We start from the raw sequence: 115,343 nt of genomic DNA, 5'->3' as shown, positions 1-115,343 counted from the left end.
CCGCTGACCGGCATCAGCCTCGAAGCGCTGGAACTGGCGCTGGAGCAGTGGCCGATCAAGGTCATCCAGATCACCCCCAACTGCAACAACCCGCTCGGCTACATCATGCCGGAGTCGCGCAAACGCGCGTTGCTGACGCTGGCGCAGCGTTTCGACGTGGCGATCATCGAGGACGACGTGTATGGCGAACTGGCCTACACCTACCCGCGTCCACGCACGATCAAATCCTTCGACGAAGATGGCCGCGTATTGCTGTGCAGTTCGTTTTCCAAGACCCTGGCCCCGGGCCTGCGCATCGGTTGGGTCGCGCCGGGCCGTTATCTGGAACGGGTGCTGCACATGAAATACATCAGCACCGGTTCCACCGCACCGCAGCCGCAGATCGCCATCGCCGAATTTCTCAAGGGCGGCCATTTCGAACCGCACTTGCGGCGGATGCGCAGCCAATACCAACGCAATCGTGACGCGATGATCGACTGGGTTACCCGCTACTTTCCGGCCGGCACCCGCGCCAGCCGCCCACAGGGCAGCTTCATGTTATGGGTCGAATTGCCGGAGGGTTTCGATACGCTGAAACTCAATCGCGCGCTGCATGACCAAGGCGTGCAGATTGCCGTCGGCAGCATCTTTTCCGCCTCGGGCAAGTACCGCAATTGTCTGCGGATGAACTACGCGGCGAAACCGACACCACAGATCGAAGAGGCGGTTCGCAAGGTTGGCGCGGCGGCGATCAAACTGCTGGCCGAAGCCTGATCATTCCAGCTGAAACGTACCGAATCCCTCAAATCGCTGAAGGTCGGCGACACGACTTGAGGCATCACTGACGCGCGCTTCGATTTCCAGCTCCACCTCCAGATGGCGCCCGGCGGCGAGGCTGCCAGAGCGCCAGGCGGTGATGCGATCGCCAGGCTGCAACAGGCCCGCCTCGCCATCATCGCGCTGCCATTGCACCGGCGCGCCATCCAGACGCGCCGCCACAATGCGTATCTGCAACCGTCCCGGTGCCCAGCGGTAATGCAGCGCATCGCTGCTCGGGGCAGCAAAGGACCACCTGATCGCGCGCGCAGCCGGACATTGAATCCGTATATGAACCGTGCGCACACCAAAACTGCCGTCATTGCCCGATGGCCGGGCGAGCAGCTCCGCCCGCGTCGAAACGCCATAGTCCACAGCGCTCGGTGAGAGTGTCATCTGACAGGCCTCGCTGGCCATGACCGAGGTCGATGCCAACGATGCCAGCGTGATCAGGACAATCCATCGATGCATGCGCAATAACTCGGTCATGTAAGGTTCAAAGGCTGACAGAGCGCGTCTACGGGCTCGATCAATGCTTGCTCGTCCGGCGCTTCAGCCAGATTGAATTGCAGGTCGCAGTGCGCGCTATCCGACAGTTGCACCCGCAGCGACTGACCGGGTTTGATGTCCGGTAGAAAGATCGCCCCGGCCTCAAGCACCGTGGTCACGTATTCGCCTTGCCCGTTCTGTACGGCGAGGCCACTGGGCAGCCATTGCCGGTCAAGCGTCCTGGCCTTCAACAGCACACGCCGCACGCGGGTGATGGAAAAATCCATATGCTGAACCGAGCCACGCCCGGCCTCGACCTCCTGATAACCGTCGAGCACCTCGACGTTGCGCGGCAAACTCAACGAATCGACTTCCAGCCGGGCTGTGGAATAGGCCGGCAAACTCGCCGCCACCGCCCGGCCCAATCCATCCGTCCACACCGGGCCTTGCGGCGTGTACAGCTTCAGACCCGCACGGTCGCCAGCCTTGAGCACGGCAAAGGTCTCGCGCAGTGGATACGGCGACAGCGTGACACCGTCGCGATGCAACGCCATGCCGCCGCGCAGCCCCAGGTCGAATTCGCGTGCCCCGGCTCGCTGGTTCAGGCCCAGATCCAGACTGGTGTAATGCGCCAGTGCGTTGACCCGCAAACCCAGCGATGGCGCCGCGGCTTCACGCTGTTCGGCACTGGCGCTATAGGCCAGGGTTTCACTGAGCACTTCACTCATCGACACGCCACTGCGCAACCCGGATCGTGGATCGCTGCGCAGGTAACTGCGAGCCCTGCGCTGATCGCCCAATGGCATCGCCGCCGTCAGATAGACCGAGGTGCCCCGGTGCCTCGCGTCGGCATCGCCGATCCCCCGCTCCAGACTCAACGACAGGCTGATGCGCGCGGGCAGTGTCTGCGACCAGGACAATCCCAGGCGCATGTTGGGTGGCTCGTCCTCGCTGGTGTAGCGCGACCAGGTCATGCCGAATACCCCCCAGCGCTCGACAGTACCGTTGAGCGAAAATGTCCAGTGATCTCGCCCGGGGGCGTCGGCCCGTCCCTGCTGCTGGCTCCAGCCGGTGTCCGACAGGCTGCGAAAGCCCTGGCCACGGTGCACCGCAACCACACTGGTGGACAGATTCGGCGACAACACGGCACTGACGGTCATTTGCACCTCATGACCTGCAATGCCTGTGTCTCGATCGCTGGACAGCACCTGGCGCACGCCGGTGCTCAGATTGCCTGGCCATTGACGCTGCAGCCCCCAGCCTGCCGACAGATAATCCGCTCCACCGAGGAACCCGCCGCTCACGCGCAACGCTCGTGACAGACTCCACTCTCGGCCAAGGGTGGCAAATGACGGCGCCTGACGATCATCCGAACCCTGGCGTCGCACCGTGCCCAGCGCCAGATTGAAGCCGTCGGCGCGATCGAATTGTGGATCCTGCAGGCTGGCTGCCGGGACGCGAAAGCGCCGCACTGGCCCTTCCTGCTCGTGCACGCTGACTTCGAGGTCGAGCTGGTTGCTCAACAACGGCAGCGCGCGCAAGGTGAAGGGGCCGCCGGGAACCAGCGTGGTGTAGATCAGCACGCCGTTCTGCCGGACTTCGATTCGCGATGGCGACCAGGCTATGCCCTCGACCTCGCCACGTGTACCCTCCTGTGCCGCGCGCATCTGCGCGAACGCACCTTCCGGCAGAATCTGCACACCGTTGAACGATTCGCCGGCGAACAATGGCGACTGCAGGTTCAACTGGCCGATCTGCACGTTGGCTTCGTAGTCTTCCAGGGTGCGCGTGCCGTAGGCATACAGATGCTCGAAGCGAGTGCTATCGGGCAATTGCGTATAGGACTGGCGACTGCGCAAGACCCAGTTGCCGGCATTCAGGCCGAACTCCGAACCCAGTCTGCGAAAGTCACTACGTTGCCCCTCGTGCTGGCTGCCCATGACCAAAACATCGTAGTTGAACACGCCGCCCACTCCGCCATTGGCGAAGCTGCGTGGCTGGAATTCCGGCAATGCCAACAGGTCCGTCGGCAGCAGCAGGTCGATCTGTTCCTTGCCGGGATGCAATGCAACGGTTGCCGCTGGCAGACCTTCACCCAGCGTCAGGCACTGTTGCGGTTGCGCGCGGGTCAAAGCCGCTTGCGAGCGCACGCCAGCAGCCTTGAGCAAGGCCGGTTGCAGGCACGGCTCGCCCTGTTCATTGAATGCCACGAACACCCGCCCCCGTGGCTGTCCATTGACCTCAAGTGCGACCAGCCATGTGCCTTGGGAGAAACGCGGTGCCTGGCGAAAGTACTCAGCCAATGCGGGGTCGAGCCCGCGCTCGCGAAGCACCTGCGCATCGAATTCCACCCCTTCACTGGCCATCGTCATGCTGATCGCATTCGCCATCAGCAGTGCCAGTCCCTGACGGGCACACGCGCGCATCAGTGCGTAACCGGGGCATCAAAGTAATCGACCGCAAAGCCATATGTGGTCGCCGGAAAGATCCGCACTGCCATGGTTCGCACTGTCACGTTCAACGGCAACTCGACAGACAGGCGCTCCCCCGGCAGGATCCAGGTACGCGGCAGATCCACCGCCTGCGTGCCCGGCAGCGGAACAATCGCTTTGGCCAGGCGCACCACGTAAGGACTGGGATTACTGACCAGCAAACCTTCAGCCGTGGCTGACCAGCTCAGGCGTTTCCATGGCTCGCGCTCCACTGGCAGACCGGCAGGGCGCAGGATCACCGGCAGGTTTTGCCGAACCCCCAGATTGACCCGGGCACCGTCGACACCTGCCACAGGATTGATCCCCTCAAAAATCACCCGTTTCAGACGCTCGGTCTGCAATGGTTCGGTGCTCTGCAACATGAACCGTACCTGCTGCACCGCACCAGGCTCGACACGGGCAATCGGCGGACTGAACAGCAACAGCTGTTGATCGTGCGGCTCGATATTTTCGACCGTGGTGTGCAGCAGGGCCGGACGCGTTTCGGTGTTTCGCACATTCATCGTCGCTTCACCGATACCCTCATCCACCACCAGCACAGGGGTTTGCGGCACCATTCCGGCAGCCTGAACCCCGGGCATCAAAATCAAGACGAGCAGGCACAGTGGCAACGCCCGCAAGCCTGGGCGGCACATTGAAATCGGCATCGGTATTGCTCCGCAGGGGGCAGCGCACCCGGCAAAGGGCGCGCTGAATGAACCTGAAAGAACCCGGTAATGGCCGGGTTCTGACGATCAGAGGTAGAACATCTCGAAGGTCACCGAGCCATCGAGCGGGATCTCGCTGGTGATCGGCAGCGCGTTGCTCGGGCCGATGATCGGCAACAGGCTCATCGGAAACCCGTGGTGACGGGCCGCGACCGGGCCAGCTGCCACGCCGGAACCCCATGAGTAGAGCGCCGGGGCATTGCCCACCAGCGGCGAAGCAGGCAGTTGCCACGCCGGTGCTGCCAGAGTGCGTGTCATCAGAGTCTGCGGCGCACCGTCGGCTTCCGGACGACCGTGACGCAGCGCAAATCCGCCGATACGGATGCCGTTGATTTCACCCAGGCCGTAGAACAAAGCCGGATCGTTATTACCGGCACCATCGTTGATGCCCGGCAATTTGGTGGCTGTACGATTGTCTCTGACCGACACCTCGACCGATGCCTCTGCATCACAGTTGATGTGCAGCGAAATGTCGTGGGTCGGCAGCAGCGTCTGCGTGGTCTTGTTCAGGGTGGCTGCGGATATCTTGCGCAAATCTACCGTGCCGCCACCGGCAAATGCGGGGATGCACGACGTCGGAATAATGGTTCCGACCACACTCAGGTCTACGCTCTCGGCGACCACCAGGGTGGGTAATACTGCAGCCGCGACGGCTACCATCCATGTTGTTTTTTTCATCAGTCCCTACTTCATCGGTTATTGATCAATGGCAGTTGTTGAGCGCATTGCCTTCACAAGACGCTGAACACCGGGGCGATGATTTCGTTTTTTGCAGGATTCGTATGTAGGAATAGGCACCGACCAGGAGCTGAAAAAACAACAAAGCAAATAGTCCAAAACCACAGGCGAACTCATTCCTACTTTTGAACGACTAATTGTTTACACAGTGTGGCGAGGATCCGCCGGAAACGGTCTTGGAAATCCTCTGCGTGCCATACTCCGTCACCCCCTGCCTCCAGCCGAGAAACCAACGTGCAACCCGGAAAAAAATTGCTCGCTGTCTGTGTGTTGTGTTCGTTGGCCAGTGGTTGCGCCACCCTCGATGCGCCGCGCGAACCCAGCCAGGCGTTGCCGGCCGCGGGCTCCGCATTCGGTCGCTCGATTCAGACCCAGGCAGCGCCCTGGCAGGGCCGTTCCGGCTTCCGCTTGCTGTCCAACAGCTCAGAAGCCTTCACCGCCCGCGCCGAGCTGATTCGCAATGCGCAAACCAGCCTCGACTTGCAGTACTACATCGTCCATGACGGCGTCAGCACGCGGATGCTGGTGGAGGAACTGCTCAAGGCCGCCGACCGCGGCGTGCGCGTGCGCATCCTGCTCGACGACACCACCAGCGACGGCCTCGACACGATCATCGCCACGCTGGCGGCGCATCCACAGATCCAGATCCGCCTGTTCAATCCGCTGCACCTGGGCCGCAGCACCGGCGTGACCCGCGCTGCCGGACGCCTGTTCAACCTGTCGCTGCAACACCGGCGCATGCACAACAAACTGTTCCTGGCGGACAACAGCGTGGCCATCGTTGGCGGGCGCAATCTGGGCGACGAGTATTTCGATGCCGAGCCGAATCTGAATTTCACCGACATCGACATGCTCAGTGTCGGCCCGGTGGCAGAGCAGCTCGGGCACAGTTTCGACCAGTACTGGAATAGCGCGCTGAGCAAGCCGATCGACGAATTCCTCTCCAGTAAACCAAGCGCCAAAGACCTGCAGAACACCCGCACGCGTCTGGAAGAGTCGCTGGATGAAACCCGTAAACAGAATCACGCGCTGTATCAACAGTTGATGACGTTCAAGACCGCGCCACGCATGGACATCTGGCGCAAGGAACTGATCTGGGCCTGGAACCAGGCGCTGTGGGATGCGCCGAGCAAAGTGCTGGCCAAGGACGAACCGGACCCGCAACTGCTGCTGACCACGCAACTGGCGCCGGAGCTGCGCGGCGTCAGCAAAGAGCTGATCATGATCTCGGCGTACTTTGTGCCCGGCCAGCCGGGGCTGGTGTACCTGACCGGGCGCGCCGACGCCGGGGTCTCGGTGAGCCTGCTGACCAACTCACTGGAAGCCACCGATGTGCCGGCAGTGCACGGAGGTTATGCGCCGTATCGCAAGGCGCTGCTGGAGCATGGGGTAAAACTGTATGAGCTGCGCCGTCAGCCTGGGGATAACTATGGCAGCGGGCCTCATTTGTTTTACAGCAAGTCGTTCCGCGGCTCGGACTCCAGCCTGCACAGCAAGGCGATGATTTTCGATCGGCAGAAAGCGTTCATCGGCTCGTTCAACTTCGATCCGCGCTCAGTGCTGTGGAACACCGAAGTCGGGGTTCTGGTGGACAGCCCGGAACTGGCCGAACACGTGCGCGAACTGGCGCTGCAAGGCATGGCGCCGGCCCTGAGTTATCAGGCGAAACTGCAGGATGGCGAGATCGTCTGGGTGACCGAGGACAACGGCCAAATGCACACGCTGAGCAAGGAACCGGGGAGTTGGTGGCGGCGCTTCAACGCGTGGTTCAGCACCACTGTCGGTCTTGAGCGGATGTTGTAATCGCATTTGTATGCGCTCCCACAGGGAAGTATTCAAGCAGTCTGTGGTTCGGTGCCGAATGCACCTTGGCGCATCAGCAGAATCACCAATCCAAACGCCCCCGCCGCCATCAACAACGGCAACGCATGCCCGCTGATCCACTGACTGCCCGCCCCCGCCAGCAACGGCCCGATCAGACAGCCGACACCCCACAGCTGCGCAATGTGCGCATTGGCCCGCACCAGCGCATCGTCGCGATAACGCTCGCCGATCAGAATCAGTGACAAGGTGAACAGGCCACCGGCACTGGCGCCGAACAACACCCACAACGGCCAGATCAGCAGCGTGTCGATCAACAGCGGAATCGCCAGACTCGACAGCATCAGGATCACTGCGCAACCGGCGAACAACGTGCGCCGCGACAGGTAATCCGCCAGCGCGCCGATCGGCAGTTGCAACAGCGCATCGCCGACCACCACCGTGCTGACCATCGCCAGCGCAATCTCGGCGGTGAAGCCCTGTTGCAGGCAATACACCGGCAACAGCGTGAGGATCATCGCTTCGAACGCAGCGAACAGTGACACCGCCCAGGCAATCGCCGGCAGCTCCCGGGCAAACCCCCACAGATCGCTGAACGTCACACTGCTGGCTTCACTGCTCGGCGCACCGCTGCGACCCATCAACAGCAATGGCGAGACTGTCAGCAGCCCGACACCGACCCAGAAACCATAATCATGCTCAGTGCCTAGCGCACCCAGCAGCAGCGGACCAGACAGTTGGCTCAGCGCATAGCTGCTGCCATACAGAGCGACCAGACGACCGCGCCAGTGTTCGACGACCAGTTGATTGATCCAGCTCTCGCCGAGGATGAATACGATGGTCAGGATCACCCCGATCATCAGGCGCAGCACCAGCCAGACCGGATAACTCGGCAACAGCGCGAGCAAGCCGATCGACAACGCCCCGGCCCACAGGCAAAGACGCATCAGGTTCGCGGTGCCGAAACGTGCCGCCAGATGACTGGAAATCTTCGCGCCCAGCAATACGCCAATCGCCGGCATCGCCGCCATCACGCCGATGGCGAAAGAGCCGTAACCCCAGCTCTCCAGACGCAACGACACCAGCGGCATGCTGACCCCCAGGGCCAGGCCGACACTCAAGACAGACGCCAACACGGCGAAATACGTCGCCCAACGCATGGTCCACGCTCCTGTGGATATTCTTATGTGCGCCACAAAATCACTGTGGGAGCGGGCTTGCTCGCGAAAACGATTTCACATTCAGCAGATGTGCTGACTGATACACCGCTTTCGCGAGCAAGCCCGCTCCCACAGGGGATCTCCGTAAGTTCGAAAGCCTGAACGAATCAGGCTCCCGCTAACGGCTTACAGCTTGATCCACGTCGCCTTCAGCTCGGTGTACTTGTCGAACGCGTGCAGCGATTTATCACGACCGTTGCCCGACTGCTTGAAGCCGCCGAACGGTGCAGTCATGTCGCCGCCGTCGTACTGGTTGACCCACACGCTGCCGGCGCGCAGTGCTTTGGCAGTCAGGTGCGCCTTGGAGATGTCCTGAGTCCATACCGCAGCGGCCAGACCATACGGCGTGTCGTTGGCGATCTGGATCGCTTCTTCGGCGGTATCGAAGGCGATGACCGACAGCACCGGGCCGAAAATCTCTTCCTGAGCGATCTTCATCGCGTTGCTCACGCCGTCGAAAATCGTCGGCTCGACGTAAGTGCCACCGGTTTCCTGGAGGATGCGCTTGCCGCCCGCCACCAGTTTGGCGCCGTCGGTGTGACCGGATTCGATGTACGACAGCACGGTGTTCATCTGCTGGGTATCGACCAGCGCACCGACATTGGTTGCCGGGTCCAGCGGATTGCCCGGCTTCCAGGCTTTCAGCGCCTCGATCACCATCGGCAGGAATTTGTCCTTGATCGAGCGTTCGACCAGCAGACGCGAACCGGCGGTGCAGACTTCGCCCTGGTTGAAGGCGATGGCGCTGGCGGCGGATTCGGCAGCGGCTTGCAGGTCCGGCGCATCGGCGAAGACGATATTCGGGCTCTTGCCGCCAGCTTCCAGCCACACGCGCTTCATGTTCGATTCGCCGGAGTAGATCATCAGCTGCTTGGCAATCTTGGTCGAACCGGTGAACACCAGCGTGTCGACGTCATTGTGCAGGGCCAGCGCCTTGCCAACGGTGTGGCCGTAGCCCGGCAGCACGTTGAGCACGCCTTTCGGAATGCCGGCCTCAACCGCAAGCGCAGCGATGCGGATGGCGGTCAGCGGGGATTTTTCCGACGGTTTGAGGATCACCGAGTTACCGGTCGACAGCGCCGGGCCGAGTTTCCAGCAAGCCATCATCAGCGGGAAGTTCCACGGCACGATGGCGCCGACAACGCCCACCGGCTCGCGGGTCACCAGACCCAGTTGATCGTGCGGCGTGGCGGCGACTTCGTCGTAGATCTTGTCGATCGCCTCACCGCTCCAGCTCAGCGCTTGCGCCGCGCCCGGCACGTCGATGTACAGCGAATCGCTGATCGGTTTGCCCATATCGAGGGTTTCGAGCAGCGCCAGCTCTTCAGCGTGCTGCTTGAGCAGGCTGGCGAAACGGATCATGGTGGCTTTGCGTTTGGTCGGCGCCAGGCGCGACCACACGCCGGAATTGAAGGTGGCGCGGGCGTTTTCCACGGCGCGTTGGGCGTCGGCGGCGTCACAGCTGGCGATCTTGCCCAGCAGACGGCCATCGACCGGGCTGATGCACTCGAAGGTTTCGCCGGAGACGGCGTCGGTGTATTCACCGTTGAGGTAGGCGCGGCCTTCGATCTTCAGGTCGCGAGCACGTTGTTCCCAATCGGCACGAGTCAGGGTGGTCATTCGAGTGTCCTCCTCTTGTTGAATAGAGCGCCGCGTTCTTCGCGGTCGTCTTCAGGAATGCTGCCCGGCCAGCCTGCTTTTCGGCCCAAGGCACCCGCCACCCTAAACCAGCGGCTGGGGTTGTTTCAATATATTTGACATAAGCGCGCCATACGCCCTTGCGGTGTTCATTTTAATAAACATAGACTTTGGCCCTTTCAAGCCACCGCGCCGTCATCACGGGAGAAAACAACAATGAACATCCAGAACGTCGTCGATATCAGCCTGACCAGCAGCGAAGCCGAACGCTATCGCCCGGACCCGGCCAAAGTGCTCAAGGGCGACCCAGAGCAAGCGGTGTTCAATCAGTACGACAGCCCTTGTGGGCAAATGGGTGTTGGCGTGTGGGAAGGTGCGGTCGGGCAATGGACGGTGAACTACACCGAGCATGAATACTGCGAAATCCTGCAGGGGGTCTCCGTATTGCGTGACAGCGATGGCAATGCCAAGACCTTGCGTGTTGGCGACCGCTTTGTGATTCCGGCCGGCTTCCGTGGTACCTGGGAGGTGCTGGAGGCTTGCCGCAAGATCTATGTGATCTTTGAACAGAAGGCCTGAGTCTTTCGCTGATATTACCGGCCCCTTCGCGAGCAGGCTCGCTCCCACATTCGACCGCATTCCATTGTGGGAGCGAGCCTGCTCGCGAAAGCGTCGCAACAGTCAGCACAAAACTCCAGGCAACAAAAAAGGCCCGCATCTCACGATACGGGCCTTTTTCGTAAGTCGGGAAAAATCAATTACTTGATTTTGCCTTCCTTGTAGATCACGTGCTTGCGAACAACCGGATCATATTTCTTGATCTCGATTTTGTCCGGGGTAGTACGCTTGTTCTTGTCGGTAGTGTAGAAGTGACCAGTACCGGCGCTCGAGATCAAACGAATCAATTCACGCATGATTAGCTCCCTTAAATCTTGCCATCGCGGCGAAGTTCGGCGAGCACGACACTGATGCCACGCTTGTCGATGATGCGCATGCCTTTGGCAGATACGCGCAGACGCACAAAACGTTTCTCTTCTTCAACCCAGAAGCGGTGATGCTGCAGGTTCGGCAGGAAACGACGACGGGTTTTGTTGTTTGCGTGGGAAATGTTATTCCCGGTTACCGGACCCTTACCGGTAACTTGACATACTCTCGACATGCCTCAGCCCTCTAAAACCACATGCCCAACCCGGCATGGGTTGGCCGCTTAATCTCTCAGTCATTTGGCGCCAGGCGCCGCGTTTCTTTAGAGGTCTTACCGGCTACACCTACAGTGAAGGAACCGGGCCCCTAGAAAAGAGCGCTGCTTTATACCAGAAAGACCGGGGTGCAACAACAATGGATGTGCAATCGACCGGTAAAAAGGCGCATTTTCCGCCTGCAGACGCTTTGGATAAAGGCTGAGGCGTGTTTTGACCACTCGTCGCAGAAAACCGCTCTAACAGACGTTTTCGACTTTTCCTCGTGCACCGTGGTCTGAAAAACGTCACTGGGCTGCCCCAAAAATGCAAAAAGGGGATAGTCATTTGCAATCCAGCCCTCTAGGGTAACCCTTTTCCAGACTGCACCTGCAGATGGCCTTCGATCTGTAAAGGAAGCCGACCATGCGCCTCGCTGCCCTACCCCTGTTGCTCGCCCCGCTTCTGCTGAGCCCCCTGGCCCAGGCTGCCGCCCTGAGCGTGTGCACCGAGGCCAGCCCTGAAGGGTTCGACGTGGTGCAATACAACTCGCTGACCACCACCAATGCCTCGGCCGATGTGCTGATGAATCGCCTGGTCGACTTCGACACCGCCAGCGGCAAAGTCGTGCCGAGCCTGGCCGACAGCTGGGAAGTCAGCACCGACGGCCTGACTTATGTGTTCAAGCTGCACCCGCAGGTGAAGTTTCACAGCACTGACTATTTCAAGCCGACCCGTACCCTGAGCGCCGAAGACGTCAAATTCAGCTTCGACCGCATGCTCGATCCAGCCAACCCATGGCACAAAGTGACGCAAAGCGGCTTCCCGCACGCCCAGTCCATGCAGTTGCCGGCGCTGATCAAGAAGATCGACGCGCTTGACCCGCTGACCGTGCGCTTTACCCTCGACCACCCGGACTCGACGTTCCTCGCGACCCTGAGCATGGGCTTCGCCTCCATCTATTCCGCCGAATACGCCGACAAGCTGCTCAAGGCCGACGCCACCGACAAGCTCAACAGCCAGCCGATCGGCACCGGTCCGTTCGTGTTCACGCGCTTCCAGAAAGACGCCTCTGTGCGCTACAAGGCCAACCCGGACTATTTCGGCGGCAAGCCGGCGGTCGACCCGCTGATCTTCGCCATCACCCCGGACGCCAACGTGCGCCTGCAAAAGCTGCGGCGCAACGAGTGCCAGATCGCCCTGTCGCCAAAACCGCTGGACGTGAAGGCTGCGCAGGAAGAGCCGACGCTGAAAGTAGAAAAGACTGACGCCTTCATGACCGCTTTCGTCGGCATCAACAGCCAGCATCCACCGCTGGACAAGCCGGAAGTGCGCCAGGCGATCAACCTCGCCTTCGACAAGGCCAACTACGTCAAAGCCGTGTTCGAAGACACCGCCGAACCCGCCAATGGCCCTTACCCGCCGAACACCTGGAGCTACGCGAAGAACCTGCCGGGCTATCCGCACGACGTGGCCAAAGCCAAGGCGTTGCTGGCCAAGGCCGGACTCAAGGACGGCTTCCAGACCACCATCTGGACGCGTCCGTCCGGCAGCCTGCTCAACCCGAATCCGAGTCTGGGCGCGCAATTGCTGCAATCGGATCTGGCGGAAATCGGCATTCAGGCGGAAATCCGCGTGATCGAGTGGGGCGAACTGATTCGCCGCGCCAAGGCTGGCGAGCATGACCTGCTGTTCATGGGCTGGGCCGGCGACAACGGCGACCCGGACAACTTCCTCACGCCGCAGTTTTCCTGCGCGGCGGTCAAGTCCGGCACCAACTTCGCCCGCTACTGCAATGCCGACCTGGACAAGCTGATCAGCGCCGGCAAGACCACCAGCGAACAAGGCGTACGCACCAAGCTGTACGAACAGGCGCAGGCGCAGATTCAGCAGCAGGCACTCTGGTTGCCGCTGGCACACCCGACCGCTTATGCGCTGACACGCAAGGATGTGCAGGGTTATTCCGTCAGCCCGTTCGGGCGGCAGGACTACTCGAAGGTCACCCTGAAATAACCCGTCACAACACAATTCACCTGTGGGAGCGGGCTTGCTCGCGAAGGCGTCGGATCAGCCAAACTCTTATTGACTGACACATCGCTTTCGCGAGCAAGCCCGCTCCCACAGGGGTTGGTGTTTGTTGTTGAAAGCTACATCCAGCCACACTCCGCCATCGACAGCGGCTCGCCGTCGCCAATGATGAAGTGATCCAGCACCCGCACATCAATCAGATCCAGAGCCTTCTGCAAGCGCTTGGTCAGCTGTCGATCCGCCTGGCTCGGATCGCTGTTCCCCGACGGGTGGTTATGGCAGAGAATCACCGCCGCCGCGTTGTTGGCCAATGAGCGTTTCACCACTTCCCGGGGATGCACGCTGGTGTTATCGATCGAGCCGCGAAACAGCGCCTCGAACGTCAGCACCTGATGCTTGGAATCGAGAAACAGGCATCCAAACACCTCGTGTGGCTCGTGGCGCAGCATGGATTTCAGATAGTCCCGAACTGCCTGCGGATTCTCCAGCGCCGGTTTTTTACGCATGCGCTCGGCCAGGTGTCGCCGCCCCATTTCCAGCACCGCCTGCAACTGCGCGAATTTCGCAGGCCCCAATCCCAACTGTCCGCTGAACGCCGCAAGATCGGCCTCCAGCAACGCGCGCAGGCTGCCGAATTGCGTCAACAGGTGTCGCGCCAGATCCACCGCGCTTTTTCCCGTGACCCCGGTTCGAAGAAAAATCGCCAGCAACTCGGCGTCCGAAAGACTTCCCGAGCCCTGTTCAAGCAGCTTCTCCCGCGGCCGTTCCGCCGCCGGCCAATCGCGAATACTCATACACCTTCCTTGTCTGTGGGCACCGCTGTTCCGTAGCGGTCGCTGTGATATCGTAGCCCATCTTTTTTGCGGGCGAATTCACCCTGGGGAGGGGGTTTCGCCACGTATGTCACCCACGAAATGTAAAGGCAGACCTATGCAGCGGCTGTATCGGAAACGCATCGTTCTGGGCGTCGGCGGCGGCATTGCGGCCTACAAGAGCGCCGATCTGGTTCGTCGCCTGATCGACCAGGGCGCCGAAGTGCGTGTGGTCATGACCCATGGCGGCGCCGAGTTCATCACCCCGCTGACCATGCAGGCCCTGTCCGGGCACCCGGTTCACCTCGACTTGCTCGACCCGGCCGCCGAAGCGGCGATGGGCCACATCGAACTGGCCAAATGGGCCGATCTGGTGCTGATCGCCCCAGCCACTGCCGACCTGATTGCGCGTCTGGCCCAAGGCATCGCCAACGATCTGCTGACAACCCTGGTGCTGGCCACCGACGCCGTGGTGGCCGTCGCGCCAGCAATGAATCAGGCGATGTGGCGCGATCCGGCAACCCAAGCCAACCTGCAACTCCTTGAAAGTCGCGGCCTGAAGACTTTCGGCCCGGCCTCTGGCAGCCAGGCCTGCGGCGACGTCGGCATGGGCCGGATGATGGAAGCCACCGATCTGGCGCAGTGCGCGGCGGACTGCTTCCAGCGACAGGCGCTGACCGGCAAGCATGTGGTGATCACCGCCGGCCCGACCCAGGAAAACATCGACCCGGTGCGCTACATCACCAACCACAGCTCCGGGAAAATGGGCTTCGCTCTGGCCGAAGCCGCGGTGGAAGCCGGCGCCCGCGTGACCCTGATCAGCGGCCCGGTGCACCTGCCGACGCCGGATCGCGTCACGCGCATCGATGTGGTCAGTGCCCGCGACATGCTTGCAGCGTGCGAATCGGCCATCCCGTGTGATGTGTTCATCGCCTCGGCAGCGGTGGCGGACTACCGTCCGGAAGTCGTTGCCCCGCAAAAACTCAAGAAAGACCCTACAAGCGGCGACGGCTTCGTCCTGCAAATGGTGCGCAATCCGGACATCCTGGCCACCATCGCGACCCGTCCCGACCGTCCGTTCAGTGTCGGCTTTGCCGCCGAGACCGAACACCTGCTCGACTACGCTGCACGCAAGCTGAAAGACAAGAATCTCGATTTGATCGTCGCCAACGACGTGGCCAACCCGAGCATCGGTTTCAACAGCGAAGAAAACGCCTGCAGCGTGATCGACCGTGAGCTTCATGCCACTGTTTTCGCCCAGACCAGCAAGAGCAAGATCGCTCGCCAACTGGTCACTTTTATCGCCGAACGTCTGAACCAGGTCTAATTTACATGCACGCTTTGCAAGCCAAGATCCTCGACCCACGCATCGGTACCGAATTCCCGCTGCCGCAATACGCCACCCCAGGCTCCGCCGGCCTCGACCTGCGCGCCATGCTGGAACAGGACATCGTGATAAAGCCGGGTGAAACCGTGCTGATCCCTACCGGTCTGTCGGTCTACATCGGCGACCCGAACCTCGCCGCACTGATCCTGCCGCGCTCGGGCATGGGCCATAAGCACGGCATCGTGCTCGGCAACCTCGTTGGCCTGATCGACTCGGATTACCAGGGCCCGTTGATGGTGTCTTGCTGGAACCGTGGCCAGAACGACTTCACCATGACCGTCGGCGAGCGTCTGGCGCAACTGGTGTTGGTGCCGGTGGTGCAGGCGCATTTCGAAATGGTCGAAGAGTTCGTCGAAACCGAACGCGGCGCGGGCGGATTTGGCCATACCGGCACCAAATAACCCTGAAATATTATTGTGGCGAGGGGATTTATCCCCGATGGGCTGCGAAGCGGCCCCAAGACTTTTGGATCTGTTGCGCAGCCATCGGGGATAAATCCCCTCACCACAAAATTTGTGCATTTTCGGCAGCAGGTTTTAACACCGTAAATCAAGGTTTTGCCGGCCGCAAGCCACGCCAGCCGAGGCGTCATGGCCCTTTCACACCACGAACTCTCTGCGGAAAACGCCGTCATACCCTTCAGTTTGAGCCTGCCGCCGAGTGAATCGTCGGTGTGTCCCGCCACTTTCGAGATGGAGCATTTGTGCAGATGAGCACCCCCGCCAAGATCGCCCCGAAGCTTCCCGACAGCATCTTCCGCGCCTATGACATTCGCGGCACCGTGCCGGAATTCCTCAATGCCGAAACCGCTTACTGGATCGGCCGCGCCATCGGCTCACAGAGCCTGGCCCAAGGTGAACCGAATGTTTCCGTCGGTCGTGACGGTCGCCTGTCCGGCCCGGAGCTGGTTGCAGAACTGATCCGCGGTATCGCCGAGAGCGGCTGCCACGTCAGCGACGTCGGCCTGGTTCCGACGCCTGCGCTGTATTACGCGGCGAACGTATTGGCCGGCAAGTCTGGGGTAATGCTCACCGGCAGCCATAACCCGTCGAACTACAACGGCTTCAAGATCGTGATCGCCGGCGACACCCTCGCCAACGAGCAGATCCAGGTGCTGCACGAGCGCATCAAGACCAATGACCTGACCAGCGGTCAGGGCAGCGTGACCCAGGTCGAAATCCTTGACCGCTACACCACCGAAATCGTCAAGGACGTCAAACTGGCCCGACGCCTGAAAGTCGTGGTCGACTGCGGCAACGGCGCGGCCGGCGTGATTGCCCCGCAACTGATCGAAGCGCTGAACTGCGAAGTCATTCCGCTGTTCTGCGAAGTCGACGGCAACTTCCCCAACCATCACCCGGACCCGGGCAAGCCCGAAAACCTCGTCGACCTGATCGCCAAGGTCAAGGAAACCAACGCCGACCTCGGCCTGGCCTTCGACGGTGACGGCGACCGTGTCGGCGTGGTGACCAACACCGGCAGCATCGTCTACCCGGACCGCCTGCTGATGCTGTTCGCCCGCGACGTGGTGGCGCGCAATCCGGACGCGGAAATCATCTTCGACGTCAAATGCACCCGCCGCCTGGTGCCGCTGATCAAGGAATACGGCGGTCGCCCGCTAATGTGGAAGACCGGTCACTCGTTGATCAAAAAGAAAATGAAACAATCCGGTGCTCTATTGGCCGGTGAGATGAGCGGCCACATCTTCTTCAAGGAGCGCTGGTTCGGTTTCGACGACGGTATCTACAGCGCCGCACGGCTGCTGGAGATCCTCAGCAAGGAAAAATCCACCGCCGAAGAGCTGTTTGCGACCTTCCCGAACGATATTTCTACGCCGGAAATCAATATCCATGTGACCGAAGAGAGCAAATTCAGCATCATTGATGCATTGCACGACGCACAGTGGGGCGCAGGCGCCGACCTGACCACCATCGACGGCGTGCGAGTCGATTACGCCAAAGGCTGGGGCCTGGTACGCGCCTCCAACACCACTCCGGTGCTGGTGCTGCGCTTCGAGGCCGATGACGAGGCTGAATTGCAGCGCATCAAGGACGTGTTCCACGCCCAACTGAAACGCGTTGCACCTGATCTCCAACTACCGTTCTGATTCACCCGGAGCCCTGAATGACCCTCGAACGCGAAGCCGCCGCCCACACCGCCCAGGTCCTGTCCGAAGCGTTGCCTTACATCCGACGTTATGTCGGCAAGACCCTGGTGATCAAATACGGCGGCAACGCGATGGAAAGCGAGGAGCTGAAAACCGGCTTCGCCCGCGACATCGTCTTGATGAAAGCCGTAGGCATCAACCCGGTGGTGGTTCACGGCGGCGGCCCGCAGATCGGTGATCTGCTCAAGCGCCTGTCGATCGAAAGCCACTTCGTCGATGGCATGCGCGTCACCGACGCCGCGACCATGGACGTGGTGGAAATGGTTCTGGGCGGCCAGGTAAACAAAAGCATCGTCAATCTGATTAACCGTCACGGCGGCAGCGCCATCGGCCTGACCGGTAAAGACGCCGGGCTGATTCGTGCGAAGAAACTGACCGTCACCCGCCAGACCCCGGAGATGACCCAGCCGGAAATCATCGACATCGGTCAGGTGGGCGAAGTGGTCGGGATCAACACCGAGTTGCTGAACCTGCTGGTCAAAGGCAACTTCATCCCGGTGATCGCGCCAATCGGCGTCGGTGAGAACGGCGAGTCGTACAACATCAACGCCGACCTGGTGGCCGGTAAAGTCGCCGAAGCGCTGAAAGCCGAGAAGCTGATGCTGCTGACCAACATCGCCGGCCTGATGGACAAGTCCGGCACCGTGTTGACCGGCCTGAGCACCCAGCAGGTCGACGACCTGATCGCCGACGGCACCATCTACGGCGGCATGCTGCCGAAGATCCGCTGCGCACTGGAAGCGGTTCAGGGCGGTGTTGGCAGCTCGCTGATCATCGACGGTCGCGTACCGAACGCGATCCTGCTGGAAATCTTCACCGACACCGGTGTGGGCACGCTGATCAGCAATCGCAAGCGTCCGTAAGCCGTCGCGGAAACGAAAAGACCCCGCTCAGCCTGACTGAGCGGGGTCTTTTTTTGCCTGCGGCCTTCCATCTATTGTGGCGAGGGAGCTTGCTCCCGCTTGAGTGCGCAGCGCTCACAAGCTTTTCGGGTCTGCTACGCAGCCCAGCGGGAGCAAGCTCCCTCGCCACAAAAGCTCATTCCACAGTTCAGACGCCGAACTGGGCGCGATACGCTTCCACGGCGGGCAGATGCTGCTTGAGCTGCGGGTCGTCGGCGAGGAATTCCAGCACCTGGTTCAGCGAAACGATGCTGATCACCGGAATACCGAAGTCACGCTCGACTTCCTGGATCGCCGACAATTCACCGTTGCCACGCTCCTGACGGTTCAGGGCGATCAGCACCCCGGCCGCCTTGGCGCCCTCTTGGGAAGCGATGATCTGCATCACTTCGCGGATCGCAGTGCCGGCAGTGATCACGTCGTCGATGATCAGCACGTCACCGGTCAGCGGCGCGCCGACCAGGCTGCCGCCTTCGCCGTGGGCCTTGGCTTCCTTGCGGTTGAAGCACCATGGCAGGTCGCGGTCGTGATGCTCGGCCAGCGCGACAGCGGTGGTGGCTGCCAGCGGGATGCCTTTGTAGGCCGGGCCAAACAATACGTCGAAAGAAATGCCGCTTTCGGCGATGGCTGCCGCGTAGAAACGCCCCAGCTGCGCCAGGGCCGAACCCGAGTTGAACAGGCCGGCATTGAAGAAGTAAGGACTGGTGCGCCCGGACTTCAGGGTGAACTCACCGAAGCGCAAAACGCCGCGATCGATGGCAAAACGAATGAAATCGCGCTGATACGCTTGCATGAAAAAAACCCCAAATACCACGGATTTAGCTAATTAGCTTGACGCCGTGTATCATACACGCACGCGATTTTTGGGGCCATTTATGCGGATCATCAGTGTGAACGTCAATGGTATTCAGGCTGCAGTCGAGCGTGGTTTGCTCAGTTGGCTGCAAGCACAGAATGCCGACGTCATCTGCCTGCAGGACACCCGTGCCTCCGCCTTTGAACTGGATGACCCAGCCTTCCAACTGGATGGCTACTTCCTTTATGCCTGCGATGCTGAAGTCCCTGCCCAAGGTGGCGTGGCTTTGTATTCGCGGTTGCAACCGAAGGCTGTCATCAGCGGTCTCGGTTTCGAGACGGCCGACCGCTACGGGCGCTACCTGCAAGCAGATTTCGACAAAGTCAGTATTGCCACCTTGCTGCTTCCTTCGGGGATGAACGGCGATGAGGACTTGAACCAGAAGTTCAAGCTCATGGACGACTTCGGCAAGTACCTGGACAAACAGCGGCGTAAACGTCGCGAGTACATTTATTGTGGCTCGCTGTACGTTGCGCAGCAGAAGCTCGACATCAAGAACTGGCGCGACAGCCAGCAATCCCCGGGCTTCCTGGCGCCAGAACGCGCCTGGATGGACGAGATTGTCGGCAACATGGGCTACGTCGATGCCCTGCGCGAAGTCAGCCGCGAAGGCGACCAATACAGCTGGTGGCCGGACAACGAGCAGGCCGAGATGCTCAATCTGGGCTGGCGCTTCGACTACCAGCTGCTGACCCCGGGCTTGCGCCGTTTCGTACGCAGCGCACGCCTGCCACGTCAGCCACGGTTCTCGCAGCACGCGCCGCTGATCGTCGACTACGACTGGACGCTGACCATATAAGCGTCGATCCGTCGTTAAAAAATGCCCGTATCGCGAGATACGGGCATTTTTTATGCCGCGCCTGAAGCCGTCCTGACCTCAGACGGCGACAAAAAACGGCAAGGCCAGGTAAAGCTTGATGACGATCACGTTGATGATGTCGATGAAGAATGCACCGACCATCGGCACCACCAGAAACGCAATCTGCGAAGGCCCGAAACGCTGCGTCACCGCCTGCATGTTGGCAATGGCGGTTGGCGTTGCGCCCAGGCCAAAACCGCAATGCCCCGCCGCCAGGACCGCCGCGTCGTAGTTACTGCCCATCACTCTGAATGTCACAAAAATCGCAAACAGCGCCATGACCAACGTTTGCGCAGCCAGGATGATGAATATCGGCAGTGCCAACGCTGCCAGATCCCAGAGCTTGAGAGACATCAAGGCAATTGCCAGAAACAGCGACAGGCTGACATTGCCCAGCACCGACACTTCACGCTCGAATACCTGATACAGGCCCAGCGCCGATAGCCCGTTACGTAGCATCACCCCCACAAACAAAACGCAGACAAACGTTGGCAACTCGAATGCGGTTCCGTGCAGAAAGCCATTCAGAAGATTGCCAGCCAATAAACTGACCGCAATCAATGCCAGTGTCTCGATAAACGAAAAGGGCGTAATCGAGCGCTCTTTGTTCGGCTGCTCAAAACCCTTTGGCATCCGTGGCGTTTCTTGAAACTGGCAACCGGGCACCTCAACGCGCTTGATGAGCAGGCGGGCCACAGGCCCACCTATCAAACCGCCCAGGACCAAGCCGAAGGTTGCCGAGGCGATTGCAAGCTCGGAGGCCGAAGCAAGGCCGTACTTTTCACTGAATACCGTGCCCCACGCCGCCCCCGTACCGTGACCGCCCGCAAGCGTGATCGAACCCGTCAGGAGCCCCATCAACGGATCAAGACCCAACGTTTTGGCAAGGCCAATGCCCAAAGCGTTCTGAACCACCAGAAGCCCGGTAACCGCCAGTAGAAATATGCCGACTACGCGACCACCCTTTTTCAGGTTGGCAAAGTCTGCGCTCAAACCGATTGTGGCAAAGAACGCCAACATCAACGGCGTCTGCAGTGAAGTATCGAATCTGATTTCTATATCAAAAGTTCGCAATATCAATAAACCCAGCGCAACCACCAGTCCACCGGCGACGGGTTCAGGAATATTGTAATTACGCAGGAATCCGACTCGTGCAATAAGTCCACGCCCCAGTAATAGCACCAGAGAGGCGGCCACGAGCGTTCCATAAAAATCGAGCTGGATCATTGGGGATATTCTTGGCTATTTATTCATCAGGCGCACTTTTACCCGCGCACGCCTATTGAATCGGCTGATTGTCTCAACACTGATTGATGTGGAATTCAAGGGCCTTTGATGGCTTGAATATATCGAGATATTTCTGAAGCAATGTTGCGCGGAGCAACCTTAACAATCGACAAGTCCTGTTGCCAAGGACTGAGATTGCGTTAAAGCATTGCAGTTGTGACTAAAAGTGTAGGCGTTAGATATATAAAAAATATCCACTACCGCTTGTCGCAGATAGAACTGCTCCTACACGAAAGAGTAATTATTCGAGTTGCAAAAACACAAATGCCCTGACAAGTCAGGGCATTTAAATTAAAACTTTGCGAGTCACGGAGGCTTTGCATTGATCGTTATTTGATCAGTCGCCAAGTGAATGGATAACGGTAGGGAAAGCCTTCGTTCGCCTTCACCCCGGCAATGATCGTCAGCACCAATGCACCGATGGCCAGCAGGCCCAGCAAGAAGAAGCCGATGATCAACACCATCAGCAGCAGACAGATCGCGGCAGCAATCGCCACGGTGATCTGGAAATTCAGTGCCTCTTTGCCCTGAGCGTCGATGAACGGGTCGGTTTCGCGCTTCATCTGCCACAGGATCAGCGGCCCGATCAGGTTGCCGAACGGAATCCAGATCCCCAGCAACGCGGACAAGTGACAAAACATCGCCCATTGGCGAACCTCCTGGCTCGGCTTGGGCAGCAACTCTTGCTCATCACTCATCACGTCCTCCTTGCGGGTTGCGAACCTGCTCAGTCGGCCAGTGCAGCCTTTTGCAGTTCGAAGATTTCGTTCATGCCTTTCTTCGCCAGTTCCAGCATGGCGTTCAGATCTTCAGGCTGGAACGGCGCGCCTTCGGCGGTGCCCTGGACTTCGATGAAGCCACCGGTGCTGGTCATCACCACGTTGAGGTCGGTCTCGGCGGCGGAATCTTCAAGATAGTCCAGATCCAGCACCGGCTCGCCCTGATACATACCGACCGACACGGCGCCGATCATTTGCTTGAGCGGGTCGCCGCCTTTCAGGCCGCCGCGCTTCTTGATCACTTTCAACGCATCGACCAGTGCCACCATCGCGCCGGTGATGGACGCGGTGCGGGTGCCGCCGTCAGCCTGGATCACGTCGCAGTCGACGTACAGGGTGACGTCGCCCAGCTTGGACATGTCCAGCGCAGCGCGCAGGGAACGACCGATCAGACGCTGGATTTCCAGAGTGCGGCCGCCCTGCTTGCCACGGCTCGCTTCACGCTGGTTACGCTCGCCAGTGGCGCGCGGCAGCATGCCGTACTCGGCGGTCAACCAGCCCTGGCCCTGGCCTTTGAGGAAACGCGGCACGCCGTTTTCGACGCTGACGGTGCAGATGACCTTGGTATCACCGAATTCGACCAGTACGGATCCCTCGGCGTGTTTGGTGTAGTTGCGGGTAATGCGGATCGAGCGAAGCTGATCGGCAGCGCGACCACTTGGACGTTTCATAGGGAATACCTGTACTGGGGACGGAAAACTGCCGAGCATTATAGAGCGCTGCACCGCGCCTGGGCACGGGTTAAAAATTCCGGCCGTCGACCCAGGGCCCTGAAACGCGCATAACCGACGGCCTGCAGCCCTTTGTCACACCGTGTGTTTGGGCGCATCCGCCGCACTGCGCTACAATCCTGCGCCTTTGCTGCCAGTCGGCTTAAATTCATTGATATCGAGCCTGCGGAACATCCCTTCTGCGCCGATCTGCATTGCGAGGTCACCGCCATGGTGCACAGCATGACCGCCTTCGCCCGCGTCGAGAAAGCCGGCGTCCAGGGCACCCTGAGCTGGGAGCTGCGCTCGGTCAACAGCCGCTATCTGGAACCGCACCTGCGCCTGCCGGAGTCGTTCCGCGACCTCGAGGGCGCCGTGCGTGAAGCCCTGCGTCAGGGCCTGTCGCGGGGCAAGCTGGAATGCACCCTGCGCTTCACCGAAGAAAGCACCGGCAAGCCGTTGCAAGTCGACCGCGAGCGCGCCGCGCAACTGGTCGCCGCCGCCGAAACCGTTGCCGGCCTGATCAAGAACCCGGCAGCACTCAACCCGCTGGAAGTGCTGGCCTGGCCCGGCGTACTGGTGGCCGACGCCACTGATCCACAAGCGCTGAACGCCGAGGCGCTGGCGCTGTTCAATCAAGGTCTCAAGGAACTCAAGGCCGGCCGCGAGCGCGAAGGCGCGGAGCTGGCACGCCTGATCAACGAGCGCCTGACTTCCATTGAAGAGGACGTCGTGACCTTGCGTGAACTGGTGCCGCAGATGCTCGCGACCCAGCGTCAGAAAGTCCTCGACCGCTTCACCGACATGAAGGCCGAACTGGATCCGCAGCGCCTGGAACAGGAAATGGTCATGCTCGCGCAAAAAAGCGATGTGGCCGAAGAACTGGATCGCTTGAGCACCCACATCATCGAAGTGCGCCGGGTGCTCAAGTCCGGCGGTGCCGCCGGTCGGCGCCTGGATTTCCTGATGCAGGAGCTCAACCGCGAAGCCAACACACTGGGCTCCAAGGCCTTCGATCCGCGCAGCACCCAGGCCGCCGTCAACCTCAAGGTGTTGATCGAGCAGATGCGCGAACAAGTGCAGAATATTGAGTAAGGCAACAGACATGACCCACAGCACCGGCACCCTGTACATCATTTCCGCGCCATCGGGCGCAGGCAAGAGCAGCCTGGTCAAGGCTTTGACCGATGCCAATCCGGAGATCCGCGTCTCGATCTCCCACACCACCCGCGCCATGCGTCCGGGTGAAGTGGACGGCGTGAACTATCACTTCGTGACTCGCGAAGAGTTCGTGAAGATGGGCGAGCACGGCGATTTCCTCGAACGCGCCGAAGTCTTCGGCAACTTCTATGGCACCTCGCAAAGCCGTCTGCAGCAAACGCTGGACGAAGGTCACGATCTGATTCTGGAAATCGACTGGCAAGGCGCCGAACAAGTGCGCAAGCTGATGCCGCAGGCACGCTCGATCTTCATCCTGCCGCCGTCGCTGCAGGCCTTGCACCAGCGCCTGACCAACCGTGGCCAGGACAGTGACGAGATCATTGATGGCCGGATGCGCGAAGCCGTCAGCGAGATGAGCCACTATGTCGAGTACGACTATCTGATCATCAACGACGATTTCGCCCATGCACTGGACGATCTGAAGGCGATTTTCCGCGCCAATCAGCTGCAACAGAAACGCCAGCAGGTACGTTTCGGCAAATTACTGGCCGAACTGCTCGGTTAATCAGCACTTCCCAAAACCGCTGCAAGCGCTTTACATTGGTGCTTGCAGCGCGTTGAAGGGTCTGGTCAAAAAATCAGCGCTTCCCTAATCGCTGGTGATTTTTTAAACTGCTCAGTCCGCTCGCCCAACCGGGCAGCGCGCATATTGCATTCGCTCCGAGGAATACCATGGCCCGCGTAACCGTTGAAGACTGCCTAGAACACGTGGAAAACCGCTTTGAGCTGGTCATGCTCTCTACCAAGCGTGCCCGTCAACTGGCCACCGGCGGCAAAGAGCCACTGGTCCAGTGGGAAAACGACAAGCCGACCGTTGTCGCCCTGCGTGAAATCGCAGAAGGCCTGATGAGCTACGAGTTCATCGCCGAGCAGGAAATCGTCCACGAAGACCCGGTCTTCGCTGCGTTCGAGGACGAGTCCAACGAGGCCGTCTAAGCCTATGCCTGGTCGACGTAGCACGGCGCGGGAACACAGCCTACGGCAGGAGTCATCATGCCGAGCATAGACGCCCTCGCCGATCGCTTATCGACCTACCTCGGCAACGACCAGGTCAACCTGGTCCGCCGAGCGTATTTCTACGCCGAACAAGCCCATGACGGTCAGCGCCGTCGCAGCGGCGAGGCGTACGTCACGCATCCTCTTGCGGTGGCGAATATTCTTGCCGACATGCACATGGACCATCAGAGCCTGATGGCCGCGATGCTGCATGACGTGATCGAAGACACCGGTATCGCCAAAGAAGCGCTGCAAGCGCAGTTCGGTGAAACCGTGGCCGAACTGGTCGACGGGGTCAGCAAACTGACCCAGATGAACTTCGAGACCAAGGCCGAAGCCCAGGCCGAAAACTTCCAGAAAATGGCCATGGCCATGGCCCGCGACATTCGCGTGATCCTGGTCAAGCTTGCCGACCGCCTGCACAACATGCGCACGCTGGAAGTACTGTCCGGGGAAAAACGCCGCCGGATCGCCAAGGAAACCCTCGAAATCTACGCGCCCATCGCCAATCGGCTGGGCATGCACGCGATTCGTATCGAATTCGAAGACCTCGGCTTCAAAGCCATGCACCCGATGCGTTCCGCGCGGATCTACCAGGCGGTCAAGCGCGCCCGGGGCAACCGCAAGGAAATTGTCAACAAGATCGAAGAGTCCCTCGGCCATTGCCTCGCGATCGACGGCATCCAGGGCGAAGTCAGCGGTCGCCAGAAACACCTCTACGGCATCTACAAGAAAATGCGCGGCAAGCGTCGGGCCTTCAACGAGATCATGGACGTCTATGCGTTCCGGATCATCGTCGACAAGGTCGATACCTGCTACCGCGTGCTGGGTGCTGTGCATAATTTGTACAAACCGTTGCCGGGGCGCTTCAAGGATTACATCGCGATTCCCAAGGCCAACGGCTATCAGTCGCTGCACACCACGCTGTTCGGCATGCACGGCGTACCAATCGAGATCCAGATCCGCACCCGCGAAATGGAAGAGATGGCCAACAACGGCATTGCCGCCCACTGGCTGTACAAATCCAGCGGTGACGAGCAGCCCAAAGGCACTCACGCTCGTGCCCGCCAGTGGGTCAAAGGCGTGCTGGAAATGCAGCAACGTGCCGGCAACTCGCTGGAATTCATCGAGAGCGTGAAGATCGACCTGTTCCCGGACGAGGTCTACGTGTTCACGCCCAAAGGCCGGATCATGGAGCTGCCCAAAGGCTCCACGGCGGTCGACTTTGCCTATGCGGTGCACACCGACGTCGGCAACAGCTGCATCGCCTGCCGGATCAACCGCCGTCTCGCACCGCTGTCCGAACCGCTGCAAAGCGGCTCCACGGTCGAGATCGTCAGCGCGCCAGGCGCGCGGCCGAACCCGGCGTGGCTCAACTTCGTGGTCACCGGCAAGGCACGTACGCACATCCGCCATGCACTGAAACTGCAACGTCGCTCCGAGTCCATCAGCCTCGGCGAACGCCTGCTGAACAAGGTGCTCAACGGTTTCGACAGCTCACTGGAGAAGATCCCGGCCGAGCGCGTCAAGGCGATGCTCACCGAATACCGCCTCGAACTGATCGAAGATTTGCTCGAAGACATTGGTCTGGGCAACCGCATGGCCTATGTCGTGGCGCGCCGCCTGCTCGGCGAAGGCGAGCAGCTGCCGAGCCCGGAAGGCCCGTTGGCGATTCGCGGCACCGAAGGTCTGGTGCTCAGTTACGCCAAATGCTGCACGCCGATCCCGGGCGACCCGATTGTCGGGCACCTGTCGGCGGGCAAAGGCATGGTCGTGCACCTGGACAACTGCCGCAACATCAGCGAAATCCGGCACAACCCGGAAAAATGCATCCAGCTCTCGTGGGCCAAGGATGTCACCGGCGAATTCAACGTCGAGCTGCGCGTCGAGCTGGAACACCAGCGCGGCCTGATCGCCCTGCTGGCCAGCAGCGTCAACGCGGCCGACGGCAATATCGAGAAAATCAGCATGGACGAGCGCGATGGCCGCATCAGCGTCGTCCAGCTGGTGGTCAGCGTCCACGACCGTGTGCACCTGGCCCGCGTGATCAAGAAACTGCGCGCCCTGACCGGGGTCATCCGCATCACCCGCATGCGTGCCTAATTCACACCTAACAAGGAGTCATACATGACCAAGACTGTTATCACCAGCGACAAGGCCCCAGCCGCCATCGGTACCTACTCCCAGGCGATCAAGGCCGGCAACACTGTCTACATGTCGGGCCAGATTCCTCTGGATCCAAAGACCATGGAACTGGTTGAAGGCTTCGAAGCCCAGACCGTCCAGGTGTTCGAGAACCTCAAAGCCGTGGCTGAAGCCGCTGGCGGTTCGTTCAAGGACATCGTCAAGCTGAACATCTTCCTCACCGACCTGAGCCACTTCGCCAAGGTCAACGAGATCATGGGCAAGTACTTCGATCAGCCGTACCCGGCCCGCGCCGCCATCGGCGTTGCTGCCCTGCCGAAGGGTTCGCAAGTCGAAATGGATGCCATCCTGGTCATCGAGTAATGCGCACGGCGCAGCCTTCAAACGCTGCGCCGACTGCTCTGCGGTAAAGAAAAGGTTTTGAAAGGATTCCACCATGCGCAAAGCGCTTGCTCTCTCGCTGCTCGCCATTTTCCTCGGCGGCTGTGCCAGCGACCCCGCCGACCGTGACATCAGCGGCACCTGGATCAACCAGGTGGCGATCGACGCTGCTGCCAAGGGCGGCCCCCTGCGCGAAGCGCTTCAGGCCTATGGCCCGAACCTGGAGTGGGACGTCAACACCAAGGCCGGTCAGGCCCGCTACACCAACGGTTTCGAGAACGTCGAAGGACGGCTGCAGGGCGAACAGTCCGGCGCCTGGAAAGTCGACTTCTATGGCAGCTCCGGCAGTGAGCTGAAACGCGACGGCGGACGGATGAAACAAGCCGCCACCGAGAACGAGCCGGATCAGTTGTTCGACCGCGCACAAATCCCCGTGCCGGAAGGCGCACCGATTGGCGCCAGTTTCGAACGGGCGCTGTATTCAGCGTACCTGGGCGGCAGCTGGAAGATTGCCAGCGGCGACGGCGAAGGCAACACCGTGCAGTTCCAGGCCGACGGCCAGGTCTCCGGTCTGCCCGGCGCCGACCGCTATGCCCTGTGCCTGGCAGGCGACTGCGCCTCGATGAACAGCGACCACGACAGCATGTGGCTGCAACTCAACGGCCAGGGCAACAACTGGATCTTCGCCCGCAAAGGCAAGGCGCTGGAGATTTTCCAGGCAGTGAATACCGCACTGGCGGATGAAATGCCGCAGTTCACCCCGGGTGAACGCAAGTGGTTGCTTGAGAAGCAGTAACCGCGCCTGAGAGCAACACATAACCCTGTGGGAGCGGGCTTGCTCGCGAAGGGGATGTGTCAGTCGACATCAATGTTGCCTGACACACCCTCTTCGCGAGCAAGCCCGCTCCCACAGTGGTTTGTGGTGTCTGGAAGTCAGCATTTACCTTCAAGAATCGCCGCATAGCCTTCACGGTAACTCGGATACTTTGGTGTCCAGCCCAGCGCCTTCGCCCGGGCATTGCTGCAGCGCTTGCTGCCGGTGCGGCGTACGCTGGCGTCTTCCGCCCAATCGGTGACACCCAGATACTCGCGCAGCCAGGCGACCACTTCGGCCAGCGGTGCCGGCGCATCGTCCACACCGATATAAACATCCTGCAACGGCGTGCCCTGATGAGCTGCCTGCAGCAGAAACGCCATCAGCCCCGCCGCGTCATCAGCATGAATGCGATTGCCGTATAGCGGCGGCTCGACCGCCACCCGATAACCGCGACGTACCTGGGTCAACAGCCATTCACGTCCCGGGCCGTAAATGCCGGTCAGGCGCACAATGCTCGCCGGGATGCCGCTGTTCAGCGCCACTTGCTCAGCTTCGAGCATCAGTCGCCCGGAGTATCCGCTGGCGACGGTCGCTGAATGCTCGTCGACCCACTCCCCTTCCTGCTGCCCGTACACGCTGCTGCTGGACACGAACAGCAGTCGCTCAGGCACCTGGCCAAAGTCATTCAGCCAGCTCAGCACATTCTGCAAACCCTGTACGTAGGCAGCGCGATAACCGGCTTCATCGTGATCGGTCGCCGCCGCGCAATACACCAGATAATCCACCGCCCCGAACGGCCAGTTTTCCGGGCAATCTTCCTTGAACAGGTCACCGGCGACGCCGATGACGCCATCCGGCAAACGCGAAACATCACGGCGCAGACCATGAACCTCCCAGCCGGCGGCCAACAATTGCGTAGCCAGACGACTGCCGACGTCACCACAACCGGCAATCAAAACAGAAGGCGCGGACATCAAAAAACTCCCAAACGAAAGGAACAGACTAGCCCTCGCAAAGGACGAACGGCTAGCAATCGTGGAAAAAAAGATACTCTATTACTTCTGTTAACAAGAATTACTTGCAATAATGCACCCCACTTTTGTTCTCGGCCTCACGAGGCCTGGAAGAGCATCAACCGTTTTCTACTTCAGGTCCGGCCAGCATGACACGTAATCAAAACCCCGCTTCGCCAACCAAACGACCTCGCGCCTTCAGCGCGGTGGCGGCCCTGCTGCTCAGCCTGATGCTGGCGCCGACCGCCGCCTTCGCCGATGCCCAGGCGCCAACCGCCCCGGCTGCCACCGAACAACACGCACCTGCCGCCGCCGCGCCAGCCGCCACCGACCCGGTACAGGCTGTAGACGCCAGCGCAGCAGACGCGCCTGAAGTGCTCGAACCTGACAACAGCTTGGGCATGGCCCACGACCTGTCGCCATGGGGCATGTACCAGAACGCCGACATCATCGTGAAAATCGTGATGATCGGTCTGGCCATCGCTTCCATCATCACCTGGACCATCTGGATCGCCAAAGGCTTCGAGCTGATGGGCGCCAAGCGTCGTCTGCGCGGTGAAATCGCTGCGCTGAAAAAAGCCGCGACCCTCAAGGAAGCCAGCGCCACTGCGGCAAAGGAAGGCACCCTCGCCAACCTGCTGGTGCACGACGCCCTCGAAGAGATGCGCCTGTCGGTCAACAGCCGCGAGAAAGAAGGCATCAAGGAGCGCGTCAGCTTCCGTCTTGAGCGCCTCGTCGCAGCCTGTGGCCGTAACATGAGCAGCGGCACCGGCGTCCTCGCCACTATCGGCTCCACCGCGCCGTTCGTCGGCCTGTTCGGTACCGTGTGGGGCATCATGAACAGCTTCATCGGCATCGCCAAGACCCAGACCACCAACCTTGCCGTCGTGGCGCCGGGCATCGCCGAAGCGCTGCTGGCCACCGCGCTGGGCCTGGTTGCGGCGATTCCTGCGGTGGTGATCTACAACGTGTTCGCCCGCTCTATCGCTGGCTACAAGGCGCAGGTGTCCGACGCTTCGGCGCAGGTCCTGTTGCTGGTCAGCCGTGACCTCGATCACCAGCCTGAGCGCAGCAGCTCGCAACCACACATGGTGAAAGTGGGGTAATCGGCCATGGGCCTGCATTTGAAAGAAGGCGCAGACGACGATCTGGCCGAGAACCACGAAATCAACGTCACGCCGTTCATCGACGTGATGCTGGTGCTGTTGATCATCTTCATGGTGGCCGCGCCGCTGGCTACGGTGGACATCAAAGTCGACCTGCCGGCCTCGACCGCCAAACCGGCGCCGCGCCCGGAGAAACCGGTGTTCCTCAGCGTTAAAGCTGATCAGCGCCTGTACATCGGCGACGACGAAGTCAATGCCGATACCCTTGGCGCCGTGCTCGACGCCAAGACCCAGGGCAAGAAAGACACCACCATCTTCTTCCAGGCCGACAAGGGCGTGGACTACGGCGACCTGATGAGCGTGATGGATAAATTGCGCTCGGCCGGTTACCTGAAGGTTGGTCTGGTGGGCCTTGAGAGCGCAGCCAAGAAATGATCACGACGCGCCATAAGCTGACGCGTTACAGCGGTAGCCTGGCCGTGGTGCTGGGCGTACACGCGCTGGCGATCGCGCTGGCGCTGAACTGGACCGCCCGCCCGCCCATCGAACTGCCGCCGCAGGCAATGATGGTCGAGCTGGCACCGGTTCCGACCCCGCCACCGCCTGCTCCGCCGAAAGTCGTCACACCGCCGCAGCCACCGGCTCCGGTCGAAGAGTTGCCGATTCCGAAACTGGCTGAAGCACCCAAGGCCGAGATTGCCGTACCGAAGCCCAAACCCAAGCCAAAGCCGAAACCGCAGCCGCCCAAACCGGTGGAGAAAAAACCGGAGCCGGTGAAGGAAAAACCTTCCGAGGAAAAACCGGCGGAGACGCAGCCGACCCAGGCACCGACGGAGAAATCCGCCCAGCCGGCACCGGGACCGTCGCCCGCACAAATGGCCGCCAAGGCCAGCTGGCAAAACACCCTGCTCGCGCACTTGGGCAAGTACAAGAAGTATCCGGCCAGTGCGCAGGCTCGCGGCAAGGAAGGCTTGAACCGTCTGCGTTTCGTCGTCGACGCTGAAGGCAATGTGTTGTCGTTCGAACTGGTGGGCCGCTCGGGCAACGCCGATCTGGACCGGGCCACCCTGGAAATGATCCGCCGCGCACAACCGCTGCCCAAGCCACCGGCGGACATGCTCAACAACGGCTCAATCGAAATTGTCGCGCCGTTTGTGTACTCGCTGGATAAACGCCGCTGATCCAATGTGGGAGCGGACTTGCTCGCGAAAGCGTCGTGTCAGTCGACATCCATGGATCTGACACACCGCATTCGCGAGCAAGCCCGCTCCCACAGGGTCGACAGTGGCAACGAAAAGGCACCGAAAGGTGCCTTTTGCCTATCTGGCAACGGCAAACTCACATTGCCCGGTGTCGCATTCCTCACTCAGTCTGATAACGTGCGTCTATCGATTGCAGCCGTTATGCTTGGCCCGCAACTTCATGGACGCTTGCTATGACCCTCACAGAATTACGCTACATCGTTACCCTCGCCCAAGAGCAGCACTTCGGCCACGCCGCCGAGCGTTGCCACGTCAGCCAGCCGACCCTGTCGGTGGGCGTGAAAAAACTTGAAGACGAACTCGGTGTGCTGATTTTCGAGCGCAGTAAAAGCGCCGTGCGCCTGACCCCGGTCGGCGAAGGCATCGTCGCCCAGGCGCAGAAAGTCCTGGAACAGGCGCAAGGCATCCGTGAACTGGCCCAGGCCGGCAAGAACCAGCTGACCGCCCCGCTGAAAGTCGGCGCGATCTACACCGTCGGGCCGTACCTGTTCCCGCACCTGATTCCACAACTGCACCGGGTCGCCCCGCAGATGCCGTTGTACATCGAAGAAAACTTCACCCACGTGCTGCGCGACAAACTGCGCAACGGCGAGCTCGACGCCATCATCATCGCCCTGCCGTTCAACGAAGCCGACGTACTGACCCTGCCGCTGTACGACGAGCCGTTCTACGTCTTGATGCCGGCCCAGCACCCGTGGACGCAAAAAGAATCCATCGACCCGGGCCTGCTCAACGACAAGAGCCTGCTGCTGCTCGGCGAAGGCCACTGCTTCCGCGACCAGGTGCTCGAAGCCTGCCCGACCCTGACCAAGGGCAACGACGGCGCCAAGCACACCACGGTGGAATCCAGCTCGCTGGAGACCATCCGCCACATGGTCGCCTCCGGCCTGGGGATCTCGATCCTGCCGTTGTCGGCTGTCGACAGCCATCACTACGCCCCGGGCGTGATCGAAGTACGCCCGCTGTCGGCGCCGGTGCCATTCCGCACCGTGGCGATTGCCTGGCGCGCGAGCTTCCCGCGGCCGAAAGCCATCGAGATCCTCGCCGACTCTGTTCGCCTGTGCTCGGTGGCCAAGCCCGCCGCACCGGTCACGGCCGGTTAAGCCAGGGTCATGACCGAGCTGTCGCAAGTGTCGGTGACGGCACTCAAGGGTGTCGGCGAAGCCATGGCCGAGAAACTGGCCAAGGTCGGCCTGGAGAATCTCCAGGACGTGCTGTTTCACCTGCCGCTGCGTTATCAGGATCGCACCCGCGTGGTGCCGATCGGCCACTTGCGCCCGGGCCAGGACGCCGTGGTCGAAGGCACCGTCAGCGGTGCCGACGTGGTCATGGGCCGGCGTCGCAGCCTCGTCGTGCGCATGCAGGACGGCACCGGCGGCCTGAGCCTGCGCTTCTACCATTTCAGCAACGCGCAGAAAGAAGGCCTCAAGCGCGGCACGCGGATTCGCTGCTACGGCGAAGTACGGCCCGGCGCTTCGGGGCTGGAAATCTACCACCCGGAATACCGCGCCATCACCGGTGACGAACCGCCGCCCGTGGATGAAACCCTGACCCCGGTCTACCCGCTCACCGAAGGCCTGACCCAACAGCGCCTGCGCCAGTTGTGCATGCAGACCCTGACGCTGCTCAAGCCAAACACCCTGCCCGACTGGCTGCCGACCGAACTGGCCCGCGACTACCAACTGGCGCCGCTGGCCGATGCGATCCGCTACCTGCACAACCCGCCCGCCGATGCCGATGTCGATGAGCTGGCCCTCGGTCATCACTGGGCCCAGCATCGGCTGGCCTTCGAAGAACTGCTGACCCATCAACTGTCGCAACAACGTCTGCGCGAAAGCATGCGTTCCCTGCGCGCGCCAGCGATGCCGAAGGCGAAAAAGCTGCCGCCGAAATACCTGGCCAACCTCGGCTTCAACCCGACCGGCGCGCAACAACGCGTGGGCAACGAAATCGCCTACGACCTCAGCCAGCACGAACCGATGCTGCGGCTGATTCAGGGCGATGTTGGCGCGGGCAAAACCGTGGTCGCCGCCCTCGCGGCACTGCAAGCGCTGGAGGCCGGTTATCAGGTCGCGCTGATGGCGCCGACCGAGATCCTTGCCGAGCAACACTTCATCACCTTCAAGCGCTGGCTCGAACCGCTGGGCATCGACGTCGCATGGCTGGCAGGCAAGCTCAAGGGCAAGAATCGCGTCGCCGCGCTGGAACAGATCGCCAGCGGCACGCCGATGGTGGTCGGCACCCACGCGCTGTTCCAGGACGAAGTGCAATTCAAGAACCTGGCGTTGGTGATCATCGACGAACAACACCGCTTCGGCGTGCAACAGCGTCTGGCGCTACGGCAGAAAGGCGTCGGCGGGCGCATGTGTCCGCACCAACTGATCATGACCGCCACGCCGATCCCCCGCACGCTGGCGATGAGCGCCTACGCCGACCTCGACACCTCGATCCTCGACGAACTGCCGCCCGGTCGCACCCCGGTCAACACCGTACTGGTCACCGACACCCGTCGCGTCGAAGTCATCGAACGGGTGCGCAGCGCCTGCGCCGAAGGGCGTCAGGCCTATTGGGTGTGCACGCTGATCGAAGAGTCGGAAGAGCTGACCTGTCAGGCCGCCGAAACCACGTTCGAAGACCTCACCGCCGCCCTCGGCGAGCTGAAAGTCGGGCTGATCCACGGGCGCATGAAACCTGCCGAGAAAGCAGCGGTCATGGCCGAATTCAAGGCCGGCAACCTGCAACTGCTGGTCGCCACCACCGTGATCGAAGTCGGCGTCGACGTGCCCAACGCAAGCCTGATGATCATCGAAAACCCTGAGCGTCTGGGCCTCGCGCAGTTGCACCAATTGCGTGGCCGCGTTGGCCGGGGCAGCGCGGTCAGCCATTGCGTGCTGCTCTACCATCCGCCGCTGTCGCAGATCGGCCGCCAGCGCCTGGGCATTATGCGCGAGACCAACGACGGTTTCGTCATCGCCGAAAAAGACCTCGAACTGCGCGGCCCCGGGGAAATGCTCGGCACCCGTCAGACCGGCCTGCTGCAATTCAAGGTCGCCGACCTGATGCGCGACGCCGACCTGCTGCCCGCCGTGCGCGATGCTGCGCAAGCGCTGCTGGAACGCTGGCCGACTCACGTCAGCCCATTGCTCGACCGCTGGTTGCGCCACGGGCAGCAATACGGCCAAGTGTGAGCACCGTCGCAGTTTGTGCAGGATCGTTCCTACAGAGCTGGTTATACTCCTGCCATTGTTTCAAAAACGGATACAGACCATGACTGACGCAGCTCTCGCCCCTGAACTTCCGCACGCGCCGTCTGTAATTCGGCTGCTGCTCGGCAAGCTGGGGATCGCCTACGAAGAAGTGCTCGACCACCACGGCCTCAACGCTTCGCGCAAGGTACAAGCCGTGTTGCTGGACGATGCCGTCGGCGCGCTGATGGTGCTGTTTCCGCAGAGCCAGTTGCTCGACCTCAACCGCCTCGCCGAACTCACTGGCCGACGCCTGACCGCCGTGTCCACCGAGCGCCTGGAAAAGATGCTCGGCAAACACAGCCTGAGCCTGCTGCCGGGCCTGCCGGCGCTGACCAGTTCGCCGTGTCTCTACGAAGAGAGCCTGCTGCGCGAACCGAAGCTGCTGATCAACTCCGGCGAGCCGGGCCTGCTGCTGGAAATCACCAGCGAAGCCTTCAAGAGCATGCTGACCAAGGCCAGCGCCGCCAACTTCGGCGAAGCCCTGAGCAGCATCCGCCCGAACCTCGACCGCCCGGACGATGACCGCGAGGAAATCACCCAGGCCGTGCAAGCGTTCACTGCACGCCGGATTCAGCAGCGTCTGGAAGCGACCATCGAGATTCCGCCGCTGGCCGAGACGGCGCAAAAAATCATCAAGCTGCGCGTCGACCCCAACGCCACCATCGACGACATCACCGGCGTGGTCGAAACCGACCCGGCGCTGGCTGCACAAGTGGTGAGCTGGGCGGCGTCGCCGTACTACGCCTCGCCGGGCAAGATCCGCTCGGTGGAAGACGCGATCGTTCGCGTGCTGGGTTTCGATCTGGTGATCAACCTCGCCCTGGGCCTGGCCCTCGGCAAGACCCTGAGCCTGCCGAAAGACCATCCGCAACACACCACGCCGTACTGGCAGCAATCGATCTACACCGCCGCCGTCATCGAAGGCCTGACCCGCGCCATGCCGCGCGCCCAGCGCCCGGAAGCCGGCCTGACCTATCTGGCCGGTCTGCTGCACAACTTCGGTTACCTGCTGCTGGCTCACGTGTTCCCGCCGCACTTCTCGCTGATCTGCCGCCACCTGGAGGTCAACCCGCACCTGTGCCACAGCTACATCGAGCAGCACCTGCTGGGCATCAGCCGCGAACAGATCGGCTCGTGGCTGATGCGCTACTGGGACATGCCCGATGAACTGGCCACCGCCCTGCGCTTCCAGCACGACCCAAGCTACGACGGCGCCTACGCCGAATACCCGAACCTCGTCTGCCTGGCCGTGCGCCTGCTGCGCGGTCGCGGGATTGGCTCCGGCCCCGACGAAGACATCCCCGACGCCCTGCTCGAACGCGTCGGCCTGACCCGCGACAAGGCAAATGACGTGGTCAGTAAAGTGCTTGAGGCAGAAGTCCTGCTGCGCGAACTGGCCTCGCAGTTCAGCCAGGCCTGAACCAAAACAGGCCCGCTCCCCCAAGGTTTACACAACCTCTGTGGGAGCGAGCCTGCTCGCGAAGAATTCACCACGATCCAACTGGCTCAGCGAAACCCTGTGGTGAGGGGATTTATCCCCGACCGGCTGCGCAGCAGTCGCAAACCCAGCCAACAGGGTGTGTCAGTTATATCGAGGTCTCAGGTTTTGGGGCCGCTGCGCAGCCCATCGGGGATAAATCCCCTCGCCACGACAGCCCATCTTCTCAAGCCCTTCTACTCAAGCCCTTCTACTCAAGCCCTTCTACTCAAGCCTTGGGCTTGGCCTTCCTCGGCTTCAAATACTTCATCAATCCCTGAAACCACATCACCAGCGCCGGATTCCCCTTCAGCTGGATCGACTTGTCCTGAATCCCCTGCATAAACGCCAGCTGCTTGTTCTTCGCCTGCATCGTGGCAAAGGCATAACCCGCATCCTGGAACGCAATCGCAAACGCCGGCTCCGTCACCACCCCAGACTTGCTGGTAACGCGCTGATTCTTCACCACGAAATGCCGCGCCACTTTCCCGTCCAGCGTCTGCAGCTGAAACACCAGATCCTTGTTACCCAACTGCTGCTGGAACGCAGGATTTGTCCGGCTGGCCTTACCCATCAACAAACCCATCATCCACAGAAGAAAACGAAATTTCATGCGCACAGCCTCAAAAGGAAAATGAACGGCCGGGGCAGTGTAAGGGATTCAGACGATAACGCCACTATCTGCCGCTATTGGAAGATGATGCAGACCATTTCCCGCACGATGACCGCCAAGTCACAACTCGGCACCCACCGTCCTACACCTGTTGAAACACATCCCTGTAGGAGCTGCCGAAGGCTGCGATCTTTTGATCTTCCAGCCTGCAAACCTATGGGAAATTTCCTGCAAAGTGCCGCGATACCTATGAACTAGGCAGGTTGGCAGTTCGTAGATAGCCTCTGTGTGTCGCCGCCAAATCGGTGACTCGGACGTGCAAGTCCGGTTCAGGTGCACATTCGTTGATGGCATTTCGCCGAGCGTTTTCCTATGCTCGCGGATCGTTATGGCGGCTGTGCGTCGGAGACCTTCGGGTCTGCCGGCCACCTGGACCGGTCTTGCACACCAACGCACAGCTGCCACCTATTTCGAAGTGCAAAGCGAATAGGTGTCGGCCTCACAACTCCAGGAAGCTGCACCATGATCAAACCAACACCCAATCCCCCCGAAACCCCAGACATATCGCCCTACGAATCGCTGGAATCCAAGAAATTCCACGAAGCCGCCGAACGCGCCCTCGACCACCACTTCAAACCGCGCACCGAATCCCAACCCAAACGCGAAACCGGCCTCTTTAGCCTCACCCCCGGCACCGACGCCGAAGCCCTCATGGCCAACGCCTCCGAAGACCTCCTGTCCATCAGCGCCATCGCCTGCGACCTCGCCGACGACCTCCACGGCTCCCGCCGCTCAGTAGCACTGGCCCTGAGCAGAATGGCGGACGGGGTGCGATTGATGGTGGAAGGGACGCTCGACCATATTGAAGTGCGGAACCTGGCGGCCAAGTCGTAGCGGGATTTGCGGATGAAAAAAGGGGACTTTAAGTCCCCTTTCTCAAGTACGTGAGTCACCACTGACAGCCTGTTTCAGGCAAAGCATTCATGTTGCTATCGTGTTCGAATATGTACTTCTTTCCGGACTTACGGTTTGTGTAAACGATTCCGTAAACGAAGGGATCCTGGCTCGCCATTACATAATCACCAGTCACAAGGCCTCCCGACACCTCCTCCCACTTCGTCGTGATTTCGGGGGGCCGATTAGGGTTCGGAAACTCTTCTTCCGAGCCTCCATAGACGAGAGTAAGCGCCTCTTTCGACTTACTGTACCTAACGCTCGCAACTTGCCATTTGGCGCTCGAGTCGTGATACGTCCGCAATTCAAAATTGCTGCTCTTACCCTCTTGTGAACGGAAGCAATAGATCTCCGTTTTGACCTCGCTGTGAGCCACAAGAGGAAAGAGGAATGACAACGCAACAGATAACATCCGGATTGATTTCAAACCGATCATTCCTTCAACGGTTCAGAGGTAACTGAAAGCGCATCCGCACGCTGCAATTCGCGAAATCCTCACGGAACAAACGCTCGCTCATTTCGCAGTGCCCATCCGCATATTGCTTCCAAAGCGGATCATCGAACTCATCCCCTCCCAGTCGCTCAATGGCGGCCGCTAAGTCTCTCTCATGATCCTTCCCCGCAATCGCAGATGCCGCCTTGTAAAAGCCATCTAGCGGTAAGCCCGTCTGCAGAGCAATCAACTCTCCCAACCGGGCATTGGTTGTTTGCACGAGACACGCGAGCCTTTCGATGGGTGCCTCTGCACCGGGCAAAGCCGACTGATAGGTATCCTCGCAAAACGACTCTTTGAAACGCACCCATTTCTTCTGCACATCGGTCAGCTGATTCTTGTCAGCAGGCGCCAAACTGACCAAAACTTTCTTATATTGCTCATTCAACACTGCATCGACTTTCTCGAAAGTCTGCTGACCACAAATGATCAAATCGGGATTGGAAAAACTGTCGGGATTACAGACTTCCTGGGCATGCGCAGGAATCAGCAAAGCAGCAAAAAAAACACCCGCGACCGGCCTACAGAGCGCCTTGAGTTTGATCATGACCCGGATACTCCGCCACTGCGCTCAGCTACCCGAGCAGGAATTTTCAAAGCCTTTCCCGCGTCCGACATACGCGACGCATATTGCTTGTACGCCGATACCGCTCGCTCTTTATCGTTCATAGCCCAATAGCTATCTGCGAGATTCAGGTAAGCCACCGTCCGCGCTGGGTTGTGTGCAATCACCGCATTCAACAGCTCAATGGACTCTGCGTAGTAACCCGCTTCGCCGAGTAAAAAACCTAAGTCGTTGGACCAGCCGGGACGCTGCGGGTAGTAGTACTTTGCGACGATATAGCTATCGGGGGGACAAGTGTCATGCGAGCCACCGCCCATCAACACGTAGCTCATCGTATCCTTGAGGGAAAACTCATCACCCTTTCTATAGGCTGCCAGCGCCATATCCAGAAGATCAGCCGAATCGACGGTCATCAATTTCTTAACACCCTCAATACGACCAACACGAGCAACCTGCAACTTCTGCAGCACTTCACGCCCATCGAAAGAAGCGAGAGTGATTGGGCCCAATGTCTGCACCGGCAACTCCACTACGCTGACGAGCGATCGATCACATGAGTCGTTATTCGCCACTTCTAGCAGAGCTTTCAGCTCAAACTGCTTCGAGCTTCTATTGAAGGCGAACAACAGGTTGAAGTTATAAACCGCGTTGTCTTCCTCACTGGTTACCAGCGCTATGTAATCCCCAGCCTCAACGAACGGCTGCTTGACGACAGCTTCCTCAGCCTGCGGATCAATGACAGTCATGACGCCAGGGCGACCTTTGAGTACATGGACGCTGAAGACACCCTGAAGCGCAGACGAGTACTGACTCTTGATCAGAGGCAGCGCCTTCGACGTATCGAGCAAGATGTTCTCATCACGTGCCTGTACCGGCGCAATCAACAACCGGTTGGAGACCTCGTCCGCTTCGCCCGCCAGCACAAAGACGTTTTGCCGAGATTCATCGCCTAATAAGTTTGCCGGGATTTCCTTGAGAACTTGGGGCGCAGCAAGCGCGGGAGAACCCGGTACAGCGACACAACAAGTTAGAGCGCAGAGAACGCTCTGCAATACGCGTTTCACTTTCTTCAATCCTTGATTCAATCAAATGATGTCCAAATACGCCCAATAGATCTTGCCCGTTTAAGCACCGGGCTCAAACGAACCGCATTTCAGTTCTTTGATTTGCTCATTCTGAATCGGAATCACACAGGCAAGGCGCCTCTCTCCAAGTCCACGAAGCTCCGTCAAACTGAGCGTCACGTGCAACCCATCCTCGGCAAACGCATGATCCTCAAACCCGGCATCGGCATAGTCCGTCCAAAATGCCTTGCCTTCGAGACTGCAGAACCGCTTGAAGGACAGCACTCTCCAACCGCCATTGGGCGCCAATATCTGGACTGTCAGGCAAGGGCTGCCAAAGGTGCTGACATAGCGCGCGACGACATCCCCAAATCGATGGGCGTCGGTTCTGGACACTTTGTTGAGATCGACCACATTACCCGGCTCATCAGCGACGATCGTGTCCAGATAAGCCGCACGTTCCAGACTCATTCTGGCCACGCAGTTGTTGATAGTCGTGACATGCGCTGCCACCCCAGGCTCGATTTCCGTGGCTTCAAGCGGGCATGTGGTGTCGCGTAGCTTGATCCAGGCGCGCTGGGATTCTCTGGCCATGGCGACCAGCGCCTTACCCTGCTCAGGGTCGCGCCGCTGTTGAGCCTCAAACCGTCCCAGCAGTTTCTTGTAGCTGGCATTGAGTTGCGTGTCGGCTTCCTTGCGGGCTGCCTCCACACACCGATCGACCTGGGCGCTAACGGTGATTTCTTTGCAGTCGTCCTCGGCCATCGCAAAAGAGGCAAACAGGCATCCAAAGGACAACGCGATAAAACGCACAAACATGTTCAGTTTTTCATTCCCTGAATTGCGGATCGCTCAACTACGCGTCGAGGTATTTTCTGCGCCCTGCCGTCGGCACTCATCGCGTCGCGGTACTGGATGTAATAGCGCTGCGCTTCATCTTTGCGATCAAGGCGCCAGAGCGAGTCGGCAATGTTCAACATCAGTACCGTGCGTTTACCAACGGCTTCAACGCCGCGATAAAACTTCAGCGCCAGCTCATCTCTACCGCCCTCGGCTAGATAAAAACCCAGGTCGTTGTACGCCTGAACATTTTGCGCCGGGGGATGGCACGCCATGTAGGACTCGGGGCTTAAAAAGTTCAGGCCCCATTCGATGGATTCTGCGCGGGATTGCGCCGGCCTCATACTTGAAACATATTTCAGCAAGTCCTTTGGGGACTTCGTCTCCAGGGCAGGAGTGAGCACATCACCGTCTGCGGAAATCCACTGATTGCCCTTCCACTGACCGACACAAAAAGTGGACCAACGATCAGCCAGCACGCAACCGGTCTCCATGGAGATCACAACGCAATGCTGTTGCGACTCCAGTTTTTCTTCACCATTCTCGAGCGACAACATCCCGAAGATCACTGGATCGAGCAGCAGAGTTTTCTTGTCAGGACTGAGCATATTGGAATGCCCATCGGCGCCAATGTCGGCGCCGAAAAGCGGGAAGGTTTTGCCGTTGGCGGTGAACCATGCGGTCCCCGGCTCAACGCCGGGCATAGTCCACTTTGTCGCTCGAAACGTAACCGTGTGTCCGTCGATACCGACTATGGGCGGGTCCTCGGCAAGGGCACTTGTGGCGGCAAGAAGGCAGTTGATCATCAACACCCACTTAAGGCTGGCCATAGACGATCCTCTTCACCGCCGGGCTTTCTGACATTAGCTGTCTCTTCGTAACGCCATAGGCCTTGATCAGCTCTTCCCGAGATCCCTTCGAGCCAAAAGAGCGTTGGTTATTATCGAAGCTGTATTGCTCCAATAGCCCTGCTGTCGAGTAATACCCATGCCACTCCGCGCAGGCACCACAACCGCCATATCCGCCTATCGAAACAAGGCTGCCCTGGGTGCCTTCCACGCAATCCATCGCCACAACGACATTGCTCAACATCTTCGTCTTCGCACCGTCGGAAGTGAGTTGTGAAACTTTGCTGATATCGCGTCGAAGCACCTTGCTACCGATGTTGATGGTCTGGTCGGAGCAAACCGGGATAACGTGGGTTTCCGCATCATCCACCGTCACCGATCGGCAAGACGACACCAACACCACTTCAACACCGCCGCACTGCATGACATCGCGTTGGGTGTAAGCATCCGTCGGCGCGGCGAAGGCTGGGGAAGAGAACAACCATGCCAGCCCCCCGAAAAACAAAAACTGATTCATTAAGAAATCCTTTTCGCCGTTAACCAGCCTGTTGTTCCGCCAAGCACTTCGCATAGCCGTCCGCAAACTTGGCATCGAATGACAATGCCACTGGCTCCTCCAACTCCGCCGAGCTATTGAGCAATACACGGGTAGCCGGGGTGTATTTGATCCAGCCAATCGTGCCGGTGCCGTCGGTGTCGAAAAACAGCTGAGCGCGCACTACTTCACCGTCATCCTCATCGATCAGCAAATTGACCTTGTCCTTGCCGACATAACGAAACGGAAAATCGCTGCTCCTGACAAGCTCAGTAAGGTAGCCGTAGCAACTCCCTTCGCTGGCAGTCGCGGGCAGTGAATGAGATAAAAGCGAAAGCGCAATCAGCACAGGCCGAATGAAAAACCGATTCATCGACTCACTCCTCATCCATCGGCGACGATTCCACGTCTGTCATGCTCAGCAGCCGGAATTCGTTATTCACAAACTCGTAGTAACGATCCCGGTTGCCGCTTTCCAACGCATTCCCTTGGGCGTCCTCTTCACCGTCGAGCGTGATGCCGGAGACGATGATCAAACGACTATCGGGCTGGTAAACCATGCCGAAGGTGCTGCCGTCGTAAGCATTCGGCAGACCGCCAACAACCTCACCGGTCTGGGCATCCAGCACTTCGCCGCAAATGGCGCTGCCGCCACAACCTAGTCTGTGCAGGATGTAATGGCCGGCGAAGTTGACCTTGCCTTGCAAGGCTTGCACCCGTGCCTGATCCATCATTGAGCTGCTGTTTTCTTGCAGCACCAACTTATGGTTGGGGCCGGTGAACACTGGCGTGACGGTGTAATCCTTGAAGGTTGGGTCGGCAGCGAATGCCATGGACGCGGCAGCCAATATCAAGCTGCCGAGAACAATCGAAAATCCTTTCACGTAGTAACTCCGTAAATGCAGTGGGGACCGTCGGCTCACTCAGACTGCCCTTCATAAAGCTGTGTGTGCGGATTGAATCGCCACAGATGTGGCCGGGTCATGGCCTCTTTGCCCTTGTAGCGGATCTGGCCGCGCTTATCGCGAATGTAGGAGTAGATCTCGATGTCTTTTACATCGCCGCCGTTTTTGGGCGTACCGTCCAGAACTTTGACCTCGGCGAAATAATCGCCCCCGACATGCTTCAAGTAACCGTGGCACTGGATGAGGAAGGCGAAGGTCGAGTCACCCGCTGAACCACGGCTTGAGTAGGAGGTGAAAATGAAATCTTCCTGGCCGTCGTCATTAAGATCGCCGTGATACACCACCTTGCCCTCCTCCAGACTGAATCCATCAGGTTGAAAACTTGAATGTATATCCAGGATGTAATCGGGTCTTTCCACCCATTGCGAGAGAAAATTCTTCGTATCGGTCTCCGAATTGCACAGATCCGTCGCCATGCTCACCATCGGCAACCAGGCCAAACACATCAACAACCGTCGTTTCACTTCGTATCCTTCGAATTCATCAATTGCAACTCACCATCCCGATACAACACCTCACACCCCACCCACGCAGGATCCACCTGCGGCATCACCGCCGACGGCTTTCGCAATTCGCGCAGCAACGTCGAGCCATGCGACAACCGCCCACCCATCCGCGCAATCACTGCCCGCGCCGTTTGGTAATGCGCGTGCCGCCCCGGATCGAGGGTGTCTTCGAGCAAAATATCCTCGCCCAGAATGCCTTGCACTTGCCCCGGATAAATCATGAAACCGGTGGCCTGCTCCGCACCTTCGCGACCGTCCTGCCAGAAGCTGCCGTCACGGGTGCGCACGTCGGGATGCGGCGCAAACCAGTGCTCGCGATCCGCCATCGGCATGGCGTGATGCAGACGGAAGAAGATGCGCATCAGGTTGTCGCGGTACCACTCGCGTACTTGCAGGTAGTAACCGCGCAGGCCCGGCAGGCCGGTCGAATGCGCGAGGCGGACCAGCCCGGACCATTGCGGGAATGGCTGTAGCGGCAGCTCGCTCGACGCGGGTCGCGGGGTGGCCGGATCGGTTTCCCACGGCAATCGGTGCGGACAGTTTTCCAGGTTGTCGTACGCGGTCGGCGGGCGGCCCAGCCAGTCGCCGCCACTGCTCGCCAGCGCCGTGGCAATGCACAGATTGCCTTGCACGACGAACACGTAAAACCGTGTGAACCAGTCCGCCAATTGCTGACCATCGGCAGCTTGGGCGACGAGTTCGGCCAGTTCCCGATCGAAGCGCTGCAAGCCGTTTTCAAGATTCAGCAAATGGCCGCGAGCCTTGCGTTGCATACGTAAAAACAGCGGCAAAGAACGCAGCATCTTCAGCGGTTGCCACGGCAGATGCGGCGTCGCTCCGCCAACTTCACCGGCGTAGTTAGCGGCGCTGATGCCCCAGTCGGCCAACCGGGCAAGAAACAGATCATTGTTGATGTAGGAAGCACCGCCGAACACAGCAGTGAATGGCTCGTTGTCCTGCAACACTCGCGCATCCCAGCGCGCCATGATCGCCGGGATACTCGCTGCCGCGCGGCGCTGGGCGTACTCGACCAGCACGCTCGGTTGCGGCGGCAGGATCTCGGCGATGTTGGCGGCGGTCAGGTGCCGGCGCCAGCCATAATCGCTGATCGGCCGGTATTGCAGCAGCCACAGTTGCGAGCCGTCCCAGGCCCATTCGACGTCGCCGGGCACATAGTGGAACACGCGCAACACGTCTTGCAGAAAGCACCACAGCAGGTCTTCGGTCAAGCCGTGGGACGGCGTGAACGTGCCGCTGCGCCAGGCATCACCAAGCCGCGAAAGCGTTGCTTGTGAGGGGCTGACGTGACCGTCGGCCAGCGTTTCGAGATGGCCTTCAACCCACTCCAGCTCTACCGAGAGATGGCGCACGAACGCGATCCCGGAAACTACCGGCGTGATGAAGCGCTGCACCACCACTTCCTCGACGCCTTCGGCCGTCAGTTCGGCGATGCGTTTCGACACATTGGCGGTCGGCTCGCGCAGATAGGTTGTGCTCAAACCGGCATTTGCCGAATCGGCCTGATCCTCGCCATAACTGGAGGAGCGCACCGCCCAGGTCACGTCGGGTTGGGCAGCGAGAAATGCTGGCAGACGCGGATCATTGCAATCGTTGAGGGTCAGCGCCGCCGGCACCGCTTGCCGGGCCAGTTCAGCCAAGCGCAAACGCCCGCCCTTGGTGTGCGCGACAAACCCGCGCTCGCCCGACTCCAGCCACTGCGCGAACTGCGCAGGCGAGTCGATCCACGGGTAATGGCCCCAACCGGGTTTGAGGCTGATAGTCAGATCAGCGCGAGCGAGAATCGCCGACCACGCCGCCGCTTGCTCGATGCCGAGCACAGCGTCCTGATCGCCCCAGACCAGCTCGACCGGATCGGTGATCCACTCCAGCAGCGGCAGCGCAGTGTCGGCACGAATCAGATCCCAATGCGGAACGAACGCACGGCAGCGCGCATAACCGGCGCCCATGCGCTGGTATTGCGCGGGGGTCCAGGTCTGGTTGGAGAACTTGCGCGCGAACAGCGCGGGTTTGTTCGACAGCAGCCAGTGAATGGTCTTGCGAATCGGCAGCGGCGACATCAGCGCCGGCAACCGCCGCTGCCATAGAAACGCACCGACTGGCGCCAACAAAACGCTGCGGGAGAAGTGCCCCGGCCGACGTTGCAACGCATGCAACACCAGCAACGCATTGACCCCGACCGCCATGATCGCGCTGCCCTGCTGTGTCATCGCCAGCAAGGTCTGCGCGTAGTCCGCCAGATCCTCGCAGGGCGGCTGCAGGTTGGCGCCGAAGCCCGGCAGCTCCAGCGGCACCACGTCGTAACGCTGAAAGTGCGGCAGCGCGTCACTCCACCAATCGGCGGCGCTGCCGTTGCCGGCCAGCAGATACATCAAGGGCTTGCTCATGGACGATCCTCAGGTCAGATCGCGCAGAGCAGCGTCGAGGGTTGGATAACGGAATGTGTAGCCAGCCTCGGTCAAACGCTGCGGCACCACGCGCTGACCATCGAAGAACAACTGCGCCATCTCCCCTGCCAGCGCACGCACTGGCGCGGCGGGAATATGGAACCACACCGGACGCTTGAGGACCTTGCCGGCCTGCTCGGCGAACGCTGCCTGACTGACCGTTTCCGGCGCCACCATGTTGTAGGTACCGCGCAGACTGTCGTCATCGAAAGCCATTGCGATCACCTGAAGCACATCATCGCGATGCACCCAACTCATGATCTGCCGACCATCGCCCATGCGCCCGCCGAAGCCCAAGCGGAACGGCAGCAGCAACGGCGTCAACGCGCCGCCCGGGCCGAAGACCACGCCAAGACGCAGCACCACCTGACGCACGCCAAACTCAGTGGCCGGTTGCGCGGCGGCTTCCCAACGCGCGCAGAGTTCGGCCATGAAACCGTCGCCCTTGCTGGCGTGTTCACCGAGGCTTTCGCTGGCATCGCGCACGCCGTAGAAGCCGATGGCAGAGGCTTGAATCCACAGCGATGGTTTTTGCTTGGTGTTCTTTAGCCAGGTCATCAATGCTTCGGTGGTGCCGACTCGGCTGGCGAGCAGTTGCGCCTGACGTTTGGGAGTCCAGCGTGGGCCGGCGACGGGTGCGCCGGCGAGATTGATCACTACGTCGAAGGCTTCGTCGCGGCTGAGTTCGCTGAGCGAATGCACGCAGCGGGCGCGGCCGTCGAATAGATTGGCCGCGTTCAACGGGTCGCGCGTTAGGACGCTGACCGAATGGCTGGCGTCTAGCAGTTGGTTGACCAAAGCTTCACCGATGAACCCGGTGCCGCCGGTGATCAGCACGCGCTTGAAAGCGCCGCTGGCAAACGGGTTAGACAGGCTCGTTGTGTTTACTGCAGGAGACTTCCGGCGGTCATGGCGATACAGCCACACCAGCGGCGGTAACAACACCAGCAACGCAAAACCGTCGAGCCACAGATGCGACCAAACCTGCTTTTGCGCAGACAGCCACATGTCCTGCGGCGCCCATAACAGGATGCCGGCGATCAACCATCCCCACACTGCTGGAGCTTTCAAGCGATTGCCCAAGTGCACCAGCGCGAGCATGTACAGCGAATAACTTTGCAGCGTCGCGCCAAACAGCGCGAGCCACCAGACCTGTTGTTCGTGGCCGGCGGCAGGTACCGCATCGGCGCCCCAGAATGCGAGTTCCAGGGTGTGCAGATAGCCGTCAAGTAATCCGGAATGCCCGGCCCAGGCCAGGGTGAGGCCGGCAAGTATGTGCACGATTGCGGCGGTGTATAACCAGAACACTACCGCGGGGCGAAGCGAGGTCGAGGGGGCTGGCATTCCGTGTCCTGAGCGCATTACTTGGGGTGGAGAGTTTAAGGGGGACGGGCAAAACTCAATACACAATCCGCCCCCATTCAACCTGCTTACTTTAATGCTTGGATGGTTGGGTCTTGATAGCTCGAATCAATTTCAATACCCGCCTTTTCCGCCTTGTTTTCCCGGGACTGCCGAATCGCAGCGTATTCTTTCAACTTGCCTGGTAGCAGTTCTTTCCAGCGTTTTTTATCTTCAGTCTCTGGAAAAGCAGCACTCCAATACTCACGGTCGGTTGTGAAGCTCAAGCTCACCAAATAGGTTCCGCGCTCATCAGGAGCATCATCAGAATCTCGCCGCCATGCCTTCAACGTCAGATGATTGCCATCTTTGTGAAAATGCCAATTGTAAAATTTACCAACCTTCAACCACCGCTCAAGATCCAGTTCATAGTTCGGATCCAGCCACGGGTGGCTTAATACGTAATCCCCCATAACTTCATCAGCTGAATTAATCTTGTCAATCTGACTGCCCGAAATTCTTGGGTCAGAAGGTGCGTAATAGTGCATCCAACCCGCTTTTTTTATGTCTTTAATCAACCCGTACAAAAACGCTCGATACTCATCATGTTTGCTGCCATCCGGGAGGCTGCGAACCGATAAGTCAAGGTTCTCTATAGTCGTACCTACCTCACCATCTACTGCAGTGCTGACGCTGGCGACCTGATTCAGTCGCAGATTTTTATTCACCTCAACTGACGGCAGATCATCGTCACCGAAAGACTTCTTGACTTTATACCAACACATGTTTACGTCAGAGATGCACTCTTTCGAGAAAGGCACCGGGGAATTAGAAAGTAGATCTTTGATCTCTTCGCCAATCTCAACACTGATTAGCGGATTTTTGTTCGTCATGGAGCCAGCTCCTACACTGTCTGAATCGCCGCATGCTGCAAGCAATAAAAAAACCAATAAGCCATAAAATTTCATTTCCGGTTTTTCCAGGTAGAAATCATCCCTATTTGCTGCTCCATATATTCTTTTTTCTGCCCCATCATTTTATGGTACTGCTCTGCAATTTCCTGAATGAACACCATTCGATCTGACTCGTTAAACAAATCGCCTTTCGTCATCTGAACTCTCAACTCCTTATTGTTCACATCACAAGCAGAACTAAAAGAGGCAACCCGTAACGGTACAAAAGGGGCACCTTCGGCAGCAGCTTGAGTCTGTAGAACCTTCTGAAACAGAAATCCGTTGTAAATAAGCGGCTGAAGAATTCTTCTTTGCTCATGATCAGCAATTGCCAGAAGCGATTGCTGCTGAAGATTTCGTTTCGCAACTGGATCAGATGTCGTCTCGGATTTTTTTATAAGATTGAAGCCAGTGGTGATATCTGGGGTCAAGCCCAGATTATTCAGAACGGGTAGTGCATCGTCTGCCCAAGGCAGTTCATCAATATTCATTTGAACTTGCGCATCACAGCTCTTGGCATTTCGCTTCGGCGCACAATCATTAAATTGTTCTGGATACTTTTTATAGAACCAGTGCCAAACAAAAATATCCTGAAACAGCCAAAAATTGCCCATACCGAGGCCGTTTTTACCTATTTTGTAGGGGATCTGAAACGGCAACGGCACTATCCCTGTCAGGTACGGTTCCGAAGGAATGTAATCCAGACCGCACATGACCTGCTTACTCGCGAAAGCTGCCAGCCCCATCCAATAAAATCTACCTTTTAAGTCTGGCTTTCCATCTTCACCACGCTCCAAATAAAACTCGGCATAGGCAGCGGCGATGCGTGCGGCTCGTGCGCTGAAATCACCCACCAATACCATCTTGCTGGACGAAGAGAACCAGCTCGTCTCAGCCACACTTAGCCGACTGATCGCCTCTTGCTGCCCCATCGTCCACAATTTGTCACATTTCAACGTAATGTCTTGAACGGAGCAGCTCTGATTGTTTGTTTTGAAGGTAGCAACAGGTGTGCTCATTTATTTCTACTCGCTTCGTAATCGTCGGAGCCTTCCGGCACGATGAGTTCATCCCACATCAAATGGACTTCCGCGGTTTCCTCGCTATCGCTTACAACACGCGGGTGCAGACCCTCGGTGTTGCTTTTGGAGATTTTTGGAGCGACTGAAGAAGGGAGAATAATTGCGGCTTTTACCGACTTGATAGGTTGACCTAGGCCAGTCACAAAACGGATCTGTTCATCATATTTCGGGCTATTCGCAGTCCCGGATTTAAGTGTATTGCCCGCCCGAGCCTGATCAGCAATCAGTGGAATGACCGGAGCCAGAATCCCGATCCCGGTGCCACTCCCCGGCGAGCCCCCGGCATTAATCTTCACCACCGGCCCAACCACCGTCACACCACCGCCATCAAGCTTGATAAAGCTCCCACCCCCAAGAATGGTCAGCTCCGTCCCCGCCTCAATAACAATCTTGTCCCCAGCCTTGAGGTGAATCTCTTTCCCCACGCTGGTGAGCTGCGCAGTCCCCAGCTTCACATGCTGGTTCTGCCCAACCGTGAGGTGATCATCCAGCTTCGCTTCAACCTTGCGGTCGGAAATCGTCGTGCGGTGTTCTTCAGCCTTGAGCTCGGTGTAAGTGTTCTTCACCACCGTGTCATGACGTTCATTGCCGACACGAATCTTCTGGTCGTGCTCGATGTTCTCGTCCCAGTCGCGCTGGGCGTGGATGTAGATCTGCTCCGCACCTTTCTTGTCTTCGATGCGCAGTTCGTTGTAACCGCCACCACCCGGGGAGCTGAGGGTTTTGAAGACGCTGCGGGTTTTGTTGGCCGGCAGGGCGTACGGCACCGGGTTTTCCTTGTGGTACAGGCAGCCGGTGACGAGGGGTTGGTCGGGGTCGCCTTCGAGGAAGGTGACGAGGACTTCCATGCCGATGCGCGGGATGCTGATGGCGCCGTAGCGGTCGCCGGCCCAGGAGCTGGAGACGCGTAGCCAGCAGCTGGTTTTGTCGTCGGCCAGGCCTTCGCGGTCCCAGTGGAACTGGACTTTGATGCGGCCGTATTGGTCGCAGTGGATTTCTTCGCCTTTGGGGCCGGTGACCATGGCAGTCTGGCTGCCGAGCACGCGCGGTTTCGGGTGTTCGAGGGCCGGCCGGTAGAACACGTCCCACGGGGTGGCGAGGAAGGTGTTGCGGTAGCCCTGGTGGAAGTCGTCCTTGTTGTCGGTGGTGTCGCTGGTCACGCCTTCTTCGAGGACTTGCGGCTGTTTGCCTTCGTGGAAGATTTCGGTGAGCAGCCACAGGTCGTTCCACTCGCTGCGCGGGTGGTCGGACATGGCCATGAAGTGACCGCTGACCAGTTTGGTCTGGTCGCCGCGACCTTCGGCCTGGCGGTAGTCGGCGCGATGGCGTTCGAGGGCGCGCTGGCTGAGGAACTTGCCGCGCGCGCGGTCGATGAAGCGGCCCGGGTAGTCGTAGTCTTCGAGATCCGGTTCAGTGCTCTCGCCATCCGGTTTGTAAGCCGCTTCCATCTGCAGGCGCGGTTTTTCGAAGTCGTAGTCGCGGCGCGTGGTGCGGCTGGTGCGGGTTTCCAGGCGCAGTTTGAAGCCTTTGATCACCGGCTCTTCAGCGACCATGCCGCTGCCCTGTATGTAGGCGGTCGGCTGGCCGAGGTCGGGGAACACGGTCTGGTCGTCGCCGAACACCAGCAGGTGGCCCTTGTCGCTGTGCTGGAAGTGGTAGTGAATACCCTCCTCCTCGCACAGGCGCTGGACGAAGTGCAGATCGGTTTCGTCGTACTGCACGCAGTAGTCGCGATCCGGGCACGGCTGGCTCAGCTGGAAGCTGTAGGCGTTGCCCTTGATCCCGTGTTCGTCGAGGATCAGCGCGATGATTTTCGGCGCCGACATCTGCTGGTAAATGCGCTGGTTGGTGCGGTGATGCAGGTATTGCAGTTGCGGCACCAGCGAGACCTTGTAGCGGGTCAGGCGCTTGCCGGCATCACCCTGGGCGACGCGGTAGATCTGCCCGTGAATGCCTGACCCTTGTGGATCGAATGCGAGGAACGCCTGCTTGTGCAGGAGTTTTTCCAGATCCAGATCGGGGTTTTCGCTGACCAGTTCGAGGTCGAAGCGAAACGGCTGGCTGATGCCTTCGGTGCCGGTGAACGACAGCACTTGCAGGTCGCCCACGTAGTCTTCGACCTTGAGGCTGAAGTGGGTTTCGTTAGCTGGGTTGAACATAAAGCGCTCCCTGTTCGAATGTCGTCCGTTACGCCCGAAGTCGCAACCGTTGCAGCCAGGACGAAGTGGCGCCCAAGGCGTCACGCAATTGTTGGGCAGTGATGGTGCGTTCTGCCGCATTGAAGCTCAGCGCGGTTCGCAGCGCTGGCCAGCCGTGTTTCGGTAAGTTCGCCGGGGCTCGCAGCTCGCGCTCCAGGTGCTCGTCGCGGGCCTGGGTCGAGGGCAAGCGGCGGAACGGGTGTTTGCCGCTCGCCAGTTCATAGATCACGCAAGCCACGCCGTACACGTCCGCGCTGGCCGACAACGGTTGGCCCTCAAGCAGTTCGGGGGCGGCGTAGCCCGGGGTCCAGGCGTTGAAGCGCTCGCGGCTCAGGTGCGGCAGGCCGGGCAACACGCCCTCGTCTGCCTGGCCGAGACCGAAGTCGAACAGGCGCAGGCCGTCTTCGCTGAGCATGACATTGCTCGGTTTCATGTCACCGTGCAGCACGCCGCGACGGTGGGCGTAGGCCAGCGTGTCGAGCAGCGGCAACGCGATGTCGCGCGTTTCTTTCCACGGCAGGCCGAGAGGCCGCTCGCAGAGCAATTTGTCCAGGGTCAGGCCACGCATGTATTCCATGGTGATGAAGGCCCGCTGGCAGTCGGTATCGACTTCAAAAGTGTGCGCACGCACGACGTTGTCGTGGCGCAGGCGTCGGGTCAGGGCGAACTCGCTGTAAAGCAAGGCACTGGCGTCCGGCGATTCGGCAAATTCTTCGCTGAGGATTTTCAGCGCAATGTAAGGGTCGGGATCGCCGAACTGCTCGTGCAGCAGATCCCGTGCCCGATAGACCGCGCCCATGCCGCCCGCCCCGAGCAGACGCTCGAGGTGGTAGCGGCCGGCGAGTACGTCCGGCAATGCACCGATGCTGGCCTTGGTCGGCGCCAGCAGCGGCTCGGCGTTGTTTGCCTTGGCGAAGGCGAAGTAGGTCAGGTTGCTGGCCTGCTCTTCGCTCATCAGCAAGTCATCGACTGAGGATTCGATTTCAGTCATTGGCGGATCACCACGGCAGTCAGGTTGTCCCGAGCGGCGCCCCGCAGGGCGCCGTCGAACAGACGTTCCAGCGCCACGTGCGGCGCGCTGAGGCTGAGGGCGTTGCCGAGGGCATCGCTGCTCAGGCCCTGATACAAACCATCGCTGCACAGCAAAAACGCATCGCCCGGATAGACCTCGAGTTCGAGGACATCCAGGGTCAGTTGTTCGGCCGCACCGACGGCTCGGGTCAAGGCCTGAGCTGCCGGGTGCGCTGCCGCCTGTTCGACGCTCATCTGTTGCTCGTCGATCAGTTGCTGCTGCAGCGAATGATCCTTGGACAGCTGATACAGCCGCTGCCCGCGCCACATATAGCAACGGCTGTCGCCGGCCCAGATGCAGGCCGCGCGATTGCCTTCCACCAGCAGCGCCACGACGGTGCTGCCCATGATGCTGTCGTGGCGTCCGGCGGTGACCGTCAACTCTTGCCCCAAGCGCCGGTTCAGCCAGTGCAGGCACTGGCGGATGGCTTTGAGGCGTTCGTCGAAGTCCTCGTGCTGCGGCAGTTCAGCCAGGCTGGCGACGATCAACTGGCTGGCGATGTCGCCACCCTGATGACCGCCCATGCCGTCCGCGACCACCCACAGCCCCTGCTGTGGCGAGTCGAGGAAGGCATCTTCGTTGCGCGCCCGCACCTTGCCCGGGTCGGTACGCGCCGCGCTGCGCCAGGGACTGGCCACCAGCATCAGAGCTGCACCGGCATACGGAAGGTGCGCAGCACGCCCATGTCGAACGGGTTCGGCGTGCGCTGGCTGGTCAGCAGGTAGTTGGCGCGCAGGCCACCCACGTCAGCTTTCAGCACCAGCACGTCGCGTCCGGTCAGGTACTCGGTCTGCATCAGGTCAAACAGACGGAACAGCGACCATGGGCCGGAGTTCTTCTCGATACCGATCGGACGCCCGGCCATCTTGTCCATCACCAGGCTGGTGCGACCGTCTTCAGCGTCGGTCGGCCACTTGAACGTCATTGGCAGGATCGGACCGTGGCGGTACTCCATGGTCTTGTCGCCGAACTTGAACTCGGAACGGCTCACCGCCGGATCGAGGGTGTACGGCTCCAGTTTGAACTGCACGGTCGGCTCGGCCGGGTTGATCGAGAAGAAGCTCTGGCGAATCGTCAGCGCCGCCGCCATCTGGTCGAGGTACATCTTCGATACCGGCAGGCTGTGACCGTCGACGCTGCGCATCCGGTAGTTGCCCGGATCACCGCTGACGAACGGACGCATGTAGCTGTCGAAGAAGCGATCGACGGTGCCTTGAGCGCGGAAGAACTCGCGGAAGTCGCTGATCGCCACGTCGCTGGTGCTGCTGGCGCTGAACGGATAACGCTTGCTGATGGTTTTGCCATACACGCTGTACAGCTCGTTCTGATAACGGCCGTTCAGGTATTGGTAAGCGTCGTTGAGCACCAGGCGCCACGAGTCTTCGGCCAGCACGTTGAACCACACGCTCAGCGGACGCGGCAGGCGACCCGAGGCCGCACGCAGGTTGGTCAGCGCATCACGCTGGCCGCTCATGCGGGTTTTCGCCATTTCGAACGCGGCTTGTTCCGGCGTGCTGGAACGGGCCAGACCGGACAGTTGCAGTTGCAGGTCGTTGAGCGCGCTGATGGCCGGGGTGAGGTCTGCGGCCGGGCCGTTGTTGTCATCGAGCAAGCGATGCAGCGGCTCGAAGCGACGTTGCAGCGACTTCTTCGCGGTGTCCGGGAGGCTCTTCGCCACGGCCATCGCCGAAGCCTTGTCCGCCACGGCAGACGCCAGTTTGCCGACCTTGCCCAGTTTGCCCTTCTGCCCTGCCAGTGCATCGGCGGCATCACCGGCTTCGTCCACCGGATCGGCAGCAGCCGGGAAGCGCGTGTTCTCGCGCACTTCAGTGAGCAACGCCAGCACAGGCGAGTTGGCCGACGTCAGGCCCGCCAGTTGCTCGGCGCCTTCACCGGCGTCGCTGATCGGCGGCAAGGCCACCTGGCCAACGGCCTCGCTCCAGTAGTTGGCGTAGTCGCGGAAGTACAATTGCTCCAGCTCGACCATCAGGCGACGCAAGTCCATGTCGCTGATGCCCGCGCCTTCGCCCAGCACCCAGTTGTCACGCAGGATGTCGGTGACCAGCGCCGAACCCTGCACCGAGAAATACTGCTGATAACCCTGCTGGGTGTAGAAGCCCGGGATCACGTATTCGGTGCCGATGAACAGCGAGCCCTGCGGGCCGAGGTGTTGGCTGAAACGGTATTCCGGCAGGTTGCGCGCCTGCTCGCGGAGCATGCGGTACACCACGGTAGCCAGCGATTCGGCGCGCAGCACCTGACGTGCCTGAGTCACCAGTTGATCGTTCAGCGGGTAGATGAACGGCTGCTTCAGCAGGCGCTCAAGGTGGGTGTTCAGACCATTCTGCACCGCGGTGTTGCCGGTGTAGCGCTGCGACCAGTCAGTGGCGACCCAGTCCTTGAGCCACACGGCGTCACGACGGTCCTTCATGTTCAGCATCAGGTACGCACGCAGGCTGTTGAGCAGCTTGTCGCGGTCCTTCATATTGGCGCGAATCTGCCCTTCGAGCATCGTCGCGACCCGTGGCAGCAATTGCGCTTCGAGCTCGTGCTCGTAGGCTTGCTTGACCACCGGATTGACGTCTTCGCCCTGATACAGGCCGCCACGCTCGTGGTACGAGACGTCGCCTTTCTTCGGGAACACCTGAGTCGCGGCGTAGCTGGTATCGAGGGTTTTCAGCACGCCCATCGCATCATCACGCGGGGTCAGCGCCGAACGCTGCTGGGTCCAGTTCTGCGCCAGCGTGCGAAGGTTTTCCAGACGCTCATAGTTGGCCGAGAAACCACCGGCCCAGAGCATGCCGAACAGCGCCAATGCCGCCAGTGCGCCAACGTACAACGCACGCTGACCCCAATGGATGCGGCTGCGCTCACGCTTGTCGAGGCCGGCCAGATCCGACTCGGGGAAAATCACCCGACTGAACAGATGATGGATGAAGCGCGAACGGCCACTGCGCAGGGTTGGCAGCACACCGGCATTCATGCCGAGGTTGGCGCCGATGCCGGCGGTGGTTGCGTCCATTTCCTGCGTCAGGTGCGGAGCGCTGGTCAGGTAGAAACCCCGCAGCAGCGACGCGCGCTGATACCGGTTGCCAGTGAACGCCATGTCGACGAACAGGCACAGGCGCTCACCGATCTGCCCCAGTTGATGCGGGAAGTCGAGGATGCGGCCACGGCGCTGGGTATCGCGCTCGGAGTGCATGCGCATGATCACCTGATTGTTCAGGCGCCGCAGCAGCTCTTCGAATTCGCCGCGCAGTACCGCGACGTCGGTGCCGACCTGATCCTTGCGGAAACTGGTACCCAGCACCTGATCGCTTTCTTCGCGGGTCAGTTGATCGAAGAACTCGTCGAAACCGAGCAGCTTGTCAGCCTTGCTCAGTACCAGATACACCGGCACATCGACGTGCAGTTTCTGATAGACGTCTTGCAGACGACCGCGCACCTGGCGCGCCAGGGTGTCGATGTCCTGCTCGCTGCCACCGATCAGCGATTCCACCGGAATGGTCACCAGCACACCGTTCAACGGACGCCCGCGACGACGCTTGCGCAGCAGTTCGAGCAAGGTGGTCCAGGCACTGCCGTCGACTTCGGCGTCCGGCTGCGTGGTGTAGCGCCCGGCGGTGTCGATCAGCACACCGTGATCGGCGAAGTACCAGTCGCAATGCCGGGTGCCGAGGGTGTCGCGGGTCAGCTTGCGGTCGATCTTGTTGATCGGGAATTCCAGCCCGGAGAAGTCCAGCAGACTGGTCTTGCCGGAAGCCTGCGGACCGATCAGCAGGTACCACGGCAAGTCGTTGCGCCAGCGTTCGCTGCGGCCGCGATACAGGCTCGAAGTCTTCAGGGTTTTCAGCGCGTCCTTGAAGCGCGACTTCAACTCTTTCTGCTCTTCTTCGATCAGCTCGTCACGACGGATGCGATCCTGGCCATCTTCGGTTTCTTCGACGGCTTTCTTGCGGATGCCCGCGCGCCAGCTGACGAAGACCATGGTCAGGCCCCAGATCAGGAACAACACGGCGATGGTCAGCAGACGCGAGGTCGCGCTTTCCCAGAACTTGTAGTCATCCACCGCCAACAACGGGCCGACGAACCACACCAGCAGCGCCACGAACAGCACCAGCAGCAGAGTCCAGACCCAGGTCTGGCGCAGGAAGGCGCCGACTTTCTTGAAAAACTTTTTCATCACACGTCCCTGTTTACGGCTGCGACTGCGGTTGCACCGCGGCCGGATCGATCGGCTGATAGGGTTGCAGAACGGTGTCGCGCTGCTCGCCCAGGACCCAGGCGAAGCCCGAATACATCACCACCAGGCAGACCAACGTGAACAGCACCACCATCCACGCCGGCACGATGCGCACCAGGTTGCGGCGCTGGTCGTTGAGGCCTTCCCAGTGCGGCGACAACTCGCGCGGCACGTCGCCACGCAACTGACGGATCTGCCGGTACAGGGCGTCGCGGATGCCTTCAAGCTCAAGCATGCCACGGGCCTGCACGCGGTACTTGCCCTCGAAACCAAGGGACAGGCACAGGTACATCAGCTCGAGCATCGGCAGGTGTTTGACCGGGTTCTTCGACAGGCGATCGAGCAGCTGGAAGAACTTCTCGCCACCGAAGGTCTCGTTGTGGAAGCTGCTGAGCAGGCTCATCTGCGACCACTCGCTTTCGTTGCCCCACGGCGTAGTCACCACAGCTTCGTCGACCACGGTGCAGAGCACGTAACGCGCGGCCATCACCTGGCTGCTTTCGGCGCCGTTGTGCAACGCGCGCACTTCAAACAGCTTGAGCCCGGCGGTCAGGCGCTCGTTGAGCGCGTAGAGGTCTTCGCGGGTTTCGCTGTGCTTGAGGCGCACCACTTCCGAGAGCAGTTCGGACGACGCCGCCACCAGCGAATTGAGGCTGATGTTGAAGGCCTCCGCCGGGCGCAGGCGCGCGGCGTAGATCATCCGTTCTTCCAGTTGCTCGAAGCGCGGCGGCGCGGCGAAGTCGGTCAGCGGACTGGCTGCCGGTCCGTGGCCCTGACGATCGAGCAGGACGGTTTTGTCGTCCTGGTTGTAATCCGTTTCCTTGATCATGGCGGTCAGTTCCTGATGGCCCAGAATTTCAGTTCAAGCTCGGCGAATTCGCCGGACACGTGGAACGCGAAGCCGCCGGAGCGCTCGAGTTGCGCCAGGTCTTCGGAACTGAGTTCGAGGATGAAGTAGGTTTTGTTCGAGTGGAACGCGATCTGCCGCGGGGCCACCGGCAACGGTTTGACCTTGATCCCCGGCAAGTGCAGGTTGACCAGTTGGCGGATACGCTCCACCGGGCCGACCTTGAGGTGCGCCGGCAAGCGGTGGCGCAGTTCTTCGGAGTCGCAGTTGGCACTTGCCGCCAACACGAACGACGCCGAGCCGAGCAGTTTGTGGTCGTGCAACGGCGACACGATGATGCCGTACTGACGCGCTTGCAGGATCAGTTCGATAGCGTGCTGTTCGAGCACCATCGACAGCACCTGACGAATCGCTTCCATCAGTTTGCGGAAGCTTGCACCCTGATCGGCGTGGGAATAGCGGCTGTCCAGACGCGGGCGCTTGCTGTCGCTGGAGAAGGTCGCCAGATCGCCAAGCATGGTCAGCAGCGTGCGGTACAACTCTTCCGGGTGTACCTGCTCCAGACCGAGGTAGTGGCGCAGCAGCAGTTCGGTACGGTTGATCAGTTGCAGCATCATGAAGTCACCGACTTCCGCGCCGCCGACCTTGCCGTTGGAGCGGATCCGCTCGGCAATCGTGTCGCCCCGGTGGTTGAGCATGCTGATGACTTCTTTCAGGCACGACAGCAGATAGCTGGACGCGTGGGCCTGGATGTAGGTCGGCACGAAATCCGGGTCGAGGCTGATCACGCCGTCCGGCGTGGTGTCGAGCACGTCGCAGATCTTCAACTTCACGTAGGCCTGATCGCTCTGCTGCTCGCCGAGCAACAGTTTGAAATCCGGGCGACCACAGCTGACCTGACTGGCGGAATCGTCGCCGGCGTTGGAGTCGGCCACTTCGGCGTCGTACGCGGTGTAACGCGCGAGCACGTCGGACTGCTCCGGACGGCGCGCCTCGATGTGGTTACCGGTGACCAACGGCAGCGCCAGGTAAATCGGCGTGTTGCCAGTGTTCGGCGGTACGTCCAGCGCCAGCGGCTCGGTGTTGCCGCCGAGTTCGAACAGGCTGCCGTCCGGCAGGATCCCCGACGCGGCACTGATCACCAGTTTGCCCATGTTGAGGAACTGCAGGTCGATCTCCAGATTGAGGAAACCCCAGGTGTAGCCACCCAGCAACTGGGTGCGGGTTTTCATCTGGTGATCGTAGTAGCGATCGTTGTGCTGGAAGTGCTGCGGCCGCAGCAACATGCCTTCCTGCCAAATGACTTTATGGGTATTCATGTTCAGTCATCCGCCTTGGCGAGCGCTTCATGGGTGTTGCGGATACCGGCCTGATCGAGGGTCAGATCGGCCTCGGTCAGCTCCAGCGGGGTGACCTGAACGGTGTAGCGCCACTTGGTTTCCGGCAGATCGCGGTAGGCGGCGAGAACGCCGACGTAGCGGCTGCCCTCCTCCACGCTGAGTTTCATTTCCACGGTTTCACCCGGGCGCAGTTCGAGTTCTTCGCTGGCCACCAGATCCGGGTTGAGGGATTCCTTGGCGCGCTCGTAGAGGCTGAAGAAATCAGCGTTCTCGAAAGTCACCGGGTGCTTGAGTTCGAACAGGCGCACGACGATCGGCGAAGGACGGCCGTTGAGGTCCGGGTTGAGCTGATCGCTGCCGGTCAGCTTCAGATTGATCTTGGTCACTTTCGAGTACGGCGACAGCGACGAGCAACCGGCGAGCAGCACCAGCACGGTGAGCGCAGTCAGCGTCTTGAAAAAAGCGGTCGAGCGGCGAGACATGCGCATCATCCTTGGTGGTCGGTGTGGAGGGTGGAGATCAGGCGGATCTGTTCTTCGTAGGCCTGGGCGAAGTCGCGGGCCAGCAGACGCTCGCTCCAGTCATCGTCCTGACGCAGGGCCTGGTGGTAGCGGCCGAACGCTCTCCAGCGTCCGCCCGAGGTGGCGATCAACGGCTTGTTGTCGCGCTCGAAACGCAGGGTCAACTGCTCTGGCGAGAAGTGCTCCAGCGTGCCGCGCACGGCGGCGCGGCTGGCGGTGAGCAGCGCGACCTGATGCGCTTGCAGATCGCGGAATGCACGGGAGATCGCCTGCTCGGCCGGCAGGTGCCCTGGCTTGTGCGGCTGCAACAGAATCTCCAGCGCTTCGCTCGGATCGACGGCGAATTTCAGCGGGTTCTTGTTTGTGCCTTGCACGGTGGTCTGGGCCAGACGCAGTTCGTTTTTCAACTCCGAACGGGTGCGCAGGCTCTGCTGCAAACCGCCAATGCTCTGCCGTAGCAGACGCGCGGCGTTCAGCGCCAGGGCTTCGCGGGCGTCGTGATCGAGGCCTTTGACATCCACGCCCAGCGCTGCGCCGAAATGCTCCCAGAAACCCTCGCTCTGCCGCTCGACGACCTTCGGGGCCGGAGCAGGCTCGGGCTCAACCGGGGCGATCAGCTCGGGCACCATCAGGCTTTCCATGTCGATGCGCGCGTAGTCGGCGCGCTGACGGGAGTCCTCGGGCTTGGCGGTCGGGGCCAACAGTTCGTCGATTTCCGAATAGACGCGCTCTTGCTGTTCGATCGCGTTCAACGGATCGAGGTCGAGGAAGGCGTCGTCCGGAATGATGCTGCCGGCGGCACGCGGACGGCCGACTTCACCGTCGAAGGTCGCCGGGTCACGCACCAGCCGCGCACGAATCTCGAAGTCACCGAGCACGTAGGTGCTGCCGTGCTCGATGCGCACCGGTTCGCCCTTGTGCAGGCGTGCGCCGCTGCCGCCGTCCTGGACGCCGTTGCTGCTGGTGTCGGTGAGGAAAAACGTGCCTTCGCGGTAGCTGACAATCGCGTGGTGATTGGACAGATGCCGCTTGCGGTCAGGAATGATCCAGTCGCAGTCCTCGCCCCGCCCGATCACGCCGCCGGCCTGTTTGAAGGTCTTCTGGCACAACTCGGTGGGCACGAACTGCTTGGTGTTCAGCATTTCGAAAACCAGTTCCATGTTTGATGCTCCTTGCGGTCACTTGCCGCGATTGACCGCTTGCGGATCACCCAACGGGCGATAGTCGTTGTCGTTGAATTTGTAATTGCCGCTACAGCCGCCAAGGCCGCATAGAACGACGAGGGTCAGCAGGACAGCGTGCCAGTGACGAACAGACATCAGAGGGTCTCCAGGGGTAGACAAAGCACAAAGCGCCGACCCTTGCGGGCGGCGCTGAAATTAATTCTTTGAGTGGTCTCGAAGGCTCTACATCGGGGCCTTGAGCCAGACCACCGAGGCGTACGCACCTCCTGTGGCAAGTGAGCAATTTGTGGCGAGGGGACTTGTCCCCGATCGGCTGCGAAGCAGCCCCAAAACCTGATTACCGGTTCTTTCAGGAGAACCGCGTTTGCTGGATTACGACTGCTTCGCAGCCGATCGGGGATGAATCCCCTCGCCACAGAGAAGCCCCTCAAGACAGGAGTTGGGCACACTGCAAGAGACAGGTTCAGATCAACCATCGAAATCACCCAGGTTGATATTCAGGCGCCCGAGGCGGTACAGCAGGGTGCGGCGCGGCAGGCCCAGTTCGCGGGCGGCGAGGGTCTGGTTGCCGTCGTTCTTGCGCAGGCAATCGAGCAACAGCGTGCGTTCGACTTTCTCCAGGCGTTCACGCAGATTCAGGCCGCTGTGGTCTTCGGGCATCGGCTCCATGCGCAGGGAGAAATGCTCGGCCAGCAATTCGCCGCCCTCGCACAACAGCACCGCGCGTTCGACCAGTGCCTTGAGTTCGCGCACGTTGCCGGGGAAGGTGTAACCGGACAGGTGTTCCAGCGCCGCGCTCGACCAGCGCACCGGATCACGCTGCAAATATGCGCAGGTCTTCTCGGCAAAGTGCTGAGCCAGTTCGAGGATGTCGCCTTCGCGCTGACGCAGGGCCGGCAGCTCGATCGGAAACTGCGCCAGTCGGTAATACAGGTCCTCGCGGAATTTGCCTTCGCTGACCAGCGTCGACAGATCGCGGTGGGTCGCGGCGATGATGCGCACATCGATCTTGTGCGTGTCGTTGGAACCCAGCGGACGAATCTCGCCCTCCTGCAAAACCCGCAGAATCTTCGCTTGCAGCGACAGCGGCATGTCGCCGATCTCGTCGAGCAACAGCGTGCCACCGTTGGCCGCATCGAACAGCCCCGCGCGGTCACGGTCAGCGCCGGTGAAGGCGCCTTTGCGATAGCCGAACAGCTCGCTTTCCAGCAGGTTTTCCGGGACTGCTGCGCAGTTCTGCACGATGAACGCCTGAGAGCGACGCGGGCCGCAATCGTGAATCGCCCGGGCCACGACTTCCTTGCCGGTGCCGGTCTCGCCGCGCAGCAGCACGGTGTACGGGCTGTGCAGGACTTTGCTGATCAACGAGTGGGTCTGGCGCATGGCGGCGCTTTTGCCGATCAGGCCATAGCCGTTGATGCTCGGCACACTGCGCGCCACCGTGGACGACTCTGCCGGCGGCTGGCGCAGACGCTGCAGCAAATGCAATTGACCGAGGACGAACGAGCCGAGCTGGCCGAGCGAATCGGCAAAGCCTTGCAGGTCGACGTGACGACGACTGGCGCACAGCAGCAGGCCTTCAACCGCCTTCTGCTGATTGACCAGCGGCACGCACAGCAGCGATTGCCAAGCACCAGCGGTGGCCGGCAGGAAACTGGTTTCGTGCAGGCTGGCGCCGAGATCGTCCAGGCACACCACGCGGTTCTGGCACAGGGCGAACTGCAGCAGCTGCTCACCGTTGTAGTCCGCCGGCAGGCTGGTGGCGGCGCGCGGTTGCAGCGCGCCGTCGAGGCATTCGGCGTTCATCCCCAGGCAAGTGTGGGTGGCGTCGAGCAGATACAGCTGCGTCAGTTCGCAACCGCTCAGTTCGGCCAGTCCACGCACGAAGTCACCCAGCAGCGCAGCACCGTCCGCCGCGCGCGACAGGCTGGCAAACTGCGCCAGCAAGGCTTCGGCATAGACCAGTGGCTGCGGCACTTGAGTGAACATCACACCCACCTCAGGCGAACTCGCACGTCACGCTGGCGTTGCCGTCGAGCGTGGCATGCACACGTTTGAGGCTTTCACCGGTGGCCATCGCATCGAGCAAGCGGTCGGCCACCAGCGGCAGCACGTGCTGATCGAGCAAATGGTCGATCAGGCGCGCGCCGCTTTCGCTTTGCGTGCAGCGCTCGGACAGGTGATCGACGAGGTTCTGGCACCAACTGAAATCCAGCTGACGACGGTTCAGGCGCTCGCCGAGACGACCGAGTTTGATCTCGATCAGCTCGCGCAGCACCGGGCCACCGACCGGGTAGTACGGCACCACTTTCATCCGCGCCAGCAGCGCCGGTTTGAAGTGTTTGCTCAGCACTGGGCGAATGGTCTCTTCGAGCAACTCGGCGGTCGGGCGGGCGCCGTCTTCGCAGAGGTCGCTGATCTTGTCGCTGCCGAGGTTCGAGGTCATCAGGATCAAGGTGTTGCGGAAGTCGATCTCGCGACCTTCGCCGTCGTTGGCCACGCCCTTGTCGAAAATTTGATAGAACAGGTTGAGCACGTCGGGATCAGCCTTTTCGACTTCATCGAGCAGCACCACCGAGTACGGCTTCTGGCGCACCGCTTCTGTGAGCATGCCGCCCTCGCCGTAACCGACGTAGCCCGGTGGCGCACCGATCAGACGCGAGACGGTGTGCTTCTCCTGGAATTCGGACATGTTGATGGTGGTGATGAAACGGTCGCCGCCGTACAGCAGGTCAGCCAGGGCCAGCGCGGTTTCGGTCTTGCCGACGCCGCTCGGGCCGACCAGCAGGAACACGCCGACCGGTGCGTCAGGCTTGTTCAGGCCGGCGGCAGTGGCGCGCATCGAGCGATCCAGTGCGTGCACGGCTTGTTCCTGACCACGGATGCGCGTGCGCAGGTCGGTGGCGAAACTGGCGACCTTGGCGTTGTGCTCGCGGGCCAGTTGCGCCAGCGGCACACCGGTCCAGGCGCTGATCACTTCGGCCACCAGACGCGGGCAGACTTCGAAGCTGACCAGACGCTCTTTGACTTGAGCAGCGGTCAGGGCGCTGTGGGTCTGGTGCAGTTCGGCTTCCAGCGCTTCAACGCTCTGGCCTTCCTCGACCTCGGCGGCGATGGTTTCGATCACCGTGCCTTCGGCGTCTTCTTCAACGCTGACGGTCGGCTCGACAGCGGCAGCTTCGCGTGCCTTGGCCAGTTGCTGGCGCAGTTCCAGCAGACGCTCGGCCAGTTGTTTCTGCTCGGTCCACAGACTTTCCAGCGCGACCATTTCGCTTTCGGCTTCGTCCAGTCGCGCTTCCAGTGCATCCAGCGCTTCGTGGTCGATCAGCAGACCGGCCTCGGCATCGCGACGCAAGGCCTGACGCTGACGACCGCCTTCGGCCAGTTCGCCACGCAGGCGTTCGAGGCTTTCCGGGGCAGCGGCGAGGCTGATGCGCACACGGGCACATGCGGTGTCGAGGACGTCGACGGCTTTGTCCGGCAGCTGGCGACCGGCCAGATAGCGCGCGGACAATTCCGCCGCCGAGACCACCGCGTCATCCCGCAGGTAGATGCCGTGGCTCTTCTCGTAGACCTGCGCCAGCCCACGGAGGATGGTCACCGCTTCGCTGACGGTCGGTTCGTGCAACTGCACCGGTTGGAAACGACGGGCCAGCGCCGGATCCTTCTCGAAGTATTTCTTGTACTCGGCCCAAGTGGTGGCGGCGATGGTGCGCAGCTCACCACGGGCCAGCGCCGGTTTCAGCAGGTTGGCCGCGTCGGAACCGCCGGCGTTGCCACCAGCGCCGATCAGGGTGTGGGCTTCGTCGATGAACAGGATGATCGGTTTCGGCGAGGCTTTGACCTCGTCGATCACGCCTTTAAGACGACGCTCGAATTCACCTTTGACGCTGGCGCCGGCCTGCAGCAGGCCCATGTCCAGCGACAGCAGCTCGACGCCCTTGAGCACCTGCGGCACTTCACCGGCAGCGATGCGCGAGGCCAGGCCTTCGACGATGGCGGTCTTACCGACACCGGCCTCACCCACGACGATCGGGTTGTTCTTGCGCCGACGGGCGAGGATGTCGACCATCTGCCGGATCGCGCCATCGCGGCACAGCACCGGGTCGAGTTTGCCGTCGCGGGCCTGTTGGGTCAGGTTGTGGGTGAAGCGCTGCAACAGCGATTCGCCCTGCGCCGCTGGCTTGCCGTTGGCCGCCGGTTGCTCCTGTTGCGACAGGGCAAATTCCTTCAGGCGATCGATGTTCAACTTGGCGAGCAGCGGCTGATAACGGCTGCCGGCGTAGCGCATCGGGTTGCGCAGCAGCGCGAGGATCAGCGCAGCGTCTTCGACCTGGGTCTGGCCCAGTTCGAGGTTCGCCACCAGCAGTGCGTCTTGCAGCCATTGCACCAGTTCCGGGGCGAACACCGGGTTGCGCGAGGCGCTGTGTTCAACGCGAGATTGCAGTGCGGCGCTCAGTTCACCGGCATCGACGTCGGCATCCTGCAACGCACGCGAGAGCAAGCCGTTCGGGCGCTCCAGCAGGCCCAGCAGCAGGTCTTCGACGAGGATCTTGCTGCCGCCACGGGCCACGCAACGTTCGGCCGAACGTTCCAGGTCACGACGGGTTTCGGCGTCCAGCGCCTGGATGAGTTGTTGCAGGTCTACGTTGATCATGGCTCACGTCCTTAATGAATTTTGCTGCCCAGGGTGACCACGCCGTCTGCTTTTTCGCAGCCCAGCCAACTGGTCCACCCCAGGCGACAGTCGTTCTTCTCACCAATGCGCAGTTCGCGGATTTCTTCCGGGCGCAGCACCAGGCGAATGTCGTAATCGAGCGGGTCACGCAGGGTGAACCGCACCAGCGCGCACAGCGGCTGGTAACCGAAACCGATCGGCAGGAATTCGTGGAATCGCTCCCAGTCGAGTTCGGTGATGTGAATGCGGAATTTGCCGCTGCGGTCGCGCACCTGCTCGCCCAGCACCAGGTCTTCACCGAGCAGGCTGTTGGCGCGACCGAGGCGGTTGCGCTGCTCGTCGAGGATCTCCACGCGGCGCTCGATGCACTGCTCGATGACCAGGTCTTCGTGCTTGAAGTAATAACGCAGCACGGCTTCGATCAGCGCCGCGGAGTGCGCGCGCAAGCTGAGCAAACCGAGATACGGCAGCAGGCGTTTCCAGTTCAGCTCCTTGGCCTTGCGGATCTCGTCGCCGCCCAGACCGATCAGCGCGAACAGCTGCGACGAAAACGGGTCGATCGCGCCGCTCTGGAAGCTGGCGCGATAGCGGTACTTGCGCCAGATCGGCAGCATCAGTCGTTGCAGGCGATGGTGGAACAGGTCGAGGAAGTTGCGCGTCGGGTTGCCGTCCTCGCTGTCGCCCAGAGCCTGTTCGCCGTAGAACGCCGGCAGCGGCGAACCGGAGCCGACCAGCCCGATCAGGTTGAAACGCATGCGCGCGCGCATCTGCCCGTGCTCTTCGAAAAACTCTACGCGATCGACGTCGCTGCGCGGAAAGCCCAGGCTCGGGTTGGCCTGGAACTCCACCTGATCGTACAGATCGTCTTCGCTCAGGTACGGGTGCGCCTCGCGCAGCCGGTCGATCACCAGCAGCACGGCCTGAAACAGCGAGTACTCGCGTATTACCTTGGTCAGCCCGCTTAAAGCAGGGGCTGCAGGCCCATACGTGGTGTCCATTGGTACACCTCTCCCTGTGTGCTTTTTACCCGCAGCTCGTGGTACGAATTGAGACTGGCGTAAAGCGCGAAAAACTCGTTAAGAACCGAAGCGAAAACGAACAGGTCGCCTTCGCCGATATACCCTTCCGGGTCGATGGTCAGTTCGGTGCGCAGACCACGTACCGGCAAGCCACGGTGCAGCCGGTCGACGTGGTGATGCTTGATGTGCTTGAGGCCGCCGAGCAGGCGTTTGCTGACCTTCTCCGCGTGCTGGTCGTAGTAGCGTGGCAGGTCGTAGGTTTCGAGAATCACCTTCAACGCGTTGACGTCGGCCAGCGACAGATAGTTGAGCGACATGTTGCTGATCAGCTTCCACAGGAAGTCACGGTTCAGCGGCGGCGCAAAGCTCGAAGTGGCCGGGGTGATGTTGCGGAAACTCAGGAACTCCGGCGTCTCTTCGCAGGCCATGCAGATGTCGCCGAGCTTGAGCTTGCGCGGCAGGTTCTGGTTGGTGCAGATCAGCTCGATCGACAGGGTTTCGTGAGCTTCGGTGTGGCGGATGCCGAAACTCAGGTAGGTGTCGAGACCGTCATGCAGCAACGACGAACGCTGGCGGATGCTGTAATGCGGACGGCTGTTGGGCACATCGAAACTCGGGTCGTGCTCGAAGGATTCGAACGGCACGTACTCCTGATAACCGAGGCCGCCGGGCTTCCAGCCGGTGACGGTTTCCACCGAAAACACGCCGCAGTTTTCCAGATCGTATTCCGCTGGCAGCAGCAGGTATTCATCCTGTTTGCCGTCGAGGCGGATCGGCAGCGCGTCGTGGGCGAACAGGTTGGCAATCGGCGTGCAGAACAGCTTCACGTTATCCAGGGTCGGCCGCATGCGCATGATCCCGCTCTTGCGGATATCGAAACGCAACTCCAGACCGCGCATCTGCTTGAGCGTGTCTTCCGGCAGCGCCTTGAGGATGTCCAGACCGTTGACATCGACGAACAGGAACTTGTCCTGGAAGGCGAAGTATTCCTGCAGGTAGCGATAGCCACGGAAGGTGTTCAGCGGATATGGGATCAACGCCTCTTCTTCGGCAAAGCCCACTGGCTTGACCCGGTCACCGGGAATCTTGAACGCCATCGGCTTGCCGGACACGCCATCGATCGGCTTGCCGGCACCGTCCAGCGGGATCAGCTCAATGCCTTCCAGGTTGCGCAGCAGGCTCAGATACAGCATCTGGCTGATGTAGCGCTCGCCGGCAAAGTGCAGGCGCAGTTTGCTCAGCTCCAGCTCACCGAGGTGGCCGTCGGCGCTCATTTCCAGACGCAGGCTGAGCAGCGAACCGTCGCCCTTCACCGAGTAGTTCAGCGCGGCCAGATCCAGCGGCAGCACTTCAGTCGGGTAACAGGTGCGGAAGCGGCAACGCACGTCTTCGATCGGTTTGCTTTCGATCGGCGTATCGCGCTCGACCACCAGCGCCGGGCCAGAACGTTTCAACGGATCGAACTGCAGAATGCTGAACGCCGGAAGCGGACGCATGTAGTTCGGCCACAGCAGTTGCATCAGCGAATGGCTGAGCTCCGGCAGCTCATCATCGAGCTTCTGCCGCAGACGCCCGGTGAGGAACGCAAAACCTTCCAGCAACCGCTCCACATCCGGATCCCGCCCGGCCTGCCCCAGGAACGGCGCCAGCGCCGGACTACGCTCGGCGAAACGGCGGCCCAACTGGCGCAGTGCGGTGAGTTCGCTTTGGTAGTAGTGGTTAAAGGACACGGGTTACCTGCCTGGTAGTGGAACTCATGGAATAACTGTCCTGCGGATTACGCTGGATGTCCGACCTGGTCATTGGATTGCACCTGCAGGCTGACTTGGCTGAATGCGACCTGCGATGTTTCGCAAAGCCCAACGCAACTCGATGACTTGAGTGGTGAGGATCGCCAGCAACGTGACGCAGCCTTGAGCTACGCCGTAAAACAGGGCTCTTAACGGGTTGTCGGGTAGCATCCAGAGCAGGATGAAGCCCACCATCAGAAAAAGGATGGCCAGCTTGGCGACCAGACCTGGAATTAGCGCAACGATCAGGTTGACGCCCAGAAAAATGTAAAACAGTGCGTAACTCGCAATGCCGATGGCGACACCATGGGAGGTAAATCCGCCGTTAAAAAGCCTGTAAGCATGCACAACCGCGTCATTCAAAAATGCATAAGCCACGCATCCGAGGGCGTGGATTAATAGGCATAGGGCGAGACGAACGTAGCTACTCATGTAAGCCTCAAATTCCCATACCACGAACCAAAGCCATGGATAGCAACAATGGCTACCAGAACCGAAAACGTCATCACACGGTGCAGGCGCGAATTCCGAGCAGCGGGAAAAATTGCTGCCGCGAGTAAAAAAAAGCTCAACAGGGCCAGCCAGCCGAACAGGTCGCTGTCGGCAACAAAGGCGAGGTAGCCTTGAATTTCACCTGCTTCAGATATTTTCATCAGCTTCCAACGTATACCCAAGAATGCCTTTTAATATTTGCTCATAGCTATTTCGCTTTAGCTTTTTCAGAACTTAGGACTTTGCGTTGCTGAAGATAAATAACACCTTCTCCTGAAAAGGCAATTACACTGTTAGATGTGAGTGGCTCGCTATTCTCGTCTCCAAACTTGAGCCATCCTTCATCCCACAACTCACCACTTTCATGCCTGACTTGAACGAAATAATATGGAGGTTCTGACTTAGTCACTTCAATGTATTGACCTCCATCAGCACCACCTCTCCAATGAGCATTTGGATATTCGCTGAGTACATGCGGCTTATCTTCTGAAAAATCCATAAAAAACATTACCCCGAATGCTATCAACAGAGACAGTGCACCAACGGTCATCAGAAAACGCTTCAACCAGATCAATCTTTTATCTCCAACGTATCGCTGCTGAATGTGTAATCCAGATCTGGCTTTGTTTCTTGGAAATCCTCCATATAATCTTTTGGTATCACTGCAAAATAGGATCTTTTAGGCGCACCGAGATCCAGACTATCAACTAAATCAGCCACAAACGTCATACAGTTGTGGCTTCTTATGCTGTACGGTTCTCTATTCATGTTGTCATTGTCTTTTTCTTTATTTTTAAGCCATGCTTCGGCCTGAGAAAAAGCGGCCCCCCTGAGTACAACCCCAGACACATTGCTCGACTGACCATAAGCTGAAGACATACTTCTCAACGTTTTTTTGAGTGATGACTCAGTAATCGCTCCGCCTTTGATCGTCACATTAGGAACAGGGCGTAACCTCACAATTCCCGGTGGACCTGCTCCTTCATAACGCCCGTACTCTCCGTACTTCGTCAGCCCCGTTTTACCGTTGACAATTAGTACACCTGCGTGGCCTAAGTCAGAGAACTTATGACTAATACCCAAAGCCTCCACATGAATTTTGTAGTCCGGAAACACAACAGGAATCACAAAATCATGATCACTTACCAAGTAAATTTGTACTGGGGTCTTATCCTTAGCAGGAGTGGTCGCTACAGTTGCGAGTTTTACGGCTTGAGGCATTTCACTCTCCCCTAACCAACCAATTTGGTATAGCCGAAATTTGTATATTTTGGACTTGAGCTTTTGAGCCCAGCGACTTGGATAGTCCGGTCTCGTCTGTTACGCCTCGAATTTCCGAACCATCCTCAAGCGTAGCGGTGTATGCAATATTTTTAAGTGGGGCTCCCGATACTGGGTCCATTAACTGAACACGTACATCAAAGCCAAATATATTCAACGGAATTGGTGGCACAAACGGCGCCGGCGAGTGCGAATTACCGATAATCACCGTCCCGGAACCTGCCGTGACCTTGTTGCCGTGAGCACCAACCGAACCTACGGTCGCAGCGGGTTTGCCATTGATCAAAACCGTGGTCGCCAGATCGCCAACCAACGCACCACCACACGCCGAGGCATCGCCTTGGCGGGCGGCCGCGAGGCCGTCGAAGAACACGTCGCCGGAACCGGCGGCGATCGGGTTGGTACCGTGGCCAGGAAGTGGGCAAGCGGTGGGGTCGGATACGCGTGCTGCGGGTTTGCCAGACATCGGGAATCTCCTTAGGTGACCTTCACTTGACCGCTGCCATCCAGGCGCGCGGAAAAACTGACCTGACGCTTGAAACCCTCGACTTCCAGCAGGCCTTCGATGCTGAAGGCAAGCCGTAGCTGGTCGTGGTCACGCGGCAGGGAAATGACACGCACGTTGCTCAGGCGCGGCTCGTAGGCTTCGATGAAGTTTTCGATGGCCAGACGGGCCTGACTCAGGGAGTCGTGCAGGCTCAGACGCATGTCATTGAGATCGGGCAACCCGTAGTCGGCCAGCGTTTGCACGCTGCCGGCCCGGGTGCTGAGCATTTTGGCCAGATGGGCAGCCACTGACGCCATGGCACAAGCCTCAAGGCTGTTGCCCTTGCGTAGTTGCGCGTCGCCGTTGAGGCGCTCGAACAGGCTGCCGTATCCGTCCATGAGTCGCTCTTACTCTTTGTCCAGCTTGCCAACCAGCGACAGGGTGAAATCGGCGCCCATGTACTTGAAGTGCGGACGCACGTTCAAGCTCACGCGGTACCAGCCCGGCTCGCCTTCAACGTCGCTGACGATCACTTGCGCAGCACGCAGCGGACGACGGCCACGCACTTCGGCGCTCGGGTTTTCCTGGTCAGCCACGTACTGGCGGATCCACTTGTTCAGTTCCAGCTCGAGGTCGGTACGCTCTTTCCACGAGCCGAGTTGCTCGCGCTGCAGTACTTTCAGGTAGTGAGCCAGGCGGTTGACGATCATCATGTACGGCAGTTGGGTGCCGAGCTTGTAGTTCAGCTCTGCCGCCTTGCCTTCTGCGCTGATGCCGAAGAACTTCGGCTTCTGCACCGAGCTGGCGGAGAAGAACGCCGCGTTGTCGGAGCCTTTGCGCATGGTCAGGGAGATGAAGCCTTCCTCGGCCAGTTCGTATTCACGACGGTCGGAAACCAGAACCTCGGTCGGGATCTTGGTTTCGATTTCGCCCATGCTTTCGAAGTGGTGCAGCGGCAGATCTTCAACCGCGCCACCGCTCTGTGGGCCGATGATGTTCGGGCACCAGCGGAATTTGGCGAAGCTGTCGGTCAGCTTGGTGCCGAACGCGAACGCGGTGTTGCCCCACAGGTAGTGCTCGTGGCTGTTGGCAACGGTTTCCTTGTACACGAACGATTTCACCGGGTTTTCTTCCGGATCGTACGGGTTACGCAGCAGGAAACGCGGCACGGTCAGGCCGACGTAGCGGGAGTCTTCCGAAGTACGGAAGCTCTGCCATTTGGCGAATTGCGGGCCTTCGAAGTGGTCTTTCAGATCTTTCAGATCCGGCAGGCCGGTGAAGCTTTCCAGACCGAAGAATTTCGGGCCGGCGGCGGCGATGAATGGCGCGTGGGACATGCAGGATACGCTGGCCACGTATTGCATCAGTTTCACGTCCGGCGAGCTTGGGGACATGAAGTAGTTGGCGATGATCGCGCCCACCGGCTGACCACCGAACTGGCCGTATTCAGCGGTGTAGATGTGCTTGTACAGGCCCGACTGCATGACTTCCGGCGAGTCTTCGAAATCGTCCAGCAGGTCTTCTTTGGAGACGTTGAGGATTTCGATCTTGATGTTTTCGCGGAAGTTGGTGCGGTCGACCAGCAACTGCAGGCCACGCCACGACGATTCCAGAGCCTGGAAGTCCGGGTGGTGCAGGATCTCGTCCATCTGACGGCTGAGCTTGGCATCGATCTCGGCGATCATGCGGTCAACCATGGCCTTCTTGACCGGCTCACCGTTGTTCTGCGGCTTGAGCAGTTCTTCGATGAACGCCGACACGCCACGCTTGGCGATGTCATAGGCTTCGTCGTCCGGAGTCAGACGGGTTTCGGCGATGATGCTGTCGAGAATGCTGTACTCGCCGCTTTCGGCGCTCTTCTCTTGTGCTGCGCTAGTGCTCATTGTGTTGGCTTCCTTGGCTGGAGTCTCAGGCGTCCGGGGCTGCGGCGTTCAGGCCCAGCTCACCGAGTACGCGACCGCGGGATTCGTCGTCGGCGAGCACGCCTTCGATCGCTTTACGGAACGCAGGTGCGTTACCCAGCGGGCCTTTGAGGGCCACCAGCGCATCGCGCAGTTCCATCAGTTTTTTCAGCTCAGGCACTTGCTCGACCAGGCTGGCCGGGTTGAAGTCCTTCATCGAATTGACGCGCAGTTGCACAGCCAGCTCGTCGGCCTCGCCATCTTCCTGCAGACGGTTCGGCACGCTCAGCGTCAGACCCAGCTCTTGCTTGGCCAACACTTCGTCGAAGGTCATCTTGTCGATGCTGATCGGCTTGCGATCTTCGATTTTGCGATCGTCCTTGCGGTGGGTGTAGTCACCGATTGCCAGCAGCTTCAGCGGCAGTTCAATCTCTTCCTGAGCACCGCCGGTGGCGGGTTTGAAGGTGACGTTGATGCGTTCCTTGGGGGCTACCGAGCCTTCTTTGGCCATGGCTTTTCTCCTTGCGGTTGTGGCCCTGGGGCCTATTCGAGTACCACTTCGAGGTCGAGGTGGCACAGCCTGCGATAAATCTCTTCCTTGCGTTCACGTACGGCATGGTTCTGCGGCAACAACTCGCAGCAGCTATGCAGTAAATGCAGCACTTCCAATGCAAGATCGGGCTCCCAGGCGTGCAGGCCTGAGTCCTGTAATGTCTGATCGAGGGTTTCTAGCTGGTTCTTGGCCAGTTCGTACTTCTTGGCCATGAAGCACAGCCGGGCAAGGGCGAACTGCCAGAAGAACCGCTCGCGTCCACCGTGAGCCGATTGCAGCCCTTGCTTGAGCGTCTGCACGGCAGGCTTCAGGCCTTCCTTGCGCAGCATCGGCAGCACGTCCTGAAGGGCCTTTTCCCAGGCGGGCTGGGTTTCGACGTCGTCGGTTTCGACCTTGCGCGGCGCACTGGCGCTCTGCAGGTGCGGCATGACATTGCCGGCGATCCACGCCCGGGTGGACGGATCGGCAAACGGCGCGCCGTCATGGAAACGACATTCGATGATGCCGGGCAGGCGTTGAACCAAAAGCGCGAAGTGGATTTCCACTTCGCGCATTGCCATCTCGGCGTTGAGGTTCTGGAGACATTCCCAGACCATCCTCTGGCCATCGAACCAGAACGGCGCCTTCGCCAGGCTCGCCTCCAGTTCCACCAGCAGGTCGGCGTATTTGCCCTGATCGAAGCGATCCTGATACTGCTTGAGTTTGTCCACCGGCAGGCCGCGCAGCACGGTGATCTGCTCGGCGTTGCGCTCGGGCACCGCGTCGATCGGCAGCCAGAGCAAAGTGCGATTCAGACGCAAGGCGCGCAGGTCAGTGGCCTTCTGCTTGAGCCACCAGGCACACAACGGACGCGCGCTTTCCTGCTGGGCGCGCAGGGCCTTGTAAGCGTCTTTTTCGTTATCGATCGGTGCGCCGGGGGTCAGCAACTGGTTCGCGGCCTGCTTGACCTGCGCCACCGCCGCACCCACCACACCGGGGGCCGGCTGATTGTCGGCGGCACGCTGGATCATGGTTTTCAAGCGACGCGAGAGCGGCAGCAGCAGCGGTGCGTCATCGCCCAAGTGCTCGGTGCATGCGGCATCGAGGCCGGCCAGATGCTCGGACAGTTGCCGGAACATCGGCAGCTGTTCCTTGATCGCGATGTTTTCAGTGAGCACCTGCTCCAGGCGCGGCACCAGCCAGCCGATGGCAGCGGCACGGGTGCGCGGTTTGAGCGGGTGAACGTCGGCCCAGTGGTTTTCCGACAGATGGTGCAGCAGACCGAGGCCGGCCAGCAGCCCGGGGAAGGATTCACGCTGGTACAACGACCAGGTCAGCCAGGCGCCGACGCGTAAATCCTTGGATTGGGTACGCAGCAGATTTTCGCTGTTTTCACGGATTTTCAGCCAGTCGATCTGCCCGCTTTCGTGCATCGACGAGGCTTTGGCCAGCTCGCTTTCCAGCGCCTCGAATTCGCTCGAAAAACGAACGTCTTCGCCCGCGAAATTCTCTTTGGAAACAGAGACTTTTGCGAGTTCGAGGTAATGGGCGGAAAGTTTGCTTGAGTAGGACATCCATGGCCTTTAATTAGGATTACAGTCATGCGCCTATTGGAGTTGCCGCGGCGCGGGACAGTATCGAAGAGCAGTGAAGCGACTCATCCAATTGAGATGTGCTCTTTCAAGTGGGCGCATCGTAATCACTATGATGGCCACTAGCAAGCATCTGGTTAAACAACAAGACGAAGTGTTCATTGGACCGTGTAGGAGATCGCCCTATATGTGGCAGGGGAATCCCTGATGGCGATTTATATTGTGAACATTTGCCCTGCGCCCTCAGAACCCTTGATCCAGAGCGGCCCGATCCCGCCTGCGCGAATCGCGTCGAACATCCGTCCTATTACACGGGGGCCAGCATGACAACTCTCGAAAAAAATAGAAGTAGGATTTTTCCGAGAACCCGCTGGAATTACAAACAATTCAGCGGGGACAACGCTCAACAAAAAAAGTGCCATCAATTTGATGGCAATTCATTTTTCTGAAACTATATTCATCTCGTGAATGCTGTACTTCAGTGCCAACTCAATAATTATCGAAGTGCGATCCAACAGTCATTTCCACCACTTACGCAACACTTCCACGCCGAAAATACTCTGACAAATGTCAGGGATAATTCTTACATCGTTTTATTTCCCACGTTGCCAGCTTGCCTTGGTAAATTCTTTTCGACCGGCAATGTCAACCAGACTGGCTGACTGTTGAGCCACGGTCCGAAGCCTGCATCTCATTCGGCTCCCGAGCCCGGAGCCGCCAAGGAGCTTTACCTCATGGAATTGAAAGCCATATTTTTCGCAGCACTTATTTGGTTGCCAACAACTCAAGCGTCAGCGGACACCCCGCCACTGGACGGTCATTACTATCTGACCGGCGCAATGGAAATGGGCGCCGAATTGATGCTGCGCAAGGACGGCACGTTTGACGCCGGCGTGTCGTATGGCAGCGCAGATGGCTTTGCCAAGGGCACCTGGCGGGTGGAAAACCACACCGTAACGCTGAAGAGCGAAACCAAACCGGCGTCGAACAGCGATTTGTCCGGCCTGTTCCAGGATCTGCAACTGGCGATCGAACCGAACTGCCTGGCCGTGGATTTCGGCAACGGCAAGGCCTGCTTCCGGCGTCAATAAGCCGATTGGCAGGCACAAAAAATGGGCACCCGACCGCAATCGGTGTGCCCATTTTTTATTGCAGTTCTCCCCGCTACTCAGGGAGTTCGCCGCAATTTAAGGATTGACGCTGTCTTTCAACGACTTGCCTGGCTTGAATGCCACGGTGTTGCTGGCCTTGATTTTCACCGGTTCACCGGTTTGCGGGTTCTTGCCGGTGCGGGCGCCGCGGTGGCGTTGCAGGAAGGTGCCGAAGCCCACCAGCGTGACGCTGTCCTTGCGGTGCAGAGCGCCGGTGATTTCTTCGAGGACGGCGTTGAGAACGCGGTTGGCCTGTTCTTTGGTCAGATCCGCTTTTTCAGCGATTGCAGCGGCGAGTTCTGGTTTACGCATTAGTGAAGCCCCTTTGACGGTTTTTTGTTGTTATGTCCGTGCTGTTCTCGTTGGAACAGCGCCCAAGGCGCCGCAGGCTCTACTCTGCGGCAGACGGGAGTGAGAATGGCACGCGGATACCGGCGGCGCCAGTCTCCCCGCGACCTTTGTGGGGGCAAAAGCGGGGTGATTCCGACAGAACGACCGGTATTTACGCCAGCAGGGCCGGTAGCTGTTTGTTCAGGGCGAGTTTTTCCATCACCGCCGTGCCGGTCAGCGCGTAACCGAGTAGTTGGCCATCGGCGCTGTGGCACAGGGCTTTGATGTCGGCGCCCTGCCCTTCGACGGTCCAGACGCCTTCGCTGCCCCGTGGCGGTGGCGAAACGACCAACGGGCACACCGGAGTTTTCACCGTGATCGGCATCGGGCCGTAACTCACGGCCGTCGGATTGCCCGCCAGGGTTTGTGCCAGCGCACGCGCACAGCTCATGAGGGGCATCACGTACAACAAATTCAGCCCATCGACCTCGGCACAGTCGCCCAGGGCGTAAATATTGGCGTGGGACGTCTTCAGATACCGGTCGACTACGACACCGCGATTGACCTGCACCCCGGCAGCCGCGGCCAGATCGATGCGCGGGCGCAGGCCGATGGCCGACACCACCACATCGCAGGCAATCACCTGACCGTCGGACAGATGCGCTTCCAGCCCGTCCGCGACCTTCCGCAGGCGAGTCAGCACCGGGCCGAGGTGGAAACGCGCGCCCAGGCTTTCCAGCCCGGCCTGCACAGCGGCCGCAGCGGCCGGGTGCAGCAGCATCGGCATCACCTGCTCGCACGGCGCCACCAGTTGCACCTCGTAGCCGCCGAGGATCAGGTCGTTGGCGAATTCACAGCCGATCAGCCCGGCGCCTAGCAGCAATACGCGGCGCTTGCCCGCAGCGGCTGCACGAAAGCGCGCGTAATCTTCGAGATCGTTGATCGGGAACACCAGATCAGCACCGTCACCTTCGATCGGTACTCGCACGGTTTCCGCACCCCAGGCGAGGATCAGGTCGCGGTAGTACACCGCTTCTTCGCCGATCCACAGGCGCTTGTGGCCGGCGTCGATGCCGCTGATGCGCGTGTGGGTGCGCACTTCGGCCTTCAACTGCTCGGCCATGGCGCCGGGTTCGGCCATGCTCAGGCCATCGGCGTCCTTGTTCTTGCCGAAACCGGTGGAGAGCATCGGTTTGGAGTAAGAGCGCCCGTCATCGGCGGTAATCAGCAGCAGCGGGGTTTCGCCATCGAGTTTGCGAAACTCGCGGGCCAGGTTGTAGCCCGCAAGCCCGGTGCCGACAATTACGACAGGTGCGTTCATGCCTTACTCCTTGGTTTTTCTCAGTTGATTTCGATCATTTCGAAGTCCGACTTGCCCACGCCGCAGTCCGGGCACAGCCAGTCTTCCGGCACGTCCTGCCACAGGGTGCCCGGCGCGATGCCGTCATCCGGCCAACCGTCAGCTTCGTTGTAGATCAGGCCGCAGACGATGCATTGCCACTTTTTCATTCAGGTACTTCCTCAATTCAGGCTTTTGTCGGCGCGGATGGTCGATGGTGGTTGCGCTGCCATCCGGCTCAGGGCGTTTTGTACTGAGGGTGCCGGGCAGATGCAAGCCTGTTCGGCGCAACGGCGCCCCGGATCCATCAAATTCGCAGCACGCCATGTTAAGCTCGCCGCCTCATTTGCGGCCAATAATGACTCATTGTGCAACATTCAAATGCCTGCCCGGCCCCGCTCTGGCTGACTCAAAGCCGACTGACGCCCCTTACCGATTCGTTGACCCTGAACTGGTTGTTCGACGAAGGCTCGCTGACCCGCCGCCTGACGCGGCTGTCGAATGACGGCTTCAGTGTCACGCCGTTGTTCGAAGGCTGGGGCACCCTGCGCAGCGACGAATGCGCGGCGCTGGATCTGGCCGAAGGCAGCGAAGGCTGGGTGCGCGAGGTGTATCTGCGCGGTCACGGCGAGGCTTGGGTGTTCGCCCGTAGCGTGGCGTCACGCGCCGCCCTGCAAGGCGACGGCCTGCAAATGGACGAACTGGGCAGCCGCTCGCTGGGCGAACTGCTGTTTTGCGACCACGCCTTCCAGCGCCGCGCCATCGAGGTCTGTCACTACCCGCAAGACTGGCTGCCGCCAGCCTGCCGCGCCCCGGAACTGTGGGGCCGGCGCTCGCGCTTTGACCGTGGCGCCTTGAGCGTACTGGTGGCGGAGATTTTCCTGCCGCCCCTGTGGAGCGCCGCCCGCGCCCATCCGGAGAACTGCTGATGTACCAGAGCCTGCTCAAGTCCCTGAACCGCTTGAACCCGCGCGCCTGGGATTTCATTCAGCTGACGCGCATGGACAAGCCGATCGGCATCTACCTGCTGCTGTGGCCGACGCTATGGGCGCTATGGATTGCCGGTAAGGGCTCGCCGTCGCTGGCCAACATTGTGATTTTCGTCCTCGGTGTGGTGCTGACCCGCGCCGGTGGCTGTGTGATCAACGACTGGGCCGATCGCAAGGTCGACGGCCACGTTAAACGCACCGCGCAACGACCGCTGGCCAGCGGCAAGATCAATTCGAAAGAGGCGCTGGTGTTCTTCGCGCTGCTGATGGGCGTGAGTTTCCTGCTGGTGCTGTGCACCAATGCGCCGACCATCTGGCTGTCGCTGGGCGGTCTGGCGCTGGCGTTCACCTACCCGTTCATGAAGCGCTACACCTATTACCCGCAAGTGGTGCTCGGCGCGGCGTTCTCGTGGGGCATGCCGATGGCGTTCACCGCTGAAACCGGTGAACTGCCCGCCGCGGCGTGGCTGCTGTGGATTGCCAACCTGCTGTGGACGGTGGGTTACGACACCTATTACGCGATGACTGATCGTGACGACGACCTGAAGATCGGCGTGAAATCCACGGCGATTCTGTTCGGCGAGGCGGATCGGGTGATCATCCTGAGCTTGCAGGCATTGTCGCTGGGTTGCCTGCTGCTGGCAGGCTCGAAGTTCGAGCTGGGGACGTGGTTCCATCTCGGCCTGTTGGTGGCCGCTGGATGCTATGCGTGGGAGTTCTGGTACACCCGTGATCGCGACCGCATGCGTTGCTTCAAGGCGTTTCTGCACAACCACTGGGCCGGGCTGGCGATTTTTGTCGGGATCGTGCTGGATTACGCACTGCGTTGATCCACAAAACCTGTGGGAGCGGGCTTGCTCGCGAAGGCGTCGTGTCAGTTGGCCTCTTCGTCAACTGACACACCGCTTTCGCGAGCAAGCCCGCTCCCACAGGGGATTTGCGTTTACTTGGCCTTGGCGACGTGCCAGGCGCCGTCCATCTTGCCTTCACCGGTCATGTCACCAGCCTTCTTGTCCATGACGAAGGTGTACAGCGGTTTGCCCTCGTAGGCCCATTGCATCTTGCCATCGTCACGCTTGATCACGGTCCAGTCGCCCATGGACTTGTCGCCGGCCGTAGCCATTAGTGGTGGCCAGTTCGCCGCGCATTTGTCGTTGCACATGGACTTGCCCGCAGAGTCTTTGGCAAAGGTATACAGGGTCATGCCCTTGTGATCGGTAAACATGCCGTCCTTCTCCATCGCTGGCTCAGCAGCAAACGCCATGGTCGGTAAAGCAACGGCAGCAGCCATCAGCAGAGCTTTGAAAGAAGCAGTCATTTGAGTCATGGAAACCTTCTTTTGTGGTTGTCAGGATTCGGACTTAGAGCTTAGTCCAGGATCACGCCAACCGCCGGGCGACTAAAATACTGTCACACGACTGCAATAATTCCGTTATCTAATGCGGCGCAAGACAGTTAAATGACAAGAGGATTAAGGCATGGTTGGCAGGAGCATTCTGATCGTCGACGACGAAGCGCCCATTCGCGAAATGATCGCCGTTGCGTTGGAAATGGCCGGCTATGACTGCCTCGAGGCGGAAAACTCGCAGCAGGCACACGCCATCATCGTTGACCGTAAACCGGACCTGATCCTGCTCGACTGGATGCTGCCTGGCACCTCCGGCATCGAACTGGCCCGCCGTCTCAAGCGCGACGAGCTGACCGGGGACATCCCGATCATCATGCTCACCGCCAAGGGCGAAGAGGACAACAAGATCCAGGGTCTTGAAGTCGGCGCCGACGACTACATCACCAAACCGTTTTCTCCACGCGAACTGGTCGCACGCCTCAAGGCTGTGCTGCGCCGCGCCGGCCCGACCGATGGCGAAGCGCCAATCGAAGTCGGCGGCCTGCTGCTCGACCCGATCAGCCATCGCGTGACCATCGACGGCCGTCCGGCCGAGATGGGCCCGACCGAATACCGTCTGCTGCAATTCTTCATGACCCACCAGGAACGCGCCTACACGCGCGGGCAGTTGCTGGATCAGGTCTGGGGCGGCAACGTCTATGTTGAAGAGCGCACCGTCGACGTGCACATCCGCCGCCTGCGCAAGGCCCTCGGCGACGCCTACGAAAATCTGGTACAAACCGTGCGCGGCACCGGCTACCGGTTTTCCACCAAGGCCTGATCCGACCGCCAGACTCGCTGACAAGGACCGTATTTTCCGTGAATCAAAACTGGCATGGCACCCTGATTCGCCACATGCTGTTGCTGGTCACAGCGTGTCTGGTGATTGGCCTGATCACCGGCTACTACGGCTGGAGCCTCGCTGCCGGCCTGGGTATTTACCTGGCCTGGACGCTCAAGCAACTGTTGCGTCTGCACGAATGGCTGCGCCTGCACCAACCCGATGAAGCACCGCCCGACGGCTATGGCCTGTGGGGCGAGGTGTTCGACAGCATCTACCACCTGCAACGCCGCGACCAACGGGTGCGCGGGCGCCTGCAAGCGGTGATCGACCGGGTGCAGGAGTCCACCGCCGCGCTCAAAGACGCGGTGATCATGCTCGACAGCGACGGCAACCTGGAATGGTGGAACCGCGCTGCCGAAACCCTGCTCGGCCTCAAGACCCCGCAGGACAGTGGCCAACCGGTGACCAACCTGGTACGGCATCCGCGCTTCAAGGAATACTTCGAGCAGGACAGCTATGCCGAACCGCTGGAAATCCCCTCGCCGACCAATGATCGGGTGCGCATCCAGCTGTACCTCACGCGCTACGGCAACAACGAACACTTGATGCTGGTGCGCGATGTCACGCGTATCCATCAGCTGGAACAGATGCGCAAAGATTTCATCGCCAACGTCTCCCACGAACTGCGCACACCGCTGACGGTGATCTGCGGCTACCTGGAAACCCTGCTCGACAACGTCGAGGAAGTGAACCCGCGCTGGAGCCGCGCGCTGCAGCAGATGCAGCAACAGGGCGGACGCATGCAGACGCTGCTCAACGACCTGCTGCTGCTGGCGAAACTGGAAGCCACCGATTACCCGTCGGACAACCAGCCAGTGCAGATCGACGCCCTGCTGCAGTCAATCAAGAGCGACGCCCAGCAGTTGTCCGGGCAGAAGAACCAGAAAATCACTCTCGAAGCCGATGCGCGCATCCTGCTCAAGGGCAGCGAGGCGGAACTGCGCAGCGCCTTCTCCAACCTGGTGTTCAACGCGGTGAAGTACACCCCGGCCGAGGGCAACATCCGCATTCGCTGGTGGGGCGACGAGCAAGGCGCGCACCTGAGCGTGCAGGATTCCGGGATCGGCATCGACAGCAAGCACCTGCCACGCCTGACCGAACGCTTCTACCGCGTAGACTCCAGCCGCAACTCCAACACCGGCGGCACTGGCCTGGGTCTGGCGATCGTCAAACACGTGTTGCTGCGCCACCGCGCACGGATGGAGATCAGCAGCGTGCCCGGTCACGGCAGCACATTCACCTGTCATTTCGCTCCGGCGCAAGTGGCCAGCGCACGGGCGATCAGCACCGCTGAGTAATGTCGCACTAGGCAATCGCCAGGTCAGCCGCTACATTGGCTGACTTGCGCCTGCCTTTCAGGCGCGACTTTTCTCTCTTTTGAATCACACGGAACCCGCAAAACTCCATCATGGACCCTTCCCCTGGCTTGTCCCTCGCTACGATTTTCGCCGATTTCGGCATGATTCTTTTCGCTCTGATCCTGGTTTTGCTCAACGGCTTCTTCGTTGCGGCGGAATTCGCCATGGTCAAACTGCGCTCGACCCGGGTCGAGGCCATCGCTGACAAGAACGGCTGGCGCGGGCATATCCTGCGCACCGTACACAGTCAGCTCGATGCGTACCTCTCGGCGTGTCAGCTCGGTATCACCCTCGCCTCCCTCGGTCTGGGCTGGGTCGGTGAGCCGGCATTCGCGCACATTCTTGAACCGCTGCTGAGCGCGGTCGGCGTGCAGTCGCCGGAAGTGGTCAAAGGCATTTCGTTCTTTACCGCGTTCTTCATCATTTCCTACCTGCACATCGTGGTCGGTGAGCTGGCGCCCAAGTCGTGGGCGATCCGCAAACCGGAGCTGCTGTCGCTGTGGACGGCGGTGCCGCTGTACCTGTTCTACTGGGCGATGTACCCGGCGATCTACCTGCTCAATGCCAGCGCCAACGCGATTCTGCGGATCGCCGGCCAGGGCGAACCCGGCCCGCACCACGAACACCATTACAGCCGCGAAGAACTGAAACTGATCCTGCACTCCAGCCGTGGCCAGGACCCGAGCGACCAAGGCATGCGCGTGCTGGCATCGGCGGTGGAAATGGGCGAACTGGAAGTGGTCGACTGGGCCAACTCCCGCGAAGACCTGATCACCCTGGAATTCAACGCGCCGCTGAAAGAAATCCTCGCGATGTTCCGTCGCCACAAGTTCAGCCGGTATCCGGTGTACGACAGCGAGCGCCAGGAGTTCGTCGGCCTGCTGCACATCAAGGACCTGCTGCTGGAACTGGCGGCGCTGGACCACATTCCGGAGTCGTTCAACCTGGCTGAACTGACCCGTCCACTGGAGCGCGTGTCGCGGCACATGCCGCTGTCGCAGCTGCTGGAGCAGTTCCGCAAGGGCGGCTCGCACTTCGCCGTGGTGGAAGAAGCCGACGGCAACATCATCGGCTACCTGACCATGGAAGACGTGCTGGAAGTGCTGGTCGGCGACATCCAGGACGAACACCGCAAGGCCGAGCGCGGGATCCTCGCGTATCAGCCAGGCAAGCTGCTGGTGCGTGGTGATACGCCGCTGTTCAAGGTTGAACGCCTGCTCGGAATCGACCTGGATCACATCGAAGCCGAAACCCTCGCCGGTCTGGTCTACGAGACCCTGAAACGAGTGCCGGAAGAGGAAGAAGTGCTGGAAGTCGAAGGCCTGCGGATCATCATCAAGAAGATGAAAGGGCCGAAGATTGTGCTGGCGAAGGTTTTGATGCTGGATTGATGGGTGTTTTGGGGGACGCTTCTGTGGTGAGGGGATTTATCCCCGATGGGTCGCGGAGCGGCCCTGTAATCTGCAATCGCGTAACTCCTGACTCAATGCCTTTAATGATTTTGGGACGGCTGCGCCGTCCATCGGGGATAAATCCCCTCACCACAAACGCCCCTCCACAGCGGCCCCCTAACGCTTCTACTGTTTGCCCAACGCAAAGTTGGGCAACGCCCCCAGTGGCTGGTTGAACTGATACGGAATCGACACCAGCCCCTGCCCGGTATTGCGCTGCACCACAAAGTGCAGGTGCGGGCCGCTGCTGTTGCCGGTATTGCCGGACAGCGCCAACGGGCTGCCAACCGTCACCCGCTGCCCCTCGCGTACGCTCACCGAACCTTGCTTGAGATGCAGGTACACACCCATCGTGCCGTCGTCGTGCAGCACCCGGACGAAATTGCCGGAGGCATCATTGCCGCGTCCGCTCTGTGAATTTTCGGTTTTCACCACCACCCCGGCCCGTGCGGCAATGATCGGCGTCCCTACCGGCATGGCGATGTCCATCGCATACCGGTTCTTCGGCCCATAGTGGCTGTACTGACCGTTGGCACCCTGACTGAGACGGAACGGCCCGCCCCGCCACGGCAACGGATAGCGATAGCTCTGCGCAGCGCCTGAGGGGTCACCCAGCGAGTACTGGAATTGCGGCGAATACACCAGCGGCTGACCCCGGCTGATCGCCGTCAGCAACGCCAACCGCGTATTGCTGCGCGCCGGCAGCACCCGGCGAATCGTCTGCGCCGGAGCGCCACGCACATTGCTCAGGCCGGTAAACGCCAGTGCAATCTCGACCGGCGCATACAGATCGTTGCGCACAAACACCACGTCGCTGCCCTTCTGTTTCTTGATGTCGAGGTACACCTGACGTTCGAGGTGCTCGACCATGCGGTCCTGAAACACGAACACCTGCGAGCCTTTGCTCGGCCGGTCGCTGTACGAGACCACACCGTTGGCATCGGTGGATTTGTAGATGGTCATGGCCACAGTCGAGGTGGAGGCCAGGAAAAGACCACAGAAAAACAGCAGGCGCGCGAGCATGGGCAAAGAGTCTGTCGAAGGAAGGCCTGGAAATGAGCCTAGCAGGTGAAGCAGACCAGGCTAGTCGACAGATGTTTCAAATTGGGCGGTCTGGGAAATCGATGTCGTAAGTGATGGCCCCTTCGCGAGCAGGCTCGCTCCCACCTATGAAATGCATTTCAAGGTGAGAGCGGGCTTGCTCGCGAAGGCGGTGTGTCAGGCGACGAGGATCAAGCGCCCGGAACGAAGTGCTTCTGCGCCGTGCCGCGGGCGATCAGGCGGGAGATGTAATCGAGCTTCTGCGCATCCTGGTCGACGAAACGGAAAGTCAGTTGCAGCCAGTCGCTGTCGGCTTTCTGCTCGTGGGCAACGATGGCGTGCAGGTAGCCGTTGAGGCGGGCGATTTCGGCGTTGTCGCCCTGCTCCAGGTCGAGCACGGCGCTGTCGAGGATCTGCGGCAGGGTGTCAGTGCGTTTCACTACCAGCAGCGCTTCCTTGATGCTCAGGGCCTTGATCACGCATTGCTGGGTGCCACTTGGCAGGCGCAACTGACCCTGGCCACGACCACCGACTGGCGCTTTCGAGGCAGCCGGTGCCTGCACCGGCGGGCTGTTAAGCAAACCGCGCGACGGCGCAGCAGCTGGCGTTGGCGCGACAACCGCTGGCTTGGCGAACGGATTGACCGCAGCAGCGGCCGCCGGCGCAGCACCGACCACGGCAGGCTTGCCGCCGGTCAATGCGCTCAGGGAATCGTTGCCGAACGCCGAGTTCATCTTGGTCGGCGCGCTGTTCATCAGGGTGTCGAGCTTGCCAACCTTGTTCAGCGCCTGCTTGACCTTGGTCAGCAGTTGTTCGTTGGTGAACGGCTTGCTGACGTAGCCGGAAACCCCGGCCTGAATCGCCTGCACCACGTTCTCTTTATCGCCACGGCTGGTGACCATGACGAACGGCATGGTCTTGAGATTGTCCTGCTCGCGGCACCAGGTCAGCAGCTCGAGGCCGGACATTTCCGGCATTTCCCAGTCGCACAGCACCAGGTCGAACGCTTCCCTGGCCAGCATGGCCTGGGCCTTTTTGCCGTTGACGGCGTCCTCGGTGCGGATCCCCGGGAAGTAATTACGCAGGCACTTTTTCACCAGGTCACGAATGAACGAAGCATCGTCCACGACCAACACACTGATCTTGCTCATCCAACACCCCTATAAAAATCCCGGCAAGCATACCGCTTTTACTGATGGCACATTGCCAACAATCTTCAGTCACGCCGGGACTTTTCGTTCGCGGGTGCTGCTTTTTAATTCGATTTCCTGATTCAGGCGCCCTAAACAAAAACGCCCGGCCAAAGGGCCGGGCGCTTTTCTCAGGCAATCTTACTTATCGTCAGCATTGCCCGGAACATTAGCGGTTTCGCCGCTTGTACCTTCAACTTCTTCTTTCATGCGTTTGAGGCCCAGGTGGCGCACATCGGTGCCGCGCACCAGGTAGATCACCAGTTCCGAGATGTTGCGCGCATGATCGCCGATGCGTTCCAGCGAACGCAGCACCCAGATGATGCTCAGAACCCGCGAGATAGAGCGCGGGTCTTCCATCATGTAGGTCGCCAGCTCGCGCAGGGCGGTCTTGTATTCGCGGTCGATGACCTTGTCGTACTGCGCCACCGACAGCGCCAGATCGGCATCGAAGCGGGCAAACGCGTCCAGCGCATCGCGAACCATGTTGCGCACCTGATCGCCGATGTGACGAACCTCGACGTAACCGCGCGGTGCTTCACCTTCTTCGCACAGCTGAATGGCACGGCGGGCGATCTTGGTCGCTTCGTCGCCGATGCGCTCCAGATCGATCACCGACTTGGAGATGCTGATGATCAGCCGCAGGTCGGACGCCGCCGGCTGACGACGGGCAAGAATGCGCAGGCATTCTTCGTCGATGTTGCGTTCCATCTGGTTGATCTGATCGTCGATCTCGCGCACCTGCTGGGCCAGACCGGAATCGGCCTCAATCAGCGCGGTGACCGCGTCGTTGACCTGCTTCTCGACCAGCCCGCCCATGGCCAGGAGGTGGCTGCGCACTTCCTCAAGCTCGGCGTTGAACTGCGCGGAGATGTGGTGGGTAAGGCCTTCTTTACTAATCATGGTGGCGTCCTTGGAGCGTCCGGTAAGGTGCGGTGGGCCGCAGCGTCAATTCTGTGAATAACCGCAACTGTCAGCCATAACGACCGGTGATGTAGTCTTCGGTCTGTTTCTTCGCCGGATTGGTGAACAGGGTATCGGTGTCGCCGAATTCCACCAGTTTGCCCATGTACATGAACGCCGTGTAGTCGGAAACCCGCGCGGCCTGCTGCATGTTGTGGGTCACGATGACGATGGTGAACTTGGACTTCAGCTCGTAGATCAGCTCTTCGACTTTCAGGGTTGAGATCGGATCGAGGGCCGAGCACGGTTCGTCGAGCAGCAACACTTCCGGTTCAACGGCGATGGTGCGTGCGATCACCAGACGCTGCTGCTGACCACCGGACAGGCCGAGTGCCGAGTCGTGCAGACGGTCTTTGACTTCGTCCCACAGTGCCGCGCCTTTCAATGCCCACTCGACGGCTTCGTCGAGAATGCGCTTCTTGTTGATGCCCTGAATGCGCAGCCCGTAGACCACGTTTTCGTAGATGGTCTTGGGGAACGGGTTGGGCTTCTGGAACACCATGCCGACGCGGCGACGCAGCTCGGCAACGTCTTCACCTTTGCGGTAGATGTTGTTGCCGTACAGGTTGATCGCACCTTCGACACGGCAGCCGTCAACCAGATCGTTCATGCGGTTGAAGGTGCGCAGCAGCGTGGACTTACCGCAGCCGGACGGGCCGATGAAGGCCGTCACGCGCTGTTTCGGGATGTTCAGGCTGACGTCGTACAGCGCTTGTTTATCGCCGTAGAACAGGTTCAGGCCCGGGACTTCGATGGCCACGGTTTCCTGCTCGAGGCTCAGGCTCTGCTTGTCGCGACCCAGGGCCGACATGTTGATGCCGTGGGTATGTGTTTCGTGCTGCATGGGAGGCTCCCTGTGCTAACAAATTCGGTTCGGTTTTTGTGGGAGCCAGCCTGCTGGCGATTCAGGCGCTGCGGTTCGTCTATGAAACCGCGGTGATGCCTTCGCGAGCAGGCTCGCTCCCACATAGAAATCAGTGCTGCAAAATCAGCTGTCCAGTGCTTTGTATTTTTCGCGCAGGTGGTTACGGATCCACACCGCCGACAGGTTCAACGTGGCGATCACCAGCACCAGCAGCAGCGCCGTGGCGTACACCAGCGGGCGTGCCGCTTCGACGTTCGGGCTCTGGAAGCCGACGTCGTAGATGTGGAAGCCCAAGTGCATGATCTTCTGGTCCAGGTGCAGGTACGGGTAGTTGCCGTCCACCGGCAGCGACGGCGCCAGTTTCACCACACCCACCAGCATCAGCGGCGCCACTTCACCGGCGGCGCGGGCCACGGCGAGGATCATCCCGGTCATCATGGCCGGGCTGGCCATTGGCAGGACGATCTTCCACAGCGTTTCCGCCTTGGTCGCGCCCAGCGCCAGCGAGCCTTCACGGACGGTGCGCGGGATACGCGCCAGACCTTCCTCGGTCGCCACGATCACCACCGGCACCGCCAGCAGCGCCAGGGTCAGCGAGGCCCAGAGCAGACCCGGAGTACCGAACGTCGGCGCCGGCAGTGCTTCGGGGAAGAACAAACGGTCGACCGAACCACCCAGCACGTAGACGAAGAAGCCCAGACCGAATACGCCGTAGACGATCGCCGGAACGCCGGCGAGGTTGTTCACGGCGATGCGGATGATCCGGGTCAGGGCGTTCTGCTTGGCGTATTCACGCAGGTAGACCGCCGCCAGCACGCCGAACGGGGTGACGATCATCGCCATGATCAAAGTCATCATCACCGTGCCGAAAATCGCCGGGAAGATCCCGCCTTCGGTGTTCGCTTCACGCGGATCGTCGGAAAGGAATTCCCAGACCTTGCTGAAGTAGAAACCGATCTTGGTCATCGTGCCCATGGCATTCGGCTGATAGGCGTGAACCACTTTGCCCAGGCTGATTTCGATCTCTTTGCCGTTGGCATCGCGAGCAGTCAATGCGTCGCGGTTGAACTGCGCATGCAGATCGCTCAGACGCGCTTCGATGTCCTGATAACGCGCGTTCAGCTCGGCACGCTCGGCGTCCATGTCCGCTTGCGCGGTGGCGTCGAGCTTGCCGTCGAGTTCCAGTTTGCGCCCGTGCAGACGGATGCGCTCGAGCCCTGCGTTGATCGCACCGATGTCGGTCTTTTCCAGCGACTTGAGTTGTGCAGCAAGGCCGTTCACCCGGTTGATCCGCGCTTGCAGCTCAGGCCAGGCCGCTTCGCCTTCGGCGATCACCTTGCCGTCCTGTTTGACGTTGACCAGGTAGCCGTAGAAGTTGCCCCACTCGCGACGCTCGATCGCCATCAGTTCCGGCGGCGTGGTCTGCTTGGTCAGCCACTCGCCGACCACCCAGGTGAAGTCGTTGCCGTTCAGGTCACGGTTGCCGACCTTGATCAGCTCGCGGGTCATGAATTCCGGGCCCTGATCAGGCACCGGCAGGCCGGCGCTTTTCAGGCGTGCACGCGGCACCTCTTCTTTCTGTACCACTTCGCCGATGACCAGATGATTGGCCTGGCCAGGTACGTCGTAGCTGGCATGGATCAGGTCCGCCGGCCAGAAGTGACCCAGACCGCGCACGGCAATCACCGCCAGCAGGCCAATGGTCATGATGACCGCGATGGACACCGCGCCACCGCTGATCCAGACGCCTGGGGCGCCGCTCTTGAACCATCCATTCAGGGAGTTCTGTTTCACAGACTTCTACCTTTCTTAAAGCGACGAGTATTTCTTGCGCAGACGCTGACGAATCAGTTCTGCCAGGGTGTTCATGACGAAGGTGAACAACAGCAGCACCAGCGCCGAGAGGAACAGCACGCGGTAGTGGCTGCCGCCGACTTCCGACTCGGGCATTTCCACCGCGACGTTGGCGGCCAGGGTGCGCAGGCCTTCGAACAGGTTCATTTCCATGACCGGGGTATTACCCGTGGCCATCAGCACGATCATGGTTTCGCCGACCGCACGGCCCATGCCGATCATCAGCGCGGAGAAGATCCCCGGGCTGGCGGTGAGGATCACCACGCGGGTCATGGTCTGCCACGGCGTGGCACCGAGCGCCAGGGAACCGAGGGTCAGGCCGCGCGGCACACTGAACACGGCATCTTCGGCAATCGAGTAGATGTTCGGGATCACCGCAAAACCCATCGCCAGACCGACCACCAGAGCGTTGCGCTGGTCGTAGGTGATGCCCAGGTCGTGGGAGATCCACATGCGCATGTCACCGCCGAAGAACCAGTTCTCCATGTACGGACTCATGTACAGCGACAGCCAACCGACAAACAGGATCACCGGAATCAGCAGCGCACTTTCCCAGCCATCCGGGACTTTCAGGCGGATCGACTCAGGCAGACGACTGAAGGTGAAGCCGGCGACCAGAATGCCGATCGGCAACAGCATCAGCAGGCTGAAGATGCCCGGCAGATGTCCTTCCACATACGGGGCGAGAAACAGACCGGCGAAGAACCCGAGGATCACCGTCGGCATCGCCTCCATCAGCTCGATCACCGGTTTGACCTTGCGGCGCATGCCCGGGGCCATGAAGTACGCGGTGTAGATCGCGGCGGCAACCGCCAGCGGCGCGGCCAGCAGCATGGCGTAGAACGCCGCCTTCAGGGTGCCGAAGGTCAGTGGCGACAGGCTCAGTTTCGGTTCGAAATCGGTGTTGGCGGCGGTCGATTGCCAGACGTACTTAGGTTCGTCGTAGTTCTCGTACCAGACCTTGCTCCACAACGCGCTCCACGACACTTCCGGGTGCGGGTTGTCGAGCAGCAGCGGTTGCAGCTTGCCGCCGGCCTCGACGATCACCCGGTTGGCGCGCGGCGACAGACCGAACAGGCCCTGGCCTTCGGCTACCGGCTCGACCAACAGGGTGCGGTGCGCGGTGCTGTGGAACACGCCGAGCTTGCCGCTGGCATCGAGGGCCACGAAACCCTTGCGACGCTCTTCGGCGGTGATTTCAACGATCGGCGTGGTGCCCATCTGGAAGGTACGGATCTGCTTCAGGCGCAGCTCGCCATCGGTATCGCGAGCCATGAACCACTGGGCCAGACCACCCTTGGAATCACCGATGATCAGCGAGATGCCGCCCACCAGTTGCGTGCTCGCGGTGACTTCGGCGTCAGCGTTTTCCAGCAGTTTATAGCGACCGTTGAGGCTCTTGTCGCGCAGGCTGAACACGTCGGCCTGGGCACGCCCGTTGACCACGTACAGCCATTGCTGGCGCGGGTCGACGAAGATGTTCTTCACCGGCTCGGTCATCTGCGGCAGCTCGATACGCTTCTGCTCGTTGGTGACTTCGCCGGTCATCATGTTTTCTTCGCTGGTCAGCGCCAGCACATTGAGCTGCGAACCGGTAGAACCGACCAGCATCAGCGTCGAATCGGTGGCGTTGAGGCTGACGTGCTCCAGTGGCCCGCCGCTTTCGTTCACCGCGATCGGTGTATTGCCGTAAGGAAACTCGATGGCTGGAGTGATGGTTTTCTTGCCATCGGGGTAGCTGACCTTATAGGTGTGACGGAACACCAGCGCCTGGCCGTTGGACAGGCCCACCGCCACCAGCGGATGACCTGGCTGATCTTCGCCAATGGAAGTTACGCTGGCGCCGGCAGGAACCGGCAGATCGACGCGCTTCAATTCAGCGCCACTGTCGATGTCGAAGAACAGCGCCTGGCCCTTGTCGGAAACGCGCATCGCCACCTGATTCTGCTCTTCGAGCGAAATCATCAGCGGCTTGCCGGCGTCCTGCATCCAGGCTGGGGTAATAGCCTCTTTCGCGGTCAGGCTGGCACCCTGGAACAACGGTGCAACGACGTAGGCGAGGAAGAAGAAGATCAGGGTGATGGCTGCCAGCACCGCCAGACCGCCAACGAGGACGTACCAACGGGTGAAGCGATCCTTGAGCGCGCGAATGCGGCGCTTGCGTTGCAGCTCAGGCGTATTGAAATCAATGCGCTTGGGAGGGGAAGTCGTAGTCATTGGGGAATTGGCCAGATCATTCATGCGCTCACCCTAGCGATCCTGTATGACAGAAAGATGACAGTGCAGTGACGCAGCAAATCCACCGCCAGCGGGACTGGCAGAGGATCGAAAATTTGAGGTGTGTAAAAGGCCGGTCTGCGGGCAGAGCCGGCCTTTTACCTGAGTCCGGTGGGGTTCACCTCGGACTCAGTTTGTTACTTTTTTGCGACTTCAGCGCCGCCTTCCTGCAGACCCAGGTCAGCCAGTGCTTTTGCAGCAACCTTGGCCGGCAGTGGGATGTAGCCGTCTTTCACCACAACTTCCTGGCCCTGTTTGGACAGAACCAGTTTCACGAACTCGGCTTCCAGCGGGGCCAGAGGCTTGTTCGGGGCCTTGTTCACGTAAACGTAGAGGAAGCGCGACAGAGGGTACTTGCCGTTCAGGGCGTTTTCTTCGGTGTCTTCGATGAAGTCAGTGCTGCCTTTCTTCGACAGAGCAACGGTCTTCACGCTGGCAGTCTTGTAGCCGATGCCCGAGTAACCGATGCCGTTCAGCGAGGAGCTGATCGACTGCACGACCGACGCCGAACCTGGTTGCTCGTTGACGTTAGGCTTGTAGTCGCCTTTGCACAGGGCTTCTTCCTTGAAGTAGCCGTAAGTGCCGGATACCGAGTTACGACCGAACAGTTGCACTGGCTTGTTGGCCAGGTCGCCGGTCACGCCCAGGTCGCCCCAGGTTTTCACGTCGGCTTTGGCGCCGCACAGACGGGTGGACGAGAAGATCGCGTCAACCTGTTCCATGGTCAGGTGCTGGATCGGGTTGTCCTTGTGCACGAACACCGCCAGGGCGTCCACGGCCACCGGGATAGCGGTTGGCTTGTAGCCGTATTTCTGTTCGAAGGCCGCCAGTTCGGTGTCCTTCATCTTGCGGCTCATCGGGCCGAGGTTGGAGGTGCCTTCAGTCAGCGCAGGTGGCGCGGTGGCGGAGCCAGCGGCCTGAATCTGAATGTTTACGTTCGGGTATTCTTTCTTGTAGTTCTCAGCCCACAGGGTCATGAGGTTAGCCAGGGTATCGGAACCGACGCTGGACAGGTTGCCCGACACACCAGTGGTCTTGGTGTAGCTCGGGATAGCAGGGTCAACAGCGGCAACCGCGTTGGCAGTCGCAACGCCAGCAGCGACAAAAGTCATTGCCGCCATCAAACGCTTCAGTTTCATGCCTTACTCCTAGCAGATAGGGTGTGTTAAGTCGGGGCCAAGTATCAGCAGGCCGTGTGAACACTCTATGGCTGAAATATGACAATTGGATGAAAGGCCAGCATCCGGGTTTTACTGAATGATTCGAGTCGCCCTCATTCGCGAGCAGGCTCGCTCCCACAGTTGAAATGCATTCCAATGTGGGAGCGAGCCTGCTCGCGAAAGAGCCGGTACTGCTGGAGGAAATTCCGGATCAGCGCCCCTTTTTCCAGAGCCACGCCCCCACCAGAATCCCCATCGCGCACAGCACCGCCACATAGTAGGCCGGGCCCATCGCACTCTCTTTAAGCAGCAGGCTGACCACCATCGGCGTCAGGCCACCGAAGATCGCGTACGCCACGTTGTACGAGAACGACAATCCGCTGAAGCGCACCACCGGCGGGAATGCCTTGACCATCACGTATGGCACCGCACCGATGGTGCCAACCAGCAGACCGGTCAACGCATACAGCGGGAACAGCCAGTTCGGGTGATCGGCGAGGCTGTGATAGAAGGTCCAGGAGCTGATCAGCAAGCCCAGGCAACCGAAGACAAACACCCGGCCGGCGCCGAAGCGGTCGGCCAGGGCACCGGAGATGATGCAACCGACGCTGAGGAACACGATCGCCAGGCTGTTGGATTGCAGCGCCACTGTCGCTGAGAAGTGATAGACCGTCTGCAGCACGGTCGGGGTCATCAGGATCACCACGACAATCCCGGCGGACAGCAGCCAGGTCAGCAGCATCGAGACCGCAATCGCCCCGCGATGGTCACGCAGCACCGCACGCAGCGGTACTTCTTCGGCCAGCGCCTTGCGCAGTTGCAGCTCAGCGAACACCGGAGTTTCGTGCAGCCAGCGGCGCAGATAGACCGAGAACAGGCCGAATACGCCGCCGAGCAGGAACGGGATCCGCCAGGCGTAATCCGCGACTTCCCCCGGTGTATAAATGCTGTTGATTGCCGTGGCGACCAGCGAGCCAAGCAAGATGCCGGCGGTCAAACCGCTGGTCAGCGTCCCGCAGGCGTAGCCGATGTGCTTTTGCGGCACGTGTTCGGAAACGAAGACCCACGCTCCCGGCACTTCCCCGCCAATCGCCGCGCCCTGAATCACTCGCATCAGTAACAGCAGGATCGGCGCCCACATACCGATCTGCGCGTAGGTCGGCAGCAGGCCCATGATCAGGGTCGGCACGGCCATCATGAAAATGCTCAGGGTGAACATCTTCTTGCGCCCCAGCAGGTCGCCGAAGTGCGCCATGACAATGCCGCCCAGCGGCCGCGCCAGGTAACCGGCAGCGAAAATGCCGAAGGTCTGCATCAGGCGCAGCCACTCGGGCATGTCGGCCGGGAAGAACAGCTTGCCGACCACGGTGGCGAAGAACACGAAGATGATGAAGTCGTAAAACTCCAGCGCACCGCCCAGCGCAGATAGCGACAGAGTCTTGTAATCATTGCGGGTCAGGGGGCGTGCAGGTTGCTCGGGCTGCGCGAGGCTCGAAGGCGCTGTGGTCATGGCAAGGGCTTCTCTTATAGGCGGATCTACCGCCACAACAACGCTGGCTGTGGCTTGGGCAGGTTCGGCACCATAGCAAATTGTTCGAAAAAGCACATAGAGGCGCGTATTTGCCGGTCAAAATCAGAACCCGATGGTCGTCGCGGAGTCTACCGACCGATATACTCGCAACCTTGCTCCGGTTTGTAGGGGGTTGCTGTGCGAAAACGTCGTTGGCCCGGCCTTTGAACGGGATCAGCCGGTTTCGCAGAGTTTCCCCTTTAGGCGCCTATGGAAAACGTGACGAACGCAGTATGTTCGGTGCTGAATCGTTTTTCCTGAAGACGGCTACCACCAGCAATACCAACGAAGAGTCACGGGTCAGAGGCACCCCCGGCATGATAGAGCTCGAACAAGAAGATCCGATCCCGCAAGGCGACCTGGCCTTGCAAATTACCGCACTCCCGCGCGAAACCAACGGCTTTGGCGATATTTTCGGCGGCTGGCTGGTGGCGCAGATGGATCTGGCGGGTACCGCAATGGCCAGCCGCGTGGCCGGTGGTCGCGTAGCCACTGTCGCCATCGACCGCATGGCCTTCCTGGTGCCGGTCGCGGTGGGCGCGCAATTGTCCTTTTATACCCAGACCCTGGAAATCGGCCGCAGCTCGATCCAGATGATGGTCGAAGTGTGGAGCGACGATCCGCTGTCCAGCGAGTGGCGTAAAGTGACCGAGGCGGTATTCGTCTTCGTCGCCATCGACGGCAGCGGTCGCACCCGCTCGGTGCCACCACGCGCGCGTTAAACATCGCCGCGGTTTTGCGGTCGATAGTCGTCCCAAGTGTCTGATCGAGAGTTGCCCCATGAACACGCCCAACGTTGAAGCGGTGAAACTGGATGAACTGAACTGCTGGCGCATCCGCCACGGTCAGGCTGAAGTGCTGGTGGCCCAGCAAGGCGCGCACATCCTCAGTTATCAAATCGACGGCCAGCCGCCGATCATCTGGCTCAACGACAAGGCTGTGTTCAAGACCGGCAACAGCATCCGCGCCGGTGTGCCGGTGTGCTGGCCTTGGTTCGGCAAGTTCGAACGCAACCCGCAGAGCGTGCAGGCCATGTACACCGGTGAGCAACCGGCACCCGCGCACGGTCTGGTGCGGGCGATGGATTGGGAGCTGGGCGGCATCGAATCAGAGGCTGACGGCGTCAAGGTTGAATTCAGGCTGCCCTACCCCGAAGGTGGCCTGCCGGGCTGGCCGCATCAGGTCGATCTGACCCTGACCCTGCATCTGAGTGATCAGTTGCACATCAGCCTGACCAGCCACAATCGGGGTGTCGAAACCGTCAGCATCAGCCAGGCGCTGCACACTTATTTCGCGGTCAGCGATGTGCGTAACGTGCAGGTCGACGGTGTGGACGGTCTGGATTACATCGAGACGCTGGATGAGTGGAAAACCCACAGCCAGCAAGGTGACCTGCATTTCGCTGGCGAAACCGACCGCATCTACCTCGACGCTCCGCCGCAACTGAGCATTGTCGACCCGATCTGGGAACGGCACATCGTACTGACCGCCAGCGGCTCACGCACCGCCGTGATCTGGAACCCGTGGATCGACCGCGCGGCAGCACTGGCCGACATGGACAACGATGGCTGGCAGCGCATGCTGTGCATCGAGACGGCGAATGTGATGGATGATGTGGTGAATCTGGTCTCGGGTGCGAGCCATACGATGGGTGTCAGCATCGGTAGTAAACCGCTCTAACCAACACCGCAATATCAATGTGGGTGAAAGCCTTTGTGGTGAGGGGATTTATCCCCGATGGCCTGCGGAGCAGGCCCCTGCCCTTGATTCAAAGCGGGGGTCGCTTCGCAACCCATCGGGGATAAATCCCCTCGCTACAATTGTTCAGATGTTAGAGATCGGACTCCTGCACCACCCGCACCTTGTCAGCTTCCAGCGCATACGCCGCATCGGCCAGGTCATTGCTGACCTTCTCGATCTTCAGCGTGCCGGTCACCCACAGCGGCGTGTAGATGTCATCCAGCTTCAAACCTTTGGGATAACGCACCAGCACCAGTTGATTCGGTGGTGGCGGCGGCACGTGGATGCAGGCGCCCGGATACGGCACGAGGAAGAACAGCGTGCTGCGGCCCTTGGCGTCGGATTCCAGCGGCACTGGGTAGCCACCGATGCGGATGTGCTTGTCGTTCATCGACGCCACGGTCTTGGTCGAATACATCACCGCCGGCAGGCCTTTAGCCTGTTTCATCCCGCCCTTCTCGGTGAAGGTGCCGGTGGCTTCCGGGGAGTTGTGGTCGATTTCGGGCATGGCCTCGAGGGCTTTCTGGTCCGACTTGGGCATCAGTTCCAGCCAGTCGGTTTCCGGCAGTTCGCCGGCGTGAGCCAGACCGCTGCCCAGCAAAAGAAGAGTCAACAGAAGACGGCGCATGGAGGTGCTCGGTAAAAGATGCTCGGATAAAGGAAGGACGTTGAATCGCCGAGCATTCTAGCCCTCCCTGCCGCGTTGGCAGAGAGGACTTGGTCGCTTGGATCAGTTCTTTTTGATCAGGCCGTAGATCACCAGCAGCACGATCGCGCCGACCAGTGCACCGATGAAGCCTGCGCCCTGACCTGCCTGATAGATACCCAGGGCCTGGCCGCCGTAAGTGGCCGCCAGCGAACCGCCGATACCGAGCAGGATGGTCATGATCCAGCCCATGCTGTCATCGCCCGGTTTGAGGAAGCGTGCCAGCAGGCCGACGATCAAGCCGATAAAGATGGTTCCGATAATTCCCATGGCATTTCCCTCTGACTCTGAATGGTAGATATGCCAAAGCCTAGTCAGACTTTGGCATCCTGCCATGAGAGAACGGCGGCTCCCGAAGGTTCCGCCGTTGCCACATGAAACTGTTTACTCGGCGATAAGCGCTTCGACCTTGACGATCTGCGCCTGCAGCGTGGCCATGTCGGCGCAGCGCAGGTTGGCGTGACCGACCTTGCGCCCGGCCTTGAAGGCTTTGCCGTAGTGGTGCAGATGGCAATCTTCGATGGCGATCACTTTCTCAACCGGCGGAACCACGCCGATGAAGTTGAGCATCGCGCTCTCGCCGACCTTGGCGGTCGAACCCAGCGGCAGGCCGGCCACGGCACGCAGGTGGTTTTCGAACTGGCTGCACTCGGCGCCTTCGGTGGTCCAGTGCCCGGAGTTGTGCACGCGCGGGGCGATCTCGTTGGCCTTGAGGCCACCGTCGACTTCAAAGAACTCGAACGCCATCACGCCGACGTAATCCAGCTGCTTGAGCACACGGCTGGAGTAATCTTCAGCCAACGCCTGCAGCGGGTGATCGGTGCTGGCCACCGACAGCTTGAGGATGCCGCTGTCGTGGGTGTTGTGTACCAGCGGATAGAACTTGGTTTCACCATCGCGGGCACGCACGGCAATCAGCGAGACTTCGCCGGTGAACGGCACGAAGCCTTCCAGCAGGCAGGCCACGCTGCCCAGCTCGGCGAATGTACCGACCACGTCTTCCGGCTTGCGCAGGACTTTCTGACCCTTGCCGTCGTAACCCAGGGTGCGGGTTTTCAGCACGGCCGGCAGACCGATGGCAGCCACGGCGGCGTCCAGGTCGGCTTGCGATTGAATGTCGGCGAAGGCCGGGGTCGGGATGCCCAGCTCCTTGAACATGCTCTTCTCGAACCAGCGGTCGCGAGCGATGCGCAGGGCTTCGGCGCTCGGATAGACCGGGACGAATTGCGAGAGAAACGCCACGGTTTCCGCCGGGACGCTTTCGAACTCGAACGTCACCAGGTCGACTTCATCCGCCAGTTGGCGCAGGTGATCCTGATCGCCGTAATCGGCCCGCAGGTGTTCGCCCAGTGCTGCGGCGCAAGCGTCCGGCGCCGGGTCGAGGAAAGCGAAGTTCATGCCCAGCGGAGTGCCCGCCAGCGCCAACATGCGGCCCAACTGGCCGCCACCGATTACACCGATCTTCATCTCAACAACCTCAGGCAATACGTGGGTCTGGATTGTCCAGGACGCTGTCTGTCTGCTCGGCACGGAAGGTTTTCAGTACCGCATGGAACTGTGGATGCTTGGCACCAAGGATGCTCGCCGAGAGCAGCGCGGCGTTGATCGCGCCGGCCTTGCCGATGGCCAGGGTGGCAACCGGGATGCCCGCCGGCATCTGCACGATCGACAGCAGCGAATCAACGCCCGAGAGCATCGACGACTGCACCGGAACGCCCAGTACAGGCAGGTGGGTCTTGGCCGCACACATGCCTGGCAGGTGGGCTGCGCCACCGGCACCGGCGATGATCACCTCGATGCCGCGGCCCTCAGCCTCTTCGGCGTACTGGAACAGCAGATCCGGGGTGCGGTGGGCAGAGACCACCTTGACCTCGTACGGGATGCCGAGCTTTTCCAGCATATCGGCGGTGTGGCTAAGGGTGGACCAATCGGACTTGGAGCCCATGATCACGCCAACCAGTGCACTCATCGTCGCGCCTCTTCTCTCTGGGCGCCCGCAGGCGCGTCAAAAACAACAAGCCACGCAGGATTGCGTGGCTTGATTGTACGAAAAATGGCCGGACGTACCGGCCGAAGGCCGCGCAGTATACCGCAAAGAAAGCAATAAACAGCCCCCGAAACGACCATCTGTCAAATCAGCGAAAGGCCCGGTTTTATTGACTTTAAGGTCAGCGACAGAACACCGCAAATCAGCCCTGTGGGAGCGGGCTTGCTCGCTAAGGCGTCAGGTCAGATACATGAATCTCGACTGACACACCGTATTCGCGAGCAAGCCCGCTCCCACAATTGGATCTGCGATGGCTCAGGAAGCCTGTGCAGCGCCGCCTTCAAGCTTGCGCCACAGCAACCGCACGTTGGCCTTGCGCACCAGTGCGCAGCGATACAGGCGAATCTCCAGCGGCACGTGCCATTGCGGGCCGCCGCAGACCACCAGTTCGCCGCGAGCCAGCTCTGCCCGCACACTCAACTGCGGCACCCAGGCGATGCCGAGCCCCTCCAGGGCCATGCTCTTGAGGCTGTCGGCCATGGCGGTTTCATAGATGGTGGTGAAACGCAGCTGGCGCTGGCGCAATAATCCATTCACCGAACGCCCGAGAAACGCCCCGGCGCTGTACGCCAGCAGCGGCACACTGGCCTCGCCTTCCAGATCGAACAGCGGTTTGCCATCGGCATCGGCTGCGCACACCGGGAGCATTTCAGTCTGGCCCAAGTGCAACGACGGGAAAATTTCCGGGTCCATCTGCATCGCCGCGTCCGGGTCGTAGAACGCCAACATCAGGTCGCAGCCACCCTCGCGCAGCGCATGCACCGCATCGCCGACGTTGGTCGCCACCAATCTCGTCGCTATGTTCAGCCCTTCGTTGCGCAGTTGTGCGATCCAGCGTGGAAAGAAACCCAGCGCCAGCGAGTGCGCCGCCGCGACCTGGATCACTTCGCCCTGCCCGCCTTCCAGGTGATGCAGATGGCGCAGCACTTCGCCGAGCTGTTCGACCACGGTGCGCGCGGTCACTAGAAACAATTGTCCCGCCGCCGTCAGCTCGATCGGCGTGCGCGAACGGTTGACCAGCGTCAGCCCAAGCGCAGCTTCCAGGCTGCGGATCCGCCGACTGAACGCCGGCTGGGTCACGAAGCGCCGTTCGGCGGCCTGCGAGAAGCTGCGGGTCGCGGCCAGAGCACTGAAGTCCTCGAGCCATTTGCTTTCCAGATTCATCACGCCCTCCCGGGAACGCACCAAAACAGGTCACACGTCTGCCGCGCAGGCGGCGTCACACGGGCATTATGCCGAATGTGCATAGGCCAGTGTTTAACAGCATTGGCCCAAAAAATCCCACAAGCCTAGCATTCGCAGCGTTCCGGCACAGACCGGGTCCATATCGAGATGATTTCTATCATGTCCTCCGCTGCATCTTTCCGCACAGAAAACGACCTGCTTGGCGCCCTCGAAGTACCGGCTCAAGCGTATTACGGCATCCAGACCCTGCGAGCGGTGAACAACTTCCGTCTCTCCGGCGTTCCGATTTCGCATTACCCGAAACTGGTTGTCGGTCTGGCGATGGTCAAACAGGCCGCCGCTGACGCCAACCGTGAGTTGGGTCATCTGAGCGAAGCCAAGCACGCTGCCATCAGCGAAGCCTGTGCCCGATTGATCCGCGGTGATTTCCACGAAGAGTTCGTGGTCGACATGATTCAAGGTGGCGCCGGTACTTCCACCAACATGAACGCCAACGAAGTGATCGCCAACATTGCGCTCGAAGCAATGGGTCACCAGAAGGGCGAGTACCAGTACCTGCACCCGAACGACGACGTCAACATGGCGCAGTCGACCAACGACGCCTACCCGACCGCGATCCGCCTGGGTCTGCTGCTGGGTCACGACGCGCTGCTGGCCAGCCTCGACAGCCTGATTCAGGCCTTCGCGGCCAAGGGCAAAGAATTCGATCACGTCCTGAAAATGGGCCGTACCCAGCTGCAAGACGCCGTACCGATGACTTTGGGTCAAGAATTCCGTGCTTTCGCCACCACCATGGGCGAAGACCTGGCCCGTCTGAAGACGCTGGCCCCGGAACTGCTGACTGAAGTGAACCTGGGCGGCACCGCGATCGGCACCGGCATCAACGCCGACCCGCGCTATCAAGCGCTGGCCGTTCAGCGTCTGGCGCTGATCAGCGGTCAACCGCTGGTGCCGGCCGCCGACCTGATCGAAGCCACCTCCGACATGGGCGCCTTCGTGCTGTTCTCCGGCATGCTCAAGCGCACCGCGGTCAAGCTGTCGAAGATCTGCAACGACCTGCGCCTGCTGTCCAGCGGCCCACGCACCGGCATCAACGAGATCAACCTGCCGGCGCGTCAGCCAGGCAGCTCGATCATGCCCGGCAAGGTCAACCCGGTGATTCCGGAAGCCGTTAACCAGGTGGCCTTCCAGGTCATCGGTAACGATCTGGCGCTGACCATGGCAGCCGAAGGCGGCCAACTGCAACTGAACGTGATGGAGCCGCTGATCGCGTTCAAGATCCTCGACTCGATCCGTCTGCTGCAACGCGCCATGGACATGCTGCGCGAGCACTGCATCGTCGGCATCACCGCCAACGAAGCCCGCTGCCGCGAACTGGTCGAACACTCGATCGGTCTGGTCACCGCGCTGAACCCGTACATCGGCTACAAAAACGCCACCCGCATTGCCCGTATCGCCCTTGAAAGCGGCCGCGGCGTGCTGGAACTGGTGCGCGAAGAAGGTCTGCTCGACGAAGCCATGCTCGCCGACATCCTGCGCCCGGAAAACATGATTGCCCCGCGTCTGGTTCCGCTCAAAGCCTGAGCCGACGCGTTATTTGTAGCACCGCTCACCAGGTCGAGGGACTAGACACCTCTCACCTTTTGAGGGCTTGGGGATTTGTCCCCAAGCCCTTTTTTTTAACTTTCTGATCCTGAGACCCGTATGTCTGGGGACTGAACAATGTGGGAGCGAGCCTGCTCGCGAAGGCGGCACATTCAACGCCAATGCGCCTGATACACCGCTTTCGCGAGCAGGCTCGCTCCCACAGAAGAGCAGTTCCCGCACAAGCCCGGCGCCGGTAACGCCGGGTGTTTCAACGCTTCGTTTCGTCGCTTGCACCACGAGCGTGCAGACGGGCGCCGCACTGATCGGTATAGTGCCGCCCCTCTTCGCGTGAGCGGTCGTCGGTAACGAGGCCATAACCCATGCGAAACCCGAACTAATAACAAACCCGCGAAATGGATCCGGGACGAAACCTTCGCCTCACCTGTCGTGCCGCGCGCAAACCGGTGTAACGCGATGTTTCGGAACATCCAGCATTTGCTTAAACAAAAAACAGCGAGGAAAAATCCATGCTCGAAGTCATCAACGACTTCCTCTCAGGGAAAGTACTGATCGTGCTCATTGTCGGGCTCGGTAGCTACTTCACGATTCGCTCGCGTTTCGTTCAATTGCGCCACTTCTTCCACATGTTCGCGGTGTTCCGCGACAGCCTGAAAAGCAGCGGCGGGCAACTCAGCTCGTTCCAGGCCCTGATGCTCAGCCTTGCCGGCCGCGTCGGTGCAGGCAACATCGCCGGTGTCGGCATCGCCGTGACCCTCGGTGGTCCGGGTGCGGTGTTCTGGATGTGGGTGACCGCACTGGTCGGTATGTCCAGCAGCTTCTTCGAATGCACCCTGGCGCAGGTCTACAAGCGCGCCGATGGCGACGGTCTGTACCGTGGCGGCCCGGCCTACTACATCCGGCACGGCCTGAAGTTGAAAGGCATGGCAGTGGTGTTCTCGGTCCTGCTGCTGGTCACCTACGGCTTCGCCTTCATCGGCCTGCAGTCCTACACCGTGACCCACTCGCTGCAGAACGCCTTCGCCTTCGACCCAAGCCACACCGGGATCGTCCTGGCAGTGTTGCTGGCCATCACCTTCCTCGGCGGCATCAAGCGCATCGCTGCAGTGTCCGACCTGTTGGTACCGGTCAAGACCCTGGCCTATATCGGCGTGACCCTGTACGTAATCGGCACCCAGATCGAACACGTGCCAGCGATGCTGGAAACCATCTTCAAGAGCGCCTTCGGTCTCGACCCGGCCTTCGGTGGCCTGCTCGGCAGCGCCATCGTCATGGGCGTGAAGCGTGGCGTGTTCGCCAACGAAGCGGGCCTGGGCAGTGCGCCGAACGTCGCCGCCGTGGCCTCGGTGAAACACCCGGGCGCTCAGGGCGTGGTTCAGGCCTTCAGCGTGTTCCTCGACACTTTCGTGATCTGCACCTGCACCGCGCTGCTGATCCTGTTGTCGGGCTTCTACACCCCGGGCTTCGAAGGTGACGGCATCGTCCTGACCCAGAATTCGCTGGCCGCCGTGGTCGGTGACTGGGGCCGCATCTTCGTCAGCGTTGCGCTGTCGCTGTTCGTCTTCACCTGCATCCTCTACAACTACTACCTGGGCGAAAACAGCCTGCAGTTCCTCAGCCGCAACCGCGCGTTGCTGATGGTGTTCCGCGGTCTGGTCCTGGCGCTGGTGGTATGGGGTTCGATGCAGGATCTGTCGACCGTGTTCGCCTTTGCCGACATCACCATGACCTGCCTGGCCTTCGTCAACCTGATGGCCCTGGCCATGCTGTTCAAGGTCGGCATGCGCGTGATGCGCGACTACGACGAGCAGCGCCGCGCCGGCATCAAGCAGCCCGTGTTCGACTCCAGCAAATTTGCCGATCTGGATCTGGACCTGAAGGCCTGGCCGACCGAGGCGCCAGCCGCCGGCAAGACCGCAGTCGAGCCGCAAGGCGTGCCTGCAGCGCAACGCTGACAGGTGAATGACGGGCGCATCCCCTGCGCCCGTCAGTTATTGTGATGCAATAACTTGTAGGAGCGAGCCTGCTCGCGATAGCTGTCTTTCAGCCAACATCAATGTTGAATGATGAACCGCTATCGCGAGCAGGCTCACTCCTACAATGTCATCTCTTGTGGAGACCCTCAGATGATTGCCAATTCCTTTCCCGCCGCCCAAAACGTCATGGTGCTCTACACCGGTGGCACCATCGGCATGCAGGCCAGTGCCAACGGTCTGGCCCCGGCGTCCGGTTTCGAAGCGCGGATGCGCGACTACCTGCACAGCCAGCCTGAACTCGTTGTGCCGCAGTGGCGCTTCCGGGAAATGTCGCCGCTGATCGACAGCGCCAACATGACTCCGGCCTACTGGCAGCAACTGCGCGAAGCGGTGGTCGATGCGGTGGACGTGCAAGGCTGCGACAGCGTACTGATCCTGCATGGCACCGACACCCTGGCCTACAGCGCTGCGGCGATGAGTTTCCAGTTGCTCGGCCTGCATGCCCGGGTGTGTTTCACCGGCTCGATGCTGCCGGCCGGCGTGACCGACAGCGATGCCTGGGAAAACCTCGGTGGCGCGCTGGTTGCTTTGGGCCAGGGTCTGGCGCCGGGCGTGCACCTGTACTTCCACGGCGAGATGCTGGCGCCGACCCGTTGCGCGAAAGTGCGCAGCTTCGGCCGGCATCCGTTCAAGCGCTTGGAGCGTCAGGGCGGCGGGGTGAAAGCGCCGTCGATTCCGGCCGCGCTGAACTACAACCAGCCGAAACAACTGGCCAAGGTTGCTGTGCTGCCACTGTTCCCCGGCATCGGCGCCGAGACGGTTAATGGCCTGCTGGCTAGCGGCACCCGGGGTCTGGTGCTGGAGTGCTACGGCAGCGGCACCGGACCGAGCGACAATCCCGAGTTCCTTGCCAGCCTCGGCCGCGCACGGGACAACGGTGTGGTGGTGGTTGCGGTCACGCAGTGCCATGAAGGCGGGGTCGAGCTGGATGTGTATGAAGCCGGCAGCCGTTTGCGCGGCGTTGGCGTGTTGTCCGGTGGCGGCATGACCCGAGAAGCGGCGTTCGGCAAGCTGCACGGCTTGCTCGGTGCGGGTCTGGACAACGCCGAAGTGCGGCGTCTGATCGAACTCGACCTGTGTGGCGAATTGCGCTGAGCCTGGTCCGGCGCCGGCGCCGGCGATAGTCCGACGCCCTACATATCTACCACCCACGCTGCATCGTGCCTCCCTAGCATGGAGCGATCCCGAGACTTGTCCTCGGGATCGCCTCCATCACCAGAACGCAGGGACGCACGATGAGTTCAGCAACCACAAGCTCCACCCGGCAGACGGCTGCCGGCACCAATCCCACCGAAGCCCTGATCACCCAATTGAGTGTCGGCCCCGACTTGCGCGACGTGGCCGCCGTGCTGTTGCGCGAACATTTGCGCAAGCTGTACCCCACGCTTGATCTGGAGCCGAGCATTACCATGATCGGCACGCCGCAATGGTCCATCGTCGACGAACAGATCGTTGCCGGAAATCCGACCTACCAGGCCTTGACCGAAATCCTCGCCGCCCAGGTCGTGCAGGGCACGCCGACGCTGTATATCGAAGGTGAACACTTTCTGACGCAACAACCGATCAGCGATCCGGCCGTCCACCTGCCGGTACGGATCGACGAAATCGCCAGCCTGCTCAACCTGCTGGCACCGGTCATGCTCACGGCGTTTCAGGAGCAACAGCTGGCGTACTGGAACAACGCCGACGACAGCAACGGCCCGCGTTGGCATACATTGTCGAACACCCTGCGCGAGATCTGGAACGTCAATCAGGTACAAGGCTGGAGCGAGAGTGACTGCGCAATGGCCCGCGCGCTGTATCGCACTGCCGGTCTGGCCGGCAGGAAAATCGATGACCAGAACAGCGCCTGCCTGATCGCCATTGATCTGATCGATGGCACAACCGTAAAGCATTTGAACGAAGTATCGATGGCCGTGCTGATCGGCACACAACAGGGAAAGACGGTCATCCTCGCCCATTCACTGCTCAAGGGTTATCAGAAGTTCGACTCTCTTGATGACCTGGGCAAATCCTTGCCTGCGCACGTGGGCAATCTTCAGCCGTACCAGCAGTTGAACTGGCGATTGCTGGAACCCTCGGGCAGCATCTTCGATTATCAGGCGTGTGCACTGGTCTCGATTCAGATCGATGTGATCGGCGCGCTGGATTTTTCTCCTGCCACACCTGCCCCGCTCGACAAGCCATTGTCCACGGCCACCCCCGAAGTCGACGCCACGGCGAAAAAGCCCGGCCCGCCATTGAGCTGGTTTCAGAATGCCTTGCCTGACTGGCTCATTGCTGCATCACTGCCGGATCTGAACAACTATTCCCGGCACTTGAAGGATCTGGCTGCACTGCATAACCAGAACACCGGCAAGTCCTATCTGGATGGCATCCTCCCAATCAGCGAATACGCGCTGAGCGAAATGAACGCCTTGCATGCCGAGACCCTTCGCGCGCACGCCGATGCGCAGCGTACCGATCTTGAAACAGCTCTGGAGTCGATCCAGTTGCGGGTCAAAAGTCCGGTGATCTGGGGCACCTTTACTGTTCCGGGAAAAATCGAGACTTACAATTTCAGCGTCACCGATCTGGCCTTGCAGAATCTGATTGCAGTGCCGGTAGGCAACAAGACCCTGCACTCCACCCGTGGCAAGCCATTGCCGACATGGCTGACCGTAAGCTATCTGGAAGACCTGGTAACCCGCGCGGATATCGGTACGACCTACCCGGCGCTGATCAAGCGTCAGTTGGTCGACACCACGCCAGCTTCCGCCGGGAGACAGGCACTGTTCACTCAACACTTGCGCATCCAGTTGCCGCTGCTGGCCCTGCAATCGAAAATTCGCGGCAAGGCCGGTATCGACGCACGCGGTTACCGCTATGTCGTCGCGGTGCTGGATCCCGACAGCAACCATCGCATGGTCGAGGACCAGACCATCGTCATGCGGCCTCTGGCTTTCGTACCTCAACGCAGAACAGACGGCAGCCATGACGAAGTCGCCAACATGTTCGTGATCGGTCCTGAGGACCCGAGCGCCGGGCCGTGCCTGCTGTATCGACCGATGCTCGACCAGCCGTTGACCCAATACCCTTCCCCCAGCAACTTGCTGTACGCCATCCAGCAATCCGCCAGTCTGCGTGACTCGGTGCTCGCCTGGCTCCCGGACCGCGTGCGCAGCGACTACGCCAACTATGTGTTTCCAGGCACGTTGCCCTCCCCCTGGGCCGTCACCGAGTTTCTGGTGGATGCGGAAAAAATGAGGGTCATGAGTGGGCCGATCAGCCTCGGTAGAAAGACCGTGGAGGGCGATCTGCCAGGCGCTCTGTACAAAGCCAACGCGTCGGCGCTGGTCGAGCTGGCCGACCGCCAGTCGGTGTCAAATGCGGAAAGTCGCTGGGCCAGTTTCAAACAGGCCGGATGGACCCTGTTCAATGCCGTCTTGCCGTTCCTCGGACGCACGGTGGGTGTCGCGACGTGGATCTGGCAGGTGATGGAGCAACTGCAAGCCCTGAAGGAAGCCCGGGAGCAGGATGACTCTTCCGCGCAATGGTCAGCGTTCACCGAGGTGTTGCTCAATCTGGGGATGGCGATCACGTTGCACATCGCAGGTCGCTCCCGACCACGGCTGGCCCATGAGACAGCGGCACGCGAAACACCGAAAAACCCTGACCCCACGACCACTGAAATCACCGTGCAACAACTGGAAAAAAGTGCTCCCCATGAAACCGCTGACCTGCAGCAAACCCTGAATATCAGCGGCGCCGCGAATCGCACGCCCGCAAGTCTGGGCACCGTGCTGTCCCACTTCAAAATCCTTCGCCCGCAACGTCTGGGTAGCGCCAACACCACGCCAGGGCTCTATCGCAATCTCTACAGCTACAACAGCAAATGGTACGCCCCGGTGGGCCATGACTGGTTCGAGGTCGCGGTGGACGAAAACGGTACCGTCATGATCATCGATCCGCAGGATCCAACCCGTACCGGCCCAGCCTTGATCGGCAATCTGCGTGGCGATTGGTTCGTCGATACCCGACTGCGTCTGCGCGGTGGCGGCTCGGCCGGCCTGACACAGCTGGCTGAAGCACAACGCCGCATCGAAGCGGAAAAACTGCGCACCCGCCTGACCGCCTTCGAAAGCCGTAAGGCGGCAGCGCAAGGCGAGCTGGAACAGGTCCGCCAGGCAATGAACGCTGCCACCGCTCAGACCGCTGCGGCCCACCGCCAGCTCTTTCTACAGTCTCTGGACAGGCAACGCGTCGCTTATGCCCAGGCGTTGAGCGATCTCAAGGCGTTGCATGTATTCTCGCCAACGGCTGACTACCAACAGAGATCCCTGAGCTACCTGAAGGCGCAGCTCGAACTCATCCATGCAGGGATTCGCGAAGCGCTGACCCTGTTCACGCCGACATTGCGCAGCGTACTCAATCATCTCGAAGAACAGGCTGAACAGCCCCAGAACCGGCATATTGCCGAAACGCGGCAGATGCTTGAGCTCAATCTGGACATGATCACGCGTCTGGAGCAGATCCAGGCACAATTGGTGCGACTCAAAGAGTTCGAGAGAGACGGCTTGCGCTTGATTCAACTGACCCGCAAGGCACTCCCGGCGTACTCGATCGAGGATCTCAAGGCACTGCAGGTGACACTGGCGCGCAATGTCTGCCTGCCCGAACACTCGGTAGCGACCGCCGCGGATGCCTGGCTCAGTCTCGACCAGATTGTCGATACCGCCGATATCGCCGTTCAAGCGCTGCGCGACACCCTTGAGGAGCGCAGCGTTTCCCGGCTCGACGAACGCATCGACTGCCTCAACGATCTGATCGAACAATTCAACGTACTCGACGAGCGCCTGGCAGACTTCAAGTCCGCGTTCGCTGACAGTGTGTAAGAGGCACCGCTGACAAACCTTCGCCAACAGCTCGAGCAATTCAACCGCAGCGCCCGCCACAACCTGGTGCTGTTGCTCGAAGAGCGCGACACCCTGCGCAGCCGCCCGGCGCTCCCCGTGCAACCGCCAAGGCCGAAAAAGAAGTTCATCCGCACCCGCTACAACGGCGTGCTGATCGGCGAGCCGCGCCTGACGGCACAGGGCCTGGAAACCGACCTGGTCGACATCAAGTCACCGCTCACGGACAAGGTCATCTCGACCTTTCATCAAAAAACTCCCGGGGTGTGGGTCGAACGTATCAGCACTGCCTTGCCGACGCCGACGCCAGCGCTCGAAACCAGCCTGAACAAGGGGCAGGACCTGCTCGACGGCCTGCCGGCGTTCACCCTGCGCATGAACGAACTCATGAAGCAGGCCGGACGCTCGGCGGTCGGTATCGAGTACCTGTTTCACCAGCACGCCCTGCAACTGGAACACGTCAGCGCGGCCATTGAACAGGCCCTGACCGACAGCAACGCCACGGACAGCAGCCAGCGCTCGGCTGCGGTGCTGAACAAGGCGCTGAGCGATGCCGTCGACAGCCTATATCAGCAGGCCAAAACCGCCATGTCGATGATGACCAGGGCACAATCACCCACACCATCAGGTGTCGCCTGGCTTCAGACCAATGACAGCATCCGTATTGCAAAAACTGTCAGTCGACGCCGCCTCAAGGGCGGCAAGGCGCTCTACCTGGACGAATACAGCATCACTGACCAGACCACGCGCAAGGTGCTGTGGTACGCGCATTTTCTGTACTCCACCTCATGGGTGCCGGACAAGGCCTTCCTCTCTGCACGTTTGAAAACCCCCGCGGAGCGGCAACTGGGATCCGATGCCGACAGCACTCGCGGGTTGAGCCGGGCCGAACGGCTGGCGTACTACCGCAGCATGATCGGCGTGGAGCAGGCCCGACAGCTGTTTTTCAGCGCGAGCTAAGGCATACGCTGATGACCGTGCACGACGTCGCCCCTGCCTGTGGGCGTCGTGCACGGCACGCTACTTGCTGCCTCTTTTGCCAAAAACCAGCGGATGCCGCCTCATGCTCCACTCCCACCTCACGACGCTCAATGCCGTCTCACTGGTACTCAACACCTTCAAGACCGAAGGCCTGTCGAGCGAAGCGCTGCTGGCCGGCAGCGGCATCAGTGCGGCGGATCTGGCCCGTGCCGACACACGCATCACCACCAATCAGGAAATGCAGGTCTGCGCCAATGCGGTCGCGCTCAAGCATGACATCGGCCTGGAACTGGGCCGACGGATGCACGTTTCCTGCTACGGCATCCTCGGTTACGCCCTGCTCACCAGTGCCACCTTAGGTGACGCTTTGCGCCTGGCGATTCGCTATCCGGCGCTGCTGGGAACACTTTTCGAACTGAGCCTGGAAGACGACGGCGAGCGGGTCTGGTTCGTCGCCGCCGATTACCGCGAGAGCCCGTCGATGGCGGTGTTCAACGCGGAGTTCTGCCTGGTGTCATTGAAGGTCATCTGCGACGATTTGCTTGGGCATCCGCTGCCGCTACTGGCGACACGTTTTGAACATGCCGCGCCGGATTACCGCGACAGCTACGCTGAGCACTTCAACAGCCCTCTGCACTTCGGCGCCAAGGACAATGCTTTCGCCTTTGACCGGCGCTGGCTCGATCAGCCGTTGCCTTTGGCCGACAGCATCACCCACCAGGCCATGGCCGACCGCTGCCGCAAACAGAACATCGAGTTCACCGGACGTCAGGCGTGGCTGGGGCGGATTCGCCAGTTGCTCAGTGCCCAGCTCAATGCAGCACCGGGGCTGGAGGGGCTGGCCCAGCAAATGAAGTGCTCGCCGCGCACCTTGCGCCGCCATTTGAAGGACATGGGCAGCAGTTATCAGGAACTGCTCGACGAACTGCGCTTCGAGCGGGCCAAGCAGATGCTGTGTGAGGATCAACTGCCGATCTACCGCATCGCCGAGACCCTGGGCTTCAGCGAGACCGCGAGTTTCCGCCATGCGTTCGTGCGCTGGAGCGGGGTGGCGCCGAGCCAGTTTCGCCCTCATTGATGTTCCAATGTGGGAGCGGGCTTGCTCGCGAATTCGCAGTGTCAGTCGCGATCAATTTATCTGACATACCGTATTCGCGAGCAAGCCCGCTCCCACCGGGACGCATTTCATGCCTGAATCGAAGCAAGGCTGTACTGAAAAGAGGGGCGAATTGCGGTCAGAGTTTTTGGCCATATCGATCCCCTTTTGGCCTTTCCTGCCGTTCTCCGATTCGCCGCGCGCCGCAACACTGGGGGCAACCGAATCAGCCCCCTGCGGAGAACAACAAATGCTGACGATCTACTCGGACGATCACCACCTGCACCACGGCCGCTGCGAACTCATCGACGGCCAGCTCAAGCCGTGTTTCGAAATGCCGTCGCGCGCCGACCACGTGCTGCAACGGGTACAACACCAGAACCTCGGCCCGGTAGAAGCGCCAAAGGATTTTGGCCTCGAACCGATCGCGCGCATCCACAGCCGCGATTACCTCGACTTCTTCAAAGGTGCATGGGCACGCTGGACCGAATTCAACACCGACGGCGACCTGCTGCCCTACACCTGGCCCGCCCGCACTCTGCGGCAAATCAAACCGACCAGCCTGCACGGCCAGCTCGGCTACTACAGCTTCGACGGCGGCGCGCCGATCACCGCCGGCACCTGGCAAGCAGCCTACAGTGCAGCGCAAGTGGCGCTGACTGCCCAGGCGGAAATCCAGCGCGGTGCACACAGTGCCTTCGCCCTGTGCCGACCACCGGGACACCACGCCGCCAGCGACTTGATGGGCGGTTATTGCTACCTCAACAACGCTGCTATCGCTGCTCAGGCATTCATCGATGCCGGCCACAGGAAAGTCGCGATCCTCGACGTCGATTACCACCACGGCAACGGCACCCAGTCGATTTTCTATGAGCGCAGCGACGTGCTGTTCACCTCGATCCACGGCCACCCGGAAGCCGAGTTTCCGTTCTTCCTCGGCTACGAAGATGAACGTGGCGGAGGCGCCGGTGAAGGCTTCAACTTCAACTATCCGCTGCCGGCCGGTTCCGGCTGGGATGTGTGGAGTGCGGCGCTGGAACAGGCCTGCAACGAGATCGACAGCTACGGTGCCGACATCATCGTCGTGTCGCTGGGCGTCGACACCTTCAAGGACGATCCGATCTCGCAGTTCAAGCTCGACAGCCCGGATTACCTGGCCATGGGCAAACGCATCGCCGCCCTCGGCAAACCGACGCTGTTCGTCATGGAAGGTGGCTACGCGGTGGAGGAAATCGGTATCAACGCAGTGAACGTGCTCGAAGGGTTCGAACAATGAACCGACTCAAGCACTGCATTGCGCCAGCCGTGTGCGCCGCGCTGCTCAGCGTCGGCGCCCACGCCGAAGAACGCACCCTGCGCGTCTACAACTGGTTCGACTACATCACGCCCAAGGCGCTGGAAGACTTCAAGGCACAGAACACCCAGACCAGACTGGTCTACGACATCTTCGACACCAACGAAGCACTGGAAGCCAAGCTGCTGACCGGTAACTCCGGCTATGACGTGGTGGTGCCATCCAACGTGTTCCTCGCCAAGCAGATCGAGGCCGGGGTGTTTCAGCCGCTGGATCGCAGCAAGTTGCCGAACTGGAATCACCTCGTTCCGAAACTGATGAAGCTGATCGAAGCCAACGACCCGGGCAACAAGTTCGCCGTGCCGTACATGTATGGCACCATCCTGATCGGCTTCAACCCGGCCAAGGTCAAAGCCGCGCTGGGCGATAACGCGCCGGTGGACAGCTGGGACCTGATCTTCAAGGAAGAGAATCTCAGCAAGCTCAAGCAGTGCGGCGTCGCCCTGCTCGACTCGCCGTCGGAGATCCTGCCGCTGGCGCTGCAACACCTGGGTCTGGATCCCAACAGCAAGAACCCGGCGGATTACGCCAAGGCCGAAGCGCTGCTGATGAAGATCAGGCCGTACATCACCTACTTCCACTCATCCAAGTACATGGCCGACATCGCCAACGGTGACATCTGCGTCGCGGTCGGTTATTCCGGCAGCTTCTCGCAAGCGGCCAACCGCGCCAAGGAAGCGAAGAACGGTGTAGTGGTCGACATGCGCCTGCCCAAGGAAGGCGCACCGATCTGGTTCGACATGCTCGCTATTCCCAAGGGCGCGAAGAACACCGAGGACGCCTACACCTTCATCAACTACCTGCTGCAACCGGCGGTGATCGCGCCGGTCAGCGACTTCGTCGGGTATCCGAACCCGAACAAGGACGCCACCCAACTGGTCGATCCGGCGATCCGCAACAACCCCAACCTGTACCCGACCGATGCGGCGATGGGCACGCTTTACACCCTGCAACCGCTGCCGCGGGATGCCGAGCGTGCACGCACCCGGGCCTGGACCAAGATCAAGTCCGGTACCTGAGCCGACGCTGACGACAAGACCCGCCGCCGTGCGGGTCTTTTTTTTGCCTGCGATATTTATCTACCACCTTCGGTGCTCGGCCCGTCACTACCTTGCAACGCATCGCCCGCCGCCACTTTCGCGGTGCCTGCTATTCTGACCAAGGATGTGACCATGCCAGAAACCCTCAACTCTCCCGCCGACCACAAGCTGCCGGATGATCAAGACGCCCTGCTCACCCAACTGATCGCCGGCCCCTCAATCAGGGAAGTCGCCACCCGCGCCCTGCAACCGGCACTGAAGACGCTATACCCCAAGTTACAGATCGACCCGCGACTGGCAATGGTGGTGACACCTGGCTGGACCTTGCGTGACCAGCGTGTCGTCCCCGGGCCGCGACACTTCGAATCGCTGACCGATGCGCTGGTGCGTCATGGCGTCGCCAACAAGCCAGTGACCTACCTGGATGGCGAGCACTACCTCACCTTGCATCCTGCGCACGAGACACCGGTACAACTGCCCGTCAACATCGAGGCTATCGCCAGGCTGCTCAATGAACTGGCGCCGCTGCTGTTTGTTGCCTTCGAGGAACAACAGGTCGATTACTGGAACCAGTTCACCCGCGCCTCCGCCCCGCGCTGGCAGGGATTGTCCAGGTCCCTGCGCGAACTGTGGAACGTCGGGACGAACCCGGCGTGGGACGACGACCAGCGCGCCATGGCCCGGAGTCTTTTCGACCATCCGCAAAAAACTGCCCGCAGTACCGATGATCGCTATCAGTCCCGCGCCTGCCTGATCGATCTGGACACCACGCGCGATGGCACTTCCACTCACCTGCACGTCCTCGATATGGCCGTACTGATCGGCACGCTCGGCAGCCGCACGGTGATTCTCACCCACACCATCACTCGTGGTTTCCAGGCCTTCGATACCCTGCAGGAACTGGGTGCCTCACTGCAGACCCAGACGGACGGACCGCCGCCTGCAACCCTGCAATGGCGGCTGATCGAACCTGACGGTGACTACTTCGATCATCTGGCGTGCAATCTGATCGCCCTGCAGGCCGACGCGATTGGCGAGTTGGCGAACGAACCGGCGACAACCAACCTGACGCCCCACGTCAGCCGCACGACCAACGAACTCGATCCCACGGACAAGCAGTCGTCTTCACGCTTCAACCTGGTCGAGCAAGCGTTGCCAGAGTGGATGGTCGACGCCTCGCCCAGCGACCTGACCGCCTACAGCCGTCATCTGATGGATCTGGCGCAGGTGCAAAGTCAGAACGCCGAGCAGTCCTTTGACGACGGCATCAAACCGATTCGCGAGTTCGCGCTGGAGCAACTGGAGGCGGCCCTGCTCAAGGAGCATCCCGAGGCCACTGAACTGAATCTGGCCGAGATTCGCATCGTGGTCGACAGCGTGGTGGTGTGGGGCAGTTTCACACCGTTGCTGGAGCCCGAACGCAGCACCTTCAGCCTGGTCGATCTGGCGCTGCAGAATCTGATTGCCTTGCCGCTCGGCAACAAGACCGTGAGCAGTATCGGCAGCACTGCGGTGCCGGCATGGATGACGGCTGATTATCTGGAAAGGTTGATCGTCAGTGTCGACATCGGCCAGACCTATCCTGCGCTGATCAGGCAAAAACTGCGCGATGACCCGCTGGAAAGCCTGCGACGGCAGAATCTGTTCACCAGTCGGCTGCGTGTCGAATTGCCGTTACTGGCGTTGCAGCAGAAGATTCGCGCACAGGGCGGGGTCGACGAGGCGGGCTATCGCTATGTCGCGGCCGTGGTTCAATTGCTGGACGACAATCGCCGGGTGGACGGTCAGGAGATCGTCATTCGACCGCTGGCCTTCAATCCCGCGTGGCGCCCGGGGGCGACCACCGATGAAGTGGCCAACATGTTCGTGATCGGCCCCCGACAGATGGACAAGGGACCCTGCCTGCTGTACCGGCCGCTGTCCGATCATGCCTTGCTCCAGTACCCGTCGCCGGCCAACC

104 protein-coding genes and 1 pseudogene (2 of these 105 only partly in view) are annotated in these 115,343 nt (G+C 60.4%); 39 read left to right on the top strand and 66 right to left on the bottom strand.

Features of this window, described 5'->3' with window-relative positions:
• Nucleotides 1–753 carry the 3' portion of a PLP-dependent aminotransferase family protein gene (locus tag ACM6I7_RS13340; RefSeq protein WP_097089506.1) on the top strand. It extends 666 nt beyond the left edge of the window, so the window shows 753 of its 1,419 coding nt (coding positions 667–1,419); the start codon falls outside the window, past its left edge; the stop codon is at nt 751–753.
• Here the strand turns inward: ACM6I7_RS13340 and ACM6I7_RS13335 are convergent, their stop codons facing one another.
• The 4 genes from ACM6I7_RS13335 to ACM6I7_RS13320 form a co-directional block, all read right to left on the bottom strand.
• Entirely contained in the window at nt 754–1,284 is a 531-nt protein-coding gene (locus tag ACM6I7_RS13335; RefSeq protein ID WP_414888714.1) for a hypothetical protein, read from the bottom strand.
• The gene (locus tag ACM6I7_RS13330; protein ID WP_414888713.1) at nt 1,281–3,710 is read right to left on the bottom strand and encodes a fimbria/pilus outer membrane usher protein; all 2,430 of its coding nucleotides are present in this window, start codon (nt 3,708–3,710) and stop codon (nt 1,281–1,283) included. Before ACM6I7_RS13330 ends, ACM6I7_RS13335 begins: the two co-directional genes overlap by 4 nt.
• Nucleotides 3,710–4,423, bottom strand: coding sequence for a fimbria/pilus chaperone family protein (locus ACM6I7_RS13325; RefSeq protein WP_414888711.1), 714 nt, complete (start codon nt 4,421–4,423; stop codon nt 3,710–3,712). The genes ACM6I7_RS13330 and ACM6I7_RS13325 overlap by 1 nt, the downstream gene beginning before the upstream one ends.
• Nucleotides 4,424–4,510: 87 nt before the next feature.
• Nucleotides 4,511–5,161 carry a DUF1120 domain-containing protein gene (locus tag ACM6I7_RS13320; RefSeq protein WP_097089501.1) on the bottom strand — a complete coding sequence of 217 codons (651 nt, stop codon included), beginning with the start codon at nt 5,159–5,161 and terminating at the stop codon, nt 4,511–4,513.
• A gap of 312 nt (nt 5,162–5,473) precedes the next feature.
• Between ACM6I7_RS13320 and ACM6I7_RS13315 the strand changes: the two genes are divergently transcribed.
• On the top strand, nt 5,474–7,024 hold the full coding sequence (locus tag ACM6I7_RS13315; RefSeq protein ID WP_414888710.1) for a phospholipase D family protein: 1,551 nt from the start codon (nt 5,474–5,476) through the stop codon (nt 7,022–7,024).
• A gap of 32 nt (nt 7,025–7,056) precedes the next feature.
• Here ACM6I7_RS13315 and ACM6I7_RS13310 read toward each other — a convergent pair whose 3' ends face one another.
• Both ACM6I7_RS13310 and ACM6I7_RS13305 read right to left on the bottom strand, forming a co-directional pair.
• A complete protein-coding gene (locus ACM6I7_RS13310) occupies nt 7,057–8,202 on the bottom strand; it encodes an MFS transporter (RefSeq protein ID WP_027610416.1) in 1,146 nt (381 codons plus the stop codon).
• A gap of 186 nt (nt 8,203–8,388) precedes the next feature.
• Nucleotides 8,389–9,882 (bottom strand): aldehyde dehydrogenase, encoded by a 1,494-nt coding sequence (locus ACM6I7_RS13305; RefSeq protein WP_047596781.1) that lies wholly within the window; start codon nt 9,880–9,882, stop codon nt 8,389–8,391.
• A 234-nt stretch (nt 9,883–10,116) separates the two neighbouring features.
• On the opposite strand from ACM6I7_RS13305, the gene ACM6I7_RS13300 reads away from it, so the two are divergent.
• Nucleotides 10,117–10,479 (top strand): cupin domain-containing protein, encoded by a 363-nt coding sequence (locus ACM6I7_RS13300; RefSeq protein WP_097089496.1) that lies wholly within the window; start codon nt 10,117–10,119, stop codon nt 10,477–10,479.
• Between the two features lie 179 nt (nt 10,480–10,658).
• Here the strand turns inward: ACM6I7_RS13300 and rpmG are convergent, their stop codons facing one another.
• Together rpmG and rpmB are read right to left on the bottom strand one after the other, a co-directional pair.
• The gene (gene rpmG / locus ACM6I7_RS13295; protein WP_003177274.1) at nt 10,659–10,814 is read right to left on the bottom strand and encodes a 50S ribosomal protein L33; all 156 of its coding nucleotides are present in this window, start codon (nt 10,812–10,814) and stop codon (nt 10,659–10,661) included.
• A gap of 11 nt (nt 10,815–10,825) precedes the next feature.
• Nucleotides 10,826–11,059 (bottom strand): 50S ribosomal protein L28, encoded by a 234-nt coding sequence (gene rpmB, locus ACM6I7_RS13290; protein ID WP_003229474.1) that lies wholly within the window; start codon nt 11,057–11,059, stop codon nt 10,826–10,828.
• Between the two features lie 445 nt (nt 11,060–11,504).
• Between rpmB and ACM6I7_RS13285 the strand changes: the two genes are divergently transcribed.
• On the top strand, nt 11,505–13,091 hold the full coding sequence (locus ACM6I7_RS13285; RefSeq protein WP_414888709.1) for an ABC transporter substrate-binding protein: 1,587 nt from the start codon (nt 11,505–11,507) through the stop codon (nt 13,089–13,091).
• A gap of 134 nt (nt 13,092–13,225) precedes the next feature.
• Here the strand turns inward: ACM6I7_RS13285 and radC are convergent, their stop codons facing one another.
• Entirely contained in the window at nt 13,226–13,900 is a 675-nt protein-coding gene (gene radC / locus ACM6I7_RS13280; protein ID WP_098966267.1) for a RadC family protein, read from the bottom strand.
• A gap of 136 nt (nt 13,901–14,036) precedes the next feature.
• On the opposite strand from radC, the gene coaBC reads away from it, so the two are divergent.
• The 4 genes and pseudogenes from coaBC to argB all read left to right on the top strand — a co-directional run bounded on the left by coaBC (nt 14,037) and on the right by argB (nt 18,335).
• Nucleotides 14,037–15,245 carry a bifunctional phosphopantothenoylcysteine decarboxylase/phosphopantothenate--cysteine ligase CoaBC gene (coaBC, locus tag ACM6I7_RS13275; protein ID WP_003229480.1) on the top strand — a complete coding sequence of 403 codons (1,209 nt, stop codon included), beginning with the start codon at nt 14,037–14,039 and terminating at the stop codon, nt 15,243–15,245.
• Between the two features lie 5 nt (nt 15,246–15,250).
• Complete coding sequence (gene dut / locus ACM6I7_RS13270) at nt 15,251–15,706, top strand: dUTP diphosphatase (protein WP_047596787.1); 456 nt, start codon at nt 15,251–15,253, stop codon at nt 15,704–15,706.
• A 329-nt stretch (nt 15,707–16,035) separates the two neighbouring features.
• Nucleotides 16,036–17,412: pseudogene (locus ACM6I7_RS13265) on the top strand (phosphomannomutase/phosphoglucomutase); the annotation flags it as partial.
• A 17-nt stretch (nt 17,413–17,429) separates the two neighbouring features.
• Nucleotides 17,430–18,335 (top strand): acetylglutamate kinase, encoded by a 906-nt coding sequence (gene argB, locus ACM6I7_RS13260; protein WP_003229488.1) that lies wholly within the window; start codon nt 17,430–17,432, stop codon nt 18,333–18,335.
• A gap of 187 nt (nt 18,336–18,522) precedes the next feature.
• On the opposite strand, the gene pyrE is transcribed toward argB, so the two are convergent.
• Entirely contained in the window at nt 18,523–19,167 is a 645-nt protein-coding gene (pyrE, locus tag ACM6I7_RS13255; protein ID WP_071172111.1) for an orotate phosphoribosyltransferase, read from the bottom strand.
• Nucleotides 19,168–19,249: 82 nt separating this feature from the next.
• Here pyrE and ACM6I7_RS13250 point away from each other — a divergent pair, with 82 nt between their 5' ends.
• Complete coding sequence (locus ACM6I7_RS13250; protein WP_003229491.1) at nt 19,250–20,029, top strand: exodeoxyribonuclease III; 780 nt, start codon at nt 19,250–19,252, stop codon at nt 20,027–20,029.
• 78 nt (nt 20,030–20,107) lie between these two features.
• On the opposite strand, the gene gltS is transcribed toward ACM6I7_RS13250, so the two are convergent.
• The 3 genes from gltS to rph form a co-directional block, all read right to left on the bottom strand.
• The gene (gene gltS / locus ACM6I7_RS13245; protein WP_096796084.1) at nt 20,108–21,316 is read right to left on the bottom strand and encodes a sodium/glutamate symporter; all 1,209 of its coding nucleotides are present in this window, start codon (nt 21,314–21,316) and stop codon (nt 20,108–20,110) included.
• Between the two features lie 389 nt (nt 21,317–21,705).
• Nucleotides 21,706–22,074: a DUF4870 domain-containing protein gene (locus ACM6I7_RS13240; protein WP_003229492.1), complete on the bottom strand. Its 369-nt coding sequence runs from the start codon at nt 22,072–22,074 to the stop codon at nt 21,706–21,708.
• Nucleotides 22,075–22,103: 29 nt separating this feature from the next.
• Nucleotides 22,104–22,826, bottom strand: a complete 723-nt coding sequence (gene rph / locus ACM6I7_RS13235; RefSeq protein WP_027610407.1) for a ribonuclease PH — start codon at nt 22,824–22,826, stop codon at nt 22,104–22,106.
• Between the two features lie 270 nt (nt 22,827–23,096).
• On the opposite strand from rph, the gene ACM6I7_RS13230 reads away from it, so the two are divergent.
• From ACM6I7_RS13230 to ACM6I7_RS13205, 6 genes are all read left to right on the top strand, one after another.
• Complete coding sequence (locus tag ACM6I7_RS13230; RefSeq protein WP_102356281.1) at nt 23,097–23,960, top strand: YicC/YloC family endoribonuclease; 864 nt, start codon at nt 23,097–23,099, stop codon at nt 23,958–23,960.
• Nucleotides 23,961–23,970: 10 nt separating this feature from the next.
• On the top strand, nt 23,971–24,591 hold the full coding sequence (gmk, locus tag ACM6I7_RS13225) for a guanylate kinase (protein ID WP_003229498.1): 621 nt from the start codon (nt 23,971–23,973) through the stop codon (nt 24,589–24,591).
• 167 nt (nt 24,592–24,758) lie between these two features.
• Entirely contained in the window at nt 24,759–25,022 is a 264-nt protein-coding gene (gene rpoZ / locus ACM6I7_RS13220) for a DNA-directed RNA polymerase subunit omega (protein WP_003229503.1), read from the top strand.
• Nucleotides 25,023–25,079: 57 nt separating this feature from the next.
• Nucleotides 25,080–27,185 (top strand): bifunctional GTP diphosphokinase/guanosine-3',5'-bis pyrophosphate 3'-pyrophosphohydrolase, encoded by a 2,106-nt coding sequence (gene spoT, locus ACM6I7_RS13215; protein ID WP_007920338.1) that lies wholly within the window; start codon nt 25,080–25,082, stop codon nt 27,183–27,185.
• A gap of 24 nt (nt 27,186–27,209) precedes the next feature.
• On the top strand, nt 27,210–27,590 hold the full coding sequence (locus tag ACM6I7_RS13210) for a RidA family protein (RefSeq protein ID WP_003229509.1): 381 nt from the start codon (nt 27,210–27,212) through the stop codon (nt 27,588–27,590).
• Between the two features lie 73 nt (nt 27,591–27,663).
• Complete coding sequence (locus ACM6I7_RS13205; RefSeq protein ID WP_027610405.1) at nt 27,664–28,404, top strand: hypothetical protein; 741 nt, start codon at nt 27,664–27,666, stop codon at nt 28,402–28,404.
• 137 nt (nt 28,405–28,541) lie between these two features.
• Here the strand turns inward: ACM6I7_RS13205 and ACM6I7_RS13200 are convergent, their stop codons facing one another.
• A complete protein-coding gene (locus ACM6I7_RS13200) occupies nt 28,542–29,399 on the bottom strand; it encodes an SDR family oxidoreductase (RefSeq protein ID WP_414888708.1) in 858 nt (285 codons plus the stop codon).
• Between the two features lie 188 nt (nt 29,400–29,587).
• On the opposite strand from ACM6I7_RS13200, the gene exbB reads away from it, so the two are divergent.
• The 6 genes from exbB (at nt 29,588) to ACM6I7_RS13170 (ending at nt 36,474) form a co-directional block, all read left to right on the top strand.
• A complete protein-coding gene (gene exbB / locus ACM6I7_RS13195; protein WP_150370062.1) occupies nt 29,588–30,544 on the top strand; it encodes a tonB-system energizer ExbB in 957 nt (318 codons plus the stop codon).
• Nucleotides 30,545–30,550: 6 nt separating this feature from the next.
• Nucleotides 30,551–30,979, top strand: a complete 429-nt coding sequence (gene exbD / locus ACM6I7_RS13190) for a TonB system transport protein ExbD (protein WP_007962355.1) — start codon at nt 30,551–30,553, stop codon at nt 30,977–30,979.
• Entirely contained in the window at nt 30,976–31,725 is a 750-nt protein-coding gene (locus ACM6I7_RS13185) for an energy transducer TonB (protein WP_095137707.1), read from the top strand. The genes exbD and ACM6I7_RS13185 overlap by 4 nt, the downstream gene beginning before the upstream one ends.
• Before the next feature lie 254 nt (nt 31,726–31,979).
• Entirely contained in the window at nt 31,980–32,909 is a 930-nt protein-coding gene (locus tag ACM6I7_RS13180) for a hydrogen peroxide-inducible genes activator (protein ID WP_007962352.1), read from the top strand.
• A gap of 9 nt (nt 32,910–32,918) precedes the next feature.
• Entirely contained in the window at nt 32,919–34,994 is a 2,076-nt protein-coding gene (gene recG, locus ACM6I7_RS13175; protein ID WP_027610400.1) for an ATP-dependent DNA helicase RecG, read from the top strand.
• Nucleotides 34,995–35,073: 79 nt separating this feature from the next.
• Entirely contained in the window at nt 35,074–36,474 is a 1,401-nt protein-coding gene (locus tag ACM6I7_RS13170; protein ID WP_097089483.1) for an aminoacyl-tRNA deacylase and HDOD domain-containing protein, read from the top strand.
• Between the two features lie 286 nt (nt 36,475–36,760).
• Here the strand turns inward: ACM6I7_RS13170 and ACM6I7_RS13165 are convergent, their stop codons facing one another.
• Nucleotides 36,761–37,144, bottom strand: a complete 384-nt coding sequence (locus tag ACM6I7_RS13165; RefSeq protein ID WP_414888707.1) for a helicase — start codon at nt 37,142–37,144, stop codon at nt 36,761–36,763.
• A gap of 522 nt (nt 37,145–37,666) precedes the next feature.
• Here ACM6I7_RS13165 and ACM6I7_RS13160 point away from each other — a divergent pair.
• A complete protein-coding gene (locus tag ACM6I7_RS13160) occupies nt 37,667–38,038 on the top strand; it encodes a DUF6124 family protein (RefSeq protein WP_027610398.1) in 372 nt (123 codons plus the stop codon).
• Between the two features lie 500 nt (nt 38,039–38,538).
• Here the strand turns inward: ACM6I7_RS13160 and ACM6I7_RS13155 are convergent, their stop codons facing one another.
• The 34 genes from ACM6I7_RS13155 to tssA all read right to left on the bottom strand — a co-directional run bounded on the left by ACM6I7_RS13155 (nt 38,539) and on the right by tssA (nt 74,914).
• Complete coding sequence (locus ACM6I7_RS13155) at nt 38,539–39,138, bottom strand: lysozyme inhibitor LprI family protein (RefSeq protein WP_103369793.1); 600 nt, start codon at nt 39,136–39,138, stop codon at nt 38,539–38,541.
• On the bottom strand, nt 39,135–40,220 hold the full coding sequence (locus ACM6I7_RS13150; protein WP_103369792.1) for a tetratricopeptide repeat protein: 1,086 nt from the start codon (nt 40,218–40,220) through the stop codon (nt 39,135–39,137). The genes ACM6I7_RS13155 and ACM6I7_RS13150 overlap by 4 nt, the downstream gene beginning before the upstream one ends.
• A 60-nt stretch (nt 40,221–40,280) precedes the next feature.
• Entirely contained in the window at nt 40,281–41,039 is a 759-nt protein-coding gene (locus ACM6I7_RS13145; protein ID WP_414888706.1) for a lysozyme inhibitor LprI family protein, read from the bottom strand.
• Between the two features lie 2 nt (nt 41,040–41,041).
• Nucleotides 41,042–41,890, bottom strand: a complete 849-nt coding sequence (locus ACM6I7_RS13140) for a tetratricopeptide repeat protein (protein WP_414888705.1) — start codon at nt 41,888–41,890, stop codon at nt 41,042–41,044.
• Entirely contained in the window at nt 41,877–42,425 is a 549-nt protein-coding gene (locus ACM6I7_RS13135; protein WP_047596813.1) for a hypothetical protein, read from the bottom strand. The genes ACM6I7_RS13140 and ACM6I7_RS13135 overlap by 14 nt, the downstream gene beginning before the upstream one ends.
• A gap of 19 nt (nt 42,426–42,444) precedes the next feature.
• A complete protein-coding gene (locus tag ACM6I7_RS13130) occupies nt 42,445–42,816 on the bottom strand; it encodes a hypothetical protein (protein ID WP_052032672.1) in 372 nt (123 codons plus the stop codon).
• 4 nt (nt 42,817–42,820) lie between these two features.
• Nucleotides 42,821–43,276: a hypothetical protein gene (locus tag ACM6I7_RS13125; RefSeq protein WP_183783528.1), complete on the bottom strand. Its 456-nt coding sequence runs from the start codon at nt 43,274–43,276 to the stop codon at nt 42,821–42,823.
• 86 nt (nt 43,277–43,362) lie between these two features.
• A complete protein-coding gene (locus tag ACM6I7_RS13120) occupies nt 43,363–43,872 on the bottom strand; it encodes a hypothetical protein (protein ID WP_285373427.1) in 510 nt (169 codons plus the stop codon).
• Complete coding sequence (locus ACM6I7_RS13115) at nt 43,869–46,319, bottom strand: alpha/beta fold hydrolase (protein ID WP_183783261.1); 2,451 nt, start codon at nt 46,317–46,319, stop codon at nt 43,869–43,871. The genes ACM6I7_RS13120 and ACM6I7_RS13115 overlap by 4 nt, the downstream gene beginning before the upstream one ends.
• 9 nt (nt 46,320–46,328) lie before the next feature.
• A complete protein-coding gene (locus tag ACM6I7_RS13110; protein ID WP_183783263.1) occupies nt 46,329–47,723 on the bottom strand; it encodes a TIGR01777 family oxidoreductase in 1,395 nt (464 codons plus the stop codon).
• A gap of 86 nt (nt 47,724–47,809) precedes the next feature.
• Nucleotides 47,810–48,688: a hypothetical protein gene (locus ACM6I7_RS13105; protein WP_096795402.1), complete on the bottom strand. Its 879-nt coding sequence runs from the start codon at nt 48,686–48,688 to the stop codon at nt 47,810–47,812.
• On the bottom strand, nt 48,685–49,692 hold the full coding sequence (locus ACM6I7_RS13100) for a DUF2515 family protein (protein ID WP_096795403.1): 1,008 nt from the start codon (nt 49,690–49,692) through the stop codon (nt 48,685–48,687). The genes ACM6I7_RS13105 and ACM6I7_RS13100 overlap by 4 nt, the downstream gene beginning before the upstream one ends.
• The gene (locus ACM6I7_RS13095) at nt 49,689–51,914 is read right to left on the bottom strand and encodes a type VI secretion system tip protein VgrG (RefSeq protein ID WP_414888704.1); all 2,226 of its coding nucleotides are present in this window, start codon (nt 51,912–51,914) and stop codon (nt 49,689–49,691) included. The genes ACM6I7_RS13100 and ACM6I7_RS13095 overlap by 4 nt, the downstream gene beginning before the upstream one ends.
• 28 nt (nt 51,915–51,942) lie before the next feature.
• On the bottom strand, nt 51,943–52,944 hold the full coding sequence (locus ACM6I7_RS13090) for a serine/threonine-protein kinase (RefSeq protein ID WP_096795405.1): 1,002 nt from the start codon (nt 52,942–52,944) through the stop codon (nt 51,943–51,945).
• Nucleotides 52,941–53,669 (bottom strand): PP2C family protein-serine/threonine phosphatase, encoded by a 729-nt coding sequence (locus ACM6I7_RS13085; protein ID WP_027610389.1) that lies wholly within the window; start codon nt 53,667–53,669, stop codon nt 52,941–52,943. Before ACM6I7_RS13085 ends, ACM6I7_RS13090 begins: the two co-directional genes overlap by 4 nt.
• The gene (tssM, locus tag ACM6I7_RS13080; RefSeq protein ID WP_414888702.1) at nt 53,669–57,208 is read right to left on the bottom strand and encodes a type VI secretion system membrane subunit TssM; all 3,540 of its coding nucleotides are present in this window, start codon (nt 57,206–57,208) and stop codon (nt 53,669–53,671) included. The genes ACM6I7_RS13085 and tssM overlap by 1 nt, the downstream gene beginning before the upstream one ends.
• Before the next feature lie 13 nt (nt 57,209–57,221).
• Nucleotides 57,222–58,097 (bottom strand): type IVB secretion system protein IcmH/DotU, encoded by an 876-nt coding sequence (gene icmH, locus ACM6I7_RS13075; protein ID WP_095668000.1) that lies wholly within the window; start codon nt 58,095–58,097, stop codon nt 57,222–57,224.
• A gap of 5 nt (nt 58,098–58,102) precedes the next feature.
• Nucleotides 58,103–59,434 carry a type VI secretion system baseplate subunit TssK gene (gene tssK / locus ACM6I7_RS13070; RefSeq protein ID WP_007962327.1) on the bottom strand — a complete coding sequence of 444 codons (1,332 nt, stop codon included), beginning with the start codon at nt 59,432–59,434 and terminating at the stop codon, nt 58,103–58,105.
• 2 nt (nt 59,435–59,436) lie between these two features.
• Nucleotides 59,437–59,937, bottom strand: a complete 501-nt coding sequence (gene tssJ, locus ACM6I7_RS13065; protein WP_007962325.1) for a type VI secretion system lipoprotein TssJ — start codon at nt 59,935–59,937, stop codon at nt 59,437–59,439.
• Nucleotides 59,938–59,942: 5 nt separating this feature from the next.
• Nucleotides 59,943–61,136, bottom strand: coding sequence for a type VI secretion system-associated FHA domain protein TagH (tagH, locus tag ACM6I7_RS13060; RefSeq protein WP_096795407.1), 1,194 nt, complete (start codon nt 61,134–61,136; stop codon nt 59,943–59,945).
• Between the two features lie 18 nt (nt 61,137–61,154).
• On the bottom strand, nt 61,155–61,295 hold the full coding sequence (locus tag ACM6I7_RS13055; RefSeq protein ID WP_003229566.1) for a hypothetical protein: 141 nt from the start codon (nt 61,293–61,295) through the stop codon (nt 61,155–61,157).
• A gap of 333 nt (nt 61,296–61,628) precedes the next feature.
• Nucleotides 61,629–63,149, bottom strand: a complete 1,521-nt coding sequence (locus tag ACM6I7_RS13050; protein ID WP_115988608.1) for a sigma-54 interaction domain-containing protein — start codon at nt 63,147–63,149, stop codon at nt 61,629–61,631.
• Nucleotides 63,150–63,159: 10 nt separating this feature from the next.
• Nucleotides 63,160–65,817, bottom strand: coding sequence for a type VI secretion system ATPase TssH (gene tssH / locus ACM6I7_RS13045; RefSeq protein ID WP_095137721.1), 2,658 nt, complete (start codon nt 65,815–65,817; stop codon nt 63,160–63,162).
• Nucleotides 65,818–65,828: 11 nt separating this feature from the next.
• Nucleotides 65,829–66,836 (bottom strand): type VI secretion system baseplate subunit TssG, encoded by a 1,008-nt coding sequence (gene tssG, locus ACM6I7_RS13040; protein ID WP_003229570.1) that lies wholly within the window; start codon nt 66,834–66,836, stop codon nt 65,829–65,831.
• Nucleotides 66,800–68,587, bottom strand: coding sequence for a type VI secretion system baseplate subunit TssF (gene tssF, locus ACM6I7_RS13035; RefSeq protein ID WP_115988606.1), 1,788 nt, complete (start codon nt 68,585–68,587; stop codon nt 66,800–66,802). The genes tssG and tssF overlap by 37 nt, the downstream gene beginning before the upstream one ends.
• A 69-nt stretch (nt 68,588–68,656) precedes the next feature.
• Nucleotides 68,657–69,079: a hypothetical protein gene (locus ACM6I7_RS13030; RefSeq protein ID WP_027610383.1), complete on the bottom strand. Its 423-nt coding sequence runs from the start codon at nt 69,077–69,079 to the stop codon at nt 68,657–68,659.
• Nucleotides 69,076–69,300 (bottom strand): hypothetical protein, encoded by a 225-nt coding sequence (locus ACM6I7_RS13025; protein ID WP_047597110.1) that lies wholly within the window; start codon nt 69,298–69,300, stop codon nt 69,076–69,078. The genes ACM6I7_RS13030 and ACM6I7_RS13025 overlap by 4 nt, the downstream gene beginning before the upstream one ends.
• A 47-nt stretch (nt 69,301–69,347) precedes the next feature.
• On the bottom strand, nt 69,348–69,704 hold the full coding sequence (locus ACM6I7_RS13020) for a hypothetical protein (protein ID WP_256214096.1): 357 nt from the start codon (nt 69,702–69,704) through the stop codon (nt 69,348–69,350).
• A gap of 5 nt (nt 69,705–69,709) precedes the next feature.
• A complete protein-coding gene (locus ACM6I7_RS13015; RefSeq protein WP_027610381.1) occupies nt 69,710–70,360 on the bottom strand; it encodes a hypothetical protein in 651 nt (216 codons plus the stop codon).
• 1 nt (nt 70,361) lies between these two features.
• Nucleotides 70,362–70,886 carry a PAAR domain-containing protein gene (locus ACM6I7_RS13010; protein ID WP_027610380.1) on the bottom strand — a complete coding sequence of 175 codons (525 nt, stop codon included), beginning with the start codon at nt 70,884–70,886 and terminating at the stop codon, nt 70,362–70,364.
• 11 nt (nt 70,887–70,897) lie between these two features.
• Complete coding sequence (tssE, locus tag ACM6I7_RS13005; RefSeq protein ID WP_007920274.1) at nt 70,898–71,305, bottom strand: type VI secretion system baseplate subunit TssE; 408 nt, start codon at nt 71,303–71,305, stop codon at nt 70,898–70,900.
• Nucleotides 71,306–71,314: 9 nt separating this feature from the next.
• On the bottom strand, nt 71,315–72,790 hold the full coding sequence (gene tssC / locus ACM6I7_RS13000; RefSeq protein ID WP_003229584.1) for a type VI secretion system contractile sheath large subunit: 1,476 nt from the start codon (nt 72,788–72,790) through the stop codon (nt 71,315–71,317).
• A 25-nt stretch (nt 72,791–72,815) separates the two neighbouring features.
• Nucleotides 72,816–73,319, bottom strand: a complete 504-nt coding sequence (gene tssB / locus ACM6I7_RS12995) for a type VI secretion system contractile sheath small subunit (RefSeq protein WP_003229587.1) — start codon at nt 73,317–73,319, stop codon at nt 72,816–72,818.
• Between the two features lie 32 nt (nt 73,320–73,351).
• Complete coding sequence (gene tssA, locus ACM6I7_RS12990; protein ID WP_414888701.1) at nt 73,352–74,914, bottom strand: type VI secretion system protein TssA; 1,563 nt, start codon at nt 74,912–74,914, stop codon at nt 73,352–73,354.
• Nucleotides 74,915–75,666: 752 nt separating this feature from the next.
• Here tssA and ACM6I7_RS12985 point away from each other — a divergent pair.
• Nucleotides 75,667–76,023 (top strand): hypothetical protein, encoded by a 357-nt coding sequence (locus tag ACM6I7_RS12985; RefSeq protein WP_414888700.1) that lies wholly within the window; start codon nt 75,667–75,669, stop codon nt 76,021–76,023.
• 96 nt (nt 76,024–76,119) lie between these two features.
• On the opposite strand, the gene ACM6I7_RS12980 is transcribed toward ACM6I7_RS12985, so the two are convergent.
• The 3 genes from ACM6I7_RS12980 to ACM6I7_RS12970 all read right to left on the bottom strand — a co-directional run bounded on the left by ACM6I7_RS12980 (nt 76,120) and on the right by ACM6I7_RS12970 (nt 77,922).
• A complete protein-coding gene (locus ACM6I7_RS12980; protein ID WP_003213368.1) occupies nt 76,120–76,395 on the bottom strand; it encodes an HU family DNA-binding protein in 276 nt (91 codons plus the stop codon).
• Between the two features lie 190 nt (nt 76,396–76,585).
• Nucleotides 76,586–77,734: an NAD(P)/FAD-dependent oxidoreductase gene (locus ACM6I7_RS12975; protein ID WP_414888699.1), complete on the bottom strand. Its 1,149-nt coding sequence runs from the start codon at nt 77,732–77,734 to the stop codon at nt 76,586–76,588.
• Nucleotides 77,735–77,754: 20 nt separating this feature from the next.
• A complete protein-coding gene (locus ACM6I7_RS12970) occupies nt 77,755–77,922 on the bottom strand; it encodes a rubredoxin (RefSeq protein ID WP_003229600.1) in 168 nt (55 codons plus the stop codon).
• A gap of 198 nt (nt 77,923–78,120) precedes the next feature.
• On the opposite strand from ACM6I7_RS12970, the gene ACM6I7_RS12965 reads away from it, so the two are divergent.
• Together ACM6I7_RS12965 and ubiA are read left to right on the top strand one after the other, a co-directional pair.
• Nucleotides 78,121–78,681 (top strand): chorismate--pyruvate lyase family protein, encoded by a 561-nt coding sequence (locus ACM6I7_RS12965; RefSeq protein WP_414888698.1) that lies wholly within the window; start codon nt 78,121–78,123, stop codon nt 78,679–78,681.
• Complete coding sequence (ubiA, locus tag ACM6I7_RS12960; RefSeq protein WP_103368522.1) at nt 78,681–79,571, top strand: 4-hydroxybenzoate octaprenyltransferase; 891 nt, start codon at nt 78,681–78,683, stop codon at nt 79,569–79,571. The genes ACM6I7_RS12965 and ubiA overlap by 1 nt, the downstream gene beginning before the upstream one ends.
• Nucleotides 79,572–79,684: 113 nt before the next feature.
• Here ubiA and ACM6I7_RS12955 read toward each other — a convergent pair whose 3' ends face one another.
• Entirely contained in the window at nt 79,685–80,068 is a 384-nt protein-coding gene (locus ACM6I7_RS12955) for a hypothetical protein (RefSeq protein ID WP_027610374.1), read from the bottom strand.
• A gap of 151 nt (nt 80,069–80,219) precedes the next feature.
• Between ACM6I7_RS12955 and phoB the strand changes: the two genes are divergently transcribed.
• From phoB to ACM6I7_RS12940, 3 genes are all read left to right on the top strand, one after another.
• Complete coding sequence (phoB, locus tag ACM6I7_RS12950) at nt 80,220–80,909, top strand: phosphate regulon transcriptional regulator PhoB (protein ID WP_003229608.1); 690 nt, start codon at nt 80,220–80,222, stop codon at nt 80,907–80,909.
• Nucleotides 80,910–80,983: 74 nt separating this feature from the next.
• On the top strand, nt 80,984–82,270 hold the full coding sequence (phoR, locus tag ACM6I7_RS12945) for a phosphate regulon sensor histidine kinase PhoR (protein ID WP_256214113.1): 1,287 nt from the start codon (nt 80,984–80,986) through the stop codon (nt 82,268–82,270).
• 110 nt (nt 82,271–82,380) lie between these two features.
• On the top strand, nt 82,381–83,721 hold the full coding sequence (locus ACM6I7_RS12940) for a hemolysin family protein (protein ID WP_003229612.1): 1,341 nt from the start codon (nt 82,381–82,383) through the stop codon (nt 83,719–83,721).
• 186 nt (nt 83,722–83,907) lie between these two features.
• On the opposite strand, the gene ACM6I7_RS12935 is transcribed toward ACM6I7_RS12940, so the two are convergent.
• From ACM6I7_RS12935 to ACM6I7_RS12900, 8 genes are all read right to left on the bottom strand, one after another.
• Entirely contained in the window at nt 83,908–84,804 is an 897-nt protein-coding gene (locus ACM6I7_RS12935; protein WP_414888697.1) for a peptidoglycan DD-metalloendopeptidase family protein, read from the bottom strand.
• Between the two features lie 209 nt (nt 84,805–85,013).
• A complete protein-coding gene (locus ACM6I7_RS12930; protein ID WP_027610371.1) occupies nt 85,014–85,973 on the bottom strand; it encodes a response regulator in 960 nt (319 codons plus the stop codon).
• A 180-nt stretch (nt 85,974–86,153) separates the two neighbouring features.
• Nucleotides 86,154–86,915, bottom strand: a complete 762-nt coding sequence (phoU, locus tag ACM6I7_RS12925) for a phosphate signaling complex protein PhoU (RefSeq protein WP_003229617.1) — start codon at nt 86,913–86,915, stop codon at nt 86,154–86,156.
• A gap of 70 nt (nt 86,916–86,985) precedes the next feature.
• Entirely contained in the window at nt 86,986–87,819 is an 834-nt protein-coding gene (gene pstB, locus ACM6I7_RS12920; RefSeq protein WP_414888696.1) for a phosphate ABC transporter ATP-binding protein PstB, read from the bottom strand.
• Nucleotides 87,820–87,963: 144 nt separating this feature from the next.
• Nucleotides 87,964–89,634: a phosphate ABC transporter permease PstA gene (pstA, locus tag ACM6I7_RS12915; RefSeq protein WP_007962288.1), complete on the bottom strand. Its 1,671-nt coding sequence runs from the start codon at nt 89,632–89,634 to the stop codon at nt 87,964–87,966.
• A gap of 15 nt (nt 89,635–89,649) precedes the next feature.
• Nucleotides 89,650–91,683 carry an ABC transporter permease subunit gene (locus ACM6I7_RS12910; protein WP_225138952.1) on the bottom strand — a complete coding sequence of 678 codons (2,034 nt, stop codon included), beginning with the start codon at nt 91,681–91,683 and terminating at the stop codon, nt 89,650–89,652.
• Nucleotides 91,684–92,108: 425 nt separating this feature from the next.
• Entirely contained in the window at nt 92,109–93,110 is a 1,002-nt protein-coding gene (locus ACM6I7_RS12905; RefSeq protein ID WP_011336616.1) for a phosphate ABC transporter substrate-binding protein PstS, read from the bottom strand.
• A 232-nt stretch (nt 93,111–93,342) separates the two neighbouring features.
• A complete protein-coding gene (locus ACM6I7_RS12900; RefSeq protein WP_183783283.1) occupies nt 93,343–94,641 on the bottom strand; it encodes an MFS transporter in 1,299 nt (432 codons plus the stop codon).
• Nucleotides 94,642–95,018: 377 nt separating this feature from the next.
• Between ACM6I7_RS12900 and ACM6I7_RS12895 the strand changes: the two genes are divergently transcribed.
• Entirely contained in the window at nt 95,019–95,423 is a 405-nt protein-coding gene (locus tag ACM6I7_RS12895; protein WP_003229628.1) for an acyl-CoA thioesterase, read from the top strand.
• A 58-nt stretch (nt 95,424–95,481) separates the two neighbouring features.
• A complete protein-coding gene (locus ACM6I7_RS12890) occupies nt 95,482–96,381 on the top strand; it encodes a D-hexose-6-phosphate mutarotase (RefSeq protein ID WP_414888695.1) in 900 nt (299 codons plus the stop codon).
• 151 nt (nt 96,382–96,532) lie between these two features.
• Here the strand turns inward: ACM6I7_RS12890 and ACM6I7_RS12885 are convergent, their stop codons facing one another.
• The 5 genes from ACM6I7_RS12885 to ACM6I7_RS12865 all read right to left on the bottom strand — a co-directional run bounded on the left by ACM6I7_RS12885 (nt 96,533) and on the right by ACM6I7_RS12865 (nt 100,358).
• Nucleotides 96,533–97,069: a DUF3299 domain-containing protein gene (locus tag ACM6I7_RS12885; protein ID WP_027610367.1), complete on the bottom strand. Its 537-nt coding sequence runs from the start codon at nt 97,067–97,069 to the stop codon at nt 96,533–96,535.
• A 102-nt stretch (nt 97,070–97,171) separates the two neighbouring features.
• The gene (locus ACM6I7_RS12880) at nt 97,172–97,417 is read right to left on the bottom strand and encodes a GlsB/YeaQ/YmgE family stress response membrane protein (RefSeq protein WP_003229635.1); all 246 of its coding nucleotides are present in this window, start codon (nt 97,415–97,417) and stop codon (nt 97,172–97,174) included.
• A gap of 114 nt (nt 97,418–97,531) precedes the next feature.
• Nucleotides 97,532–98,614 carry a 5-(carboxyamino)imidazole ribonucleotide synthase gene (locus ACM6I7_RS12875; protein ID WP_103368517.1) on the bottom strand — a complete coding sequence of 361 codons (1,083 nt, stop codon included), beginning with the start codon at nt 98,612–98,614 and terminating at the stop codon, nt 97,532–97,534.
• 10 nt (nt 98,615–98,624) lie between these two features.
• Complete coding sequence (gene purE / locus ACM6I7_RS12870) at nt 98,625–99,116, bottom strand: 5-(carboxyamino)imidazole ribonucleotide mutase (RefSeq protein WP_003229641.1); 492 nt, start codon at nt 99,114–99,116, stop codon at nt 98,625–98,627.
• A 333-nt stretch (nt 99,117–99,449) separates the two neighbouring features.
• Nucleotides 99,450–100,358, bottom strand: coding sequence for a LysR substrate-binding domain-containing protein (locus tag ACM6I7_RS12865; protein ID WP_096795416.1), 909 nt, complete (start codon nt 100,356–100,358; stop codon nt 99,450–99,452).
• Between the two features lie 180 nt (nt 100,359–100,538).
• Here ACM6I7_RS12865 and aspA point away from each other — a divergent pair, with 180 nt between their 5' ends.
• The 9 genes from aspA to ACM6I7_RS12820 form a co-directional block, all read left to right on the top strand.
• Entirely contained in the window at nt 100,539–101,963 is a 1,425-nt protein-coding gene (gene aspA, locus ACM6I7_RS12860; protein ID WP_027610364.1) for an aspartate ammonia-lyase, read from the top strand.
• A 530-nt stretch (nt 101,964–102,493) separates the two neighbouring features.
• Nucleotides 102,494–103,939 carry an alanine/glycine:cation symporter family protein gene (locus tag ACM6I7_RS12855; RefSeq protein ID WP_414888694.1) on the top strand — a complete coding sequence of 482 codons (1,446 nt, stop codon included), beginning with the start codon at nt 102,494–102,496 and terminating at the stop codon, nt 103,937–103,939.
• 171 nt (nt 103,940–104,110) lie between these two features.
• Nucleotides 104,111–105,115 (top strand): asparaginase, encoded by a 1,005-nt coding sequence (locus ACM6I7_RS12850; RefSeq protein ID WP_414888693.1) that lies wholly within the window; start codon nt 104,111–104,113, stop codon nt 105,113–105,115.
• 140 nt (nt 105,116–105,255) lie between these two features.
• Nucleotides 105,256–108,894 (top strand): hypothetical protein, encoded by a 3,639-nt coding sequence (locus ACM6I7_RS12845; RefSeq protein WP_414888692.1) that lies wholly within the window; start codon nt 105,256–105,258, stop codon nt 108,892–108,894.
• Nucleotides 108,895–109,011: 117 nt separating this feature from the next.
• Nucleotides 109,012–109,872, top strand: coding sequence for a hypothetical protein (locus ACM6I7_RS12840; RefSeq protein ID WP_414888691.1), 861 nt, complete (start codon nt 109,012–109,014; stop codon nt 109,870–109,872).
• A 103-nt stretch (nt 109,873–109,975) separates the two neighbouring features.
• Complete coding sequence (locus ACM6I7_RS12835; RefSeq protein WP_027610360.1) at nt 109,976–110,971, top strand: AraC family transcriptional regulator; 996 nt, start codon at nt 109,976–109,978, stop codon at nt 110,969–110,971.
• Between the two features lie 268 nt (nt 110,972–111,239).
• Nucleotides 111,240–112,265, top strand: a complete 1,026-nt coding sequence (locus ACM6I7_RS12830; RefSeq protein ID WP_414888690.1) for a histone deacetylase family protein — start codon at nt 111,240–111,242, stop codon at nt 112,263–112,265.
• Complete coding sequence (locus ACM6I7_RS12825) at nt 112,262–113,362, top strand: polyamine ABC transporter substrate-binding protein (RefSeq protein WP_414888689.1); 1,101 nt, start codon at nt 112,262–112,264, stop codon at nt 113,360–113,362. Before ACM6I7_RS12830 ends, ACM6I7_RS12825 begins: the two co-directional genes overlap by 4 nt.
• Nucleotides 113,363–113,515: 153 nt before the next feature.
• Nucleotides 113,516–115,343: the beginning of a hypothetical protein gene (locus ACM6I7_RS12820; protein WP_414888688.1), read on the top strand. 2,747 nt of this gene lie beyond the right edge of the window; only the first 1,828 of its 4,575 coding nucleotides appear in the window; its start codon is at nt 113,516–113,518; its stop codon lies beyond the right edge, outside the window.

It is taken from the genome of Pseudomonas sp. IT-93MI4 (assembly GCF_949767635.1).
GTDB lineage: Bacteria > Pseudomonadota > Gammaproteobacteria > Pseudomonadales > Pseudomonadaceae > Aquipseudomonas > Aquipseudomonas putida_A.
Note: the sequence above shows the minus strand (reverse complement) of the source record. Positions and strands in the feature narration are given on the sequence as shown.

Excerpts from the sequence above, each read along its gene's own strand:
- ACM6I7_RS13335 (WP_414888714.1), bottom strand. The coding sequence starts at position 1,284 with ATGACCGAGTTATTGCGCATGCATCGATGGATTGTCCTGATCACGCTG.
- ACM6I7_RS13330 (WP_414888713.1), bottom strand. The coding sequence starts at position 3,710 with ATGCGCGCGTGTGCCCGTCAGGGACTGGCACTGCTGATGGCGAATGCG.
- ACM6I7_RS13325 (WP_414888711.1), bottom strand. The coding sequence starts at position 4,423 with ATGCCGATTTCAATGTGCCGCCCAGGCTTGCGGGCGTTGCCACTGTGC.
- ACM6I7_RS13320 (WP_097089501.1), bottom strand. The coding sequence starts at position 5,161 with ATGAAAAAAACAACATGGATGGTAGCCGTCGCGGCTGCAGTATTACCC.
- ACM6I7_RS13310 (WP_027610416.1), bottom strand. The coding sequence starts at position 8,202 with ATGCGTTGGGCGACGTATTTCGCCGTGTTGGCGTCTGTCTTGAGTGTC.
- ACM6I7_RS13305 (WP_047596781.1), bottom strand. The coding sequence starts at position 9,882 with ATGACCACCCTGACTCGTGCCGATTGGGAACAACGTGCTCGCGACCTG.
- ACM6I7_RS13300 (WP_097089496.1), top strand. The coding sequence starts at position 10,117 with ATGAACATCCAGAACGTCGTCGATATCAGCCTGACCAGCAGCGAAGCC.
- rpmG (WP_003177274.1), bottom strand. The coding sequence starts at position 10,814 with ATGCGTGAATTGATTCGTTTGATCTCGAGCGCCGGTACTGGTCACTTC.
- rpmB (WP_003229474.1), bottom strand. The coding sequence starts at position 11,059 with ATGTCGAGAGTATGTCAAGTTACCGGTAAGGGTCCGGTAACCGGGAAT.
- ACM6I7_RS13285 (WP_414888709.1), top strand. The coding sequence starts at position 11,505 with ATGCGCCTCGCTGCCCTACCCCTGTTGCTCGCCCCGCTTCTGCTGAGC.
- radC (WP_098966267.1), bottom strand. The coding sequence starts at position 13,900 with ATGAGTATTCGCGATTGGCCGGCGGCGGAACGGCCGCGGGAGAAGCTG.
- coaBC (WP_003229480.1), top strand. The coding sequence starts at position 14,037 with ATGCAGCGGCTGTATCGGAAACGCATCGTTCTGGGCGTCGGCGGCGGC.
- dut (WP_047596787.1), top strand. The coding sequence starts at position 15,251 with ATGCACGCTTTGCAAGCCAAGATCCTCGACCCACGCATCGGTACCGAA.
- argB (WP_003229488.1), top strand. The coding sequence starts at position 17,430 with ATGACCCTCGAACGCGAAGCCGCCGCCCACACCGCCCAGGTCCTGTCC.
- pyrE (WP_071172111.1), bottom strand. The coding sequence starts at position 19,167 with ATGCAAGCGTATCAGCGCGATTTCATTCGTTTTGCCATCGATCGCGGC.
- ACM6I7_RS13250 (WP_003229491.1), top strand. The coding sequence starts at position 19,250 with ATGCGGATCATCAGTGTGAACGTCAATGGTATTCAGGCTGCAGTCGAG.
- gltS (WP_096796084.1), bottom strand. The coding sequence starts at position 21,316 with ATGATCCAGCTCGATTTTTATGGAACGCTCGTGGCCGCCTCTCTGGTG.
- ACM6I7_RS13240 (WP_003229492.1), bottom strand. The coding sequence starts at position 22,074 with ATGAGTGATGAGCAAGAGTTGCTGCCCAAGCCGAGCCAGGAGGTTCGC.
- rph (WP_027610407.1), bottom strand. The coding sequence starts at position 22,826 with ATGAAACGTCCAAGTGGTCGCGCTGCCGATCAGCTTCGCTCGATCCGC.
- ACM6I7_RS13230 (WP_102356281.1), top strand. The coding sequence starts at position 23,097 with ATGGTGCACAGCATGACCGCCTTCGCCCGCGTCGAGAAAGCCGGCGTC.
- gmk (WP_003229498.1), top strand. The coding sequence starts at position 23,971 with ATGACCCACAGCACCGGCACCCTGTACATCATTTCCGCGCCATCGGGC.
- rpoZ (WP_003229503.1), top strand. The coding sequence starts at position 24,759 with ATGGCCCGCGTAACCGTTGAAGACTGCCTAGAACACGTGGAAAACCGC.
- spoT (WP_007920338.1), top strand. The coding sequence starts at position 25,080 with ATGCCGAGCATAGACGCCCTCGCCGATCGCTTATCGACCTACCTCGGC.
- ACM6I7_RS13210 (WP_003229509.1), top strand. The coding sequence starts at position 27,210 with ATGACCAAGACTGTTATCACCAGCGACAAGGCCCCAGCCGCCATCGGT.
- ACM6I7_RS13205 (WP_027610405.1), top strand. The coding sequence starts at position 27,664 with ATGCGCAAAGCGCTTGCTCTCTCGCTGCTCGCCATTTTCCTCGGCGGC.
- ACM6I7_RS13200 (WP_414888708.1), bottom strand. The coding sequence starts at position 29,399 with ATGTCCGCGCCTTCTGTTTTGATTGCCGGTTGTGGTGACGTCGGCAGT.
- exbB (WP_150370062.1), top strand. The coding sequence starts at position 29,588 with ATGACACGTAATCAAAACCCCGCTTCGCCAACCAAACGACCTCGCGCC.
- exbD (WP_007962355.1), top strand. The coding sequence starts at position 30,551 with ATGGGCCTGCATTTGAAAGAAGGCGCAGACGACGATCTGGCCGAGAAC.
- ACM6I7_RS13185 (WP_095137707.1), top strand. The coding sequence starts at position 30,976 with ATGATCACGACGCGCCATAAGCTGACGCGTTACAGCGGTAGCCTGGCC.
- ACM6I7_RS13180 (WP_007962352.1), top strand. The coding sequence starts at position 31,980 with ATGACCCTCACAGAATTACGCTACATCGTTACCCTCGCCCAAGAGCAG.
- recG (WP_027610400.1), top strand. The coding sequence starts at position 32,919 with ATGACCGAGCTGTCGCAAGTGTCGGTGACGGCACTCAAGGGTGTCGGC.
- ACM6I7_RS13170 (WP_097089483.1), top strand. The coding sequence starts at position 35,074 with ATGACTGACGCAGCTCTCGCCCCTGAACTTCCGCACGCGCCGTCTGTA.
- ACM6I7_RS13165 (WP_414888707.1), bottom strand. The coding sequence starts at position 37,144 with ATGAAATTTCGTTTTCTTCTGTGGATGATGGGTTTGTTGATGGGTAAG.
- ACM6I7_RS13160 (WP_027610398.1), top strand. The coding sequence starts at position 37,667 with ATGATCAAACCAACACCCAATCCCCCCGAAACCCCAGACATATCGCCC.
- ACM6I7_RS13155 (WP_103369793.1), bottom strand. The coding sequence starts at position 39,138 with ATGATCAAACTCAAGGCGCTCTGTAGGCCGGTCGCGGGTGTTTTTTTT.
- ACM6I7_RS13145 (WP_414888706.1), bottom strand. The coding sequence starts at position 41,039 with ATGTTTGTGCGTTTTATCGCGTTGTCCTTTGGATGCCTGTTTGCCTCT.
- ACM6I7_RS13140 (WP_414888705.1), bottom strand. The coding sequence starts at position 41,890 with ATGGCCAGCCTTAAGTGGGTGTTGATGATCAACTGCCTTCTTGCCGCC.
- ACM6I7_RS13135 (WP_047596813.1), bottom strand. The coding sequence starts at position 42,425 with ATGAATCAGTTTTTGTTTTTCGGGGGGCTGGCATGGTTGTTCTCTTCC.
- ACM6I7_RS13130 (WP_052032672.1), bottom strand. The coding sequence starts at position 42,816 with ATGAATCGGTTTTTCATTCGGCCTGTGCTGATTGCGCTTTCGCTTTTA.
- ACM6I7_RS13125 (WP_183783528.1), bottom strand. The coding sequence starts at position 43,276 with ATGGCATTCGCTGCCGACCCAACCTTCAAGGATTACACCGTCACGCCA.
- ACM6I7_RS13115 (WP_183783261.1), bottom strand. The coding sequence starts at position 46,319 with ATGAGCAAGCCCTTGATGTATCTGCTGGCCGGCAACGGCAGCGCCGCC.
- ACM6I7_RS13110 (WP_183783263.1), bottom strand. The coding sequence starts at position 47,723 with ATGCCAGCCCCCTCGACCTCGCTTCGCCCCGCGGTAGTGTTCTGGTTA.
- ACM6I7_RS13105 (WP_096795402.1), bottom strand. The coding sequence starts at position 48,688 with ATGAAATTTTATGGCTTATTGGTTTTTTTATTGCTTGCAGCATGCGGC.
- ACM6I7_RS13100 (WP_096795403.1), bottom strand. The coding sequence starts at position 49,692 with ATGAGCACACCTGTTGCTACCTTCAAAACAAACAATCAGAGCTGCTCC.
- ACM6I7_RS13095 (WP_414888704.1), bottom strand. The coding sequence starts at position 51,914 with ATGTTCAACCCAGCTAACGAAACCCACTTCAGCCTCAAGGTCGAAGAC.
- ACM6I7_RS13090 (WP_096795405.1), bottom strand. The coding sequence starts at position 52,944 with ATGACTGAAATCGAATCCTCAGTCGATGACTTGCTGATGAGCGAAGAG.
- ACM6I7_RS13085 (WP_027610389.1), bottom strand. The coding sequence starts at position 53,669 with ATGCTGGTGGCCAGTCCCTGGCGCAGCGCGGCGCGTACCGACCCGGGC.
- tssM (WP_414888702.1), bottom strand. The coding sequence starts at position 57,208 with ATGAAAAAGTTTTTCAAGAAAGTCGGCGCCTTCCTGCGCCAGACCTGG.
- icmH (WP_095668000.1), bottom strand. The coding sequence starts at position 58,097 with ATGATCAAGGAAACGGATTACAACCAGGACGACAAAACCGTCCTGCTC.
- tssK (WP_007962327.1), bottom strand. The coding sequence starts at position 59,434 with ATGAATACCCATAAAGTCATTTGGCAGGAAGGCATGTTGCTGCGGCCG.
- tssJ (WP_007962325.1), bottom strand. The coding sequence starts at position 59,937 with ATGTCTCGCCGCTCGACCGCTTTTTTCAAGACGCTGACTGCGCTCACC.
- tagH (WP_096795407.1), bottom strand. The coding sequence starts at position 61,136 with ATGGAACTGGTTTTCGAAATGCTGAACACCAAGCAGTTCGTGCCCACC.
- ACM6I7_RS13055 (WP_003229566.1), bottom strand. The coding sequence starts at position 61,295 with ATGTCTGTTCGTCACTGGCACGCTGTCCTGCTGACCCTCGTCGTTCTA.
- ACM6I7_RS13050 (WP_115988608.1), bottom strand. The coding sequence starts at position 63,149 with ATGTTCACTCAAGTGCCGCAGCCACTGGTCTATGCCGAAGCCTTGCTG.
- tssH (WP_095137721.1), bottom strand. The coding sequence starts at position 65,817 with ATGATCAACGTAGACCTGCAACAACTCATCCAGGCGCTGGACGCCGAA.
- tssG (WP_003229570.1), bottom strand. The coding sequence starts at position 66,836 with ATGGACACCACGTATGGGCCTGCAGCCCCTGCTTTAAGCGGGCTGACC.
- ACM6I7_RS13030 (WP_027610383.1), bottom strand. The coding sequence starts at position 69,079 with ATGAGTAGCTACGTTCGTCTCGCCCTATGCCTATTAATCCACGCCCTC.
- ACM6I7_RS13025 (WP_047597110.1), bottom strand. The coding sequence starts at position 69,300 with ATGAAAATATCTGAAGCAGGTGAAATTCAAGGCTACCTCGCCTTTGTT.
- ACM6I7_RS13015 (WP_027610381.1), bottom strand. The coding sequence starts at position 70,360 with ATGCCTCAAGCCGTAAAACTCGCAACTGTAGCGACCACTCCTGCTAAG.
- ACM6I7_RS13010 (WP_027610380.1), bottom strand. The coding sequence starts at position 70,886 with ATGTCTGGCAAACCCGCAGCACGCGTATCCGACCCCACCGCTTGCCCA.
- tssE (WP_007920274.1), bottom strand. The coding sequence starts at position 71,305 with ATGGACGGATACGGCAGCCTGTTCGAGCGCCTCAACGGCGACGCGCAA.
- tssC (WP_003229584.1), bottom strand. The coding sequence starts at position 72,790 with ATGAGCACTAGCGCAGCACAAGAGAAGAGCGCCGAAAGCGGCGAGTAC.
- tssB (WP_003229587.1), bottom strand. The coding sequence starts at position 73,319 with ATGGCCAAAGAAGGCTCGGTAGCCCCCAAGGAACGCATCAACGTCACC.
- tssA (WP_414888701.1), bottom strand. The coding sequence starts at position 74,914 with ATGTCCTACTCAAGCAAACTTTCCGCCCATTACCTCGAACTCGCAAAA.
- ACM6I7_RS12985 (WP_414888700.1), top strand. The coding sequence starts at position 75,667 with ATGGAATTGAAAGCCATATTTTTCGCAGCACTTATTTGGTTGCCAACA.
- ACM6I7_RS12980 (WP_003213368.1), bottom strand. The coding sequence starts at position 76,395 with ATGCGTAAACCAGAACTCGCCGCTGCAATCGCTGAAAAAGCGGATCTG.
- ACM6I7_RS12975 (WP_414888699.1), bottom strand. The coding sequence starts at position 77,734 with ATGAACGCACCTGTCGTAATTGTCGGCACCGGGCTTGCGGGCTACAAC.
- ACM6I7_RS12970 (WP_003229600.1), bottom strand. The coding sequence starts at position 77,922 with ATGAAAAAGTGGCAATGCATCGTCTGCGGCCTGATCTACAACGAAGCT.
- ubiA (WP_103368522.1), top strand. The coding sequence starts at position 78,681 with ATGTACCAGAGCCTGCTCAAGTCCCTGAACCGCTTGAACCCGCGCGCC.
- ACM6I7_RS12955 (WP_027610374.1), bottom strand. The coding sequence starts at position 80,068 with ATGACTCAAATGACTGCTTCTTTCAAAGCTCTGCTGATGGCTGCTGCC.
- phoB (WP_003229608.1), top strand. The coding sequence starts at position 80,220 with ATGGTTGGCAGGAGCATTCTGATCGTCGACGACGAAGCGCCCATTCGC.
- phoR (WP_256214113.1), top strand. The coding sequence starts at position 80,984 with ATGCTGTTGCTGGTCACAGCGTGTCTGGTGATTGGCCTGATCACCGGC.
- ACM6I7_RS12940 (WP_003229612.1), top strand. The coding sequence starts at position 82,381 with ATGGACCCTTCCCCTGGCTTGTCCCTCGCTACGATTTTCGCCGATTTC.
- ACM6I7_RS12935 (WP_414888697.1), bottom strand. The coding sequence starts at position 84,804 with ATGCTCGCGCGCCTGCTGTTTTTCTGTGGTCTTTTCCTGGCCTCCACC.
- ACM6I7_RS12930 (WP_027610371.1), bottom strand. The coding sequence starts at position 85,973 with ATGAGCAAGATCAGTGTGTTGGTCGTGGACGATGCTTCGTTCATTCGT.
- phoU (WP_003229617.1), bottom strand. The coding sequence starts at position 86,915 with ATGATTAGTAAAGAAGGCCTTACCCACCACATCTCCGCGCAGTTCAAC.
- pstB (WP_414888696.1), bottom strand. The coding sequence starts at position 87,819 with ATGCAGCACGAAACACATACCCACGGCATCAACATGTCGGCCCTGGGT.
- ACM6I7_RS12910 (WP_225138952.1), bottom strand. The coding sequence starts at position 91,683 with ATGCAGGACGCCGGCAAGCCGCTGATGATTTCGCTCGAAGAGCAGAAT.
- ACM6I7_RS12905 (WP_011336616.1), bottom strand. The coding sequence starts at position 93,110 with ATGAAACTGAAGCGTTTGATGGCGGCAATGACTTTTGTCGCTGCTGGC.
- ACM6I7_RS12900 (WP_183783283.1), bottom strand. The coding sequence starts at position 94,641 with ATGACCACAGCGCCTTCGAGCCTCGCGCAGCCCGAGCAACCTGCACGC.
- ACM6I7_RS12895 (WP_003229628.1), top strand. The coding sequence starts at position 95,019 with ATGATAGAGCTCGAACAAGAAGATCCGATCCCGCAAGGCGACCTGGCC.
- ACM6I7_RS12890 (WP_414888695.1), top strand. The coding sequence starts at position 95,482 with ATGAACACGCCCAACGTTGAAGCGGTGAAACTGGATGAACTGAACTGC.
- ACM6I7_RS12885 (WP_027610367.1), bottom strand. The coding sequence starts at position 97,069 with ATGCGCCGTCTTCTGTTGACTCTTCTTTTGCTGGGCAGCGGTCTGGCT.
- ACM6I7_RS12880 (WP_003229635.1), bottom strand. The coding sequence starts at position 97,417 with ATGGGAATTATCGGAACCATCTTTATCGGCTTGATCGTCGGCCTGCTG.
- ACM6I7_RS12875 (WP_103368517.1), bottom strand. The coding sequence starts at position 98,614 with ATGAAGATCGGTGTAATCGGTGGCGGCCAGTTGGGCCGCATGTTGGCG.
- purE (WP_003229641.1), bottom strand. The coding sequence starts at position 99,116 with ATGAGTGCACTGGTTGGCGTGATCATGGGCTCCAAGTCCGATTGGTCC.
- ACM6I7_RS12865 (WP_096795416.1), bottom strand. The coding sequence starts at position 100,358 with ATGAATCTGGAAAGCAAATGGCTCGAGGACTTCAGTGCTCTGGCCGCG.
- aspA (WP_027610364.1), top strand. The coding sequence starts at position 100,539 with ATGTCCTCCGCTGCATCTTTCCGCACAGAAAACGACCTGCTTGGCGCC.
- ACM6I7_RS12855 (WP_414888694.1), top strand. The coding sequence starts at position 102,494 with ATGCTCGAAGTCATCAACGACTTCCTCTCAGGGAAAGTACTGATCGTG.
- ACM6I7_RS12850 (WP_414888693.1), top strand. The coding sequence starts at position 104,111 with ATGATTGCCAATTCCTTTCCCGCCGCCCAAAACGTCATGGTGCTCTAC.
- ACM6I7_RS12845 (WP_414888692.1), top strand. The coding sequence starts at position 105,256 with ATGAGTTCAGCAACCACAAGCTCCACCCGGCAGACGGCTGCCGGCACC.
- ACM6I7_RS12835 (WP_027610360.1), top strand. The coding sequence starts at position 109,976 with ATGCTCCACTCCCACCTCACGACGCTCAATGCCGTCTCACTGGTACTC.
- ACM6I7_RS12830 (WP_414888690.1), top strand. The coding sequence starts at position 111,240 with ATGCTGACGATCTACTCGGACGATCACCACCTGCACCACGGCCGCTGC.
- ACM6I7_RS12825 (WP_414888689.1), top strand. The coding sequence starts at position 112,262 with ATGAACCGACTCAAGCACTGCATTGCGCCAGCCGTGTGCGCCGCGCTG.